The sequence below is a fragment of the Neorhizobium descurainiae genome (genome assembly GCF_051400715.1).
Classification (GTDB): domain Bacteria; phylum Pseudomonadota; class Alphaproteobacteria; order Rhizobiales; family Rhizobiaceae; genus Neorhizobium.
Genome location: NZ_JBLFFK010000002.1, coordinates 1 through 115,343, shown reverse-complemented (window position 1 = coordinate 115,343; position 115,343 = coordinate 1). Strand labels below are relative to the sequence as shown.

Below are 115,343 nucleotides of genomic sequence, written 5' to 3'. Positions count from 1 at the left end.
CTCTTCGATCAGTCGCACCACATGGACGAACTGATCGTCGAAGGTCCGGATGCGGCGAAATTCCTCGAAAGCCTGGCGATCAACAGCTTTGCCAATTTCGGCGTCGATCGCGCCAAGCACTATGTTCCGGTCACGCCGGCCGGCCATGTCATCGGCGACATGATCATCTTCCGTGAAACGGAAGAGAAGTTCGTGCTCGTCGGTCGTGCGCCGACCGCCAACTGGCTGCGCTACAACGCCTCGCTCGGTAAGCACAATGTCAAGCTCACCCATGACCCGCGGTCTCCGTCGCGTCCGGACGGCAAGCTCGTCACCCGCGTTCATTACCGCTTCCAGATCCAGGGGCCGGATGCGCCGAAGATCTTCGAGAAGATGAACGGCGGCCCGATCCCGGACATCAAGTTCTTCCATGTCGACTGGATCAATGTCGGCGGCAAGAGGGTCCAGGCACTGCGCCACGGCATGGCCGGCGCCCCGGGTCTCGAAATATGGGGTCCCTATGCCGAGAAGGACGAGGTGCGCGACATCATCGTCAAGGCCGCCAAGGACGCGGGCGTCGAGCTCTATCTCGTCGGTGCGCGCGCCTATTCCACCAATACGCTGGAATCGGGCTGGATTCCGTCGCCGCTGCCGGCCATCTATACCGGCGAGGAGCTCAAGGGCTATCGCGACTGGCTGACGGAAGACAGTTATGAAGCGACCGGATCGATCGGCGGCAGCCTCGTCTCCGACAATATCGAGGACTATTACGTCAACCCGTACGAGCTGGGTTACGGCATCTACATCAAGTTCGACCACGACTTCGTCGGCCGTGCCGCTCTCGAGGCGATGAAGGGCAAGCCGCAACGCAAGAAGGTCACCTTCGAGTGGAATGCCGAGGACGTGATGAAGGTCATCGCCTCGAACTTCGTGCCGGGCGGTGAGGCCTACAAGTGGATCGACCTGCCGCAGCCGAACTATGCCTCGTCCAGCGCCGACCGGATCATGCATGGCGACAAGGTCGTCGGCATGTCGATGTTCAACGGCTACAGCTACAACGAGCGTTGCATGCTGTCGCTCGGCGTCGTCGATCCGGATATCCAGGAAGGCGATGTGCTGACGCTCATCTGGGGCGAACCGAACGGCGGTACCGACAAGACCTCGATCGAAAAGGGGCACAAGCAGGCGGAAATCCGCGTCCGCGTTTCGCCGACGCCCTATGCCCGCGAAGCCCGCGAGAACTACGCCGAAAGCTGGCGCACCAAAAAGGTCTAACTGCCTCCCAAGGCCAATACGGGAACGGCGCCTTCGGGCGCCGTTTTCCGTTTCACCCGGCGTCGCCCATTTTCCCGGGATTCATGATGCCCAGCGGATCGAGCGCGGCCTTGATCCTCTTCATCACGTCGACTGCCTTGCCGTGTTCCCGGCGCATGAACTTCAGCTTCGCCATGCCGATGCCGTGCTCGCCGCTTGCCGTGCCGCCGGCCGCAAGCGCACGCTCGACGAGCCTGTCGGCCATTTCCTCGGCTTCCTGAAGATGCGCGGGATTATTCGGATCGATCAGATAGGCGGTGTGGAAATTGCCGTCGCCCACATGACCGATGATCTGGCCTTTCAGCGACGAGGCGTCGATATCGGCACGCGCCGCGACGATGCTTTCGGCAAGCCGCGAGATCGGCACGCAGATATCGCCGGTATAAAGATCGTAGCCGGGGATGATCGCCTTGGTCGCCCAATAGAGGTCGTGGCGGGCCTGCCAGAGTTTTGCACGTTCGTCGGCATCCGCCGTCCAGCGGAAGGCGATCGCGTCATGTCCCTTGGTGATCTCCTCGACGAGGCGCGCCTGTTCCTCGACCCAGGCCCGGGTGCCGTGGAATTCGAAGAAAAGCGTCGCCGCGACGGGGAGGGCGAGCTTCGAATAATTGTTGACGCCGGCGATCGCCACCTCGTCCAGGAATTCGACGCGGGCGACGGGAATGCCGTATTGAACGGCTTCGATCACGGCTTCCACGGCGTTCGCGACCGTCGGAAAGGAGCAGATCGCCGACGAAACCGCTTCCGGGATCGGATGCAGGCGGACGGTAAGCTCGGTGATGACGCCGAGCGTGCCTTCAGCGCCGACGAAGAGATGGGTGAGGTCGTAGCCGGTGGAGGATTTTCGCGCCCGGGAGCCGGTCTGGATCGCCGTCCCGTCCGGTGTCACCACCCGGAGAGCGAGCACGTTTTCCCGCATCGTACCATAGCGCACGGCGGTGGTTCCGCTGCCGCGGGTCGAGGCCATGCCGCCGATCGAGGCATCCGCGCCCGGATCGACCGAAAACATCAGGCCAGTTTCGCGTAAGTCTACATTGAGCTGCTTGCGCGTGACGCCCGGCTGCACGACGGCGAGCAGATCTTCCGGGCGGATTTCGATGATCCGGTTCATCTCGCGGGTATCGAGCGAGATGCCGCCGCGGATCGGGATCGTATGGCCCTCCATCGAGGAGCCGGCGCCGAACGGCACAACCGGCACACCGTGTGCGGCGCAGGCGGAAACAATCGCCTGTACTTCCTCTTCGGTGCGCGGAAAGGCGACGGCATCGGGAAGGTGAGGCTTCAGGCGCGACGTGTCGTGGCTGTGGTGGTCGCGAACCGAAGCCGATGTCACCAGCCGGTCACCGAGAACGGTCTTGAGCTCGGCAATGGCTTTGCTGGCGGATGTGATGAGATCATCCATATGCTTTTCTCCTCCCTGACGTTCGCACCGACGAAATCGAAGCGTTCCGAATGTCACGATGCCGGTAAATGTATCCCAGCCGGCCGCATCAGCGGTCTGGCCAGATACTCCCTAGGCGCGGCGCCTCCCGTCGCGCGACATTCCTCCCGCCAGCTACATGTATGCACGAGCGGTTCTCTGGATCATTCTAAACAGTTTGAGCCGGGGGTGAAGAGCCTGTCTGAAAAATCTCAGGATGCCTGATTTTTGTGTCCCCAACCCAAATGACAACTTGTCGTTTCGGCTGCAATGTGCTGAAATTCGAATGCTCGAATAGGCGATATTGGGGGAGAACGGATCGCCTTGGTAAATCGGGCATGGGAGGAAATCGATGTATACACGACTGGTCGTCACAGTTGCGTCTGCCATGCCCATGGCAAGGTCGGTTTCGACCGCCAGATCGATGTCCGTTTGCAGCCTTCTTTCTTAACGTGAGGATGCGAATAGCTCATCGACCGGACGGGGAGGGAGCCCCGCCGACTTCATTTTCAACGGGAGGAGAAACGCATGAAACTGAAGGCATTGCTCGCTTCGGCCTGCCTCGCAGCTCTGGCTGCCGCGGCGCCGGTCACAACTGCACGGGCCGCCGAAGTGGAACTGACCTTGTCGCATTGGGTGCCCGCCACCCATGCCCTGCAGCCGGGCGGGATGGAGCCCTGGGCGAAATCGATCAGCGAGGCGTCCGGCGGGCGCATCAACATCACCATCTATCCGGCCTCGCAGCTCGGTGCGGCGCCCGACCATTACGATATGGCGCGTGACGGCATTGTCGATATCGGCTTCATCAATCCGGGCTATCAGCCGGGCCGTTTCCCCATCCTTGCCGCGGGCGAAATTCCGTTCCTGATCTCCAATGCCAAAGGAGGCTCGCGGGCGCTCGACGAATGGTATCGCCAGTATTCCGCCAAGGAGATGAGCGACGTCTATGTCTGCATGGTGCATATCCATGATCCGGGCACGCTGCATGGAACCAAGGGGCCGATCCAGGTTCCGGCCGATCTCAAGGGCAAGAACATCCGCCCGGCGCATGCCACCATGGCCCGCCTGGTCAATTCGCTGGGTGCGGCCTCCGTGCAGGTGCCGGCCGGCGAAATGCGCGAGCTGATCTCCAAGGGGGCCGCCGACATGACCGCGTCGCCCTGGAATTCGATCTACACGTTCGGCCTGCAGGACGTGACGACGCATCACCTCGACATGCCGTTCTACGTCACGACCTTCGCCTTCGTGATGAACAAGGCCAAGATCGACGGCCTCGAACCGCAGGATCGCAAGGTGATCGACGATCACTGCACGCCCGAATGGGCGGAGAAGATGGCGAGCAAATGGGCGGATGCGGAAGCGGCCGGCCGCCAGAAGATGCTCGATGCCGGCGGCCACACGTTCTACAAGCCGACGCCCGATCAGGTGGAGATCTGGAAGAAGGCGACCGCTTCCCTCCAGGGTGAATGGGAGACGGCTGCGACCAAGGCCGGGATCGACTCCAAGGCGGCCTGGGCGAGCCTCGGCGAGACCCTCAAGAAATACAATGCAGACGTGAAATAAACGTCCCGGATCGATCAGGACAGGCGCCGCTGCGGCGCCTGTCTTTCCCGTCATTCGTATTTCGAGCTCACGCTATGAACCGATATCTCGAACGCTTCACCGAAGCAGTCGATATGATCGCCGGCCTTCTGCTGGGCCTGTGCACGATCCTGATCGTCGCCTCCACAGTCGGCCGCTACGTCTTTTCCTGGGCGATACCGGATTCTTTCGACCTTTCCCGCTATCTGATCGGGGCCTGCATGATGTGGGGTTTCGCCTCGCTCGGGTATCGCGGCGGGCATATCGCGGTGGACCTGCTCTATGAGCCGCTCGGCCCCAGGGGGCGCCGCGTCCTTGATTTCATCGCCTGGGCTTCGCTGCTCGCGTTCACGGCGATGCTCGCCTACATGATGTTCTTCCGCCTGACCAGCGCCTATCGCAGCAACGAAGCCACATTCGACCTGCGCATTCCGGTGTGGCCTCTCATCGGTCTTATCTGGCTCGGCTGTGCGTCCGCCGTCGTCACCACGGCCGTGGTGCCGTTCCTGCGACGCAAATCCGAAGAACCCAATCCGCTCGAGGGCCATGGCGTATGAATACCGCTGATCTCGTTGCCATCGGCGGCTTCGTCGCCATGTTCGTGCTCATGGGCCTGCGCGTGCCACTCGGTGTCGCGATGGGGCTCGTCGGCGTCTTCGGCTTCGCCTCCGTGCGCGGTATTGCTCCAGCGCTGAATCTTCTCACCACATCGCCGATCCGCGTCATCACCGACTTCAACCTGACGCTGGTGCCGTTCTTCATCCTGATGGGCGTGTTCGCTACCAATTCCGGCATGTCGCGGGAATTGTTCAGGACCGGCAATGCCTGGCTCGGGCAATTCCGGGGCGGCCTTGCGCTTTCGACGATCGCCGCGTGCGCGGGGTTTGCGGCGATCTGCGGCAGTTCGATCGCGACCGCCGCCACCATGACCCGCATCGCGCTGCCGGAAATGCGCAAGGCGGGCTATGCGGACGCCACCTCGACCGGCGTCATCGCCGCCGGCGGGACGCTCGGCATTCTGATCCCGCCATCGGTGATGATGGTCGTCTATGCCTTTCTGACCGAGACGGATGTCGGCCAGCTGCTGATGGCCGGTATCGTCCCCGGCATCATGGCGACGCTCATGTATATGGCGACTGTGCTGATCGCCCACGGCAAGCGCCTGCCGCCGGGCAAGACCTTTGACTTCAAGGAGGCGATCGCCTCGCTCCGCGACGTCTGGGCCGTCCTGCTGCTGTTCATTGCGGTGATCGGCGTCATCTATCTGGGCGTCGCCACCGCGACCGAGGCGGCGGCCGTCGGTGCGCTGCTGACCATGGTCATTGGGGTGCTGCGCGGACGGCTCAACACCAAGCTCATCATGGCGAGCCTGGTGGAATCGCTTCGCACCTCCGTTTCGCTGTTCAGCGTGCTGATAGGCGCCATCCTGTTCGGCTATTTCCTGGCGATCACCCAGTCGCCCCAGAAGCTGACGGCGTTCCTGGTGGCCATGGATCTAGGACCTTACGGCACGCTGGCGCTGATTCTCCTGATCTTCTTCATCGCCGGTGCCCTGATGGACGAGATGGCGATGATCATCCTGCTCGTGCCGATCGTGTTTCCGGTCATAGTCCATCTCGGCTTCGATCCGATCTGGTTCGGGGTTATCATCGTCGTCGCCTGCGAACTCGGGATGATCACGCCGCCGGTCGGCATCAACGTGTTCGTCATCAATTCGATAGCCAAGGATGTGAAGATCACCACGATCTATGGCGGGGTGATGCCTTTCATCCTGACGGACATCATCCGCCTCATCCTGCTCGTGATCTTCCCGATGATCGCGCTCTGGCTGCCGACGACGATGCGATAGGAGGAGATGATGCAGGCTCCCGGCCTCAGACCGCTCTGCGAAATCCGTGCCGACCTCGGCCCGCCGATCGAGAAGGGAGGCGGACCGGGCGTCCGCTGGCGGATCATCCCGATCATCGGCGGAACCGTGGACGGGGAGCGCCTTTCGGGGCGTATCCTCAATCTCGGCGCGGATTGGCAGAACATCTATGATGCGGGCTATGCGGAGCTCGATACCCGTTATGTCATCGAGACCCATGACGGAGCGATGATCGACATCCGCAATTTCGGTTTCCGGCACGGGCCGCCGGAGGTGCTGGCGCAGCTCGCGGCAGGAGAAACGGTCGATCCGGCGCTCTATTACATGCGCACCAACCCGCGATTCCAGACGGGCGACCCGCGTTATTCCTGGCTCAACCGCACCATGTTCATCGGCACCGGCGAGCGCTTGGCCAATTCCGTAAGGGTTTTCATCTTCGAAGTGCTCTGATCAACGATCCACCGGAGTACGGAAGGGGGAAAAGGCCGCCGGATTTCATCCCGGCGGCCTTTTTTATCTTGTGCGATCAGACGGACCGCCTTCACGCCATGTGGATCGTCTTGACCTCGAAGTAGTTTTCTAGGCCTTCCGGACCGCCTTCGCGGCCCATGCCCGACTGTTTGAAGCCGCCGAAGGGATGATGGATATCGACGATCATGCCGTTCACCGTCACGCTGCCGGTGCGCATTCTGCGGGCGAAGGCGTAGCCGCGTTCCGGATCGGCGGTGAAGACCGCACCGGAGAGGCCGTACATGGTGTCGTTGGCGATCTTCGCGGCCTCGTCCTCGTCCTTGTAGCTGATGATCGACACGACAGGGCCGAAGATTTCCTCCTGCGCGATCTTCATGTCCATCGTCACGTCGGTAAAGACGGTCGGCTCGATGAAGTAGCCTTTGTCGAAACCGGCCGGACGGCCGCCGCCGCAGGCGATCTTCGCGCCGCCTTCACGGCCGGCGGCGATATAGCCTTCGACGCGGGCGAGCTGGCGGGCCATGGTGAGCGGTCCCATATGGGTGGTCGGATCGGCCGGATCGCCCACCTTGATGTTTTTCACCGCGCCGACGAACATGTCGGTGAATTCCTGTTTGCGGGATTCCGGCACCAGGATACGGGTCAGCGAGAAGCAGACCTGACCGGTGATCGGCATGGAATAGACCATCAGGCTCGGCAGCGCCTTGGTGAAATCGGCGTCATCCAAGAGCACGGCTGCGGATTTGCCGCCGAGTTCCAAGCTGTAGCGGGCGAGGCGCTCGGAGCACGCGGCCGCGATCGCCCGGCCGGCAATCGTCGAGCCGGTGAACGAGACCTTGTCGATGCCCTTGTGGCGGACGAGATAATCGCCGCCTTCGCGGCCTGCCGGCACGAGGTTGAAGACGCCCTTGGGCAGGCCTGCCTGCTCGATGCATTCGGCAAGGATATAGGCTTCCAGCGGCGTTTCCGGCGAAGGTTTGGCGACGACGGTGCAGCCCGCGGCGAGTGCTGCCGAGACCTTGTAGTTCAAAAGCACCATCGGTGCGTTCCACGGCGTGATCGCGGCGCAAACGCCGACCGGTTCGCGAACGACGCGGACTTCGCCGCCGTCGGCGCGCTTGCGATGGCTGACGAAATCGTCCTTCTCGATCAGATCGGCATAGTAGGTGAAGAGGCCCGGGTTCTGGCCGACGAGCTTCTTAGTCAGGAAGATCGGCGCGCCGACCTGGGTCGTCCAGGCATTGGCGATCTCGTCCAGGCGGGCGGTGAGCAGTTCGGCCACCTTGCGCAGATAGCCGGCACGCTCCTTGTTGCTCAGGCGCGGCCAGGGGCCGTTGTCGAAGGCGTCGCGGGCGGCCGCCACGGCCTTGTCGATATCGGCATTGCCGGCTTCCGGATAGCTCAAGAGCAGCTCTTCGGTCACCGGCGAGATGACGTCGAGCTTGGCGGTTCCGGACGGGGTCACCCATTCGCCGTTGATGAAGAATTTTTCCGGGGTCTTCAGCACATTCTCGTTTCTGACTGCCACATTCATCTCAGTCTCCTCCTCTGACAGAATGATTTCCAAAAGGCGCGGTCCCTTCATGCTGAGAAGGTACCGCAGGCACGATGCCAGTTCTTCTCCCTCATCGCAGCGGACGGCCTTGCAGCCCTGCGCTTCCGCGATCTTAACAAAATCCATGTGGCCGATGTCGACGCCGTCGATACGGCCGGAACCGGCCTTTTCGGCTATGGCCTTCAGGACCTTGTAGCCGCCGTTGTTCAGGATGACGATCAGCAGGTTCGCGTCGTATTCGACGGCCGACCAGATCGACTGGATCGAATAGAGGCTCGATCCGTCGCCGATGACCGCGATAACCGGCTGTTCAGGCTTCGTCAGCGCGGCGCCGACGGAGCCGGGCAGGGCATAACCCAACCCGCCGCTGGCCGTGGCGAAAAACCCGCCCGGCCGCTCGATCGGAAAGAAGTCGTGCAACGCGTCGCGGCCGCCGGGCGCTTCTTCGAAGACGATGCTGTCCGGCGAACGGACGTCGGCAAGCGTCTGGTAGAAAAAATCCTGGGTGATGCGCTTCGGCTGTTTCAGCCGGGGAATGACACGCGCCGGCAAGTCGGTGCGCTGTGATCGGCAGCGCAGGCGATAGACGAGGCCTTGGGTGGCCGCGCGAAGGTTCGAGACCATCGCATTGCCGGTGATGGCGTTTGCCGCCTGCGCAGGATCGTCGGTGATGAGCCGGAGTTCCGCTCCCTCCGGGACATCCGGGCCGGAGCCTGCGAAGTGATAGGTGAAGGCCGGCGCGCCGAGGACCAGCACGAGGTCGGCATTGCCGAGGCATTGCGTGAGTTTCGGCTGAAAGGCGGGCAGAAAACCGGCGAAGAGCGGATGTCGCTCCGGAAAGCTGCAGCGCGAGGAAAGCGGGCTTACCCAGACGTTGGCCTGCAGGATTTCCGCAAGCCGGACCGTCGAATCCCAGGCATCGTCGAGATCGACACCCGGGCCGACGACGAGCACCGGCTCCTTCGCCTCGTTCAATTCCCCGGCGAGCCTGTCGAGTGCCTCTGCCGGTGCGCTGATCACCGTCTCCACGTCACGGATGGCGATCGGCCTGGCTTCCGCCTGCCAGTCGCTCAAGGGGACCGAAACCATGACCGGGCCGCGCGGCGCCTGCATTGCCATGTGATAGGCGCGCGCGATCGCCGCCGGCACGTCTTCGGCGCGAGCCGGTTCGCAGGCCCATTTCACGTAGGGTTTCGGGAAATCCGTCGGGCTTTCGGCAAACAGGAAGGGATCGTGCGGCAGGAGTTCGCGGCTCTGCTGGCCTGTCGTGATGATCAGCGGCGCGCGATTGCGATAGGCGGTATAGATATTGCCGAGCGCATGGCCGAGGCCGGCAGCGGAATGCAGGTTGACGAAGGCCGGTCTGCGGCTCACCTGCGCATAGGCGTCCGCCATGGCGACGACGATCGATTCCTGCAGGCCGAGCACATAGGAAAAATCTTCCGGAATGTTCATGAACATCGGCAGTTCGGTCGAGCCGGGATTGCCGAAGATCCGGTCGATGCCCTTCTGCCTCAGAAAATCGAAAACCGCTTCGCTGACCGTCTGCCCGTGCAGCTTCGTGCTGCCGGACAGGAAATCCCGCGTCATCTTGTTCATGCTTGAGGCCTCCTCCCGGCCTTCAGGAATACATCCTGAGCGCGCATCATGGCATATCAGTGTCGCAGATAGCACCCTGCCTCGGAATTGAAGAATTTCCAAAAATCCATTACACGAAGGCATGACTTTGGATGTTCGATCAGCCCAAATCGTGCTTGAATGCGCCCGCCGCGGAAGCCTCGGCGCGGCCGCCTCCGCATTGAACATGACCCAGCCGGCGATCACCCGCATGCTGAAGCGTCTTGAAGAGAGCTATGGAGTGCCGCTCTTCGAGCGCACGACCCGCGGCGTCGTGCCGACCGTCTTCGGCGAGGCCCTGCTTCCCTATGCGAAACTGGTGGTGTCGGAGATCGGCAATGCCACCGACGTAATCCGGCAGATGCGGGGCGCAAGTCGCGGCGTGGTCCGGATCGGCGGGGTTGCGAGCGTCGTCAGCGGCTTCATCATCGCCGTCATCCGCGAGATGCGCAAAGAACATCCGGAGGTGCAATACCAGATCATCGAGGATCTCGAAGACCGGGTATTGGAAGGACTGAAGGGCGGGATGATCGATATCGCCATCTCGCCTGAACCTTATCTCGACGACGATATCGTCATGGCGACACCGGATATCATGCACGACACCGTCTCCGTCTTTGCGCGCGCCGACCACCCGATCATCGGACGGCAACATGTGACGCTCGCCGAGGCTGCCGGTTTCGATTGGGCCTTGCCGCCGCCGGGCACGCCGACCGTACGCGAATGGCAACGCCGTTTCCACGACAATGCGCTGGAGCCGAATGCGCCTTCGATCATCTCCCGTTCGGTTCCGGTTCTGAAGGCAGCCGTTCTGTCGGAGGCGCTGTTCTGCTGGATGCCGCTGCCGCTCGTGCGCGAAGAGGTCGAACGCGGTGACATGGCGCGCGTCAACGTGCCGGAACTCGACTGGCAAAGGACCTTCCGCGTCTACCGCCGCAAGAAGGGCCTGATGACGCCACCGACCGCCAACCTGCTGCAGGCCATTCGCCGCATCAGCGAGACGTGGCGAGGGCAGGCCATCTGACGGAGCCTGCTTATGCAATTAACGTCGCGGCATCGTGCGCAGGATGCGCAGTCTGCTCGACGAGATCGAGTCTGTCCGTGGCCGCTGATCCGGGGAGAGGAACAGCCGATACCGAATCGGCCCATGAAGCAGAAAACGGCGCCGCGAGGCGCCGTCTGCCGTTGAAGCCGAGTGAAGTGGCCGTCTTACTGCTGCGGAATATTGGCGATCTTGACGTAATCGGCCCAGGCTGCGACTTCTTTCTTGAGATATTCCTGGCCCTCTTCCGGCGTGCTGACGAAAACGTCGCCGCCCTGGTCGGTCACGAACTTCTTGACGTCGTCCTGGCCAAGGACTTGCTTCGTCCAGCCGTTGATCTTGCCGACGACTTCCTTCGGCGTCTCTGAGGGAACCATCATCGCGAACCAGCCGACCTGGTCCATCGGATAGCCTTCTTCGGTCATCGTCGGAACCTCGGGGGCACCGGGAATGCGCTTGCCGGAACTGACGGCGAGCAGGCGATAACGGCCTTCGCGAAGCTGGGCGAGGGAGAAAACCGGATCCTGGGCGGCAAACGCCATGGCGCCGCTCATGACGTCGTTCATGGAATCCGCGCTGCTCTTGTAGGAGACCTCGACCGTTTCCAGGCCGGCCTCCTGCTTGTAGATGGCGGCCAGGACCTTGCCCGACGTGTTGTTGACGGCGTAGCTGGCGTTCGAACCTTCCTTCTTCAGGTATTCGGTGAGTTCCTTGATGTTCTTGATCGGGCTCGAGACGGGAACGGCGATCATGTGCGGCTGCTTGTTGATCGTCGCTGCGACCTGCAGGTCCTTCACGACATCGATCGGCGGCTTCTTGAACATGTGCATGTTGCCGGCGATGGCGCTGCCGGTATGGAAGAAGATCGTGTAGCCGTCCGGCTTGGCGCGGGCGACATATTCAGCCGCGATATTGCCACCGGCACCCGGCTTGTTTTCGACGATGATGGTCGCCCCCGAAAGCTTGGATATCTTCTCGGCGAAAAAACGGACGATGACATCGGCGCCGCTGCCTGCCGGGAAAGCACAGATCATGCTGATGGTCTGGCTCGGGTAGTCCGCCTGCGCCGCAGCCGGCGAAAGGCCGAAGGCGGTGCCTGCAAGGGCGACCGAAGCCGCAAGCACGAAACGACGGGTAATGTTCTGCATAAAGTCCCTCCCTGTGAATGACCGGACGTCGCAGCGAGCCGGTCGGTCGCGTCTCCCAATGCGACCTGATGCAACATTGTATAATTATATTTGATTTAATCAACTGTTCTGGATAGAAAACACAGCACGCAGAAAACGCGTTTCGGGAGAGGAAAGAATGACCGTCAACACCGCAACCAAATCCGCCGCCGCGCTCGATCTCGACCGTTTTCGGCTGAGGAATTTCGTCGAGGCGCTGGGTGCCGACGAGCTGGATATCCGTGAGGAGAAGGTCGATCTTGCCGATGTGGCGGCTATCCTGCAGAACAATCCTAAGGCGGTCCTCTTCAAGAATGTCGGGCCGGAGGGTCAGCAACTGGTCGGCAACGTCGTCGGCAGCCGATCGCGCCTTGCCAAGGCCTTCGGCGTGCCCGCGGGCGAGGTCGCGCTCGAAATGCGCCGCCGGCTGTCGCTGAAGCCCGAACTCGTCAAGCTTTCGAAGGACGAGGCTCCGGTGCAGCAGGTCGTATTGACCGGAGCGGATGCCGACCTCCTCAAGCTGCCGGTTCACGTGCAGCATGCGCTCGACGGCGCTCCCTACATCTCGGCGACGATCGACTATACGATCGACCCGAAGGATGGCCGCTACAATTGCGGCATGCGCCGCCTGATGCTGCGCGGTCCGCAGGAGGCGGGCGTCGACCTGATCGCCCCGAGCGACCTGCGCGTCATGTACATGGCGGCGTCGGGACGCGGCGAGCGCCTGAACGTCGCCTATGTGGTCGGCTGCCACCCGATCGACATGGTTTCGGCCACGATGAAGGAGCCGGTGGACGAGCTCGAACTGATCTCCTCGCTGCGCGCCGCGCCGCTGCCGGTCGTGAAATGCGTGACGAACGACATCATGGTTCCGGCCGATGCGGAAATGGTCATCGAGGGTTATTTCGACGAGCGCGGCTATGTCGAGAAAGAAGGCCCCTACGGCGAATATCTGGGATACTACGGGGTCGTGAAGACCAATCCGGTCTTCCACGTCACGGCCATCACCCATCGCAAGGATGCGCTCTTCCAGACTGCGACGATTTCCGGCAACCGCATGGACTTTACCGATACGTCCAACCTCGAAGCGCTGCGCATGGAAATGAACGTCTGGAAGATCCTCGGCGAGGTCGTCCGCCAGCCGGTCGCCGTCTACGCACCGGTCGCCGCCGGGGGCTCGATGAGCATGCGCTTCTCCATTCGCCAGACCTATCCGGGCGAGGCCCGTTCGGCGCTCTATGCGGTTCTCGGCGCCGTCGGCGTCAAGAACGTCTTCGTCGTCGATCCGGATATCGACATCTTCGACGACAGCCAGATGGAATGGGCCTTCGGTACCCGCTTCCAGGCCGATCGCGACCTCGTCATCGCGACCGGCGTGCGCCTGTCTCCGCTCGATCCGTCGCTGCACGGCGCGCGTTCCGGCGCCAAGGCGGGTTACGACCTCACCTGGCCGATGCAGCATGCCCAGAGCTGGGAACTCGTCACCCCGCAGGCGCCCTCCTATCCGGGCAACCGCTTCCCCTCGCTGGAAGCGGCGCTGAAGGACGGTCCGAAGCATTTCGAGGAACTGATGGCCGCCGTCGGCAGCCGCGATGGCCGCGAAGTGGTCCGCGAGATCGATACGTTCCGCGCCAAAGGCCTGGAGCGCGACGAACGCGGCCGCTACTATCTTCCGAAGTGATGCCCGATCGATACGGTATGCGGCATCTCGCCAATATCGCCTTCCGGATGTCCGTCCGGAAGGTTTTCTCCTGATTTCAATTGTCAACGAATGCCGAAGCCTTGTAACCTGACGGTGCATTGCATCGGGGGCGGCGCATGTTCCGAGTGACGGAGCTTTCCACCATAGACCTGGAGCAGTTGTTCAATCTCTCGCCCAATCCCTATGTCATTCTTGACCGGGATTTGCGGCTTATCGGGATGAACGATGCCTATCTTGCCGTCACGGCGCGCAGCCGCGAGGAGCTTCTCGGCCGCAACATGTTCGATGCTTTCCCGAGCGACCCCGATTCGGTCTCGGGCAGGCTGTTGCGCCAATCCTTCGCCAAGGTGCTTTCGACAGGGGAGGTGGATCACCTGTCCCTCATTCCCTATCCGATTTCCGGCCCTGACGGGGAATTGGAGGATCGGTATTGGAGCGCCACCCATACGCCGATCAAGGACGAGAGCGGCGAGATCACCTTCATTCTGCAGCATACCGTGGATGTGACGGAGCTGCATCTGCTGCGCAGCTGGCTGGCCGGCGATGGCGCGCTGCAGGTGCATACGGACCTGATGCGCCGCGCCGATGCGGTTCAGGGCGAGAACATCGCGCTTGGCGAGGAGCGCGAATATCTGCGCATGCTGTTCGAGCAGGCGCCGGGCTTCATGGCCGTGCTGCGCGAGCCGGAGCATATCTTCAACATTGTCAACGGAGCCTACCGGGCGCTGGTCGGGCGTGAGGACCTGATCGGCAAGACCGTGCGCGAAGCCCTTCCGGACATTGCCGGCCAGGGCTTTTACGAGCTGCTCGATCAGGTCTACCAGAGCGGAACGCCCTACAGCGCCCACGCCGCTCGCGTCGTTCTGCAACCGCCGGGCACCGACGCGCCGGAGGAGCGCTTCCTCGACTTCGTCTACCAGCCGATCCGCGATCGCGACGGCGTCGTGAGCGGCATTTTCGTCCAGGGACACGACGTGACCCAGCTTCGTCGCGCGCAGGAGGCGGCGCGGGAGAACGAGGACCGTTTCCGGACGCTTGCGCAGTCTCTGCCGACGCATGTGTGGACCGCCACGCCGGACGGCCGGATGCAGTGGTGCAACGACCAGATATTCGCTTACAGCGGAACGGAGTCCTTCTATTTCGACCGGGACAAGCGGTCCGACATATTGCACCCGGACGATTCGGCCGGGATCGCTGCGGCCTGGGGCGAAGCGTTGCGCACGGGAAACAAGCTGGAGACGGAGATCAGGGTGCGCCGCCACGACGGCGTCTACCGCTGGTTCATCACCCGCGCCGTGCCTATCAGGAACGATGCCGGCGAGATAACGCTCTGGGTCGCCACCAACACCGATATCGACGAGCAGAAACAGACGGAGACGCAGCTTTCGGACCTTGCGACTACACTGGGTCACCGGGTCGAGGAAAGGACGATCGAGCTCGAGCGGACGCAGGAGGTGCTCCGCCAGAGCCAGAAGATGGAAGCGATCGGCAATCTGGCCGGCGGCATTGCCCATGACTTCAACAATCTGCTGCAGGTGATCACCGGCAATCTCCAGCTTCTCGGCCGTGAACTCGCCGGCAACGAGATCGCCGAAAAGCGGCTGAACAGCGCGCTGGCCAGTGCTTCGCGCGGCGCGCGGCTCGCCTCGCAGCTTCTCTCCTTCGGCCGGCGCCAGCCGCTTTCGCCCAAGGTCATCAACCTGAGCCGCCTGATCCGCGAGATGGATCATCTCCTGCGGCGCAGCCTCGGCGAGGCGATCGAGATCGATACGATCGTCGGCGGCGGGCTCTGGAACACGCTGGTCGATCCGAGCAATGTCGAAAACGCGCTTCTCAACCTTGCGATCAACGCCCGCGACGCGATGAACGGGCAGGGCAAGCTGACCGTCGAACTCGGCAACGCCTTCCTGGACGACGAATATGCGCGCCACGCTTTCGATGTGAAAGCGGGACAATATGTCATGCTTGCCGTGACCGATACCGGTGTGGGCATGACGCCCGACATTCTGGAAAAGGTCTTCGACCCCTTCTTCACCACCAAGCCGGAAGGCAGGGGGACGGGCCTCGGCCTTTCCATGGTCTACGGCTTCGTCAAGCAGTCCGGAGGCCATGTCAAGATCTACAGCGAGCCGGGGAACGGAACCACCGTGCGCATCTATCTTCCGCGATCGATGGAGGAAGAGGATCTGGTCGCCGAGAACTCGGCGGGTACCGCTTCCGGCGGAAACGAGACCGTTCTGGTGGTCGAAGACGACGAAGCGGTGCGGGAGATCACCGTCAGCCTGCTCACCGAGCTCGGTTACCGGGTCCTGAGAGCCAAGGATGCCGATAGCGGGCTGGCGATCATCGAGAGCGGCGTGCCGATCGACGTTCTCTTTACCGACGTGGTGATGCCCGGCCGCCTGAAGAGCCGGGACCTCGCCAAAAAGGCCAAGGAACGGCTGCCGCATCTCGGCGTCCTCTTCACCTCGGGTTATACCGAAAACTCGATCGTCCATGGCGGGCGGCTCGATCCCGGCGTCAACCTGCTCAGCAAGCCCTATACGCGCGAGGCGCTGGCGCGAAAGATCAGGCAGGTCATCGAACAGAGCCGGGAAGGGGCGCCGCCGCGCACGCCGGAGCGCGCTCCGACGCCTGCCGCGGCTCCCGTCGTCGGGCCGCCTGTCGTTCAGGATCTGCCGATCACCGTGCTGCTGGTCGAGGACGAGGCGCTGATCCGCATTTCGACGGCGGACTTCCTGCAGGATTCCGGCATGAACGTCGTGGAGGCGGGATCGGGCAAGGAGGCGCTTGGGACTGCAGGCAGCCATCCGGTCGATATTCTCGTCACCGACGTGCATCTGCCGGAAATGAGCGGACTTGAGCTGGCATTGAAGGTGCGGGAAACGCTGCCGCATCTGCCGGTGATCTTTGCGACCGGCGACCGGGACGTGCCTGGGCTGGAAGCGCTCGGGCAGACCTCGCTGATCACCAAGCCTTACGACTACGACCTGCTCGCCGCCCGCATCCGCGCCATGGTGACGCCCCGCACGGGGACGTGACCAGACTTCACCTTCGAGCCGCAGGCGTGACTTGCGGCAATGCGCTCAGATGCGTCCACCGGCCTCGACGATGACCTTGGTCAGGCTGCCGGTGGCCGGGAAGAGGGGAATGAGGCAGGCCTGCAGCGCATGATAGATATCGCCCTTGCCGGGAAAGAGCGTATGCGCCGGGACGAGGTCTTCAGTCAGCTCCTCGTGCCAGCCGCCGTTCTTGTGGTCGATGAAGCGGTTGGCGATCGTGCCCCAAATGAGGCGGTAGCCGTCCTCGTAGAATCGGTCCGCGGGCAGATGCTCGTTCAGGAAATGCGCGGCCGCGGCCCCTTCGCACATCGGCCACCAGAGCTTGTTGGTCTTGGCCGGCCTGTCCTGCCAGTCAAGCGTATAGAAGAAGCCGCCTTTCTCCTTGTCCCAGCCCAGCGACATGGATTGGACGAAGAGCGATTTTGCAGCTTCGGGCATCCAGCCGTGCTTTTTGCCCCCGAGCGCCCAGAGCTGCAATAGGAGGCGTGCCCATTCCAGCCAATGGCCGGGCGTCGTGCCGGCGGGGCGGAACATCTCGTCGGGATGGTAATAATCCTTGTTGACCGTCCATTCCGCGTCGAAATGCTCGGCGACGCGGAAGCCCACGCTGCCGGCCGCGCGGCGGATGACCAAGTCGGCAATGCTTTCGGCCTTCTGAAGATAGGCCGTCTCGCCGGTCGCCTCGAAAGCCGCCATCAGCGCTTCGGTGAGATGCATATTGGAGTTCTGGCCGCGATAGCTTCCCTCCTCGATCAGCGACCAGTCGCGGTTGAACTCTTCGGCGATTGCCCCGTGGCGGGTTTCCCAGAATTTCGTTTCCAGGATTTCGGTAATATCGGCCAGCATCCGCTCGGCGAGCGGATGGCCGGCCACCTTGGCCGAGGACGCGGCAAGCAGCACGAAAGCGTGGCCGTAGCCCTGCTTGGCGGGACCGACGGCGCCGTCATCGTTGACCTGCCAGAAATAGCCGTCATGCTCCGCATCGCGGTGACGCTCCCAGAGATAGCGCATGCCGTGGTCGATGATATCGCCGGCGCCGGGGCGGCCGAGCAGGTAACCGATCGAGAAACAATGCACCATGCGCGCCGAGGCGTGGATGCCGCGGGTCGGATTGGCCCCGCCGATCGGCGAGCCCTGATCGTCGAGATCGAAAAAGCCGCCTTTCGGATTCATGGCCCGGTATTGGAAGAAGTCGAAGAGGCCGTCGGCCTGATCCAGCAGCCAGCGCCGATGATAGGGAAGGCTCGCCCAATTGGCGGCTGTCTGACCGTTATCGCTCATGGAGACCTCAAATGGCTGAATGGGTACGTTGCTCAGAACGCCTATAGCGCCCGGCTGGTTTCCTGTCATCGGCTATTCGATTGACGATCTCTCATGTCAGAGTTCACTTCAGTTATATATTGACATAAAGATATGTTTATGCGGTTATTGAATTATCTCGAAGCATGAGGATGTGCGATGTTCGATGAACTCTTCGGCCCCGAAGCCTCCCGCCGCGACGGCGCGGAAATCCTGGCGGCGCTCAAGGCCGCGGCGCGGGAGCGCATCCTGATCATCGACGGCGCCATGGGCACCGAGATCCAAGGGCTCGGCTTCAACGAGGACCATTTTCGCGGGGAGCGGTTCGCCGGCTGCGCCTGCCATCAGCAGGGCAACAACGACCTCCTGATCCTCTCGCAGCCGCAGGCGATCGAGGAGATCCACTACCGTTACGCCAAGGCCGGCGCTGATATCCTCGAGACCAACACCTTCTCCTCTACCCGCATCGCCCAGGCCGACTATCAGATGGAGAATGCCGTCTACGACCTGAACCGCGATGGTGCGCGGCTGGCGCGGCGCGCGGCACTCCGGGCGGAGAAGGAGGATGGCCGGCGCCGCTTCGTCGCCGGCGCGATCGGCCCGACCAACCGCACAGCGTCCATTTCTCCCGACGTCAACAATCCCGGTTACCGTGCGGTGACATTCGACGACTTGCGCATCGCCTACGGAGAGCAGCTCGACGGCCTCATCGACGGCGGCGCCGACATCATCCTGATCGAAACGATCTTCGACACGCTGAACGCCAAAGCCGCGATCTTCGCCTGTGCCGAACGTTTCGCCGAAAAAGGCATCCACCTGCCGGTGATGATCTCCGGCACGATCACCGATCTTTCCGGCCGCACGCTTTCCGGCCAGACGCCGTCGGCCTTCTGGTATTCGGTTCGCCATGCGAAGCCCTTCACCATCGGCCTGAACTGCGCGCTCGGCGCCGATGCGATGCGCCCGCATCTGCAGGAACTCTCGGCCGTCGCCGACACGTTCATCTCGGCCTATCCGAATGCCGGCCTGCCGAACGAATTCGGGCGCTACGACGAGACGCCGGACGACATGGCCCGCCAGATCCGCGGCTTTGCCGAGGAAGGGCTCGTCAACGTCGTCGGCGGCTGCTGCGGCTCGACGCCGGAGCATATCCGGGCGATCGCCGATGCGGTTGCGCCGTTCAAGCCGCGCGAAGTGCCGGAGCACAAGCCGTTCATGGCGCTCTCCGGCCTGGAACCCTTCGTCTTCACCAAGGACGTGCCTTTCGTGAATGTCGGCGAGCGCACCAACGTCACCGGCTCGGCGAAATTCCGCAAGCTGATCACCGCCGGCGACTTTACGGCGGCGCTCGCGGTCGCCCGCGATCAGGTTGAAAACGGGGCCGCCGTCATCGACATCAATATGGACGAAGGCCTGATCGATTCCGAAAAGGCGATGGTCGAGTTCGTGAACCTCATCGCCGCCGAGCCGGATATCGCCCGCGTGCCGCTGATGCTCGACAGCTCCAAGTTCGAGATCATGGAGGCCGGCCTCAAATGCGTGCAGGGCAAACCGGTCGTCAACTCGATATCGATGAAGGAGGGTGAAGAAAAGTTCCTGGCCCAGGCGCGGCTCCTGCGCAATTACGGTGCTGCGGTCGTCGTCATGGCCTTCGACGAGCAAGGGCAGGCCGATACGTTCGAGCGCAAGGTTTCGATCGCCGAGCGGGCCTACAAGCTGCTGACCGAAGAGGCGGGTTTTCCGCCGGAAGACATCATCTTCGATCCGAACATCTTCGCCGTCGCGACGGGTATCGAAGAGCACAACAATTACGGCCTCGCCTTCATCCAGGCGACGAAGGCGATCCGCGAGCGCATGCCGCATGTGCATGTCTCGGGCGGCGTCTCGAACCTTTCCTTCTCCTTCCGCGGCAACGAGCCGGTGCGCGAGGCGATGCATGCCGTGTTCCTTTACCACGCCATCCAGGCAGGCATGGACATGGGCATCGTCAATGCCGGGCAGCTCGCGATCTACGAGAACATCGAGCCGGAACTGCGCGAGGCCTGCGAGGACGTGGTCCTCAACCGCCGCGACGACGCGACGGAACGCATGCTCGAAATCGCCGAGCGCTATCGCGGCGCCGGAGCCAAGGAGGCCAAGGCGCAGGACCTCGCCTGGCGCGAATGGCCGGTCGAGAAGCGCCTGTCGCACGCGCTGGTCAACGGCATCACCGAGTTCATCGAAGCGGATACCGAAGAGGCGCGACAAAGCGCAGAGCGGCCGCTGCATGTCATCGAAGGTCCGCTGATGGCCGGCATGAATGTTGTCGGCGACCTCTTCGGTTCCGGCAAGATGTTCCTGCCGCAGGTGGTGAAGTCCGCCCGCGTCATGAAGCAGGCCGTCGCCGTGCTGCTGCCCTACATGGAAGAGGAGAAACGCCTCAATGGTGGCGACCAGAAGAAGTCAGCCGGAAAAGTGCTGATGGCGACCGTAAAGGGCGACGTGCACGATATCGGCAAGAACATCGTCGGCGTCGTGCTCGCCTGCAACAATTACGAGATCATCGACCTCGGCGTCATGGTGCCCTCCACGAAGATCCTCGAGACGGCGATCGCCGAGAAGGTCGATATCATCGGGCTTTCCGGCCTTATCACACCGTCGCTCGATGAGATGGCGCATGTGGCCTCCGAAATGGAACGGCAGGGCTTCGATATTCCGCTCCTGATCGGCGGAGCCACCACCAGCCGCGTGCATACGGCGGTCAAGATCCATCCGCGCTACGATCGCGGCCAGGCGGTCTATGTCAACGATGCGAGCCGCGCCGTCGGCGTCGTCTCATCGCTGCTGTCGCCCGAGGCCAGGCAGGGCTATATCAGCACCGTGCGGGCGGAATATGCCAAGGTGGCGGCGGCGCATGCCCGTTCCGAGGCCGAGAAGACCCGTCTTTCGATCTCGCGCGCCCGCGATAATGCCGAAAAGCTCGACTGGTCGGAATACAAGCCGACGAGACCGCAATTCCTCGGCACCAAGATCTTCGAGACCTATGACCTTGCGGAGCTGGCGAAATATATCGACTGGACGCCCTTCTTCCAGACCTGGGAGCTGAAGGGCCGGTTCCCGGCCATTCTCGAAGACGAGAAGCAGGGCGAGGCGGCGCGCCAGCTTTATACGGACGCCCAGGCGATGCTCGATAAGATCATTGCGGAAAAGTGGTTCCGGCCGCGGGCGGTGATCGGTTTCTGGCCGGCCAACACGGTCGGCGACGATATCCGCCTCTTCACGGACGAGGGCCGCGCCGAAGAGCTCGCGACCTTCTTCACGCTGCGTCAGCAGCTTTCCAAGCGGGACGGCCGGCCGAACGTGGCGCTCTCGGATTTCGTCGCGCCGCGGGCGACGGGCCTGGAAGACTATGTCGGCGGCTTCGTGGTGACGGCAGGCATCGAGGAGGTGGCGATCGCCGAGCGTTTCGAGCGGGCGAACGACGACTACTCGTCGATCCTCGTCAAGGCGCTGGCCGACCGTTTCGCCGAAGCTTTCGCCGAATGCATGCATGAACGGGTCCGCAAGGAGTTCTGGGGCTATGCGCCGGACGAGAACCTTTCGTCAGAAGAGCTGATCACGGAAGCCTATGGCGGCATCCGGCCTGCGCCCGGTTATCCGGCCCAGCCCGACCATACGGAAAAGGCGACGCTCTTCCGGCTGCTCGATGCGGAGAACGCAACCGGCGTCACGCTGACCGAGAGTTATGCGATGTGGCCCGGTTCTTCCGTTTCCGGCCTCTATATCGGCCACCCGGCATCCTATTATTTCGGCGTGGCGAAGGTCGAGCGTGATCAGGTCGAGGATTATGCCAAGCGCAAGGGCATGGCGATCGCGGAGGTCGAGCGCTGGCTCGGTCCGGTCCTCAACTATGTGCCGTCATCCGAGCAGGATGCAGTGGACGATGCTGCGTGACAATTAGCGCCGGGCTTGTCCCGAGGATCTGCCGTACTTTTCGCTTGGGCCCGGTAGATCCTCGGCACAAGGCCGAGGATGACGGGGGAGCGTTCTAGGCTTCCGTCAGAATCAATCCCGAACGATCAGGAAGTCGCTGGCGTTGAAGCGCAGCGTCACGGCTTCGCCCGCCTGCGGCATGACGGCATCCGGCGCATTGAACATGTCGAACGAAATCCGGTTGCCGCCGACGTCGATCTTGGTGCGGATCACCGAGCCGAGGAAATGCGAGGAGACCACCTTGCCGGTGAGCGAGGTATCGCCCTTGGCGTTTTCGGAAAGCGAGCCGGCTTCCGGGCGCAGCGCGATCGACAGCTTGTCGCCGATTTTCAGCGCGCCGATCGGTTCGCGCAGCCTGACGACATTCTCGCCGACGTTTACCGTATTGGCTGCCGGATCGGCCACGGTCGCCTCGATCATGTTGAGCGTGCCGACGAATGAGGCGACGAAGCGGGTGGCGGGGCGATTGTAGATTTCCGACGGCGTGCCGATCTGGTCGGCGCGGCCGGCATTCATGACGACGATGCGGTCGGAGATCGACAGCGCCTCTTCCTGGTCATGGGTGACGAAGACGGTCGTGATGCCGAGCTGGCTCTGGATCTGGCGGATTTCTTCGCGCAGCGAGACGCGGATCTTGGCATCGAGCGCCGAAAGCGGCTCGTCGAGCAAAAGCACCTGCGGTTTCGGCGCGAGCGCGCGGGCGAGCGCCACGCGCTGCTGCTGCCCGCCCGACAGCTGATAGGGATAGCGATCGGCGAGATGATCGAGGCGGATCAGCGACAGCATCTCCTTCACGCGCGCTTCGATCTCCGCCTTCGGCTTTCCGGCGACCTTGAGGCCGAAGGCGACGTTGTCGGAGACGTTCATGTTCGGAAACAGCGCATAGGCCTGGAAGACCATGCCGATGTTGCGCTGGCTGGTCTTCAGCCGGTTCTGGTCCTTTCCGTTGATGCTGATCCTGCCGCCGCTCGGCGTCTCGAAGCCGGCGATCATGCGCAGCACCGTCGTCTTGCCGCAGCCGGACGGGCCGAGAAAGGAGACGAATTCGCCCTTCTCGATCGACATATCGAAGTCCTTGACGACCTGCGTCTGCCCAAAACTCTTCTTGATATTTTCAAGGACGAGGAACGACATTGAGAAAATTCCTTAGGGCCGGGACGGCGGCAATTTACTGAAACGGGTCACGAGCTGGAGGAGCCCCATCGAAAGCCAGGTGATCGCAAACGCTATGATGGCAAGCGCAGAGGGTTCATAGGCCTTGTTGGCGCCGACAAGCTGCAGATAGGGACCGAATGCGGGCCGGTTGAGGAGCGCCGCCATGGTGAATTCGCCCATGACGATCGCGAAGGTGATGAAGGCCCCCGACAATACGCCCGACATGACATTCGGGAAGATGCAGCGGAACATGATGGTCGGCCATTTGGCGCCGAGGATTTCGGCGGCTTCCGTCAGCGTCCGCACGTCGATCGCGCGCATGGCGGTATCGACCGCGCGGTACATGTAGGGCAGGGAGAGCGTCATGTATGAAAGCACCAGCAGGATATTGGTGCCCTGCGTCGAGCCCGTGAACGGAAGCCAGGACGACGAGTTGTAGAGCCTCAGATAGCCGAAGACGATGACGATCGCCGGGATCACCAGCGGCAGCAGCGTGATGAATTCGATCACCGGACGCACCTGCGGCAGGCGCAGCCGCACCCAATAGGCGGTCGGCACGACGAGCAGCATGCCGAAGATGATGGTGAAGAGCGCCATCATCATCGAGAAGCCGAAGGTCTGCTGGAACTGGATATCCGAGAAGACCGACTGATAGGCATCGAAGGAATATTCGCCGCGCCGCATGCGCAGCGAGAATTCGAACGTGCCGATCAGCGGCACGAAGAAGTAGATGGCGCCGATGGCGATGGCAATCCAGGCAAGGACCTTGCTCGTCTTCATTTCTGTCCCCCTCACTTCTGCCAGCGTTCAGCGCGCATGCGCAGCAGGATGTAGAGGATGTTGGAAACGCCCGTGATGACGATCATGCCGAGCGCCAGCGCATAGCCGAGATTGGGGTTGTGCAGCACGTCGCCGCGGATCTGGGCGTAGAGCAGGATCGGCACGATGTTGAGCGAGGAGCCGGTCAGCGCATAGGCCGTGGCGATCGCGCCGAAGGCATTGGCGAAGAGCAGCAGCGTCGTGCCCATCAGGCTCGGCCAGAGGATCGGCAGCGCCACCATGCGCCAGTATTGCCAGGTCGAGGCGCCGAGGATTTCGGAAGCCTCGCGCCATTCCTTCTTCATGCCGTCGAGCGCCGGCGTCAGGATCAGCACCATCAGCGGGATCTGGAAGAACATGTAGGTAATGGTCAACCCGAAGAAGGAGAGGATGTTGAAGCCGGTCGAATAGAGATTGAAACCGATCCAGTCGCGCAGCAGCACCGTCACCAGGCCGGTGCGTCCGAGGGTGGCCAGGAAGGCGAAGGCGAGCGGCACGCCCGCAAAGTTGGAGGCGACGCCGGAAAAGGTGAGCAGGCCGGAACGAACCCAGGAGGGAACGCCGCCGAGCACGATCGCCCACGCGAGGAAGAAGCCGATCAGCGCACCGCCGAGCGCGGACGCCACCGAGACCTTGATGCTGATCCCGTAGGCGCTCATGATCGACGGCGTGAAGAGATCGACGATGTTCTTCAAGGTGAACTGGCCGTCCGGCGTGAAGAAGGCGCCCGTCACCAGATAGAGGGTCGGGACGATCAGGAACATCAGCGCGAAGATCATGAACGGCGCGATGCCGAGCCAATCGACGACGGTGCGGCGGTCGATGAAGGACGTGGTGGCGGTGCTCATGAGGCGCTGGCTTCTGCCGGAGGAGGAAAAGTCTCCCCGCCGGAGCAGCGGGGAGACTGAATTCAGGATGTTACTGCACGTTGGCGCCGACAGTCGCATCCCACTTGGTGGTGATCGCGGTCTTGCCGGCTTCCTGCTCGGCAAGCGTCGGGAAGACGGCCTTTTCATAGGCCGCCGCCGGCGGCAGGGCGTCGAGCAGCTCCTTCGGGATCTTGTTGTTCTTGGCAAGATCGTTGAAGCGGATCGGGTGGCAATAGCCCTTCAGCCAGCCGAGCTGGCCTTCGTCCGAATAGAGGAACTCCATCCACAGCTTGGCGGCGTTCGGATGCGGAGCGAATGCGGAGATCGCCTGCACGTAGACGCCGGCCACGACGCCGGAGGCCGGGACGACGACTTCGAGCGGCGGGTTGCCCTTCAGGCTGTCGCGCCAGGAGAGGCCGTTATAGTCCCATGCAATCACGATCGGGGTCGATCCTTGGGCAAGCGAGGCGGACTTGCCGATGACCGGAACGAAGTTGCCGGCCTTGTTGACGTCCGCGAAGAAGGAAAGGCCTGCTTCGCCAGCCTTGGCGGCGTCCTTTTCACCGGTGGAGAGGCCGGCGGCGTAGACGGCCTGGACGGCCTGGTTGGAGGCGCGCGGGTCGCCGGCAAGCGCGACCGCGTTGGCGAATTCCGGCTTCTTCAGGTCGGCCCAGTCCTTGGGGAGTTCCTTCACGATGTCGGTGTTCACGACAAAGGAAAGGACGCCGTAATAGTCGCCGTACCAGTAGCCTTCCGCATCTTTGGCACTGTCCGGGATCGTGTCCCAGGTGGAAACCTTGTAGGGCATCAGAAGGCCTTCGGCCTTGGCGGACGGGCCGAAGGAGAGGCCGACGTCGATGACATCAGGGGCCTGGGGGCCGGCATTGCCCTTGTTGGCCTTGATCGCTTCGATTTCGTCGCCCGAACCGGCATCGGGGTTCAGCTCGTTGACTTCGATGCCATACTTGGCCTTGAAGGCGGCGATCAGGTCGCCATAGCCGCACCAGCTATGGGGCAGGGCGATCGTGGTCAGCGTGCCTTCCTTCTTGGCGGCTGCGATCAGTTCGGCGCTCGGCTCGGCGGCGGCGGCGAGGCTCGCCGAAGCGATGACGATGGCGGTCGTCATCGAAAGAAGACGTTGGGTCCTGTTGAGCACGGTATCCTCCTAGGGTTCAGGTCGTGTGGTTCGGGTCGTTAGGGCGGGACTCGTAGAGCCAGTTCATGTATCGTATATGACAGCCCGGATCGTGAGCATTTGCTCATAAACTGCCGATTTTCCGGGATATTCCTTGCATTCTCGATGGTCAGTCGGGGCGTGTCTGACGGCCCGGGCGGCGGAAGAGGCGGCTCCGCTCGAACAGGCCTTCGAGAGAGTTCATGCGTTCGCGGGTTTCCTCCCATGTGGCGCTCTGTACCGCCTCGATCAGCGCTTCAACCACAAAGAGCGTGATCACCGAGGAGTCCCAGGCGGAGGGCGCTTCGATACGCATCTTGAACGTGTGCTCTGCATGTTGTGCGACAGGCGAAGCCCAGACGTCGGTGAACAAGACGATGACGACGCCGTTGGCCTTTGCGGTCTCTGCCAGCGTCGCCATCTCCTGCTCGTAACGGCGGATATCGAAGATCACCAGCACGTCGCCTGAACTCATGTTGAGCACGTGCTGCGGCCAGGAACTGGAATTGTTGGAGATCAGCGTCGTCTTCGGACGGATGACCTGCATATGGGTGAAGAAATATTCCGCGAGCGCCCCGGTGATGCGGCCTCCGACGAAATAGATGCTGCGGCTGCGATCGCGCAAAAGTGCGGCCGCGCCCTCGAACGTCGTCGTGTCGAGGTCGGACAGCGTGTCGCGCAGATTGGCGGTGATGGCATCGGCGAAGCGGTTCAGGATATGGGTGCCGGGCGCGTTGGAAGCCCAGCGGTCGTGCTTGGCGATGGGGTTGGAGATCGTCGCTTCGAGCTCCTGATGCAGATGTGACTGGAATTCCGGATAGCCCCTGTAGCCGAGCTTCTGCACCATGCGCGCGACCGTCGGCGTGGACACGCCGGCATTCTCCGCGATGACAGTGATGCTGCCGAGCCCCGACATCGGATAGTTCTCCAATAGGCTGTCCGCCAACTGTTTTTCCGCGCGCGTCAGGCTGTCGTAACGAACACGAATGACATCCGATACGGTGCGTGCTGTTGGTGGCACGAAAACTGTTCCCTCCGGTCTGCGCCGGTTTACCGCACAAGATTAACATTCGTTTCCAGGGAGAAGTCAATCGGGCCTTTGAAGAGAAATTTTCAGAATTGCATTGACGAGAGTCAAAAAGTGAAGAATTCTCTTCTTAATTCAAAATTAGTCATTCCGGGACGCGGTCATGCTGGTTCGGTCGGAGTTTTTCACGGAGGCGGACGGTGAACCCGTCGCCGTGGAAAATGCCGGCGGCAAGGGAGAGGTGCTTCTCGTCTGCGAGCACGCCTCGCCGCGCATGCCGGAGCGCTACGGCGATCTCGGGCTTTCGGAGGAGGCGCTCAACTCCCATATCGCCTGGGATCCCGGCGCTTTCGCGGTCGCCAGGCTGATGTCGAAGAGCCTCGACGCGACGCTGATCTACCAGCGGTTCTCCCGCCTCATATACGATTGCAACCGGCCGCCGGAATCGCCGGCCGCCATACGCGACGTCTCCGAAATCTTTCGTATCCCCGGCAACGAGAACCTGTCCGAGGCCGAGCGTTCGCGGCGCACCACAGCGCTTTACATGCCGTTCCACGGCCGCATCCGCGAGGAGATCGCGGCGCGGCGGGCGAGGGGGCAAGGGACGGTGTTCGTCACCATCCACAGTTTTACGCCGGTCTATTTCGGCAGGGAACGGCCGGTCGAGATCGGCATCCTGCACGATGCGGATAGCCGCCTTGCGGACCGCATGCTGAGAGCGGCGTCCGACACGCGTCTCTATCGCGTCGAGCGCAACGAACCTTATGGCCCGGCGGACGGCGTCACCCATACGCTGGAAGCCCATGCCCTGCCGGCCGGGCTTCTGAACGTGATGATCGAGATCAGGAACGACCTGATAGCGGATGAAACCGGCCAGGGGGTCGCGGCCGATTTTCTGACAGGGCTGCTGCGGGAAAGTCTCGCAGACGTCCAAGGATAAGACCCCCGCAAAGGGGACAGAGGGAGCAGCGAAAGCTGCGAGGCGCCGACACCGGAAAAAAGCGGGCGGCGCCAGGACATGTCGACTGGGGTGGGGCTGGCCAGAACGGCCAGCCGCCCGTTTTCTTGATCAGGAGAGAAGGGCATGGAAAGTTCATCTGCAGGCGTCAGCTACAAGAAGACTGACGCATCCTATTTCGAAAAGCGCGGGCTCTCCCGCTATGCAGGGGTCTGGTCGCTCTGGGCGCTCGGCGTCGGAGCGGTCATCTCCGGCCATTTTTCCGGCTGGAATTTCGGTTTTGCGACGGGCGGCTGGGGCGGCATGCTGGTCGCCGGCATCATCATCGCCATCATGTATCTCGGCCTCACCTTCTCGATCGCCGAGATGAGCCCGGCATTGCCGCATACGGGCGCGGCCTATTCCTTCGCCCGCACCGCCATGGGGCCGTGGGGCGGCTTCGTCACCGGACTTTGCGAGAACGTCGAATACGTGCTGACGCCGGCGGTGATCGTCACCTTCATCACGGCCTACGTCAATTCGATCTTCGGGCTCGATGCGGCGTATTCGCCGCTCATCTGGATCGTCTTCTACGCGATCTTCCTGGCATTGAACGTCTTCGGCCTGGAACTCTCGTTCAAGGTGACGCTGGTGATCACCATCATCTCGCTCGCCGTTCTGGTGTTCTTCTGGATCAGCGCTATTCCCAGCATGGATTTCTCCCGCTGGGCGCTGAATATCGGCGCGGGGCCGGATGGGGCGGCGGTCGAACTGCCGGAAGGCAACGGCTCGTGGTTCCCCTTCGGCTTCTCGGGCGTGCTTGCGACCCTGCCGTTCGCCGTCTGGCTGTTCCTGGCGATCGAACAGCTTCCGCTGGCGGCAGAAGAATCCGTCGATCCGAAGCGCGACATGCCGAAGGGGATCATCCTCGGAATGGTGACGCTGATGATCTCGGCCTTCATGATCGTTCTGCTCAACCCGTCCGTGCCGGGTGTCGGCTCCTTCCATCTCGGCTCATCGCTGGAGCCGCTGCTGGACGGCTTCAAGGCGGTCTATGGCGATAGCGGCGTCGTGGTTCTCGGTCTCGTGGCGCTGACCGGGCTCATCGCCAGCTTCCACACGATCCTCTATGCGCAGGGCCGGCAGGTCTATTCGCTGTCGCGTGCGGGCTATTTTCCGACGGTGCTCTCGGTCACGCATTCGGTCTACAGGACGCCCCATATCGCAATGATCACGGGCTCGCTGGTCGGGCTGGCGGTCATGCTGGTGATCTGGTTCTCGCTTGGCGCGGAGCAGGGGGGCAGTGTCATCGGCAGCGTGCTCCTCAACATGGCGGTCTTCGGCGCGATGTTCTCCTACATCATGCAGGCGATCTCCTTCATCATCCTGCGCAAGAAACTGCCGAACATCGAGCGGCCCTTCCGCTCGCCGCTCGGCATTCCTGGCGCCGTCTTGACGATCGTCATCGCGGTGGTCACGCTGCTCTATCAGGTCCAGGACCCGAACTTCACCAGGGGCGTGCTCTGGGTGATCGTCTGGTTCGCCGTCGCGATCGCCTATTTCGCGGTCGTCGGTCGCCATCGCCTGATCCTCTCGCCGGAAGAGGAATTTGCGATGGAGCACAAGCAGGCGGCATCGCTCGTCTGAGATTTTCCGGCGCGGCCTTCCGGCCGCGCCTCCCGTATTTTCAAAGGAACGGATGCAGGGGCATGGCCGCCAATTATTCTTTCGACGATCTGAAGCTCGATGTCGCCGCGGGGCGTATCGATACCGTCATTGCCGCCCAGGTGGACATGCAGGGCCGGTTGATGGGCAAACGGTTCCAGGCGGAATATTTCGTCGAGAGCGCCTACAAGGAGACCCATAGCTGCAACTACCTGCTCGCGACGGACATGGAGATGGAGACGGTCTCCGGATACAAGGCGACGAGCTGGGAGAAGGGCTATGGCGACTACACGATGAAGCCGGACCTCTCGACGCTCAGGAAACTGCCCTGGCTCGAGGGCACGGCGCTCGTCATCTGCGACGTGCTCGATCATCATACCCATGAGGAAGTGCCGCATTCACCGCGCGCCATCCTGAAGAAGCAGGTGAAACGCCTGGAGGCCATGGGCATGACGGCCTTCATGGCGACGGAGCTGGAATTCTTCCTGTTCGACCAGACCTACGACAGCGCCCGCGAAGGGGGATATCGCAGCCTCAAGCCCGCCAGCGCCTATAACGAGGATTACCATATCTTCCAGACGACCAAGGAAGAGGACGTGATGCGGGCGATCCGCACCGGCCTGCAGGGCGCAGGCATCCCGGTCGAGAACTCCAAGGGCGAGGCATCGGCCGGGCAGGAGGAGATCAACGTCCGGTACGCAGACGCGCTCGCCATGGCCGACCGCCACGCCATCATCAAGAATGCGTGCAAGGAGATCGCCTGGCAGAAGGGCAAGGCCGTCACCTTCCTCGCCAAGTGGAATTACAGTGCCGCCGGCAGTTCCTCCCATATCCATCAGTCTCTCTGGAACGCGGACGGCACGACCCCGCTGTTCTTCGATGAAAGCGGCGAGCACGGCATGTCCGAGACCATGAAGCATTACATGGCCGGGCTGCTTACCCATGCGGGCGAGATCACCTATTTCCTGGCGCCCTACATCAATTCCTACAAGCGCTTCATGGCCGGCACCTTCGCGCCGACCAAGGCCGTCTGGTCGAAGGACAACCGCACGGCCGGTTACCGCCTCTGCGGCGAAGCTACCCGAGGCATCCGCGTCGAATGCCGCGTCGGCGGTTCCGACCTCAATCCCTATCTCGCGATGGCGGCGCTGATCGCGGCCGGTATCGACGGCATCGAGAAGAGGATGGAGCTGGAGCCCGCCTTTGTCGGTGACGCCTATGGCGGCAAAGGCGTGCGGGAAATCCCGAAGACGCTGCGCGATGCGATCGGCATCCTGAACGGCTCCGAAATGCTGCGCTCGGCCTTCGGCAACGACGTCATCGACCACTATGTCCGGGCCGGCCTCTGGGAACAGGAGGAATACGACCGCCGCGTGACGGACTGGGAAGTGGCGAGGGGTTTCGAAAGGGCGTAGACCTTTCCATCAGGAAATCAGAAATGGGAATAGCGATCATGACGATGATCCAATGTATCTCGCCGGTCGATGGATCGGTTTATGCCGAACGTCCGGCGATGCCGCTGGAAAATGCGGTGGAAGCCGTCGGCCGCGTTCGCAAGGCGCAAAAGGCCTGGGCCAGGCGTCCGCTCGAAGAGCGCGTCCAGCTCGTGCTGAAGGGTGTCGCCCGCCTCAATGAGATGTCTGACGAGGTCGTGCCGGAGCTTGCCTGGATGATGGGCCGGCCGGTGCGTTACGGCGGCGAATATCGCGGCTTCAACGAGCGCTCCAACTATGTCGCCTCGATCGCCGCCGAAGCGCTCGCGCCGATCCGGATCGAAGACAGCGCCACGTTCGAGCGTCGCATCGAGCGCGAGCCGCATGGCGTCGTCTTCGTCATCGCGCCCTGGAACTACCCGTACATGACGGCGATCAACACGGTCGCGCCGGCACTGATGGCCGGCAACGCGGTCGTGCTGAAACACGCCGCGCAGACGCTGCTGGTTGGCGAGCGCATGGTGCGCGCCTTCATCGAAGCCGGCGTGCCGGAAGACGTGTTCCAGAACCTCTTCCTCGACCATGAGACGACGGCGAAGCTCATTTCGCAGGGACTTTTCAACTTCATCAACTTCACCGGTTCGGTCGAGGGCGGCCGGTCGATCGAGCGGGCCGCCGCCGGCACTTTCACCGGCATCGGCCTCGAACTCGGCGGCAAGGATCCCGGCTATGTGATGGAGGACGCCGACCTCGACGCAGCGGTCGACGTGCTGATGGACGGTGCGACCTACAATTCCGGCCAATGCTGCTGCGGCATCGAGCGTATCTATGTGCACGAAACGCTCTATGACCGGTTCGTGGAAAAGTCGGTCGCCTGGGTGTCGAACTACAAGCTCGGCAATCCGCTCGACAAGGAAACGACCCTGGGACCGATGGCCAACAAGCGGTTTGCCAAGGTAGTGCGCGAACAGGTCGCCGATGCCGTCGCGAAGGGCGCCAGGGCGCTGATGGATCCGAAACTTTTCCCGGCCGATGACGGCGGCGCCTATCTCGCGCCGCAGATCCTCGTCGATGTCGACCATTCCATGCCCTTCATGCGCGAGGAGACCTTCGGGCCTGCGGTCGGCATCATGAAAGTGAAGAACGACGGCGAGGCGATCGGCCTGATAAACGACAGCCGGTACGGGCTCACCGTGTCGCTCTGGACGAAGGACGCGGACCGGGCGGCGAAGATCGGCCATGAGCTCGAAACAGGCACGGTCTTCATGAACCGCGCCGATTACCTCGATCCGGCGCTCGTCTGGACCGGCGTCAAAGAGACCGGGCGAGGCGGCTCGCTCTCCGTCCTCGGCTTCCATAACCTGACCCGCCCGAAATCCTATCACCTGAAGAAGGTCACGAAATGAATATCGTCGCGAACTGGAGCTATCCGACCGCCGTCAAGCTGGGCAGGGGCCGCATCAAGGAACTGGCGGATGCCTGCAAGACGCTGGGCCTGAAGAAGCCGCTGCTGGTCACCGACCGGGGATTGGCCTCGATGGCGATCACCGCACACGCGCTGGATGTCCTCGCCGATGCCGGTCTCGGCCGGGCGATCTTCTCCGATGTCGATCCGAACCCCAACGAAAAGAACCTCGAAGCCGGCATCAAGGCCTACAGGGAGGGCGGCCATGACGGCGTCGTGGCTTTCGGCGGCGGCTCCGGCCTCGACCTCGGCAAGCTGATCGCCTTCATGGCCGGCCAGACGCGGCCGGTCTGGGATTTCGAGGATATCGGCGACTGGTGGACGCGCGCGGAGGCTTCGAGGATCGCGCCGATCGTCGCTGTGCCGACAACGGCAGGAACCGGCTCGGAGGTCGGCAGGGCAGGAGTGCTCACCAATTCCGAGACGCATGTGAAGAAGATCATCTTCCATCCGAAGATGCTGCCGGGCGTCGTCATCTGCGATCCGGAACTCACCATGGGCATGCCGAAGGCGATCACCGCCGGCACCGGGATGGATGCCTTCGCTCATTGCCTGGAAGCCTATTCTTCGCCCTTCTATCATCCGATGTCGGGCGGCATCGCGCTCGAAGGCATGCGGCTCGTCAAGGAATTCCTGCCTCGTGCCTACAAGGACGGCGCCGATCTCGAAGCGCGGACCAACATGATGTCGGCCGCCGCCATGGGGGCCGTCGCCTTCCAGAAGGGGCTTGGTGCGATCCACTCGCTCTCGCATCCGATCGGCGCGGTCTACAACACCCATCACGGCATGACCAATGCGGTCGTCATGCCGCCGGTGCTGCGCTTCAATCGTCCCGCGATCGAAGAGAAGATCGCCCGGGCGGCCGCCTATCTCGGCATTTCCGGCGGCTTCGACGGTTTCTATGACTACGTGCTCTCGCTGCGCTCGGAGCTCGGCGTGCCGGAGAACCTTACGGCCATGGGGATCAAGCCGGATCGAATCGACGAGCTGACAGCCATGGCGATCGAGGATCCCAGCTGCGGCGGCAATCCCGTCCCAATGACGCTGGAGAACACGAAAGCGCTTTTCCTTAGCTGCTTCTGAATGCGGGCGAGTTGCCATCAACGAAGACCAGGAGGAAAAACTCCTGGTTAAACTGCTGACGAAGGCGAGAATTTCTCTTCCGTCATGCTCGGCCGGTCCCGAGCATCTGCAAACCATTGATGTTTATAGATCCTCGGGACAGGCCGAGGATGACGCCGAATAAGGCCGGAGGAATGTCAACAAGCTGATCAGGAGGAAGACTCCTGATCTTTCCGTATCTTAAAGATGGAAGCTAAATCTCCCGACTGATTTCCATGATGCTCAAGTTAACAATTCGTTAACCATGTTTGGCAAGGATGGCCTTACTGACACCATGCCTCCGGTGTCCTTTGAGCGATGCGGCTCGCGACCCTTCGAGGACCGAAAATGCCTGTAATCTCCTTTGCCAATGCCAAGGGTGGCGCCGGAAAGACCACGGCGGCACTCCTGCTCGCAACCGAACTTGCCCATCAGGGGTTTCGTGTCACCGTCATCGATGCCGACCCGCAGCGCTGGATCAGCCAGTGGTGCGAAATCTCCGGTCCTGTCCGCAATATCGACGTCGTTTCCGAGGTCACGGTCGCATCGCTCCAGTGTCATCTGCGCGAATTGGCGCCGCGCACCGATTATTTCATCATCGACCTTGCGGGAGCCCGCGACGCGATCGTCACGACCGCTATCGGCCTTTCGGATCATGTGATGATCCCGGTTCAGGGTTCCGCCATGGATGCCAAGGGCGCGGCGCAGATCCTCGATCTCCTCTCGTTCCTCAAGGACAAGGCCAATCTCGATATCGCCCATTCGGTCGTTCTGACGCGGGTGACTTCCATGGTCACGACCAAGGCCCTGCTGACCGTCAAGGGGCTGCTTGCCGCGCGTGGCGTGAACGTGCTGGATACGCCGATCGGCGAACGCATCGCCTTCAAGGAGCTTTTCGAGACCGGCGGCACGCTTCATACGCTCGACCCGGCTAAGGTCAGCAATCTCGACAAGGCTAGGGAAAATGCCGGCGCCTTTGCCAGGGAAGCGTTGGGCTTGATGCCGGTCAAGATCACCCGTTCCGCGGCCTCCCGCCTCTTCGGATTGGGGCGCAACGTCGCCTGAGGCAATTCGTTCAAGTCCTGTTCAGCCCGGGATATTCTTGCACACGGCCGGTTCGGAAGAGCCGGCCGTGTTGCGTTGTGAATGAAAAAGCGCTGCCGCAGACTTTGCCGACGGGATTTGCGAGGAGCGGGCCTATTCGATGAATTCGACGGTCGTGCCCGGCTTCACCATCTTGGCGAGTTCCGTCGCGTCCCAGTTGGTCAGGCGCACACAGCCGTGGCTGTTCGTCTTGCCGATCTTCGACGGCTCCGGAGTGCCGTGGATGCCGTAGGTCGGCTTCGACAGGGCGATCCAGACATTGCCGACCGGACCGTTCGGGCCTGGCGGAATCTGCAGGATCTGGTCGTTGTTGCCCTGCTTGAAGTTGATCCTGGGATTGTAGGTATAGCCAGGATCGAGCGCGATGCGTTCGACCGCATGCGTGCCGGTCGGCGAAGGCGTGTCGGTCGAGCCGATGGTCGCAGGATAGGCCGCGATCAGGCGACCGTCGGCGCCGTAAGCGAAAACCTGTTTCTTGCTCTTGTCGGCGACGATGCGGGTTACCTGACCCTTCTTCGGCTGGCCCGGGTTGATGACCTTGATGATCGTGCCGGGGATCGTGAAGTCCACGTTCGGATTGAGCGCCTTTAGATAGTTCTCGTCCATATGGAACTGCTCGGCGAGCTTTTCCGTCACCGATGTGTAGGACATGGCAGGCAATTGCGCCTTGTGGGCATAGTCGTCCGGGATCGACGCGACATAGGGACCGGCGGCATCGGCGGCGGTGATCGTGTAATCGATGATCGGCAGGCCGCCGGAATAGGTCAGCCGCTGCATGATGTCTTCGGAATTGTTGGGATCGAGCGTTTCGCCGGTCATTTCCTGCCAGGCGGCGATCGCCTTGTTGACGTTGTCGCCGAGATGCCCGTCGATCACGCCGGGCGAGATGCCTTCGCGGTCGAGAAAGACCTGGAGCGCGGCGATTTCGGCCCGCGGCTTCTTGGTGACGGCGATGATCGGCTTCTCCGGCTGCAGGCTCTCCTGCAGTTGCTGATCGGGATCGATCGACGCTTCCTGCGGATAGCCGCCATCCATGCCGGGCATCGGCTGATCGTCGAGCGGCATGCGGGTGACCGAACCCTCGCCCGGGATCGCGCCTGTGACGGCGCCCGGTTCGTCCGGCCGGTATTCGCGGTAATCCCGATAGCCGTAGCCGTCCCGGTAGCCGCCGGCATCGCGGAAATTGCGGTATCCGCCCGGAGCCGGCGGATATTCCTCGGTTCGGGCCGGCCGGTAGGTTTCCTGCCGGATTTCCGTCGCCACGACATTGCCATAGCGATCGATGAATACTCGTCTGCCCATGCCGTCGCGGCTGATGACCACGTTGCGGTCGGGAATGTAGTCGAGAATGGCTCCGTCGGGAGCGACGAGAAGCGTTTCGGAGGGATAGCTGTCGTACCGGCTCTGCGCTTCCGCAGGGGTGATGCCCTGGGCCGCGTATAAAACGACGAGGCCGACGCTTGCGAAAATTAGGCGCTTCACGATGTCACCGACTTCCTTGTTTCCTCTTACACGTAATCGGGAAATCGGCTCTTCGTTCCCGCCCCGTGTGCCTCTCGCCACAGACAAAGTAAATTTGACGGTAGTGTGGAAAAAGTGAATTCGTCATGAACGTATCGTTAAATTCGTATCACGATCGGGTAAAAGCGCTGACGAAACCGTGAAGGGAATGATTATGAAGGCGTTTTCCGCTGCCAGCGGTCCGAAGCTTTTCCTCGATGAGACCTCCGTGCTCGATATCGGCGGCTGTTTCATCGGTGATACCGACCTCTCTCCGGGCCGGGCTATCCCCGACGACGGCGATCCGCGAATCGATCATTCGCTCGAAGGCTTTCTTTTCACCTGCGGGCCGGATCATATCCGCCATCCCGAACCGATCGAGGCGAAGCACGGCGGCAGGAAATATCCGCTGCATGGTTCCTTTTCCTCGCATCCCGCCGAAATCGTTTTCTGGGATGCGCAGGGAGAAGATGCCGAATGCCGTGCCCGCGTGCCGGTCATCATGGCGACCGGCGAGCCTGCGCTGCTCGAGCGCCATTGGCGTATCGATGGCGGGACGGGCGAGGTGTGCCTCTCCGATAAGGTGTTCAATACTGGCAGGAAGCCGTTTGCGCCCGTGCATATGTACCATATGAATATCGGCGCCTGGCTGTTCGACGATCATGTCCGGCTCACCGGGAAAATGCTGGAGGGCGGCGGCTTTCCCTGGGCCTTCGGCAACGATCCCGGCGGGGTCTTCTGCGTCCCCGCAGCAGAGAAGGGCGAGCAGTGGGCGGAAATCGCGCTCGGTCCGATCGCCGCGATCGGCGGGTTGACGCTGAAGGTGAAATTCAGGACGGACACGCTGCCGCACCTGCAGATCTGGCGCAACCAGAAGGCGCCGGCGCATGTGCTCGGCATCGAGCCGGTTTCGCATCGCGGCGCAAGCCGATACGAGCTTGCGGAGAGAGACGAGCTCGGCCTGCTGAAGCCTGGCGAAAGCATCGAATACGGCCTCCGCTTCAGCTTCGTCTGATATCTCGTCCTCCCGTGATGGACGCCCAATTGACGCACGGGGGGCACCGTCGTAATGCTTGCGCCCAACGGAAAACGGAGGTTGCGCCATGGATATCCGACAGATCAACGACGAGTATTCCGTCACCGGTCAGATCACCGTCGAGGACCTCGACCAGATCAAGGCCATGGGCTTCAAGTCCGTGGTCTGCCATCGTCCCGACGACGAGGAGCCGGGGCAGCCGCATTATGCCGAAATCGCGGCACGCGCCAAGGAACTCGGCCTCGACATCCGCCATATTCCGGTCGGCCGCATGGGCGTCGATGCCGAGGGCGTGGAGGCCATGGTCGATGCGCTCGACGAGTTCCCGCGCCCGATGCTGGGCTTCTGCCGCTCCGGCGCCCGCTCTACGGCGATCTACGAAAAGAGCCAGCACATCCGCGGCTGAGATTTTCCGCCGCCTCGTGCTTTCGGGCGCGGGGCCTTTTTCCGCAGCTCGTTTCATTCCAGGAGCATTTCCATGAGCATCAAGCGCATCGAGCCGGGCGCCCGCATGAGCGGCGCCGTCATCCACGGCAACACGGTCTATCTCGCCGGCCAGGTCGGCGACGGCGAGACCGTCACCGAACAGGCGAAGGACGCGCTGGCCGAAGTCGACCGCCTGCTCGCCGCTGCCGGCACCGACAAGACGAAGATCCTGCAGACCATCATCTATCTTTCCGACATTGCCTATTTCGGCGAGATGAACGCCGTCTGGGAAGCCTGGATCGACCCCGCCAACCCGCCGGCCCGCGCCACCAGCGAAGCCAAGCTTGCGGCGCCGAACTACAAGGTCGAATTCATCGTGACCGCAGCGCTCTGACGTTACGTCAGCCGAATCAAAAAGCCGGCCTATCGTGTTGATAGGCCGGCTTTTTGTTTTCTTAGGCCTTATTCCGGATCTGCGTCAGCGTCCGCGTCGGCGTGATCGCCTCAGGATCGAGCCTGACCTCGATGATCGAAGGCTTGCCGCTTGCCCGGGCGCGCAGATAGGCCGGGCCGAAATCCTCCGTCCTCTCCACCAGTTCGCCATATCCGCCGAAAGCCTCGGCATAGGCGACGAAATCCGGATTGACGAGGTCGGTCGCGCTCACACGGCCCGGATATTCGCGCTCCTGATGCATGCGGATCGTGCCGTAGATGCCGTTGTTGACGAGAACGGTGATGATTGGCAGGCCGTAGCGCACGGCGGTTATGAATTCCTGTCCGTGCATCATGAAGCAGCCGTCACCCGCGAAGCATACCACTTCGCGTTCGGGGAAAAGCTGTTTTGCCGCGACAGCCGCCGGCAGGCCGTAACCCATCGAGCCGGAGGTCGGGGCGGACTGGGTATTGTACTTCCGGAAGCGGTGGAAGCGGTGCAGCCAGGTGGCGTAGTTGCCGGCGCCGTTGGTGAAGATCGCATCGTCTGGCACGTTCTCCTCGATCCATGTCATGATCGGTCCCATTTTCACGGGGCCGGGGCCGGCTTCCGGCGGCGTCGACCATTTGAGGTAGGAGTCGTGCATGGCGGCCGTGCGCTCACCCCAGGCGGGGGAGGCGGGTGCCTCCAGCTCCCTCAGGGCGGTGACGAATGCCGCCGGTGCAGCGCAGATCGCGAGATCCGGGCGGTAGATGCGGCCGAGTTCCTCCGGGTCGGGGAAGATATGGACCAGCTTCTGCTTCGGATAGGGGATGTCGATCAGGGTATAGCCCGAGGACGGCATTTCCGACATGCGGCTGCTGAGCAGCACGAGAAGATCGGCCTCCTTGATCTCCTTGACGAGCGCCGGATTGATGCCGATCCCGACATCGCCGGCATAGGAAGGATGAAGGTGGTCGAACAGCATCTGGCGTCGGAAGGAACAGCCGACCGGCACCTTGAAGCGGGCGGCGAATTCGGCAAAGTCCTTATGTGCCTCTTCGCTCCAGCGTGTGCCGCCGACGATGAACATCGGCCGCCTGGCTTCCTTCAGCGCCTTTTCGAAGGCTGCAATCTGGCTTTTGCCCGGATGGCTTTCGACCCGTGTATAGGATTGTGCTTCCGGCGCCTCGACCTCCTCGACCAGCATGTCTTCCGGCAGCGTCAGTACGACGGGGCCCGGGCGGCCGGAGGTGGCGACCGCAAACGCCCGGGTGACGAATTCCGGAATGCGGCGGGCGTCGTCGATCTCGCCCACCCATTTGGCGAATTCGGTGAAGGCGCGGCGATACTCGACTTCCTGGAAGGCTTCCCGCTCGCGCATGTCGCGGGCGACCTGGCCGACGAAGAGGATCATCGGGATCGAATCCTGCCGGGCGATATGCAGGCCGGCCGAGGCATTCGTCGCGCCGGGGCCGCGGGTCACCATGCAGATGCCGGGCTCACCGGTCAGCCGCCCCCAGCTGTCGGCCATCATCGCCGCGCCGCCCTCCTGGCGGCAGACGAGCACGTCGATGCCGCTCTCGTAAAGCGCGTCGAGCACGGCCAGATAGCTTTCGCCGGGGACGCAGGAAATGCGTTTGACGCCGTTCGCCTTCAGCGCCTCGACGACGAGTTGCCCCCCGGTTTTCGTGGCGCTCTTCATGTCTGCTTCCCCCTCTTTTCGATATTTTCCAGCTCTGCCAGCACGTCCGCCGTATGTTCCCCAAGCGCCGGGCTCGGCCGATGATAGACGAGCGGCGTCTCGGATAATACGATCGGGCTGCGGACGCCGGGGATGACCGTGCCGTCCGCCGCTTCCAGATCGATCCTGAGCCCGCGGGCCTTCACTTGGCGGTCCTCGAACATCTCGGCGATCGAATTGATCGGCCCGGCCGGCACCGCGTTCCCGCCGCAAGCGGCCAGCAGGTCGGCTTTTTTCCATTTAGCAGTCTGCGCGAGGATCAGCCGGCGAACCTCGCCGCGATTGGCGACGCGCGCCTTGTTGGTCGCGAAACGCTCGTCGTCGGCGACGTTCTCTATACCGAGGATGCGGCAGAACCGCCGGAACTGCCCGTCATTGCCGACGGCGAGTATCAGATGGCCGTCCCCGGTCGGTATCACTTCGTAGGGCGAAATGTTCGGATGCGCATTGCCGAGCTTCTTCGGCGCGCTCCCGGAGACCAGGTAGTTCATGTTCTGATTGGCGAGGATGCCGGCCTGGACGTCGAGCAGCGCCATGTCGATATGCTGGCCTTCGCCGGTCTTCATCGCGTGGATCAGCGCCGCCTGGATCGCCGTCACGGCATAGATGCCGGTAAAGATGTCGGCGATGGCGACGCCCGCCTTCATCGGCTCGCCATCCGGCTCTCCGGTGATCGACATGAAGCCGGACATGCCCTGGACGATATAGTCGTAGCCGGCAAGGTTGGCGTAGGGGCCGTCCTGGCCGAAACCGGTGATCGAGCAGTAGATCAGCCTGGGATTGATCTTACGGAGGCTCTCGTAATCGAGGCCGTATTTCGTCAGGCCGCCGAGCTTGAAGTTCTCGATCAGAACATCGGCGGTGGCCGCCAGCCGGCGGACGATCTCCTGGCCCTCTTCGGCCTTCAGGTCGACCGCGATGGAGCGCTTGCCGCGGTTGGTGGAGTGGTAATAGGCGGCCGAGAGGTTCTCGCCGTTCTTCCCCTCGACGAAAGGCGGACCCCAGGCGCGGGTGTCGTCGCCGCCGTCCGGGTTTTCCACCTTGACGACGTCGGCTCCCATGTCCGCCAGCATCTGCCCCGCCCATGGGCCGGCGAGCACGCGGGCAAGTTCGATGACGCGGATACCGGAAAGCGGCGGTTTTTTGCTCGTTTGGTTCATGTCATGGAGCCACGGTTGACTTGGCTGTGCCGGTCACGGGCTTCATCGAAGCCACGCGGCGTTCCCGCCAGATGATGTAGAGGCCGGAGCCGATGATGATCGAAATGCCGAGCCACTTCATCGGGTCAGGAAAATCGCCGAAGACCAGCCAGCTGAACAGCGTTGCCGAGACGATTTCGAAATACTGCATGGGCGCAATGACGGAGGCCGGCGCTGCACGATAGGCATAGACTGCGAGGATGCCGGAGAGGGCGGCGAATGCGCCGACGCAGACGAGCCAGGCGAGCGTCAGCCCGTCCGGCATGGAAGGCGCCAGGAAAGCGATGCCGGTTCGGTCGCCGATCAGAAGCAACAGGCCGGAGATCGGAATGCCCCAGAGAGCCATCTGGAACTGCATCGACCACGGATCCTCCCGATGCGCCAGAGCGCGGGTCAGCAGCGCGAAGATTGCGACGCCCAAGGCGGTGACGACCGGCAGTATCGCCACATAGCCGATTTCTTCAAAGCTCGGGCGGATGACGACCAATGCGCCGAGAAAACCGACGGCGCAGGCCGTGTAGCGGCGCCAGCCGATGGTTTCCTTGAGAAAGATGCTGGAGAGCACCGTCAGGATGATCGGTTCGACGAAGAAAATCGCGACAGCATCGGCAACCTCCATCACGGCCAGGGTCGCGACGAAACAGATCATGGAGAGCGTGATCACCGCTGCACGGATCATGTGATAGAAGCTCAGCCGCCACGAGAAGACGCGCCACAATCCGTTCCACAGCACGATCGGCAGCATGAACAGCGCCTGGAAGACAAAGCGGCCCGCCGTGATGAGGGTGGGCGAGGCGGTGTCCGTCGCGAGCTTGGAAAAGATGTCGATGAAGGGCGCCACCAGCATGGCGAGGATCATCAGGCCGAGACCGCGGACGATTCGGGTCTCGGCAGACGGGGCGGCAAGGCTTGCAGGCGGCGAACTCATGGATTTTCTATAGCGGTGCGGCGTGCCGGAAGCACTTGAATAAATGTCATGAACTCATTCCCTTTCCGATTGGGCGTTTTCCGATTGGGCCGCTTCCGGTCTGGCTGTTTCCGGCACCGCAGTCAGCGGCGGGGAGAGGGCGGTTTTCGCCCAGGCGGCGAATTCGGCGGTGGCGCGGGCGCGCACCGTGTCGTTCAGCGTCTCGTGGCGCGTGGCGGGCCAGACCTTGGCCGTCACGTCGGAAAAGCCGTTCCTTCTGAAATGTTCGGCGAGCCAGAGGATTTCGCGGCCGCCGTTGGTTGCCGGGTCTTCGGCGCCGCCGATCAGATGAATCGGCAAATCCTTCCGCAAGCGATCGATGAGGCTCGGGGCTCGGAACGTCAGTTCGAAGAGGTCGAGCCAGAGCGAGACGCTGGCGCCGAAGCCGCAGAGCGGGTCGGCGATATAGGCGTCGACGATGTCGCGGTCGTGGCTCAGCCAGTCGAAGTCCGTCCGGTGGCCGGGGATCGACCTGCCCCACGCGCCGAAGGTGAGCTTCGGCAGAAGGCCACTCGGCACGTCGGAACCCTTCAGCGCCTTCTCCGCCAGTAGAATGGCCTGTGCCGCCCGGCCGGCAGGGCCTGGATGGAAGTTCGAGTTCCAAACCGCGACGGCATCAAAACTGTCGGGAAAGTCGACGGCAGCGTTAAGAGCAATCAGTCCGCCCATGGAGTGGCCGAAGAGCAGGACGGGCAGGCCGGGATGAGCTTCCACGGCCATGTCGCGGATCGCCTTGACGTCCTCGATGACCAGCCGTACGCCGCCGCGCCTGGCGAAACGGCCGATCGGCGCGTCCGGCGCTGTCGTTCGCCCGTGGCCGCGATGGTCGAACGCATAGGCATGAAAGCCGTGTTCGGCCATCTTTTCGGCAAATGCCGCATAGCGTCCGGAATGTTCCGCAAGCCCGTGGGAGATGACGAGAATGCCGCGTGCCGGTTCCTGCGCCGGCTGATAATGATAGGCGAGGTTGGCGCCCGTCGGGCTTTCCAACCGCTTCGTTTCGTCAAACATCCCCGTCCTCCCGGCCCTCTTGCATCCACTTATGCGCAATTTTCTTGGCTTCCCATCGGATTTTTCCGAAAAGCGCTTCACACTTTTCGGTTCGATGCACTACATAGCGGCAAACGAAAGATCCCCCGCGGAGCAGTTTATCCATGGCACGTCAGTTCATTTATCACATGGCCGGCCTCAACAAGGCCTATGGCAACAAGAAGGTTTTGGAAAACATCCATCTTTCCTTCTATCCCGATGCGAAGATCGGCATCCTCGGCCCGAACGGCGCCGGTAAGTCGACCGTGCTGCGCATCATGGCCGGGCTCGACAAGGAATTCACCGGCGAAGCCTGGCTCGCCGAAGGCGCGACGCTCGGCTACCTGCCGCAGGAGCCGCAGCTCGATCCGTCCAAGGACGTCATGGGCAACGTCATGGAAGGCGTCGCCGACAAGAAGGCGATCCTCGACCGCTACAACGAGCTGATGATGAACTATTCCGACGAGACGGCGGAAGAGGGCGCCAAGCTGCAGGACATCATCGACAGCCAGAACCTCTGGGATCTCGAAAGCCAGGTCGAGATGGCGATGGACGCATTGCGCTGCCCGCCCGGCGACGCCTCGGTCGATAACCTTTCAGGAGGCGAGAAGCGCCGCGTGGCTCTTTGCAAGCTGCTTCTGGCGCAGCCGGACCTGCTGCTGCTCGACGAACCGACCAACCATCTCGACGCCGAAACCATCGCGTGGCTCGAAAAGCACCTGCGCGAATATCCGGGCGCCGTGCTGATGATCACCCACGACCGTTACTTCCTCGACAATGTCACGGGCTGGATCCTCGAGCTCGACCGTGGCCGCGGCATCCCCTACGAAGGCAATTACTCGGCCTATCTGCAGGCGAAGGCCAAGCGCATGACCCAGGAAGGCCGCGAGGAGGCCGCGCGGCAGAAGGCGCTCACCCGCGAACAGGAATGGATCGCGTCGAGCCCGAAGGCCCGCCAGGCGAAGTCGAAGGCCCGTATCCGTGCCTATGACGAACTGGTCAAGGCCGCCGAGGACCGGCGTCCCGGCGAAGCCCAGATCATCATTCCCGTCGGCGAACGCCTCGGCCAGGTGGTCATCGAAGCCGAGAACATCTCGAAGACCTATGGCGACCGGGTGCTCTTCGAAGACCTGACCTTCAAGCTGCCGCCCGGCGGCATCGTCGGCGTCATCGGTCCGAACGGCGCCGGCAAGACGACGCTCTTCCGTCTGATCACCGGCCAGGAAAAGCCGGACGGCGGCGATATCCGCATCGGCGAAACCGTCCATCTCGGCTATGTCGACCAGAGCCGCGATTCGCTCGACGGCAACAAGACCGTCTGGGAGGAAATCTCCGGCGGCAACGATATCATCAAGCTCGGCAAGCACGAGATGAATTCGCGCGCCTATTGCGGCGCCTTCAACTTCAAGGGCGGCGACCAGCAGCAGAAGGTCGGCACGCTGTCCGGCGGCCAGAGAAACCGTGTGCACCTCGCCAAGATGCTGAAGGCGGGCGGCAACGTCATCCTGCTCGACGAACCGACCAACGATCTCGACACGGAAACGCTGTCGGCGCTCGAGGATGCGCTTGAGAACTTTGCGGGCTGCGCGGTCATCATCAGCCACGATCGCATGTTCCTGGACCGCCTGGCCACGCATATCCTTGCCTTCGAAGGCGACAGCCATGTCGAGTGGTTCGAAGGCAATTTCGAGGATTACGAGGCCGACAAGATCCGCCGCCTCGGCGCGGATTCGGTCAATCCGAAGCGGGTCACCTACAAGCGCCTTACCCGCTGAGCTTTTTGGCTATTCCTAACCAAAACCCCGGCCTTGCGCCGGGGTTTTGCATTTTGAAGGGGTAAGTAAAAGGTAAATCTTTGACCCCCAGGAATTGCGGGGGATTCTTTCTTGGCAGAAGGCAAGACATTCGCAAAGGTTCTTGCGTAGTTCTGCTCTCAGGAGGGTCCATGTCTTGCCGGGCCTTCGACGCGTCATGAAGACGGACTTATTTCGAGGATCGATTTCATGCTGCGTCTGATCGAACGCTTGCCTTTCCGTACATCGCTGACGCTTCTTGCCGTCATACCCACCGCCGCCACCATCGTGCTCGGTGTGGGTCTAGGGCTGAATGCCTATGAGAAATACAAGCAATTCGACAAGGCTCGAATTCTCGCGGATTTGGTGGCGCCAGCCGGCAGCATGATGAATGCGATTTCCGCTGAAAGTTACGCCGGGCCTGCGGAGCGTACCGCGGCGCGCGCCCGCGTGGATGCGGTCGAAAAGATGCTGGTCGACAATCACGCCAACATCAAGGCCCAGGGCCTGGCCGATCGCGGTCTCGACGAGGCGATCGCCGGATTGGAAGAGCGGTTCAGCCGCATGGCGGAATTCCGTGCGAAGATCGATGCCGGCGACAAGAACCCGCTTTTGACCGCGCAATATCTTACGCCTCTGTCGCAGCAGACGCTCGATACCGTGGCGCGCGTTGCCAACATGACCGCGGACCGTGGCCTGGCGCGCGCCATAGACGGCATTCATGCGCTGGTGCAGATCAATAACGGCTATGCGATCGTGACGCGCATGGGCCAGCAGTTCGCCAGGAACGGCGCTTTGACGCCCGAGGAAATCGCCCGCTACGTACAGGGCCGCCAGCAGGTGCGTATCTACGAGAAGCATATGCGTTCTTCGCTGACGCCGACGGTGCTGGCGAAGCTCGATGGCTTTTGGAGCACTCCCGAGGGCGCTTTCGCAACCAACCTCCTGAAGACCTTCGATGCGCTGCAATCCTATACTCCTGCCGGCACGGACCATGATCGCTGGATCGACGCGATGGAAAAGCGCCGGCTGTTTGCCGCCGACCTCGTCGATGAGGCTTCCGGCGAACTGGTGCGTCTTGCCAACAGCCAGACCACGGCTGCTTCCAATGACCTCTGGACGATCAGCGGTCTGCTCCTGGGCTTGATTGCCATCGTCGCCTGCTTCGGCTTCCTTGTCGTCCGCGGCCTCTCCAAATCGATCCGCGGAATCGGCGATCGCATGGCGAGCCTCGCCGGCGGCAATACCGAAGAGGCCATTCCCTATGCCGACCGGGCGGACGGCATCGGCGACATGGCCCGCTCCGTCGAGGTCTTCCGCGAGGCTGCCATCCGCAACAACGAGCTCGAAGCGGAGGCGGAAGCCAATCGCCGCCGCTCGGAGATCGAGCGCCTCGAACTGCAGCGCCAGGCGGAGGCAGAGGCCGAGGCGCGTCTCAACCAGGCGACCGGCGCGCTCGCCGCAAGCCTGCGTCGTCTCGCCGACGGCGACATGCTCTGCGAGGTTCACGAAGCCTTGGCGCCGCAGTTCGAAGGCCTGCGCCACGATTTCAATATTTCGGTTCGTCAGCTTCGCGACGCGCTTCTGAGCGTCGGCAGTTCCGTCGCGACCGTCAACAGCGGCTCGCGGGAGATTTCCGATGCTTCGGACGATCTTTCCAAGCGCACCGAACAGCAGGCGGCCTCTCTGGAGGAGACGGCTGCGGCGCTTGAGGAAATCACCGCCAATGTGGTGGCGACCTCCAAGCGGACTTCGGAAGCCCGGGATATCGTCCGCGACGCCCGCACACGCGCCGATCAGTCGGGCCAGGTGGTTCGCAATGCGGTCGTTGCCATGGAGCGCATCGAGAAGTCTTCCCAGCAGATCGGCCAGATCATCGGCGTGATCGACGAGATCGCCTTCCAGACCAACCTCCTTGCCCTCAACGCGGGCGTCGAGGCGGCTCGCGCCGGCGACGCAGGCAAGGGCTTCGCCGTCGTCGCGCAGGAAGTCCGGGAACTCGCCCAGCGTTCGGCAAATGCCGCCAAGGAGATCAAGGGACTGATCTCCAACTCGGCAGTGGCCGTCTCCGAGGGCGTCAAGCTCGTCAGCGATACGGGCGAAGGTTTGGGCGTCATCGAACAGCTCGTCCAGACCGTCAACGGTCATATGGATGCGATCGCGACTGCGGCACAGGAACAGTCGGTCGGCCTCGCGCAGGTCAATACCGCCGTCAACCACATGGACCAATCGACCCAGCAGAACGCCGCGATGGTGGAGGAGATGAATGCAGCGGGGGCAGGACTTGCCCAGGAAAGCGCCAAGCTCAGCGATCTGCTGTCGCACTTCCAGCTGGGGAACAGCTCATCGGGCCAGCTCCGCGAAACCGCCGCGCGCATGCGCGCTCCGGCAGCGCCGGCACCGGTGTCCCGACCGGCCGCGGCTCCGCCGAGCCGTCCGGTCCCTTCGCGCCCGGCTGTCGCACATGGCAATGTCGCCGTTGCGCAGTCCGCGGACGAGTGGGAGGAATTCTGACCGGGCCATCAAATTGGCAGGGATGACCGGAGAGGGCGGCCTTGGCCGCCTTCTTTGTTTTATCCAATGCCCATCAATCAGTTATCGCTTGCGCTAACGCGTGAAATCATATAAACATATCTTTATATCTTGATTGGATAAGGATATGGCTTCATGGGTCTGGCGCTCGATACCCTGGTGGACGTTCTGAAGACGGCAGGCGAGCCGACGCGCTTCCGCCTGCTGGCCCTGCTCGGCGCCAGCGACCTCACCGTCACCGATCTTACGGAAATCCTGGGACAATCGCAGCCGCGCATTTCGCGGCATCTGAAGCTGTTGGCCGAAGAGGCCCTGATCGACCGGTACCAGGAAGGTGCCTGGGCCTATTTTCGCCTGAAGCACGAGGGAAAGGCGGCCGCCCTCGTCCGGACGCTGCTTGCCGCGGCCTCCGAGGATGATCCGGTGCTCCTGCGCGACAGCGAACGGCTTGCGACGGTCAAGCGCCTGCGGGCGGAGCGTGCCCAGGCCTATTTCAGCCGCAATGCAGCCGAATGGGATGCGCTGCGCCTGCATGTCAGCGACGCGGCCGTCGAGGCGGCCCTGCTCAAGCTTGTCGGCACGACGCCGATCGACACGCTTCTCGACCTCGGCACGGGCACGGGCTGGATTCTTAAGCTTCTCTCCAACCATTACCGCCGCGCCGTCGGCATCGATGCGAGCCGCGACATGCTCGCGGTCGCCCGTGCCAATCTCGACAAGGCCGGCATCGTCAATGCCTCCGTCCGCCACGGCGATATTCTCAACCTGCCGCTCGAAGGTCAGGATTTCGACCTGGTTACCATCCACCAGGTGCTGCACTTCCTGGATCAGCCGGAACTGGCGATCGCGGAGGCCGCGCGCGTGCTGCGTCCGGGCGGCCGTCTGCTGATCGTCGACCTTGCGCCCCATACGCTCGAATATCTGCGCGATGAGCACGCCCATGTGCGTCTTGGATTTTCCCATCAGGTAATGGCGGAATGGCTCGAGAAGGTCGGTCTCGAAGTCGAGCAGGCGATCGATCTCGGTTCCGGCAGGGAAGGTGCGCTGACGGCCACCGTCTGGCTTGCCCGCGACCGCCGGCTGCTCATTGCCAATCCTGCCTCTGCAGAATTCCAAACCGTCCTCTAAGGGAGCTGGACCCAATGACCGCCCTCCGCGAACCTTTCAGCGTCTCCTTCGAATACTTTCCGCCGAAGTCGGATGAAATGGAGCGGCAGCTCTGGCAGACAGTCGAGCAGCTTTCGGTCTGGGAGCCGGATTTCATCACCATGACCTATGGCGCGGGCGGTTCCACCAAGGAGCCGACCCTTGCCGCCGTCAAGCGGATGATCGGCGAGATGGAGCTGCCGACCGCGGCGCACCTTACCTGCGTCGATGCGTCCCGTGAGGAGGTCCGCGCGGTCATCGAGGATTTCCGTGCCGCCGGCGTCCGTCGCATCGTCGCATTGCGCGGCGACCCGACGACCGGTGTCGGCACGGCCTATGTGCCGCATCCGCAGGGATATTCCCGCACGGCCGATCTGGTGCGCGGCCTTGTAGAATACGGTGATTTCGATATCTCGGTCTCGGCCTATCCGGAAAAGCACCCGGAAAGCCCGGACATCGCAGCGGACATCGAAACTTTGAAGAGCAAGGCCGATGCCGGCGCGCATCGGGCGCTCACGCAGTTCTTCTTCGACAACGACGTCTTCGAACGGTACCTGGAAAAGGTGCGCGCGACCGGGATCGCCATACCGATCGTGCCGGGCATCATGCCTATCCAGAATCTTGCCCAGTTGAAGCGTTTCGCGCGGCGCTGCGGGGCATCCGTCCCGGCGTTCCTGGATGCGCGCCTGGACGGAATGGACGAGAAGCCCGAGGAGCGTGCCGAAGTGGCTGCGGATATCGCCGCGGAACAGATCGAGGATCTGATCCGGCGCGGCATCCACGATTTCCATATCTATACGATGAATCGCGCACCGCTCGTCTCGGCCGTGCTGCAGCGCCTCGGACGCGGTCAGTTCCGCGACGCGCGCACCGCTGCGGCCTGAACCGCAATAGGCCGAAACTAAAAAACGCATGCTCTAAGTGAGAGCATGCGTTTTATTGAAGTGCTGATTATCAAACCGTCACGGATGCCAGATCATGACCTGTAGTGGGGGAAAGCGTGGCGCTCAGATGAAGAGCATGGATACCACGAACACGAACGCTGCACCGACTATCAGGACATTGAGAGAGTATGTACGTCCCATGTCTGCCTCCTTGCGTTGACCGTTAAAGTGTATGTCGCTTTTGTGTCGCTTGGGAAGCGGATTTTATGCTGCAGTGCCGTCGAATGCGAAGCACACTTCGCTTCGTCAGTTTATAAGTATCTGATTTTTCAATATAAATATGGTTCTAATGATAAGGTTCGGAGCGTTAAAAAGTGATGTATGATTGTTAATTCCAGTCACACTCCGTGAGGATATCGTTCCTCTATGAGACTTTTCCGGCCCGATTGCTGCTGGTGCGAAGCAGTCTTCCGTCGAGCAGGACGAGGCCGAAGCCGATCAGCAGCATGCCTGCCAGATCGGTCGTTTCCAACCGTTCGCCGAGGAAGAGCGCGCCCAGAAGAATGGCGCTCGGAGGGACGACGAGCGTCACGAGAGAGGCGTTGGTGGCGCCCGCCATGCTCAGGATGCGGAAGAAGAGCAGGTAGGCGAAAGCGGTCGACAGCAGTGCCAGTGCCAGGATCGCCAACACCGCATGGGTGGATGGCGCAGGCAGTGTCCAGGGCTGGTCGGCAATCAGCGAGACGGGCAGCATCATCAAGGTCGAAGCGGTCAATTGTCCGGTTGCCGATACCGGCGCCGGCAGATGGCGGAAGCGCTTGCCATAGGTTCCGGCAATGCCGTAGGAGACGGCTGCGAGGACCGGCAGGACGAGCGCCCAGAGCGGCGCGGACGCGGCTGAGGCGATGCCCGGCCCGATCAGTACCGCCGTGCCGGCAAGTCCAAGCAGGCAGCCCGCGAGCTTGGCGGTCGACAGCTTTTCGTCCGCCGTCCAGCGATTGGCGATGAGAACGGTCCAGACAGGTGTCGTCGCATTGAGGATCGAAGCCAGGCCCGCGCCAATTTCCGTCTGGCCGAAGAAGATCAGCGTATGGGGCAGGGCGTTGTTGACGAAGCCCATGACGAGGAACGAGCGCCAATGGGCCGCAAGCGTCTCATAGAGTTCCAGGCGGCCGTGAAGATAGATGTGCAGCGCGAGCGCTGCCAGGAAGAGGCGCAGGAAAACCAGCGTGAAGGGCGGCACTTCCAGCACGGCGATGCGTGCGAAGAAGAACGATCCGCCCCAGATCAGCCCGAGCAGCAGAATGAGCGCCCGGCCGTGGTGCCGGGTTTCGGATTGACGGCGACCGTCATGCGGATTCTCCCTCACGTCGAAAACGGGGATATCCGCAAGGAAAGCGAGTCGCCACCCGAAACTTGTGGAGTGACAGCCGGTCCGGTCAAAGAGCGGAGAGAAGCGCCTGAGTCGGCCAGCCGTCCGCCGGCAGACCGAGGCGTGCCTGTTCCTTCTGAACCGCCTGGCGCGTGCCAGAGCCGAGGATGCCGTCGATCTTGCCGACGTTATGGCCGAGGGCCTCGAGCTTGGCCTGCAGGGCCTTCATGCCGCCGTCGTCGAGACCGGTTTCCGGCGTGCCCTTCAGATAGGGCGGAGCGCCGGAGAGCCGGGTGGCGAAATAGGCAGCCGACGTCGTGTAGATGAAGGACTGGTTCCACTCGAGATAGATGCCGAAATTCGGATAGGTGAGGAAGGTGGGGCCTTTGCGGCCCTGAGGCATGATGAGAGCGGCCGGCAGGTTGCCGAAGCTGGTATTGCCGTCGCGCGGGGTGACACCCAGCTTGAACCATTCGCTGGCGGGGACCTCGTTGCCGAGGCCGGATTTCTCCCACGGCAGGTTTTCCGGCAACGTCACTTCCTGGATCCATGGCTGGCCGGCCCTGAAGCCCAGGCTCCGGATGAATTTCGCGGCCGTAAGAATGGCATCCGGCGCGCTGCTCTTGACGTTGATATGACCGTCCCCGTCGCCGTCCACGCCCTGCGCGATGATGTCCTCGGGCAGCATCTGCACCTGGCCGATCTCGCCGGCCCAGGCGCCCGTGTTGGTGGCGGGATCCAAATCGCCGTGCTGAACCATCTCGATCAGCGCGATGAGCTGCGGGCGGAAGAGTTCCGGGCGGCGGCAATCGTGCGAGAGCGTCACCAGGGCGTTGCGCGTGTTGAAATCGCCCTGGACGGCGCCGAAATCCGTCTCCATCGCCCAGAAGGCGGTAATCACGCCGGGTGCCACGCCGAATTCCTTTTCGGCGCGAGCGAAAACCTCGGCATATTGCTTCAGCTTCTGACGGCCGATGTCGAGACGCGCCTGGCTGACGGTACGCTGCGAGAATTCCAGGAAGGTCTGACGGAAGACGCCCTGGGCGCGGTCGCGGGAAAGGACCTTCTGGTCGATCTCGGCGCCGGCCAACGCTTCGTCGGCGGCGCTCGCGGGAATGCCCTTGGCAACGGCTTCGGCCTTTACTCCCTCCAGGAAGGCTCCCAGATCGCCGCCGCAGCTCGGCGCGGGCGTCTGGGCGAGCGCGGCGGAGGCGAGGCAGCCGGTGATGACGGAGGCAAGGGCAAGGCGGCGGACAGATACAAAGGACATTCGGGCGTTCCCAGAGTGAGTATGCGTCGCCCATTTCCTAAAGATTTGTGACCGAAACGTGGGCGTCGGCGCGGTTTTTACCGCAACGCGGCGTGCAGCGCCAGATGGCTATTCCGCAGAGGCGACGGTCTTATTGTCGCTGGCGGTCGCAACCCAGCTGTTCCAGCTTTTGGCGGTGCCTGCAAAGACGTTGATGTCGGTTTCGCCCTTGATGCCTGGCACCACGCCGGTGGACGTATATTGCCAGAAGGCCCAGCGGCGGCCGGCATAGATTTCGCCCGGATGCGCCGCAACCGACCGCAGCCAGAAATGATAGTCGTTGAAGGCGCCGACCAGATTGTCGCGGTGGAAGTCGACGGACGTGTAGATGATCGGCCGCTTGCCGTAATGGGCTTCGATACGGTCCATGAAACGCTGCATGACGGCACGCACCGTCGCCGGGTCCGGCCTGAGCTTGCAGGTCGGGGAGGCGTGGTTCCATTCCATGTCGAGCACCGGCGGCAGCATGTTCGCTTCCTTGGGCACGTTGGCGATGAACCAATCCGCCTGATCTTCCGGCGTCGAGCAGAAATAGTAGAAATGGTAGGCGGCATGCGGGATGCCGGCGGCTGCAGCATTGCGCCAGTGTTTTTCGAAGGCCGGGTCGATGCGATCCTTGCCTTCGGTTCCTTTGATGAAGACGAAGGCGATGCCGGACTTCTTCACGGTTGCCCAATCGATGCCGTCGCCGTTCCATTTGGAAAGATCGATGCCGTGGACCTCATGGCGGCCCGGGTGGTTCCTGCCGAAATCCTGCGGATCGGTGTCCTTGAACCGTATCCTCTTGACCGACGACGTTTCCATCAGGTCGTAATCGGTGGACGACGTGCAGCCCGTGGCGAGGATGGCGGTCGCAAGGAGGGCTAGGAGGAGCCGAGGCATGGATGTCCCGTGTTGATGCCGATGCAGGAGGCCTCTTGCCCGCGGACGCTAAACAGCGGAGGCGTGAACTCCATGTTCACCATAACGTCGTAAAAAATCGGTTAGGGCAAGAGGGTTCATGCTTGGGAGAGGGCCTGTCGGCTCAACCGCGCCGGCGGATCACCGCATGCCAGGCATAACCGCGGCCGATCTCCTCGAAGATCATGTCGGCGTCGGCCGCGGCGAGCTTGCCTTCCAGCACTTCGTGCAGATCGGCCCGGGGTGTGACATGGAAGCGCGTGAGCCAGGCCTTCAGCAGCCGCCCGAACCAGCCGGGCAAACGTTCCTGCTGGCCGAAATCGACGATGTGCAGCGAGCCGTTCGGCGCAAGCGCCGCAAGCGCTGCGTCCACCGCCTTTTCCCAATCGGGAATCATCGACAGCGCATAGGAGATCAGGATGCGGTCGAAACCCTGAACGCCGAAATCCTGAGCCTTGAAATCGGTGGCGTCGGCCACCTGGAATTCGGGCATGACCGGCTTGGCGCGGAAATTCGCCCGGGCGCTTTCCAGCATTTCGGCGGAGATGTCGAGACCGAAGAGCTTGGCCGCCGGGTAGTGCCGGTGGGCGAGAAGGAGATTGCGGCCCGTGCCACAACCGACTTCGAGCAGCGTCGCGCCGGGCGGCGCATGCAGTCCGGCGATCGCCCGGTCGCGGCCGAAGAGGTAATATTTGCGGGTGATATCGTAGATATGGCGCTGGTACCGGTACATCCGGTCCATGCGTTCGGCATGACCGCCGGGGAGGGAAGCGCCCGCCATATCCGCCGCCATCAGGCTTTTCTCACATAGATGTGGAAGCCGCCGTAGATCGCCGAGCGATCCCGAAGGTTGAGCTCGTTGGAGCGCTCTTCCAGATAGGTCCACTGGTCGAGCAGGGCCGGCGAAAGGCGGCCGTCGAGCACGCTCTTTTCGGCGGCGGTGCGGAAGATCACGCGCGCGCCGGGCGCAGCCGTCCGGGTGATCTCCGACCAGAGATCGTTGAGCTGCTGATCCGTCATCCAGTCCTGCGCGTCGAGCAGCACATAGCGGTCCACGACCGCGGCGGGTTTCTGCGCCAGAAGCTCGGTGAAGCTTGCGTGATGGACCGTGACGCGTTCGGCATTGTCGCGGATGGCGCGGTAGTTCTCCGCCTTCAGATAGGTCGGCAGCGTGCCTTCCTCGGGCTTCGGGTAGCGGCGCACGAAAGCCTGCCACGCGAAATAGTTGTCGCGCAGCGGGAAATGGCAGGCGAGCTTTTCCAGACGCTGGCGCAGCACCGGCGCGATCGAACCGTCGGCGGCGAGGCTCGCCAGCTCGTCATATTGCTGCGGCGGGATGCCGAGGCCGAAGAGCGAGCTCTTGCGGCTGGTGACCCAGCGGATCAGCGGCTTGTCGAAAAGAGGTGCCACGCGGTCGTCGAAGAACTGGCGCTGTTCGCGGAGCGAACGGGCTTTCGCCATCTCGGTGAGATCGATGCCGTGCAGCCGGGCGATCAGATGTCCGGCACCGATGAAGCGGCCGAGCAGGCCGGTCTTGTAGATATTGCGGTCGAAGACTTCGATCCGGCGGCGGCCGGAGAGCGACCGCCTTTCCCAATAGGCGCGGGTCGCGGCATCGAGGTTCGGCGCGATGAACGTGTCGTAGCTCTTGCTGTTCGACCCTATCCCGTCCATTCCGAAATGCCGGACGACATCGCTGTGAGCTGGCAGATGGCAGAAGGCGGCGAGCTTGAGGCGGTTCAGCGCCACGTGATGCGGGTTAAGGTCGACGACGTCGATTTTCTTCGGCGAGCGGGAGAGGTAAGCCAGCATGTTGCAGCCGCCGGAAGCGATCGTCACGATCGTGTGGCCTTCTGTAAGCTCCATCGCCGCCATATCGACATCCGGGTCCTCCCAGATCTGCGGGTAGACGAGGCCGGAGAACAGGAGCCCGAAAAGCCTTTCCGAAAAACCCTGTCGCGAGAGTGCTTTATGCTGCAGAAGCGCATCCTTCAGCTTCTGGTTTTTCCGAAAACCGGCTTCCTGTGCAATATCCGCCATGATCGAATCCCGCCTGTCCAGAGTTTCAGGGCGTGTAAACCTCTCGTGCAACAGATTGATGACGCAGCCTGTGGCCGGTCGGGGGATTGGGCCGCAGATCACCGAAGCCCCCCTTCCGCAGAAGAGAGAATCCTGATTGCATGCGGCCGCGAAACGGGAGACGGGCATGCGGCTGTTGATGCGGATTGTGAAGATCGTTTTCGGCGTCATCGCCGTGGGCGTGATCGGGCTCGCTGTCTGGCTCTTCACATCACCCCCGGAATTGCTCCGGGTCGGCAGCGGTTATGCCGCCAAAATCGTCTGCTCCAACGTCTTTCTCGCAGGACGCGACAGCGAGGAGGTCCTGGCGGTCGACGTCCAGGCGCCGGGCCATCCGCTTCTGCGTCTGATGAATGTCTCCGTGAACCAGGCGGAAAAGCGGGTTCGTGCGGCGCTGCTCGGCTTCATCGCCGGCAATGACGCGGTCTACCGTGAGGGCCTGGGCTGCTCCGTGACGCCGGACGGCAGCGCGCCGGCTCCGTTGAACGTGGCGCGTTCCGCTCCGGTCGCGATCGATGAAACCGTCCTCTGGCCGGAGGGCGGAAAAATCGAATCCGATCCAAACGTTGCAGCTCTTCTTTCAGACGCTGCTCTCACCGGTCCGGGCATGCGGGCAGTCGTCGTCGTCAAGGGAGGGCGAATCGTCGGGGAAACCTACGGGCCGGGCTTTTCGAAGGATACGCCGCTTCTCGGCTGGTCGATGACCAAGACGGTGACGGCGACGATCATCGGCACGCTGATCCGTGACGGAAAGCTTTCGCTCGAAGACAAAGGCCTGTTCCCGCAATGGCGGAACGACCAGCGCAACGACATCCGGCTTGCCGACCTGCTTGCGATGGAAAGCGGACTTGCCTTCAACGAGAATTACGGCACGGTCGCGGATGTGACCCGCATGCTCTATCTCGAACCGGACATGGCGAATTTCGCCGCGGACCTGCCCCTCGAAGCCGATCCCGGTACGCGCTTCAACTATTCCTCCGGCGTGGGCGTGATGCTGTCGAAGGTCTGGATGGACAGGATCGGCGACAGGGCGGCGGCGCTCGCCTATCCCGGCAAGGCGCTGTTCGGCCCGCTCGGCATGGCGAGCGCGGTGATGGAAACGGACGAGGCCGGCACGTTTGTCGGCAGTTCCTACATGTATGCCACGGCGCGCGACTGGGCGCGGCTGGGGCTGTTCCTGGCGCATGACGGCGTGTGGAACGGCAACCGCATCCTTCCGGAAGGCTTCGTCGCCCGGATGCAGGAACCGAACCGGACGTCGAACGGGCGTTATTCGAAGATGCAGACCTGGCTGCCGGTCCGCAGCGGCGATATTCCCGCCGATGCGTTTTTCCTCGACGGACACGACGGCCAGAACGTCATCGTCGTCCCGTCGCTGGACCTCGTCGTGGTTCGGCTCGGATTGACGCCGGGCTGGGAGCGCTACAGCCCCCTGCAGCTTGTCGAAGAGGTCGCCAAAACCATCACGGCTCCCTGAAGCGCCGTCCGATACTTACTTTTCAAGAACGTGCAGCATGTCCTTGCGCTTGGCGTCGTAATAATAACCGCGCGCATAGAGCTTGATGGCGTTGTCGTTCTTGTTGTCGGCGACGAGCCAGGCGCCGCGCAGGTATTTGATCGCGTATTTGAGATTGGTTTCGGCGTCGAGCAGACCCTTCGGCGGGCCTTCGTAGCCCATCGACTTGGCGGTCGCATACTTGATCTGCATGAGGCCCCAATAGCCGTCCTTGTGATAGGCCTTGGGATCGTAGCGGCTTTCGCGGTGCACGACGCGATGGACGAGCGATTCCGGCACCCCGTACATACCCGCATAGCGGTGGATCAGCTTTTTCAATTCCGGCGGCGCATCGGCCGCGGTGGCCGGCAGCGGATCGCCAGGCGCCGGCGGGAAGTCCATGCGGCTGTCGATCGCTGAAACGGCGGCGACCGCTTTCGGCTGGGCGGCATAGGCGAGAGTGGACGTATCCGGCCGCGGCGTCGGCACGACGGACTGCAGCGCCACCATGTCCGGCGTCAATTCCGGCTCGTCGAGCGCGATCGCCTGGGCGGCTGCCGGCTGGATCCTGCCTTCCGCAACGGCAGGCGCGATCACCGCAGGGGTGAGACGGCCACCCTTGGAGGCCGCAAGAATGGTGGATGTCGCCGGGGCGGGCGAGGGCGCAGCCGGGATGGATGCTGCCGCCGTAGCCGCCGTGGGGGCCGCAGGCGCGGGTGGAAATGCAGCCGAAGTCGATGCGGCGGCGAAGGCGACGAGCGGCGCCATTGTCGGGGTCGCCATTGCGGCAGTCTGGATCGAAGCGGCTTCCGCGGCGGGCGGAACGGGGACCGGAAGCCGTGCGGTTTTGGCAAGCGCGACCGTCGGCTGCGTGCCGGGAGCTCCGAGGGGCTGAGCTGTCGCGAGTTGGGCTGTGGCGGGTGTCGGCTGAGCGCCCTGGGGCTGCTGGTTGCCGGAAAGATTGGAATTGTACTGGATGATCAGCTGCCCATCGGCAGAGGCTGTCTGGGTGGGCGCCGCTTGCCCCGCCGGAGCCGCCGTCTGGGTCGCCGCAAGCTTCTGCTCGGGATCGACACTTGAACATCCGACGAGAGCCGAAGAAACGGCACAGGCTACCGCGGTCCCGCGGCCGAGGAATCGGATTATCGCCATTGGGTCGCTTTCATGAAAAAATGGTTACCCCAGTCCGCCCAAACGCCACCGAAAGAGAATTTTCATTAACCCATCGGGCAACGTCCGGCAAGACGGCGCCAACCTGCCGAAAGTTCAGGCGGCGATCCGGCGATAGCCGGCCGTGACTGCGCGCCGCGAGATGAATCGTGTTTGAGGCTTGCGCGAGGCTGGGTTGAGGGCGGCGGCGCGCCGCTTGCGGCCGAGCACGCGACGGGGGAAGAAGACGTGAATTCCGGCTGCGAGCGCCGCGCAGACGAGGAATGTCGCCTGCATTTCGAGAAGCTGCGATAAAAGCGGAAGCTCGGGGTCGATGAACTGGGCCAGCACCGCCGCAAGCACGACCGCATAGCGCGGGCCGAAGGTGGATTTGCCGAACAGGCAGCCGAAAATCCGCGCCATCCGGCATTCGGGGAGATTGTCGTTGTCGGCGATCGGACCGGAGATTCGCGGATCCTGGTAGGACCACAGCACGTAGAGCATCAGATAGCCGAGGCCGATCCAGGAAACGGTTTCCAGCAGTCCGGGCAGATAGAGGGACACCAGCGCAAGCGGGACCATTGCGGCGATCAGGGCGGCAGACAGTCCGGCAGCGAGGCCGGGAACCGTGGCGACCGCCGTGCGGCGGCCGCGCTGGAGGGAGAAGCTGGCGGTCAGACAGGCAAGCGGACTGGGCAGAAGGACGAGAACGAACGCGGTCGCGGCAAAAGCGAGCCAGATTTCAGCCGTCATTCCATTTCCTCCCGAACGCCGCCAGCGCGTCCGTCATTTCTCGTCTTAAGCTGCTTCGAAGCTCTGGCCGATATGGTCCATCACCTCGCCGAACCATCTTGCCGTCAGATCGAAATGTTTTCCACCCTTGATTCTCGGGAATTCGATCGTCCGCAGTTTTCCGCCCTGGTCTTCGTCGTGACCGGTCACGCCGGAAACCTTGTTCAAGGCGCTCTCGACGGCAAGATCGACCATGCTCTGGATCAGGCGCAGGTCGTCGCCGTTCGCCGGCGCGGAGCGGGCGAAATAGCCGGATTTCTGGACCATGGAGCGTTCGGCGCCGAGAAGGGCGGCGAACTGCTTCTGGAACCAGTTGCCGACGTTGATCGTGTCGATCTTCACGTGCCCGAAAGCGTCTCGCTTGATCGTTTCGCCGGCGGCTTCGCGCTCGGCGACGATCGCGTCCAGGCAGGCGCCTTCCGAAACGAAGAGCGTCACGAAGCCGCGTTTGTCCATCACGTCCTTGAGGCGGGCGGCCTCCTTGTCGAGGTCGAAGGCCATCTCCGGCAGATAGAGACCGTCGATATTCTTCATCGCCGTGTTCATCATGAAGCCTTCGACATATTCGTTGTCCCTGGTCTTCTGAATATAGGCGCGCGCCGTCGCGGCGGTAAGCCAGCCGCAGTGCCGTCCCATCACTTCGTGAATCACAAGTGTGCGAGGTGCAGCACTCTGTTCGTTCGAGACGTTGTCGAAGAAATAGGCCCCGACTTCCGCGGCGGTCCACGCGCCGAGCGACTGGCGGATCGGCACGACGTCGTTGTCGACCGTCTTCGGCAGGCCGACGACCGTCAGGTCGTAACCGTTGGCGCCGAGATAGGCGGCAAGGTCGGCCGCGGTCGTGTTGGTGTCGTCGCCGCCGATCGTGTGGAGAATGGTGATGCCGTCGGCTGCCAGGCGTTCGGCCGCGACGCGAAGCGGGTTTTCGCCCTCCTTGACGAGGCCGCGCTTCACGCAGTCGGCGGCATTGGTGAGCTTGACGCGGCTGTTGCCGATCGGCGAGCCGCCGTAACGATGCAGGAGATGGGCCTTTTCACGCATGTCCCGGGTGATCTCGATGCGGTCGCCGAGCAGGACGCCCTGATAACCGGAACGGTAGGCGACCATCTCGATCTCCGGCGCGACGTCGTTATAGCGCCCGATCAGCCCGCCGACGGCGGAAGACAGGCAGGGCGCAAGGCCTCCGGCGGTCAGCATTGCTACTTTCTGTTTGGCCATCGATCCTCCTTGACGCATGCGCGTGCAGTTCAAAAACCGATGAATGGATGCGACAGAGACGACCGCCTGTAAAGTGAATTTCTCAAGAAAAACCGGAACTTCGCCTCAAAGGTGCAGGATGGCGGAATATAATCGGTTCAACTGCGCGACGACCGTGTCCGGTCTGTTGAAAAAAACGAAGGCGACCGGCCGCGCCGATTGTGCCGCAGAAGGAGGTAACCTGTCGGTGAATGGCCGTGATTGTTCGGAAAACATGAACATAGTTTAATCTGAGATGGGCCGTCCGCCTTCTTGCAATTCCAGGGATAATCTGGTCCATTGCCGCAATGATTTTCGACTTCGCCTGCCTCCAATTTTCCTCCCTCTGGGAACGACTGCTCGGCGCCATCGGCGACGCGGCCGGAAACACGCTCGGCCGCGTGGTGGAGGCGATCCGGACGCTGTTCGAGGGCGATCCGGAAACCCGCCGGAAGGTGTCCTTTTCGGTGGCGATCATCGCGCTCTCCGCCAAGATGGCGAAGGCCGACGGTATAGTGACCGAAGCCGAGGTGAAGGCTTTCCAGCAGATCTTCGATTTTCCGGACGACGAGGCGCGCAACGTGGCGCGGCTCTATAACCTCGCACGGCAGGACGTGGCGGGCTACGAAGCCTATGCGACGAAGCTTGCCGGTCTCTGCAGCTCCGGCGCTTCCGAAAATTGCCCGATGCTGGAAAATGTGGTCGACGGCCTGTTCCATATCGCCAAGGCGGACGGGCTGGTGCACGAGAAGGAGCTCGGCTTCCTCGCCCGGATCGGAGAAATTTTCCGGATCGACGAGGCGCATTTCCGCCGCATCATGGCGCGTCACGTGCATCTCGACGGAGCGGACCCGTACCTTGTCCTCGGCGTGTCGCCGGAAGACGATTTCGCCAAGATCCGCAAGCAATACCGGCTGCTGGTCTCCGAGCATCATCCCGACAGGTTGATCGCCCGCGGCGTGCCTGCCGCGCTGCATGCCGCCGCCAACGAACGCATGGCTGCCCTCAACGCGGCTTATGCGGCGATTTCGAAAGAGCGCCGCGCCGCATGACAGTCTTTACCGCCGACTATGCCGGCGCATCGGTAAGACCTTCTCCCAATCATGGCGAACGTGCCGGCGGGCGAAAGCCGGACATGATCGTCCTGCATTATACGGGCATGGGAAGCGCGGACGGTGCGCTCTCCTGGCTCTGTCGCGAGGAAAGCCAGGTTTCCAGCCACTATTTCGTTCATGAGGATGGGCGCGTGGTGCAGCTCGTGCCGGAAGAGCGCCGCGCGTGGCATGCAGGCAAGAGTTCCTGGGCGGGCGAAACGGACATCAATTCCTGTTCCATCGGCATCGAGATCGCCAATCCGGGCCATCCCGGCGGTTTGCCGGACTTCCCCGGCAAGCAGATCGCTGCGGTTGCCGAAATATGTCGCGATTGCGGCGCGAGATGGGAAATTCCGCCGGAGAGGGTGCTCGGACACTCCGATGTGGCGCCGATCCGCAAGGTCGATCCGGGGGAGAACTTCCCGTGGGAAAAATTGCACGCCAATGGGGTCGGTCATTGGATCGATCCGACCCCGATCAGCGGCGGCCGGTTTTTCCAATTCGGAGAGGGCGGCCAGCCCATCGAAGCGCTGCAGTCGATGCTGTCTCTCTATGGCTACAATATTGAAATAACGGGGACTTTCTGCGAACGCACAAAGGGCGTGGTGGAGGCCTTCCAGCGCCATTTCCGGCCTCGGCTGGTCGACGGGATCGCCGACTTCTCGACCATCGACACATTGCATCGGCTGCTGAAGGCGCTGCCGAAATACAGCTAGGTCAAACGTACCTCCCTGCTCATGGATTTTGCGGTAAAATCAGAAAATTTTTCTGTGCCACATCCTCTCCTTATTATCTCGTTCTAAAGAACTTGGTTAACGCAGCCGCCAGTGTGGACGGGGGTTGCAGAGATAAACGATCAGGTTCGGTGAACACTGCGCCGTCTATCCGGCGGCGCGGTGAGAGGATGTTTGCGTGTGAATGTCCGCGGGCCTGCTAGTCCGGAGACATTCTTATTCAATGAAAAAATTGGCTGTTGCTGCCGCGGCGGGCCTTGCCATGCTCGCCGCGGAAACCGAGTTCGTGCGCGCTCAAGACGACGTGGTCAAAACTTACACCAAACCGCTCATCATTCCATGGGAAACGCGCGAGACCGGCTTTGCCGCTCCTACGGATGCTGCCAAGCGCCTCCTTCGCCAGCTTCACTACGCAAATTTGATCGAGAAATATGCCGATGAATACGGCGTGCCGGTGGAGCTTGCCAATGCAGTGGTCCAGATCGAAAGCAATTTCCGCCCCACCGTGAAAGGCAAGGCCGGTGAGATCGGCCTCATGCAGATCAAGCCCGCAACCGCCCGGCTGATGGGATATGAAGGGCCGGATTACGGTCTCTACGACCCCGAGACGAATATCCGCTTCGGCATGAAATATCTGGCAGGCGCCCACGAACGCGGCGGCGGCAAGACGTGCGGCACCATCCTGAAATACAATGCCGGCCATGCCGCGAAGCGGATGAACCCCGTCTCGAAGCGCTATTGCGACCGGGTGGAGGCGATCCTCGAAACGAAGGACCGGCCGGCGCCGCCTTCATCCCTGGCGTTTGAAGCGACTGCGCTCAGCTACCCGCCCGCGGCACCCCTGATATTTTGATTCCGGAGTCGGCCGGAAATGCTTAGAACAACAGCTATTTCGGCCGATGGAATCAAGAGGACGGGGCATGACGGCAAGGTTCAAATTTATCGTTATCGGCAGAGGCATGATGGGCGCGGCCGCGGCTCGCCACCTCTCCGGATGGACCGACGGCGTGGCGTTGATCGGTCCGGGCGAGCCGGCGGATTACGCGCGGCATGAAGGCGTCTTCGCCAGCCATTACGACGAGGCGCGCATCACCAGGACGATCGATCCCGATCCCGTCTGGGCGCGTCTCGCCAACCGCTCCATTGCCCGATACGGCGAGATCGCCGCCGGGAGCGGCATCGATTTCTACTCCGAATCCGGCTGCCTGCTGGTGGGACCGAAACGGACGGGCGGCGCCCCATCTTACGTCGGCAACGTTCTCGATGCGGCGGCCAGGCTCGGTGTCGCGAGCGAGACGCTGACGGATGGGGATTTGGCGGGCCGTTTTCCATTCTTCTCGTTCCCCCAGGGGAGCGAGGGTGTGTGGGAGCCGAAGAATGCCGGCCATATCAACCCGCGCCGGCTGGTGAAAGCGCAGGCGCTGCTCGCCGAGCGGCAAGGCGCGGCGATCATTCCGGAAACCGTTTCTTCCGTTCGCCAGGAAGGCGACGCCGTCACGGTCACGACCGCCGAAGGCAACAGCTATTCGGGCGAGAAGGTCCTGGTCGCCGCCGGCGGATTTTCCATCAACGAGAATCTCTTGCCGCGACGTCTTGATCTCGAGGTTTATGCCCGTACCGTCGCCTTCTTCGAGGTGGACGAGGCCGCGATGGATGTCTGGGGCAGGGTGCCGTCGCTCATCTGGAAGTGGCGCGAAGGCGAAGACGGCATCTACCTCCTGCCGCCGGTGCGTTATCCTGACGGCAAGATGTATCTCAAGATCGGCGGCGATCCGGATGATCTGCTGTTGCCGACCGAGCCCGACATCCGCGCGTGGTTCCGCTCCGGCGGGCGCGAGAGCACGAAGCAACGGCTCACCGAGATCATGACACGGCTGATGCCGGATCTCGATCTGTCCCGCGCGTCGATGGCCGCCTGCGTCACCTCGTTCACACCGACCGGCTATCCGGCGATCGCGATGACCGAAGCCGACCGCATCGGCATCTTGAGTGGCGGCTGCGGCGCGGCGGCCAAGAGTTCGGACGAGATCGGCAGGCTGGGCGCGGAACTGATCTTCCACGGCCGGATCGTGGACGACGTCTATTCGACGGATTTTTCGGCAAATTACCTGTAAACTCTGGCCTTTAATTCCTATGTCGGTTATGGACCGCATGCCAGTTGGCCGGGCAGCCGCGCTTCACCAATGCCGAAAGGCGGTGAGGTGAGGAAAGTCCGGGCTCCACGGAAACACGGTGCCGGATAACACCCGGCGGGGGCGACCCCAGGGAAAGTGCCACAGAAAGGAAACCGCCCCGCTTTTTCTACCGCTTGGAAACCTCAAGCGGCTGAAATGGCGGGGTAAGGGTGAAAGGGTGGGGTAAGAGCCCACCGCGCCGCTGGCAACAGGGGCGGCAAGGTAAACCCCACCGGGAGCAAGACCGAATAGGGATGACGCGGGCCCAAGCGAAAGCGCGGGCCACAGCCGGTTTCCGGGCCAGTCATCCGGGTGGGTTGCGTGAGGCGATGCGCAAGCATCGTCCCAGATGAATGGCTGCCACGTTCCGGTGCCTGCACCGGAGCCATACAGAACCCGGCTTACAGGCCAACTGGCGTTTCCCTCCATCGGCCCCCCGGAAGGGGCTCGGCATAAATCTCTCCGGCTGCGCGAACGGCGCATTTCGGGGCGCCGTTTTCGGCCGCGCCCTTCCTTGCCTTAGTCCTGAAATTTCCTTTTATTGCAGCGTCTTGAGAGGCCCGCGCGATTCACTTGCGACGGTCTGCGGAGCCGGTTTATCCGCTTGCAGCAATAACCCTTTGTTAAACTTAACGGCTTATAAATAAATCCGGTTTGGGAGCGGCAAGCGGGGCTTCTCCCATTGACGCCCATATGGTCCCATGGTATCCCAAAACTGCACTGCACAGGGGCGAATAAGCGCCCTCCAATCCCCGAGTATCGGCCGCAGGGCCGGGTGGGTTTTCGTCCATCCGGAAGGCGAAGCCGTATTCGGTGCGGCGTGCGCAGGCGGGCTGGGTCCCGTCTTGAACTGCAACGGGGCGGATGTTTGGCGTGATGAGCCGCTTCCTGTCGAATGCGACGAACAGAATCGATGCGAAGGGGCGGGTTTCCGTGCCGGCGAGCTTCCGTTCGGTTCTTTCGGAGCGGGGAATCCAGGAGCTATACTGTCTCCAGGATTTCATCTATCCGGCGATCAGCGTCGGAGGGCCGGATCTGCTCGATCGCTACGAGCGGCAGATCGCTTCCGTGGATCCTTTTTCGCTGGAGGCGAACCGGATGTCGCTGCTCGTGCATGGCGGCGGCGTCTTCATGAGGCTCGACGCGGAGGGCCGGCTGATGGTCACGGATTTCATCCGCGACTTCACGGGAATCGGCTCGGAAGTGACCTTCGTCGGGCGCTCGGATCATTTTCAGTTGTGGCGGCCGCAGGCGTTTCACGAGGCGCAGGCGGCGGCGAGAGAGGGGCGTTCGGGTTTGCGTCCTTCATGAAACAGAGGAGCGGGATGGTGGCGAATCCAGGCGGCGGAACAACCGAGCCCGAAGGCGGACCGGTTCGCCATATCCCGGTTCTCCTCGAAGAAGTCGTCCGGGCGCTCGATCCCCGGCCCGGCAGGCTCATCCTGGATGGCACGTTCGGCGCGGGCGGTTATTCGTCCGCATTGCTTGCCGCAGGCGCGGAGGTGATCGCGCTCGATCGCGATCCGACGGCGATTTCGGCCGGACAGGCGCTGGCCGATATTTCCGGGGGGCGCCTGAAACTCATCCATTCGCAGTTCTCGCGGCTTGCCGACCATGCTCCCGAGGGTGGGCTCGACGGCGTCGTGTTCGATATCGGCGTTTCCTCCATGCAGATCGATGAGGCGGAGCGGGGCTTCTCCTTCCAGAGGAACGGGCCGCTCGACATGCGCATGTCGAAGGACGGCGTTTCGGCGGCCGATGTCGTCAACCGCGCCAAGGCCGGCGATCTTACCCGCATCTTCGGTTTCCTGGGCGAGGAAAAGCAGGCGGGCCGGATCGCCCGCGCCATCGAAAAGCGCCGTGCCGTCGCGCCATTCGCCACCACGCGCGACCTCGCAAACCTCATCGAGACGGTCAATCCGCGCAAGGCCAAGGACAAGATCCATCCGGCGACGCGCGTCTTCCAGGCGCTGCGCATCTTCGTCAACGACGAACTCGGCGAACTCGCCGAGGCGCTGTTTGCCGCCGAGCGGGTTCTGAAACCCGGCGGACGTCTTGTCGTTGTCACCTTTCATTCGCTCGAAGACCGGATCGTCAAGCAGTTCTTCGCCGATCGTTCCGGCAAGGTTTCCGGTTCGCGTCACCTGCCGATGGTCGAGGCGAAGCCGGCGATCTTCGAGGCGCTCGGCAAGCCGATGATCGCCGCGAGCGACGAGGAGGCGGAAGCCAACCCGCGCGCCCGTTCGGCCAAATTGCGGGCAGGCGTCCGCACCGATGCTCCGCCCCGGGCCGCCGACATGTCCATTTTCGATCTGCCCGATCTCGCCAGCCTCGCAAAGATGGGAGCCTAAGGAATGCTCAGAAGCTTCGATCTCGTCCTGATCGGCATCATGACGGCAGCCGCCGTCGTCACCTACACGATCAAGCATCGCGCCGACGAGAAGCTCGCGGAAGTCCGGCGGCTGGAGTCGGAAATCAAGCTGGAGAAGGACACGATCGAGCTCCTGAAGGCGGACTGGGCCTTGCTGACCCAGCCGAACCGTCTGCATCGTCTCATCAACGTCTACAATTCCGAGCTCGGTCTCGCGCCGACCGAACCCACCCAGCTCGCCATGCCGAAGGAGCTGCCGATGATGCGCTCGGCGCTGCCGCAGCCGGAGACGACGATCGAGGATATCATCGCCGGCAAGGACAGTGAGGTCGCGGCGGCCCTGAAGGGCGTTGCCGCCGCCAAGGCCAAGCCGGCCACCAAAATCCCCGTCCCGCTGCCGCGCGGCTCCATTGAAGTCATCTCCACAGGATCGGTGAACCGCTGATGTCTTTTCTGTCCCGCATCATGGTCTTGAAGAGCCGGGCGCATTTTTCCTCCGGCAGTCGCGGACGCGCCTCGGAAGCCGCGTCCTTCGAGGGCACCCGCAAGCGCAAGTCCGCGCAGGCCAAGAACCGCGTCGGCTTGCTGATCGCCGGTTTCGCCGTCTTCTACTGCGTCATCGGCGGTCGCCTCGTGCAGTATGGCGTGGCGCAGCCGCTGACGACGTCGAGCATCCTGCCGGCGGACCGCCTGATGGCCTCGCGGCCCGATCTCGTCGATCGCAACGGGGAATTGCTGGCGACCGATATCCGCACGGTGTCGCTCTTTGCCGAGCCGCACAAGATCGTCGATGCGGACGAGGTCATCGAAAAGCTCTCCACCGTGCTTCACGATCTCGACGTGAGATCGACCTATTCGAAGCTCAAGTCCAATTCCCGTTTCCAGTGGCTGCGCCGCCAGCTCACGCCGAAGCAGCAGAGCCAGATTCTGGCGCTCGGCATTCCCGGCATCGGTTTCCGGCCGGAGAAGCGCCGCTTCTATCCGGGGGGGACGACCGCAGCGCACGTCGTCGGTTACGTCAACATCGACAATCGCGGCGTTGCCGGCATGGAACGCTACGTCGACAATCAGGGGCTCGCCGACCTCGCGGCCGTGGGCATGACCTCCAGTCAGCCGCTGGAGCCGGTCAAGCTGTCGATCGATCTACGCGTCCAGTCGATCGTTCGCGACGTGGTTGCCGAATCGATGACCAAGTATCGCTCCATCGGCGCCGGCGCCGTCGTGCTCGACGTCCATACCGGCGAAATACTGGGCATGGCGTCCGCACCGGATTTCGATCCCAACAATCCGGCCGTCGGCGGCGAGGAGGGGTGGTTCAACCGCATGTCGAACGGCACGTTCGAAATGGGCTCCACCTTCAAGTCCTTCACCATCGCCATGGGTCTCGACTCGGGCAAGATGAACCTGCAGAGCACGTTCGACGCGCGCTATCCGATCCGCATCGGCGGTTTCACCATCAAGGATTTCCACGGCAAGGGACGGGTGCTCAGCGTGCCCGAGATCTTCCAGTATTCCTCCAATATCGGCACCGCGAAGATCGCCGATGCCGTCGGCATCGAAGGCCACAAGGACTTCCTCACCAAGCTTGGCCTGCTGACCAAGATGCAGACCGAGCTTCCGGAAGTGGCGCAGCCGAGCCAGCCTCGCGAATGGAAGAAGATCAACTCGATCACCATCTCCTTCGGCCACGGCGTCTCCACGACGCCGCTGCAGACCGCCGTCGCGGGTGCGGCGCTCGTCAATGGCGGCAAGCTGATCGAACCGACTTTCCTGCCGCGCACGCGCGAGGAGGCCGACAAGGTGGCGACCCAGGTGCTCAAACCCTCGACCAGCAAGGACATGCGCTTCCTTTTCGATTGGAACGGCATCAACGGGTCCGGCAGGAATGCGCGCGTTGCCGGTTTCGACGTCGGCGGCAAGACGGGCACGGCCGACAAGGTGGTCAACGGGCGCTACGCGCACGACAAGAACTTCAACGCGTTCCTGGCGGCCTTTCCGATGGACAATCCGCAGTATGTCGTCCTGACGTTCTCCGATGAACCGAAGACCGACAAGGGCAATGGCGCGGCGCTCGCGGCCACGTCCGCCGCGCCGATGGTGAAGGAAATCATCAGCCGCGCAGCGCCTATTCTCGGTGTAAAGCCGAAATTCGGCAATGACGGCTCTGCCCTGCTCGTGTCTTATTGAGCGATAACAACTTGAGCGGACGATTCGTGGGGACGACGGGACGACGCTCAGAATGGACAATCAGTCGATGAAATTGCGAGACCTTGCCGGTCAGGACTTTCCGGAAATAGCCGAGCTGATGGCGGGGCCGGCGGGCGATCTCGATGTGACAGGCCTTTCCTCCGACAGCCGCAGGGTGAAGCCCGGCATGCTGTTTGCCGCGCTTGCCGGCTCGAAGGCGGACGGCTCGGCCTATATCGGCGATGCCGCCGCCCGCGGTGCTATCGCGGCGATCGCCGCCCATCCTGCCGAAGCGGGCATTCCGGTTCTTGCGGTTTCCAATCCGCGCCGGCTTCTCGCGCTCGCTGCCGCCCGGTTCTACGACGCCCAGCCGGAAACCATGGTCGCGGTGACGGGAACGGCGGGCAAGACCTCCGTCGCTTCCTTCACCCGCCAGATCTGGGCGCATGCCGGTCATGCCGCGGCGCAGATCGGCACGACCGGCGTCGTCTCGCCGACCCGCAACGATTACGGCTCGCTGACGACGCCCGATCCGGTGGAACTCCAGAAACTTCTTGCGGAACTGGCTGCGGAGGGTGTCACCCATGCGGCGATGGAAGCCTCCAGCCACGGTCTCGACCAGAGCCGGCTCGACGGCGTGCGGCTTTCCGCCGCCGGTTTCACCAATCTCGGCCGCGACCACATGGACTACCATCCGACGGTCGAAAGCTACATGGCCGCGAAGATGCGGCTCTTCGATACGCTGCTGCCGAAGGGCGCGCCGGCCGTGATCTTCGCCGACGATGCCTGGTCTGACGAAGCCGTCCGTGCGGCGACCGCCGCGGGCCTCGATGTGCGCACCGTCGGGCGGCGTGGCGATTACCTTTCTCTCAAGCGCGTCGAGCATTTCCGCCACCGGCAGATGGCCGAGGTGCATTTCGGCGGTGAGATTTTCGAGGTCGATATTCCGCTTGCCGGCGATTTCCAGGTGGCGAACGCGCTCGTCGCGGCCGGCCTTGCCATGTCGACCGGCGTGCCGGCTTCCGCCGCGATGGCCGCATTCGAAAAGCTCACCGGCGCCTCCGGCCGTCTCGAACTCGTCGGCCAGACGAAGGACGGCGCGCCCGCCTATGTAGATTATGCCCACAAGCCGGATGCGCTGGAAAACGTCCTGACGTCCGTCCGTCCCTTCACGACGGGCCGCGTCGTCGTGGTCTTCGGCTGCGGCGGCGACCGCGACAAGGGCAAGCGGCCGATCATGGGCGAGGTTGCGACACGGCTTGCCGATGTCGTCATCGTCACCGACGACAATCCGCGCTCGGAAGTTCCGGAAGTGATCCGCGCGGAGATCATGGCTGCGGCACCGGGCGCGATCGAGATCGGCGATCGGGCGCAGGCGATCCGCGAGGCGGTGAGGATGCTGCATTCGGGCGATACGCTGATCGTCGCCGGCAAGGGCCATGAGGAGGGCCAGACGATCGGCACGACGGTCCTGCCGTTTTCCGACCATGTGGAAGTACGCAAGGCACTGGAGGAGCTGAAGCCATGAGCTTTCTGTGGACCTCTGAAGACATGACGGCCGTGATAGGCGGCCGGCCGATCGGCACGCTGCCGGAAGGCATCACGGGCATTTCCATCGACAGCCGGTCGATCGGGGAAGGCGAAGCCTTCTTCGCCATCAAGGGCGATCGCGTCGATGGCCACGACTTCGCCAGCATGGCGGTGGCGAACGGCGCCTCGCTCATTGTCGTCAGCGAGGCGAAGCTTCCGGCGCTCGGCCGGCTGATCGTGCCGATGATCGTCGTCGACGACGTGCTGGCCGCGCTTGGGCGGCTTGCAGTAGCGTCGCGCGAACGGAGCAATGCCCGGATTGTTGCGGTCACCGGTTCGGTCGGCAAGACGACGACGAAGGAAATGCTGCGGCACGTGCTGGCGCCCTCCGGCAAGGTGCATGCGGCCGTCGCGTCCTTCAACAATCACTGGGGCGTGCCGCTGACGCTGGCGCGCATGCCGGCGGATGCCGAGTTCGGCATTTTCGAGATCGGCATGAACCATCCGGACGAGATCCGGCCTCTGGTGAAAATGGTGCGGCCGCATGTGGCGATGATCACCACGATCGCCGCCGCTCATCTCGGCCATTTCAAGAATCTCGAGGAGATCGCCGCCGCAAAGGCGGAGATTTTCGAAGGCGTCGAGCCGGGCGGAGCGGCGATCCTCAACCGCGATATCCGGCAGTTCGGCTTTCTGGAGCAAAAGGCCCAGGAGGCGGGCATTGCGCGTGTCTATACCTTCGGCCAGCATGCCAAGGCGGATTTCCGCCTCGCGGATTTCGAGGGCAATGCGGAAAGCTCGACCGTCTGGGCCGTGCTGAACGGCGAGACATCGGAAATCCATATCGGTGCGCCCGGCCGCCACATCGCCGAAAACGCCATGGCGGCGCTCGGCGCCTGCCTGCTCGTCGGGGCGGACATGGCGAAGGCGATGGAGGCTCTTGCCGCGCTGAAGCCGGTGAAGGGCAGGGGCGAGCGCCACCTGCTCGGCATCGGCGAGGGCCACCTGACGCTGATCGACGAAAGCTACAATGCCAATCCGGCTTCCATGCGCGCGGCGATCGCGCTGCTTGCATCCGCGACGCCGGAACTGACCGGGCGGCGAATCGCCGTGCTCGGCGACATGCTCGAAATGGGCGAATTCTCCGCCAAAGTGCACGAGGAACTGGCCGGCCCGCTGCTTGCCGCCGGCATCGGGCATGTCTGGCTTGCCGGCCCGGAAATGGCGGCGCTGCGCGATGCGCTGCCCGACAGCGTCCAGGTGGAATACCGCGAAAAGACTTCGGAGCTTGCCGATTTCGTCGTGCGCGCGGTCATCCCCGGCGACGTGGTCATGGTGAAGTCGTCGCTCGGGCTCGGTTTCGGCAAGATCGTCGCCGCGCTTCTTGACAACTATCCGGCGTTCTCCGACACGGGGCGCCAATCTTGATAAGACGCGGCTTGAGAAAGGGCCCTGAATGCTGATCTGGCTTGTGGAACTGGCGGATAAACTTCAATTCTTCAATCTGTTCCGATACATCACCTTCCGGACCGGTGCCGCCCTCTTCACCTCGGCCCTGATCGTCTTCCTCTTCGGCCCCGCGATCATCGACTCGCTTCGCGTCCGGCAGGGCAAGGGCCAGCCGATCCGGGCAGACGGACCGCAGACCCATTTCAAGAAGGCCGGCACGCCGACCATGGGCGGCCTGATGATTCTCGCCGGCATCGTCGGCGGTTCGCTTCTCTGGGCCGATCTTTCCAATATCTATGTCGTCGCCACGCTGCTGGTGACGCTCGGTTTCGGTGCGATCGGTTTTTATGACGATTACCTCAAGGTCACGAAGCAGACGGACAAGGGCTTTTCCGGCAAGGCGCGCCTCGCCATCGAATTCGTGATCGCCGGCATCGCCGTCTTCTTCATGATGCGCATGGCGCTCGCCACCGGCTCGTCGACCAATCCGACCCTCGGCACCTCGGTCGCGTTTCCCTTCTTCAAGGACCTGTTCATCAATCTCGGCATTTTCTTCGTGCTGTTCGGCGGTTTCGTGATCGTCGCGGCCGGCAATGCGGTGAACCTGACGGACGGTCTCGACGGGCTCGCCATCGTGCCGGTGATGATTGCCGCCGCCTCCTTCGGCGTGATCGCCTATCTCGCGGGCAACGCGGTCTTCGCGAACTATCTGCAGATCAACTTCGTTCCGGGGACGGGCGAGCTTGCCGTCATCCTCGGCGCGGTGATCGGCGCGGGTCTCGGCTTCCTTTGGTTCAACGCGCCGCCGGCCGCGATCTTCATGGGCGATACCGGTTCGCTGGCGCTCGGCGGCCTGATCGGCTCCGTCGCCGTCGCCACCAAGCACGAGATCGTCATGGCGATCATCGGCGGTCTCTTCGTGATCGAGACGCTCTCGGTCATCATCCAGGTAGGGTTCTTCAAGATGACCGGCCGGCGCGTTTTCCTGATGGCGCCGATCCATCACCATTTCGAAAAGCTCGGCTGGACGGAGAGCCAGGTGGTGATCCGTTTCTGGATCATCGCCGTCGGGCTGGCGATGCTCGGCCTTTCGACGCTCAAGCTGCGGTGACGCCAAGATGATTCCGGCCACCACATTCAGGGACAAGCAGGTCGCGCTCTTCGGGCTCGGCGGCTCGGGCCTTGCGACGGCAAAAGCGCTTGTCGCCGGCGGCGCGAAGGTCGTCGCCTGGGACGACAATCCGGACAGCGTTGCGAAGGCGGCGGGCGAGGGGATCGCGACCGCCGATCTGCGCACCATCGACTGGCCGGCACAGGCCGCCTTCGTGCTGTCGCCCGGCGTGCCGCTCACCCATCCGAAGCCTCACTGGAGCGTCGATCTCGCCCGTGCGGCCGGCGTCGAGATCATCGGCGATGTCGAGCTTTTCGTCCGCGAGCGTCGCGCGCATGCGCCGGACTGCCCGTTCATCGCCATCACCGGCACCAACGGCAAGTCGACCACCACGGCATTGATCGCCCATATCCTGAAATCGAGCGGCCGCGACACGCAGCTTGGCGGCAATATCGGCACGGCGATCCTGACGCTCGATCCACCGAAGGCGGAACGCTACTTTGTCGTCGAGTGCTCCTCCTACCAGATCGATCTTGCGCCGACGCTCAATCCGACCGCCGGCATCCTTTTGAACCTCACGCCCGACCATCTCGATCGCCACGGCACGATGCAGCACTATGCCGACGTGAAGGAGCGGCTGGTCGCCGGCAGCCGGACGGCGGTGATCGGCGTCGATGATTCCTACAGCGCCCTGATCGCCGACCGGGTCGAGCGTGCCGGCGTCGCCGTCAGGCGGATTTCCAAGCGCAGCGTCGTCGCCGATGGTCTCTATGCGGAGGGCAGCCGGATCGTTGAAGCGCATGGCGGGACGTCGTCGCCGTTCGTCGATCTCGACGGTATCCAGACGCTGAAAGGCAGCCATAACGCCCAGAACGCCGCAGCGGCGATCGCCGTCTGCCTGGCCGTCGGCGTGTCCGGGGAGGATATCCGCACGGGCCTCAAATCCTTCCCCGGTCTCAAGCACCGCATGCAGCCGGTCGGCCAATTGATGAACCGCGGGGGCGGTCAGGTCGTCTTCGTCAACGATTCGAAGGCCACCAATGCGGATGCGGCCGCTCCGGCGCTTTCCAGCTACAACCGCATCTACTGGATCGCCGGCGGTTTGCCGAAAGAAGGCGGGATCGTAAGCCTTGCTCCACTTTTCCCGCGTATCGTCAAAGCCTACCTGATCGGAGAGGCGGCGCCGGCCTTCGCGGCGACGCTCGGCGAGGCGGTGCCTTACGAAATATCGGGCACGCTGGACAGGGCCGTCGCCCATGCCGCCGAAGACGCAGGCGCCGACGCCACGCCGTCCGCGGTGATGTTGTCGCCCGCCTGCGCCAGCTTCGATCAGTTTAAGAATTTCGAGGTTCGCGGCGATGCCTTCGTCGGCCATGTCGCAGCCCTCGACGGCGTTACGATGTTGATCGACCTCGGTTGATCGGGACGGAAGGGGAAGCTGACAGATGGTAAGCCGCGCAGATCGTGGGCCGCTCGCAGACTGGTTCTGGACGATCGACCGTTTCTTCCTCGCTGCCTTCGTGCTCCTCATGGGCATCGGCTTCATGCTTTCCTTCGCCGCCTCGCCGGCGGTGGCCGAGCGGATCGGTCTCGACAGCTTCCATTTCGTCGAGCGGCACGCATTCTTCATCCTGCCGTCGCTTGCGGTGATGGTCGGGTTGTCCTTCCTGACACCGAGGCAGGTGCGCCGCACCGCGATCGTCCTCCTGGTCATATCCGTGGCGATGATGGTGCTGGCGCTGTTCTTCGGCGTCGAGGTCAAGGGATCGCGCCGCTGGCTCGGCGTCGGCAGCTTCTCCATCCAGCCGTCGGAATTCATGAAGCCGGCCTTCGTCGTGGTTTGCGCCTGGCTCTTTGCCGAGCATGCGCGCCAGCCGGAAATTCCCGGCAATCTTTTCGCCATCATCCTGTTCGGCATCGTTGCAGCACTGCTCGTCGCCCAGCCGGACTTCGGTCAGACCATCCTGACCAGCGTCGTCTGGGGCGGCATGTTCTTCATGGCCGGCATGCCGTGGCTCTGGATATTCCTGCTCGGCGGCGTCGGCGCCGGCGGCATCGTCGCGGCCTATTACATGCTGCCGCACGTGACGGCGCGCTTCGACAAGTTCCTGACCGGCGAGGGCGACCGCTTCCAGATCGAGACCGCCCACGAAGCCATTCTACAGGGCGGCTGGTTCGGCCAGGGGCCGGGCGAAGGCATCGTCAAGCGCATCCTGCCGGATAGCCACACGGACTTCATCTTCTCCGTTGCCGCGGAGGAATTCGGCATTATCTTCTGCATGGCGCTGGTGGCGATCTTCGCCTTCGTCGTGCTGCGCGGCCTGAACCACGCCTTCAAGGAGCGCAACGACTTCAACCGCTTTGCCGTTGCCGGCCTGGTACTGCAGATCGGCATGCAGTCGTTGATCAACATCGGCGTCAACCTCGAACTGATGCCGGCCAAGGGGATGACGCTGCCTTTGATCTCCTATGGCGGCTCGTCAATGATCGCGATCTGCGTCACGGCCGGCTTCATTCTGGCGCTGACGCGCCACCGTCCCGAGAAGCGGGCGCAGGAGAGAAGCCTGTTCCGTGTCGCCTCGGGCGTGCCGGCGGAGTAAATATAGATGACCAAAGGCATCATCCTGCTCGCCGCCGGGGGAACCGGCGGTCACGTATTTCCCGCTGAGGCGCTCGGCTACGAGCTCCGCGAACGTGGTTATTCCGTCCATCTCGTCACCGACAGCCGGGCCGAGCGGTTCGCCGGCACGTTTCCGGCCGAGGAAATCCATGTCGTGCCCTCCGCGACCCTGGGCTTGAAGAACCCGGTTGCGCTCGCTCGCACCGGCTGGAAGCTCTGGACGGGGCTCAGAGCTGCGCGCCGGCTGATCGGCAGGCTGAAGCCGCTCGCCGTCGTCGGTTTCGGCGGCTATCCCACCGTGCCGCCGCTGATGGCTGCGACCTCCATGGGCGTGCCGTCGATGATCCACGAGCAGAACGCCGTGATGGGCCGCGCCAATAAGGCCCTGGCGGCCAAGGTCCAGGCGATTGCGGGCGGTTTCCTGCCCGAGAGCAACGGCCCCTATGCGGACAAGACGGTCACGACCGGCAATCCCGTGCGTCCTGCGGTGCTCGCCGCTTCGAACATCCCGTATGTCGCTTCCCGAGGCAGTGATCCGTTCCGCCTCGTGGTCTTCGGCGGCAGCCAGGGCGCGCAGTTCTTTTCCTCCGCCGTACCGACGGCATTGAGCCTGCTCGACAAGGCCGAGCGCGACCGTCTCGTCCTCACCCAGCAGGCGCGTCCCGAGGACAAGGATCGCGTGACATCCTGCTTTGCCAAGCTCCAGGCGCCGGCGGATGTCTCCTCTTTCTTCTCGGACATGGCGGAACGGCTTGCGACGGCGCATCTCGTCATCTGCCGCTCCGGCGCCTCGACCGTCTCGGAAATCGCGGTGATCGGCCGCCCGGCCATTCTCGTGCCTTACCCGCATGCTCTGGATCATGATCAGGCGGCCAATGCGGCGGCGCTCGTCGCGACGGGCGGAGCGCAGGTCGCGCCGCAATCGGAGCTTTCGCCGGAGAAGCTCGCGTCGCTGGTTTCGGCGGCGATGAAGGAGCCGGACCGGCTCGAGAAGATGGCCGCGGCTGCGAAAACGGCGGGGCATCCGAACGCGGCAAGCTTGCTTGCGGATATGGTCGTCGCTATTGCCGAGCGCAGATCGGTTGCGGAATTCAAGACGTCGCAAGACATGAAATTGAAAGACAGGGGAGTACAGGCATGAAGATGCCGAAGGCCATCGGGCTCGTTCATTTCATCGGCATCGGCGGGATCGGCATGAGCGGCATCGCCGAGGTGCTGCACAATCTCGGCCACAAGGTGCAGGGCTCGGATCAGGCCGATGGCGCCAACGTCCAGCGCCTGCGCGACAAGGGCATTCCGGTCTTCGTCGGCCACCAGGCGGAAAATCTCGGCGATGCCGAAGTCGTCGTCGTGTCGACCGCCATCAAGAAGAACAATCCGGAGCTTGTCGCGGCGCGTGAAAAATCGCTGCCGATCGTCCGCCGCGCCGAAATGCTCGCGGAACTGATGCGCTTCCGCAATGCGATCGCCATCGGCGGCACGCATGGCAAGACGACCACTACTTCGATGGTTGCCACCCTTCTGGAAGCCGGCGGGCTCGACCCGACCGTCATCAACGGCGGCATCATCAATGCCTATGGCACCAATGCCCGCATGGGGGAGGGCGAGTGGATGGTGGTCGAGGCCGACGAATCGGACGGAACCTTCCTGAAACTTCCCGCCGACGTGGCGGTCGTCACCAATATCGACCCGGAACATCTCGACCATTACGGCAATTTCGACGCGGTGCGTGCGGCCTTCCGGCAGTTCGTCGAGAACGTGCCCTTTTACGGCTTCGGCGTGCTCTGCCTCGACCATCCGGAGGTGCAGGCGCTCGTCGGCCGGATCGAAGATCGCAAGATCGTCACCTATGGCGAGAATCCGCAGGCCGACGCCCGCTTCCTCAACGTCCGCATGGAAGGCACCAAGTCTGTTTTCGACGTGGAAATCCGCCGCCGCCGTACCGGCCGGGTCTTCAGTTTCAAGAATCTGACGCTGCCGATGCCCGGCCGCCACAACATCTCCAACGCCACCGCCGCGATCGCCGTCGCCAACCGGCTCGGCATCTCGGAAGAGAACATCCGAAAGGGGCTTGCCGCCTTCGGCGGCGTCAAACGGCGCTTCACGCTCACCGGAACCGTCAACGGCGTGTCGATCTTCGACGACTACGGCCACCATCCGGTAGAGATCAAGGCGGTGCTGAGAGCGGCGCGCGAGGCCTGCCAGGGCCGCATCGTCGCCGTGCACCAGCCGCACCGCTATACGAGACTTTCGAGCCTGTTCGAGGACTTCGCCAACTGCTTCAACGATGCCGACAGCATCATCCTCGCACCGGTCTATGCGGCGGGCGAGGAGCCGATCGAAGGCGTCAATTCGGAAGCGCTGGTCGCCCGCATCCGCTCCGGCGGCCATCGCGACGCGCGGTACATGGCATCTCCCGCGGAACTCGCCTCGATCGTATCGGGCATTGCTAAACCGGGTGATTTCGTGGTTCTTCTGGGGGCTGGCAATATTACGCAATGGGCGGCCGCATTGCCGAAGGAACTGGAAAGCATATCGGGACAATAGAAATGAAACAGGTGAATGGGGAAAAGCTTCTGGCGTCATTGGGGGATGGCGTCGAAAAACTGCGCGGGCGCCTCACGCCGGACGCGCCGATGGATCGCGTCACCTGGTTCCAGGCGGGCGGCCTTGCGGAGCTCATGTTCCAGCCCCATGACATCGACGACCTCGTCACCTTCCTGCAGATCGTGCCGGAGGAGGTCCCGCTGACGGTGGTCGGCGTCGGCTCGAACCTGCTCGTGCGCGACGGCGGCATTCCGGGCGTCGTGCTGCGCCTCTCGGCCAAGGGTTTCGGCGGCCTCGACCTCGTCGGCGAGAACCGTATCCAGGCCGGCGCCATCTGCCCGGACAAGCATATCGCCGCCATGGCCATGGACAATGGCATCGGCGGATTCGCCTTCTATTACGGCATTCCGGGCTCGATGGGCGGCGCGTTGCGCATGAATGCGGGGGCCAACGGCACGGAGACGGCCGACCGGGTGGTCGAGGTTCATGCGGTCGATCGCAAGGGAAACAAGCACGTGTTCCCGAAAGCCGAGATGGGCTACAGCTATCGTCATTCGTTCGTCCCCGCTAACCTCATCTTCACCCATGCCGTCTTCGAGGGTTATCCTGAGGACCGCGCCAAGATCCGCGCCGAGATGGACGCGGTCCGCCAGCACCGCGAGACCGTGCAGCCGATCAAGGAAAAGACCGGCGGCTCGACCTTCAAGAATCCCGAAGGCCATTCGGCCTGGAAGCTGATCGACGAGGCGGGCGGCCGCGGTCTGATGAGCGGCGGCGCGCAGATGTCCTCGCTCCACTGCAACTTCATGATCAACATAGGCCATGCGACCGGCTACGATCTGGAATATCTCGGCGAGACGGTCCGCCAGCGGGTCTTCGAACATGCCGGCATCAAGCTCGAATGGGAGATCAAGCGGCTCGGCATCTTCATGCCCGGCCGCGAGGTGAGGCCGTTCCAGGGTGTCACGAGCGAATAAGTATGTCGTTGGTCCATAACGAGCGCACCAAACTTCTTGCCAACGCGCTCGACCGGCTTTCGACGGCTTGTGTCGCCGCGGGCTTCATTGCACCTGTAGGTTCTCTTACCAGCGCCTTGACGACGTTCAGCGTTTCGGTGCCGATCGCTATTTCGACGATGGCTTGGCTTTTGGCGGCAGTGATACTACATTTGGCGGCAAGACGAGCGCTTGGAGATCTAATCTCATGAACTCCGCCACCTTCTTCTTCCTCTATATCCTTCCGTTTGTGATCGCGGGAGCAGGGTGGGTTGCAGTGCTGCTGAACGAGCGACGTAATCGACGCAGGAGCCATCTGCATCCGGGCGAATGACCATTCGACAGTTTCTTTGAAAAGGCCGTGAAAGCAGACGCTTCGCGGCCTTTTTTAATATTCCGATTCTGATTCAAAATCCCGCCTTGGACCTCTGTTTTTCCTCGGTTTTTCGCTGCGGGTTAACGAAGGTAAACGCTTTGTTAACCATATTGGGGCACTAATGCAGCCATGCCTTATATCCGGCGGGAATCGCCTTCGGAAACAAGGTTGGCGCAAGCGCTGCGGTATAGGGTGAAGTCTTTTTCGGGAGTGATCGATGCGCGACAAGCATGTGGCTGTTCTGATGGGAGGGTTCTCCTCCGAGCGGCCTGTCAGCCTGTCCTCGGGGAATGCCTGTGCCGATGCACTCGAGGGCGAGGGCTATCGCGTCACGCGCGTCGATGTCGGCCGGGATATTGCTGCGGTTCTCGCCGATCTCGGGCCGGATGTTGCCTTCAATGCCTTGCACGGGCCTTTCGGTGAGGACGGCACGATCCAGGGCATTCTCGAATATCTGGAGATCCCGTACACGCATTCCGGCGTGCTGGCCTCGGCCCTTGCCATGGACAAGCACCAGGCGAAGCATGTCGCCAAGGCTGCCGGCATCCCGGTCGCCGAAGCGAAGGTGATGAGCCGGTTCGATGTCGGGAGCGCCCATCCGATCAAGCCGCCCTATGTGGTGAAGCCGGTCCGTGAAGGATCGTCCTTCGGTGTCGTGATCGTCCAGGAGAATCAGTCTCATCCGCCGCAGATCATCGGTTCTGCCGAGTGGCGCTACGGCGAGCGGGTGCTTGTCGAGCGCTATATCCACGGCCGGGAGCTCACCTGCGGCGTCATGGGCGATGTGGCTCTGGGCGTGACGGAAGTCGTGCCGGTGAGCCATGCCTTCTACGACTACGATGCGAAATATGCGGAAGGTGGCTCGAAACACGTCATTCCGGCGCAGATTTCACCGAATATTTACCAAAAGATTCAAACATTGGCGCTTAAGGCGCATCAGGCGATGGGCTGCCGGGGCGTCAGTCGCTCAGACTTCCGCTACGACGACCGCTTCTCCGAGAACGGCGAGGTTATCTGGCTCGAGATCAACACGCAGCCGGGAATGACCCCGACATCTCTGGTGCCCGAAATGGCGGCGCATGCCGGCCACTCGTTTGGTGAACTCGTCCGTTGGATGGTGGAGGACGCTACGTGTTTGCGTTGATCGGCAATAGAGCGGGTGGACCGCGCAGCCGTTCCGAACTTCTCTATGTCGGTGCGGAAGAGCGCCGCGTTCTTCCGCGGCCGCTTCGCCGGGCTGTTCGCTTCTGCGTCAGCCTTGCGACCGGCCGCATCCATATTCCGCCCCACACGGGGACCGTGTCGGCATTCGGCTTCTTCGCGGCCGTCGGCTTTTACGGCATGTCGCTCGGCGGCCATGGTCATGAGGTCGCCCAGGCGACGACCGCCGCGGTCGGCTTTGCGATAGAGGATGTGCGCGTCTCCGGCAACGAGCAGACGTCCGAGATCGATATCCTCCAGCTTCTCGGCCTCGACGGCACGACGTCGCTCGTGGCGCTCGATATCGATGCTGCGCGCCGCAAGCTCTCCGAGCTTCCCTGGGTCGAATATGCGGAAGTCCGCAAGGTCTATCCGAGGACGATCGAGGTCATGCTGAAGGAACGCCAGGCATTCGGCATCTGGCAGCACGGGACCGAGCTTTCGCTGATCGAGAAGAACGGCAGCGTGATCGCACCGCTGCGCGACAACAAGTTCGCCTCGCTTCCGCTCTTCGTCGGGCGCGACGCCGAGACGGCCGCCGCCTCCTTCGAGGACGAGATGTCTGCGTGGCCCGAGCTGATGAGCCGGGTGAAGGCCTATGTGCGTGTCGCGGGCCGCCGCTGGGATCTGCATCTCGACAACGGCGTCGTGCTGAAGCTGCCCGAGGCCAATATCGGCAAGGCGCTCGCCGTGCTTGCCCGCCTCGACAAGGATCAGGGCGTGCTGGAGCGCGATGTCGCCGCGATTGATCTGCGTCTGGAAGACCGCACGACCATCCAGCTCACCCCTGGCGCCACGGAGCGCCGCAAGCAGGCGCTGGAAGCGCGCACCAAGGCCCTGAAAAAGCTGGGAGAGCAGTCGTGAGTGTTTTCGGTTCCTCCCATTTCGGCCTGCCGCGCATGAAGCCGCTCTCCTCCAAGCGCTCGCACGTGGTTTCCGTCCTGGACATCGGCTCCACCAAGGTGGTCTGCATGATCGCCCGGCTGACGCCGCGCCAGGAAAGCGAGGTCCTGCCGGGCCGCACCCATAATATCGAGATCATCGGCATCGGCCATCAGCGGTCGCGCGGCGTGAAGTCCGGCGTGATCGCCGATCTCGATGCGGCGGAAAGCGTCGTGCGGCTCGCGGTGGACGCCGCCGAGCGCATGGCGGGCCTCACGGTCGACAGTCTGATCGTCAACGTCTCCGCTGGCCGGCTCGCCAGCGACGTCTATACCGCGACGATCGACCTCGGCGGCCAGGAAGTCGAAGCGGCGGACCTCAAGAAGGTTCTGGTCGCGGCAAGCCAGCAGTCGCTGCGCCAGGATCGCGCGATCCTGCATTCGCTGCCGACCGGCTTCTCACTGGACGGCGAGCGCGGTATCCGCGATCCGCTGGCGATGTTCGGCGACGAGCTGGGCGTCGACATGCATGTGATTTCCGCCGAGCGCGCGACCCTCAAGAATCTCGAGCTCTGCATCAACCGCGCGCATCTGTCGGTCGAGGGCGTGGTGGCGACGCCCTATGCCAGCGGCCTTGCGGCTCTCGTCGACGACGAGGTCGAACTCGGCTGCGCGGCGATCGACATGGGCGGCGGTACCACGACGATCTCGGTTTTCGCGGAAGGCAAGCTCGTCCATACGGATGCCATCAGTCTTGGCGGCCATCACGTCACGACCGACCTCGCGCGAGGTCTTTCGACGCGTATCGAAGATGCGGAGCGCATGAAGGTCGTACACGGATCGGCACTCGGCAACAGCGCCGACGAGCGCGATGTCATCGCGGTTCCGCCGATCGGCGAGGATGACCGCGATCAGCCGATCCAGGTGCCGCGCTCGCTGGTCACGCGAATCGTTCGGGCGCGCATCGAGGAGACGCTGGAACTGATCCGCGACCGCATCCAGAAGTCGGGTTTCAGCCCGATCGTGGGAAAACGCGTCGTGCTGACGGGCGGCGCGAGCCAGCTCACCGGCCTTCCGGAGACCGCCCGCCGCATCCTGGCGCGCAATGTCCGGATCGGCCGTCCGATGGGCGTGTCCGGCCTTCCGGCGGCGGCCAAGGGGCCGGCCTTTTCGACGGCTGTGGGCCTGATGATCTATCCGCAGGTCGCGGACATGGAAACGCATGCCTCGCAGAGCGGGCTGATGGCTTCGCTCGGCAGCGGCAATGGTCGGCTGGCCCGCGTGGGCCAGTGGCTGAAGGAGAGTTTTTGATGCGGGGGCTTATGCCCGTCGCGTCAGAGAAGAGTTGCAATGAATTGGCCGGCGGCGATGCGGCCAGAAAAAGAAGGAACTGGTGCAATGACCATCAAGCTGCAGAAGCCTGATATTACCGAGCTGAAGCCTCGGATTACCGTGTTCGGCGTCGGCGGAGGCGGCGGCAATGCCGTCAACAACATGATCACGGCCGGGCTCGAAGGCGTCGATTTCGTTGTCGCCAATACGGACGCCCAGGCGCTCACCATGACCAAGGCGGAGCGGATCATCCAGATGGGTGTTCAGGTCACCGAAGGTCTCGGCGCCGGCTCCCAGCCGGAGGTCGGTCGCGCCGCCGCCGAGGAATGCCTCGACGAGATTTCCGATCATCTCGCCGGCACGCATATGTGCTTCGTCACCGCCGGCATGGGCGGCGGCACCGGCACGGGGGCCGCTCCGGTCGTCGCGCAGGCCGCCCGTTCGAGGGGTATCCTCACAGTCGGCGTCGTCACCAAGCCTTTCCATTTCGAAGGCCAGCGCCGCATGCGCCTTGCCGAATCCGGCATTCAGGAACTGCAGAAGTCTGTCGATACGCTGATCGTCATTCCGAACCAGAACCTTTTCCGCATCGCCAACGACAAGACGACCTTCGCCGATGCGTTCGCGATGGCGGATCAGGTCCTCTATTCGGGCGTTGCCTGCATCACCGACCTCATGGTCAAGGAAGGCCTGATCAACCTCGATTTCGCCGACGTCCGCTCGGTGATGCGCGAGATGGGCCGCGCGATGATGGGCACCGGCGAAGCCTCCGGCCCCGGCCGTGCGATGCAGGCCGCGGAAGCGGCGATCGCCAACCCGCTGCTCGACGAGACCTCGATGAAGGGCGCGCAGGGCCTGCTAATCTCCATCACCGGCGGCCGCGACCTGACCCTCTTCGAAGTGGACGAGGCCGCGACCCGCATCCGCGAGGAGGTCGATCCGGATGCCAACATCATCCTCGGCGCGACCTTTGACGAAGCGCTCGAGGGCCTGATCCGCGTGTCGGTCGTCGCGACGGGCATCGATCGCGGTGCGGCCTCGGTCGATATCCGCGCCGCCGAGATGCGCGCTGCTTCCAAGCCGGTCATCCGCCCCTCGGCCGCCATTCCTCCGGCTCAGCCGGCTGCCCAGCCTGCCCCCGTGATGCAGGCCGCCCCGGCACCGGTCCTGAAGCCGGCCGTCGATCCGATCGCCGAGACGATCCGCATGGCGGAAGCCGAGATGGAGCGCGAGCTTGCCATCGCCGAGCCTCCGCGCGTTGCGCCGGCACCCCAGCCGGCCGCTCCGCAGCCGCTGCAGGAAGAGTTCCGCCCGCAGAGCCGCATCTTCGAGGCCGCTCCGGTCGAAGCTCCGGCGCCGGTTGCAAGCCGTCCGGCTCCGGCCCCGCAGCCGGCGCCGGTCCAGGCTCATGCGTATCAGGCTCCTGCGATGAGCCAGCCCGCTCCGCGCATGGCCCAGCCGGCTCATCACGAGCCGCTCTCTCCGGTGGTCGAGCCGGTCCGCATGCCGAAGGTCGAGGATTTCCCGCCGGTCGTGAAGGCGGAGCTCGATCGTCGCTCGCAGCCGGTACAGCACGTGCAGGAGGAGCGCGGTCCGATGGGCCTCCTGAAGCGGATCACCAATTCGCTCGGCCGCCGGGAGGAGGAAGAGCCGGTCAGCTCCGACATGACCGCTCCGGCGCCGGCCCAGGCATCGCAGCAGCGCCGTCCGCTGTCTCCGGAGGCAAGCCTCTACGCGCCGCGGCGCGGCAATCTCGATGACCATGGCCGCGCCGTGCCGCAGGCCCATCACGAGGAAGACCAGCTCGAAATTCCGGCCTTCCTGCGGCGCCAATCCAACTGACTTGGCGAACTGAGTCAACGGCGGTCACCAAACGTGAAGACGGCCCGGATCACTGATCCGGGCCTTTGCGCGTTTTTATCAATCAAGACGCGGAGTTAACAACGTAACAATGCGAAACGAACAGTGATTTGGATTGTGACGGACGGCTGCGTATGAAGGACGGTGAAAGACGCCCGAAGGGACCTCCGATTCAAGCGATCGGCTCATCAAGAAGCGTCGGAAATTCCGGGTCCTTGTGCTTTACGGATCCGGCGATAAGAAGGCAGTAATAATGACCATTGGATTGCTCGGTTTCCAGACCACCATCGCCGCCCCGGTAACCATGAAGGGTATCGGCGTTCATTCCGGAGCACCCGTCACCATTACCTTCCAGCCTGCCGAAGCCGGCACCGGCGTGGTTTTCACGCGCCTTTTCGAAGACGGCAGCTCGGTCGAATATCGCGCCGTTTCCTCGCAGGTCGGCCCTACCGACCTCTGCACGGTTCTCGGCAGTGCGCCGGCAAAGTGGGTCGCCACGGTCGAGCATGTCATGGCCGCGCTCTATGCGCTCGGCATCGACAATATCGTGGTGGAGGTCGATGGCGGCGAAATGCCGATCATGGACGGCAGCTCCTATCCTTTCATCGAGGCGATCGAGCAGGCCGGCATCGTCAACCTGGGCATCAAGCGGCGCTATATCCGTGTCGTGAAGCCGGTGCGTATCGATGCCGGTGCGTCCTGGGCGGAATTCCGTCCCTATGACGGCACGCGTTTCGAGGTTGAGATCGACTTCTCCTCGCCGCTGATCGGCCGGCAGAAGTGGGAAGGAAATCTGACGGCCGAGACGTTCAAGCGAGAGCTTTCGCGCGCCCGTACCTTCGGCTTCATGCGCGATGTCGAGCGTCTCTGGGCGGCCGGCTACGCGCTCGGCTCCTCGCTCGAGAATTCGGTCGTCATCTCCGACGACGACACGGTCGTGAATGTCGAGGGCCTGCGCTACGCGGACGAATTCGTCCGCCACAAGACGCTCGACGCCGTGGGCGATCTGGCGTTGGCCGGGGCGCAGTTCATCGGCTGCTACCGCTCCTATCGCGGCGGCCACAAGATGAACGCCAATGCCCTGAAGGCGCTGATGAGCGATCCGACCGCCTATGAGGTCGTCGAAGCTCCGTCGTCGCGTGCGGCGCGCGTGCGGGCCGGGGAATTCGTTCCGGTCAGCATGCCGGAACTGACGCACTGGTTCGCTTGAGTAAAGTTGATCCGGTTGACTGGGCCGCTTCTTTCGGAGGCGGCCTTTTCTTTTGGAGATAACGTTGGTCGATGCCACAAAAATGCATTAATGCCGCATCATTGCGTTGCTCTCCCTTTGCTTTTATGGCTAGAACGGCCTCATCGGGGCAGGGCTTCAGTGCGCGGGACGATCAGGAACTGTCGAATGAACCATGTAAGGTCTGTTGGAATACGTAAGACGGCACGGATAGCGCTTGTCTCGCTGGTACTTGTCGGCGCTGGCTTTGGCATGACCGCCTGCCAATCGGACCGGGATATCGACATCACCAAGCTCGGCATGGAGACCGATCCGCCGGAAACGCTCTACAATCAGGGCCTTGCGAACATGAAGGCCGGCAATCTGACCGAGGCGAGTCGCAAGTTCGACGCGATCGACAGGCAGAACCCGTTTACGGAATGGGGCCGCAAGGCGCTCGTCATGAGCACCTTCACCAAATACCGTCTCGGCCGCAACGACGAGGCGATCGCCGCCGGCAACCGTTACATGAACCAGTATCCGCGCTCGGCGGATTCGGCCTATGTGCAGTATCTCGTCGGCCTTTCCTATTCGCGGCAGATCGCCGACGTGACGCAGGACCAGCGCGCCGCCGTCCGCACGATCGACGCGATGAACAAGGTCGTCAACGACTATCCGGATTCGGAATATGTCGAGGATGCTCAGACCAAGATCCGCTTCGCCCGCGACCAGCTCGCCGGCAAGGAGATGCAGATCGGCCGTTACTATCTGGAACGCAAGGAATATCTTGCGGCGATCCGGCGCTTCCGCAACGTGGTCGAGCAATATTCCAACACCAACCAGGTGGAAGAGGCGCTGGCGCGCCTGACGGAAGCCTATTATGCCATGGGTATCGTCGAGGAGGCGCAGACCGCCGCTGCCGTCCTCGGCCGGAACTATCCCGACAGCCAGTGGTATGCGGATTCCTACAAGCTGCTGCAGACAGGCGGTGTCGAACCCCGCGAGAATCGCGGTTCGTGGATTTCTCGTGCCGGGGCCAAGCTCATCGGCGCATAAGGTCTGAGGCATGCTGATCCAGTTGTCGATCCGCGATATCGTTCTGATCGAGCGGCTGGATCTTGCCTTCGAGACCGGCCTCTCGGTGCTGACTGGCGAGACCGGTGCAGGCAAATCCATCCTGCTCGACAGCCTGTCGCTGGCGCTCGGCGGCCGCGGCGACGGCGGCCTTGTGCGTCACGGCGAGGAGAAGGGTCAGGTGACCGCGGTCTTCGACGTATCCGGCAGCCACGCCGCCCGCCAGCTCCTGCGCGACAACGGCATCGATGACGACGGCGACCTGATCTTCCGCCGCGTCCAGTCTGCCGACGGCCGTACCCGCGCCTCGATCAACGACCAGCCCGTCAGCGTCCAGCTCATGCGCGAGGCCGGCCAGCTTCTCGTGGAAATCCACGGGCAGCACGACGACCGGGCGCTGATCGATACGGACGCGCACCGCACGCTGCTCGATGCCTTCGCGGGCCTGAGCGATGAAGTGCTGCAGCTTTCCGGCCTCTATCGGACCTGGAAGGATGCTGAACGCGCCTTCAGGACGCACAGGGCGAAGGTTGAGGCTGCCGCCCGCGAGGCCGATTATATCCGCGCCTCTGTCGAGGAGCTGGAAGCGCTCGCTCCCTGCGATGGCGAGGAGGACGAACTGGCCGAAAAGCGCTCGCAGATGCAGAAGGCCGAGCGGATCGCCGGCGATATTTCCGAAGCTTCCGAATTCCTCAACGGCAATGCCTCGCCCGTGCCGCTGATCGCCTCGCTGGTGCGGCGGCTGGAGCGCAAGAGCCACGAGGCGCCCGGTCTGCTTGAAGAGACGGTCGAACTCCTTGACACTGCGCTCAACCATCTTTCCAACGCACAGATGGAGGTCGAGGCTGCGCTCCGGAAGACCGAATTCGACCCGCGTGAACTGGAGCGGGTCGAGGAGCGGCTTTTCGCGCTGCGTGCTGCCGGCCGCAAATATTCCGTCGCCGTCGCCGACCTGCCGGCGCTCGCCGAAAAGATGGTCGCCGACCTTGCCGATCTCGACGCGGGTGAGGAAAAGCTTGCCGAGCTCGAAAAGCTGACGGCAGCCGCCAAGGCCGATTACGATCGGGCCGCGGCCGCGCTTTCCGAAAAGCGCCGGCACGGCGCCGAGGCGCTGGCGGAAGCGGTCATGGCCGAGCTGCCGGCCCTGAAGCTCGAACGCGCCCGGTTCATGGTCGAGGTCGCAAGCGATTCGGAAGCCGCCACGGCCGAAGGCGTCGATACGGTGGAATTCCACGTCCAGACGAATCCCGGCACCCGCCCAGGCCCGATCATGAAGGTCGCCTCGGGCGGCGAGCTGTCGCGGTTCCTGCTGGCGCTCAAGGTGGCGCTTGCCGACCGCGGTTCGGCTCCGACGCTGGTCTTCGACGAGATCGATACGGGCGTAGGCGGCGCGGTCGCGGATGCGATCGGCCAGCGGCTGAAACGGCTTTCCGACAAGGTGCAGGTGCTGTCCGTCACCCATGCGCCGCAGGTGGCGGCGCGCGCGGCGACGCATCTCCTCATCTCCAAGGGACCGGCCGCGGAAGGCTCGGAAAAGATCGCCACCCGCGTCGCGACCATGGCGCCCGAGCACCGTACCGAGGAGATCGCCCGCATGCTCGCCGGCGCTTCCGTCACCGACGAGGCGCGCGCGGCTGCCAAGCGGCTGCTTGCGGGAAGCGGCTAGCTCCGGTTGAGCTGGCCAGAAGGGGCGGACCCGGCGCGTCGTCCCCACCTTCTTCCATACTTCCCATCCACAAAAATTGCTCTACAAAACGACTCCTCGATACCCGAGGAGTGAACCCGCATGTCTGCCGAAAAAACGCCCGTCGAAGACCTGACCGAGGAACAGGCCGCCGCTGAGCTCGCCTACCTGGCTGCCGAGATCGCCCGAAACGACGAGCTTTACCACGGCCATGACGCGCCGGAGATTTCGGATGCCGAATACGACGCGCTGAAACGGCGCAACGATGCGATCGAGAAGCGGTTCCCGCAGCTCATCCGTGCCGACAGCCCGTCGATCCGCGTCGGGGCCGCGCCTTTGCCGACCTTTGCGCCGATCACCCATTCGCGGCCCATGCTGTCGCTCGACAACACGTTTTCCGACGACGACGTGCGCGACTTCGTCAACTCCGTCTATCGCTTCCTCGGCCAGCTTCCGGACGGCTCGATCGCGTTTACCGCCGAGCCCAAGATCGACGGGCTGTCCATGTCGATCCGCTACGAGAACGGACGGCTGGTGAACGCCGCGACGCGCGGCGACGGCACGACCGGCGAGAACGTCACCGAGAACATCAAGACCATCAAGGAAATCCCGAATCGCCTGCCCGCGGGCGTGCCCGACGTCGTGGAGGTGCGCGGCGAGGTCTACATGACGAAGAGCGAATTCCTGGCGCTCAACGAGAAGATGGCGGCCGAGGGCAAGCAGACCTATGTCAATCCACGCAACACGGCCGCCGGGTCGCTGCGGCAGCTCGACGCCAGGGTGACGGCGAGCCGCAACCTGAGATTCTTCGCCTATGCCTGGGGCGACATGTCGGAGATGCCGGCCGACAGCCAGATGGGCATGGTCGAGAAATTCAGGGAATGGGGGTTCCCGGTCAATCCGCTGATGAAGCGCCTCTTCGCGGTTGAGGACATCATCGCCCATTACAAGGATATCGGGCTGAAGCGTCCGGACCTCGATTACGAGATCGACGGCGTCGTCTACAAGGTCGACCGGCTCGACCTGCAGGCGCGCCTCGGCTTCCGCTCCCGCTCGCCGCGCTGGGCGACGGCGCACAAGTTCCCCGCCGAGCAGGCCTTCACCCATGTGGAGAGGATCGACATCCAAGTCGGCCGCACCGGTGCGCTGACGCCGGTCGCGCGCCTGACGCCCGTGACGGTCGGCGGCGTCGTGGTCACCAATGCGACGCTCCACAACGAGGATTACATCAAGGGCATCGGCAATTCCGGCGAGCGCATCCGCGATGACGAGCACGACATCCGCATCGGCGACACGGTCATCGTGCAGCGGGCAGGGGACGTCATCCCGCAGGTGCTCGACGTCGTCATGGAAAAGCGGCCGGCGGACGCCGTGCCCTACGAGTTTCCGAAGAAATGTCCGGTCTGCGGCAGCCATGCGGTGCGCGAGAAGAACGAAAAGACCGGCAAGCTCGATTCGGTCACCCGCTGCACCGGCGGCTTCGTTTGCCGCGCCCAGGCGGTCGAACATCTCAAGCATTTCGTCTCGCGCAACGCTTTCGATATCGAGGGGCTCGGCGCCAAGCAGATCGACTTCTTCTTCGAAAGCGAGGACCCGGCGCTGCAGATCCGCACCGCACCCGACATTTTCACGCTGAAGAAGCGGCAGGACGATTCGCCGCTAACCAAGCTCGAGAACATCGAGGGTTTCGGCAAGGTGAGCGTCAAGAAACTGTTCGATGCGATCGACGAGCGGCGGAACATCGCGCTCCACCGCCTCATCTATGCGCTCGGCATCCGGCACGTGGGCGAGACGAACGCCAAGCTTCTGGCGCGCGCCTACGGCTCCTATGAAGCCTTCGAGGCGGCGATGAAGGAGGCTGCAAATCTTTCCGGCGAGGCCTGGCAGGACCTCAACAACATCGAAGGTATCGGTGAAGTGGTGGCCCGCGCCATTGTCGAGTTCTTCAAGGAGCCGCGTAACATCGAAGTGATCGACAAGCTCCTGAAGGAGGTGACGCCGCAAGCCGCCGAGCAGATTGCGGCAAGCAGCAGCCCGGTGGCAGGCAAGACAGTCGTCTTTACCGGCTCGCTCGAAAAGTTCACGCGCGACGAAGCCAAGGCGCGCGCCGAAAGTCTTGGCGCGAAGGTGGCCGGCTCCGTCTCCAAGAAGACCGATTTCGTCGTAGCCGGCCCCGGAGCCGGCTCCAAGCTCGACAAGGCGAGGGAGCTCGGCGTCCAGGTGATGGACGAGGACGAGTGGCTGGCCTTCATCGGCGGATGACGGTCACGTCCTCAGCCGCGCCATGGAATAGGCATCGACATAGGCGCCATCCCGGAAGGCGAATTCCTTGAGATGGCCTTCCTTGACGAAGCCGCTCTTCTCGTAAAGACGGATCGCATTGTCGTTGTCGGTGAAGACCGTCAGCTCGACGCGGCGCAGGTTCAGCCAGTTGTCGGCGATATCGAGAACCGCCGTCATAAGCGCGCTTCCGACGCCGCGGCCGGTGAAATCGTCGTGCACGCCCATGCCGAGCGTTGCCGCGTGGCGCCGCCGCCCCACCAGCGGGCCCAGAAATGTGTCGCCGATGATCCGGCCCTCCAGTTCCGCAATCAGCCTCTTCGCGCCGGGATTGGGGGTTTCAAGCCCCTTGCGCGTCTCCTCGACGGTCTGGAAGGGCAGGCGCAATGTGCCGTAGCGATAGCCGGGCATATTGGCGAGCGCCGCAATCGCGTCCGCATCCGCTGGCCGGGCGGCGCGGATCACGATCCCTTCCAGCCGCTCCGGTCGGGGCGGTTTTTCACGGGCGTCTTCACTGGATTTCATCTTGCTCTCCTTCGTCTGTGCCGAAGCAGAGCGGGAGAACCGAACCCTGCCTCAGCTTCGGCAGGGTTGGTGGACGGATGACCGGCTAACGCGCCAAAACCGCCACGCACCCTGCGGGGTGAATGGTCACGGTAAGATGCATGTGGGCGGCGAAATTGGTCATGGCGGCATGAAGCCAGAGGCGCGGCCTGGCGTCAAGGGATGCGATCCGTCTTTGCCGAATCGAATCGCGGGCTGTAGAAGTTGGCCGACATCCATCCGGAACCAGCCCTTGAAGACCATCGCCATCGCGTTTACCGGAGCCCAAGCCCATGAACCGCCTCACCAGCCTCGCATCCGCCGCCGTCTTGTCGCTCGGCTTTCTCTCCATTCCCGCGTCAGCCCAGGTGGTCGGCAAGGTCGGCGTGGACTGGATCGGCAACGACATCATCGTGGAGGCGATCACCGATCCGGAAATCAAGGGCGTGACCTGCCACGTCAGCTATTTCGACCGTTCGATCATCGATCGTCTGAAGCAGGGCAACTGGTTCGAGGACCCGTCCAACAGTTCGATCGCCTGCAGCCAGACCGGCCCGATCGAGATCGGTGAGATAGACCTGTCCAGAGGCGGGGAGGAGGTCTTTCGCGAGGGCCGCTCGCTGATCTGGAAGGATCTTCTGGTGAAGCGGATCTACGACAAGACGAACGATACCCTGATCTATCTCGCCCATTCGCGGCAGATTGTGGAGGGCTCCGCCAAGATGGCCATTTCGACAGTGTCGCTCTACGGCCAGCAGGTGACCTGGACGAAGGGCAAGCCTCAATAAAAACTCACGCAGCCGCCGCAGCCCGATCGGCCAAGCCCGAGGTCGACATGAGCGAAGCTGCACGAAACCGGGCTCGACTGGCGAACCCGGTTCCGAGGCGTTCACGGATGCTCAATCAGCGGACGTAGACGATCTTGCCGCCATCGGCAGCCGTCTCGATGCCGGCCACGTTCTGAAGCTCGACATTCTTTTGCTCCAGCGCGGCCATCAGGGCGGGATCGGACTGGATCTGCACCTGGGCTGCTTGAGCCGCGTCGGCATTAGGCGTCCTCAGCGTCAGAGGAACCTGCGGGTTCGACGACTCGCTGTCGTTCGTCTCGGTGATGTAGACCACGCTCACATTGGCGGGTGATGGGGTCGGCGCTGTCGGCCCGAGATCCTGCGCATAGGCGCCGCCGAGGGCGGAGGCGGAAATCAGGGCTGCGAGAGCAAGTGCCTTTTTCATGATGTTCTCCTTCTTCTCTCACCGGCACCGGGTGGGGAGGCTGTCGACGTTTCGGCGCCGGCATAAGAGGGGAACCGCTACAGCTTGCGCGTTGTTCCGAAGATTTTCAAAAAATATATCGGTATAACAGAGGTTTAATGTTCCATCACAGGCGTGTGAGGATCATTTGCGAATGCGCCGAAGCGGGTCCGGAAAGAGCCGGACCCGTTTCGTCATCCAATCATCAGCGGACGTAGACGATCCTGCTGCCGTCTGCGGCGGTGTCGATGGCGACCACATTGTTGAGTTCGACGTCCTGCCTGACGAGCGCGGCATGCAGCGCCGGATCCTGGCGGATTTCCGCCTGGGCCTTCTGGATCATCGACCGGCTCGGATGGACTATGGTGTCGGGAATGTCGAGCCGGCGGGCGGCGTCGGCCGTTTCGGGATCGGTATAGACGATGGCGACGTCGGTGGCGGGCTTCACCGGCGTGCCCATTTCACGGGCATAGGCGCTTCCCATCGTGGCGGCGGACATCAGGACTGCGAGAGCAAAAGCCTTGTTCATGGTCATTCTCCTATCTTCGAAAACCAGCCGAAGAGTTCTGAAGCGGTTCGGTTGGGCGTTTTGCGACGGGAGAACTCGCACTGCAGCAGTGGGGTTCCGAAATTTATTCTTAAAAAAATGTAATGATTACAGAAGTTTAATCTTCCGCTACGCTTGCGTGCAGCGGAAGGTCGAGGCGTCTTTTTGCGCTGCAAAATCAAGCGGCTTCGCGAGCCAGTTCGTCGGCGATGACCCTGTCGAGGTTCAGGAAGCAGACCATGGTCTTTTCCAGCGCCACGATGCCGCGGCAGAAGGCGCGCTGGGCTTCCGGGATGATTTCCGGCGCCGGCTGCAGGTCCTCGCCGCGGATGGTCATCATGTCGGACACCTGTTCGACCAGCAGGCCGACCAGCTTGCCGGCGATGTCGGTGACGATGATCGCCGAACGCTCGGAGGGTTCCGTCATCTTCATGCCGAGGCGGCAGGCCATGTCGATGACCGGGATCACCGCGCCGCGCAGGTTGATGAGGCCGAGCACGTAGGGCGGCGTATGCGGCATCGGGGTGACCGGCGCCCAGCCGCGGATTTCGCGGATCGCCATGATGTCGATGCAGAATTCCTGGTCTCCGAGATGAAAGGAGACGATTTCGAGATAGGCGCCGGATTGCTTGATGGCATTCGTCATATCAGAATTCTTTCCATTTGTCTGAGGATCGCGTCCGCCTGATCGCCTGGTCCACATGGCGATCGCAGTGTCGATCTCTGTCAGTCCGGTCGATTGCTCGCGCGCAGGCAATGAAGTTCGCGCGAACGTGATCGCTGATTGTCAGCGCGTCCTTCACGGCCCATATCGGTGAACCGGTCTCGGCGACGTCATGTCTTTCGTGGTTCCGTCCCGTCGGCTTGTCGCAGATGCCGCCGGCGCGCTGCCTCGGCATTCCCGATCGCCGGATCGATTCATCGAACCAGTTTCGCTTCCTTCAGCGTCTCAGACAGAGATTAATCTTCCGCTAATCGTGCTTGAGGTCGCAGGCTCTTCCGGAAAGGACGGATTGGCCCTAGAATGGCGTCATGAGCCAGAGCATCGTCACAAGCCAGCGCCTGCCGCTGATCGCAGCCGTCAGCCTGCTCCTGCTGGGCATTGCCGGAGCTGCCTTCTATGGCTGGCTGCTGCACGGCTCCTCCATTCTGCTGGCGCTCGGTGAAAACGGCCTCTCCTGGTGCTTCTGAGGAATGTCCCCTCCGTGGGACAAATCAGCGCGACGTTCTTCGAGAACGGCTTCTTGAATTGCATCTCGGCCTCTTCGGGTCTATCGCTCACGGAACAGTGTGAAGCCTGATCGTCAGGCGTGAACGTGAAGAGAATTCCGATGAAGACCTTTCGTGCCGTCCTCTGGGCTTCGGTCGTCGTGCTTGCCGGCGTGCTTGTCTGGCTGACGACGGAAGTGACACGCTCGAAGCAGGAGCTTGCCGAAGGCCCGTTCGGCGTGCCGTTTGAGCTCGTCGCCCAGAACGGTCAGCCCATCACCGAAAAGGCGTTCCAGGAAAAGCCGACCGCGCTCTTCTTCGGCTTCACCCATTGTCCGGAAGTCTGCCCGACGACGCTTTTCGAGCTGAACGGCTGGCTGCACAAGGTCGATCCGGACGGCACCAAGCTCAACGGCTTCTTCGTCAGCGTCGATCCGGAACGCGATACGCCGGAACTGCTCGGCCAATACGTTTCCAATGTCACCGACCGGGTGAAGGGCATCTCCGGTCCGCCGGAAAAGGTCAACGAAATGATCAAGGGCTTCAAGGTCTATGCCAAGAAGGTGCCGGTGGACGAGAAGGACCCGAACGGCGACTACACGATGGATCACACGGCCTCGGTCTTCCTGCTCGACAACGGCGGACGCTTCGCCGGCACGATCGCCTATGGCGAAAACCCCGACACCGCCGTCCAGAAGCTCGAAAATCTGATCAAGGGCTGATGGCTTTGGCGGTTGAAGCCGACAGGCCTTCTGTGGCAATCCTCTCGGCCATCCATCGATAGCTGAAAGATCATCCCCTTGAGCGAAATCCGCCTTTACGTCACGTCCACCGAAAAGGGGGCAGCGCAGATCCTCGACATCCTGTCGGAAGTGTTCGGCGAGGAGGATTTTGCCATCGCCACCACCGAAGTGGACGAGAAAAAAGATATCTGGGAGGCCTCCGTCTATCTGATGAGGGACGAGGAAGAAGTCGTTCGTGGGAGAATCGCGGACGGCATCCGCCACGCCTTTCCGGATGCGGCGATCGAGAGGGAAGTGATTCCGGATGTCGACTGGATCGCCAGGTCGCTCGAAGGGCTGAAGCCGGTGAGGGCAGGCCGTTTCCTCGTCCACGGCTCGCATGACCGCGGCAAGGTGAAGGCGAACGACATTGCGATCGAGATCGATGCCGGCCAGGCTTTCGGCACCGGTCATCACGGCACGACGGCCGGCTGCCTGGAGATGATCGAGGAGGTCCTGCGCGCCCGCACGGTCCGCAATGCGCTCGATCTCGGCACGGGAAGCGGGGTTCTGGCGATCGCGGTGCGCAAGCTCAGGCCCGTTCCGGTGCTCGCAACCGATATCGATCCGGTCGCCGTGCGGGTGGCGAAGGAGAACGTACGCCGCAACGGTATCGCCTCGGGCATCCGGCTTGAGACGGCGCCGGGTTTCCATTCGCCTGCCTTCCGTCAGGAAGGGCCGTTCGACCTGATCATCGCCAATATCCTGGCGCGGCCGTTGATGAAGATGGCGCCGCAGCTTGCCGCACATCTCGCGCCGGGCGGCTCGGTCATCCTTTCAGGAATCCTGGCCGAACAGCGCTGGAAAGTGCTGGCTGCCTATAACGGCGCGAAGCTCCGCCATGTGCGGACCATCTGGCGCAACGGCTGGGTGACGATCCACTTGCGTCATGGTTGAGGCATTGTGCGCCGCAACAGGGAAACGGCTTCCGGATTTTGAACGGCGGACAGCAAAAAGGCGACACCAAAGGTGTCGCCTTGCCGATCAATCTTGCGATCGATCGTGCCCGCGAGCCAGGAGGAGGATGCTCAAGCGGGCTCCGTATTCTGAAAGCCGGTGCGAGTGAGGGAGGAGGAGAACCGCCCCGGCCCTTGCTCAGAATACGTAGTTTGCAGCGCCCTTGCGGCGTAGTTCTTCACGGCTGGTGCCGAGGCCCTTCAGCGTTTCGTCGTCGAGGTTGAGAAGCGCGCCGTTGACATAGCGGGCGACCTGACGCTCACGAGCTTCGACCATGCGGTTGAAGGCATTGCGAAAGAAAGAGGAGGCCATATTGACGTGTCCTTTTGGAACGGGCCTTGTTCGGCGCCCGTTCGATGCCTCCTATATAGACTTTGCTGCACTGCACAGTGAGGGGGCTTCTCTCAAAGGTGGTATGCGCCCTGTGCATGGGATGCCGCTTATTGATCCATGACAAGGTGGCAGTTGCACAATCGGCCGGCACTCGCCGCTTCCGCTGGCCTAGTCCGATCAACATCGGCTAACATGCGGCGACCTTTTCGGAATCAGAACTTCTCCGAATTAGACAAAGTCCGGATCATCAGCCCATGTTTCAGTCTTTCGAAGTGAAATCCACCCCGCAGTTCGGCCGCGACCGCGTCAATGCGCTCCGGGCAAAATTCGACGAGCTCGGCATCGACGGTTTTCTGGTGCCCCGCGCCGACGAGTATCAAGGCGAATACGTGCCGGCTTGCGCCGAGCGGCTTGCATGGCTGACCGGCTTCACCGGTTCGGCGGGAATCGCGCTCGTTATGCAACGCGAGGCGGTGGTTTTCGTCGATGGACGTTACGTAACCCAGCTCGCCGAACAGGTGGACGGCACTGTCTTCACCGGCGGCGATCTCGTCAGCGAACCGCCGCATGTCTGGCTGCCGCGCCATGCGTCGAAGGGTTTCCGGCTCGGCATCGATCCCTGGCTGCACGCGGGCGCGGAAGTGCGCCGGCTGGAAAAGGCGCTTGCCGAGATCGGCGGCTCGCTCGTCCTGCTGCCGTCCAACCCGCTCGACAAAATCTGGACGGGCCGGCCGGCCGAACCGCTTGGCTCCGTCTCGATCCAGAAGCTGGACCATGCCGGCAGGCTCGCCAGCGAGAAGATCGCCGCAATCTCCGCGCAGGTGAAGGAAAAGGGGGCCGCCGCGGTCGTCATCGCCGACCCCACATCCGTCGCCTGGATATTCAACATCCGCGGCGATGACGTGCCGCATACGCCGCACCCGCTTTCCCGTGCGATTGTTCCGGCCGAGGGCAAGGCGGAAATCTTCCTCGACAAGCGCAAGACGGGGATCGAACCGGAAGCCTATCTGGCGCAGCTCGCCGTCCAGCGGCCGCCGTCGGAATTCCTCGCCCGGCTTTCCGCCTTTTCGAAGGACGGCGCGAAGATCCTGGTCGATCCGGATCTGACGCCGCTCGCGATCACCAGGGCGATCGATGCCGCCGGAGGGCAGGCGGTCGAGGCGGGCGATCCGGCAAAACTGCCGCGCGCCTGCAAGAACACGGCGGAGCTCGACGGCTCGGCGCAGGCGCATCTGCAGGACGGCGCCGCCATGGTCGAATTCCTGTGCTGGCTCGATGCCCAGGCACCTGGCACGATCACCGAGATCGATGCGGTAAAGGCGCTGGAAGCGGCCCGCGCACGGGTCGGCCAGAGCATGCAGAACCCGCTCAAGGACATTTCCTTCGACACGATCTCGGGTGCCGGCGAGCACGGCGCGGTGATCCATTACCGGGTGACGACCGAGACGAACCGCAAGCTCGAAGCGGGCGAGCTGTTCCTCATCGATTCCGGCGCGCAATATATCAACGGCACGACCGACATCACCCGCACGGTTGCGGTCGGCGCCGTGCCGGAGGATCGCAGGCGGTTCTTCACGCTGGTGCTCAAGGGCATGATCGCCATCAGCACGGCGCGTTTCCCGAAGGGCACGCGCGGCTGCGATCTCGATCCGCTCGCCCGCATCGCGCTCTGGAAGGCCGGCGGCGATTACGCGCATGGAACGGGCCATGGCGTCGGGTCCTACCTCTCCGTGCATGAGGGACCACAGCGCATCTCGCGGCTCTCGACGCAGGAACTGCTGCCCGGCATGATCCTCTCCAACGAGCCCGGCTATTACCGTCCCGGCTCCTTCGGCATCCGCATCGAGAACCTGATCTATGTGAAGGCGGCGGAGGAGATCGAGGGCGGCGACCAGCCGATGTTCTCCTTCGAGACGCTGACCTGGTGCCCGATCGACCGGCGGCTCGTCTTGCCGGCGCTGCTGACGGCGGAAGAGCTTGCCTGGCTCGATGCCTACCATACGGCGGTGCGCGGGAAGCTGATGCCGCTGATCGACGACGCATCCGTCAGGGACTGGCTGGTGAAGGCGACCGAGCCGCTCGCCTGATATCAGAAGCCTAAGAGGTGGCGGCAGATCATCGCCGCCGCCCAGCCGACCGCCAGCATCAGCAGGCCCGGATATTTGAGGCTGGCGACCAGCGCCACCAGCATGGCGATCTTCACGTCCCAGCCGCCGTCGAAGAAGGCGGGTGCGACCAGCGTGGTCAGAACCGCCGCCGGCACGGCATTCAGCGCCTGTTCCATGCGCGGCGGGATGGTCTTCATCCTGGTGATCAGCACGTAGCCGCCGATGCGGGTCAGGAAGGTCGCGACCGCCGCAGCGGCAATCAGGAACGCCATATCCATCGAGATCGCATCGGCCATGTCAGCTCTCCACCTCGCTGGCGGTCGTGACCGGCACACGCTCCTTCGGCAGCGGCAGAAGTGCCGCCACGACGACCCCGACGGCCGCACCGATGCTGACATGCCAGGGCGAACCGACGACATGATATCCGAAGACTGAGCCGAGCGCGCTTGCCGCCACCACGGGATAGAAGCCGGGCTTGCGGCGGAAGCCGACGACCAGGCCGAGGAAATAGATCGGCAGCAGGACATCGATCGCGATTGCGCGCGGATCACCCATCATCCGACCGAAAAAGGCGCCGACGACGCTGAAGAAGAGCCAGGGGAAATACATCGCGACGCCGAAGCCGATATACCACGGGAAGCTGATACCCCGGCCGCTCTCGCCGCGCTTGATGCTTTCGGCGAATTGCGGGTCCGTCAAAAGGAAGAAGGTGAAGAATTTCTGAACCGGCGTGAAATGGCCGATGAAGCGGGCGACGGCCGCCGAATAGAGGACATGGCGGAAATTGACCGCGAAGACGGACAGCACGATCAGCCAGGCGGCGACGTGATGGCCGAAGAGTTCGATGCCGACCAGCTGGCTCGCGCCGGCGAAGATGGTGGCGCTCATGAGGGCCGCTTCCAGCACCGAAATTCCGTTATCGACCGCAATGGCGCCGAACAGTATCGCGAAAGGCGCCGAAGAGAGCGCGACGACGATGCCGCCCTTCAGGCCCGCGTAAAATTCACTGCTGTTCATACGAGAAATCCTTCCGCCCCGGCTTTAGAACCGTGCCGCGGGCAGCGCAATTCAATTGGGCTGATGGAACGATCGATTCCGCTGAACTGTCGGGCGCTGCCGTTCGCTTGGCCGGTCAGTCCGCGAGGATGGCCTTGCTCGTCACGATGCCGATGCCCTTCGCCTTCATCTCGGCAATGGCGCTCTTCACGCCCTGCGGGTCTATGCCCCGGCTGGCATCCTCGATGAAGCGCACCTTCACGTCCGGCAGCATCTCGACGGCGTCGAGGGCGGAGAATTTCACGCAATAGTCCGTCGCAAGCCCGCAGATGTCGAGCTCGGCCACCTGCTGCGCCCTGAGGTAGCCCGCAAGGCCCGTGAGCGCCGCCTGGTCGTTGTCGCGGAAAGCCGAATAGCTGTCGACCGCGGGGTTGTCGCCCTTCTGCTGGATATAGTCGAACGCTTCGACATTCAGATCGGGATGGAATTCGGCGTCCGGCGTGCCCTGCACGCAATGATCCGGCCACAGGACCTGCGGCTTGCCGCAAAGTTCGCCCATTTCGAAGGGCTTCTTGCCGGGATGCTGCGAGGCAAAGCTGCCGTGGTTTTCCGGGTGCCAGTCCTGGGACGCGACGATCAGGTTGTAGCCGCCGTCTTCGATCAGCCGGTTGGCGACCGGCACGATCTCGTCGCCATGCGCGACCGGCAGATTGCCGCCGGGGCAGAAGCCGTTCTGGATATCGATCAGGAGCAGAGCTTTCATCGGTCTTCCTCCGAGCCTTGGCTGGAATAAAATGCCAATCATGGCCAGAAGGATCAAGATCGAAGAACTTGGGTTGGCTTGCACCGGCCAAAGCCCGCACCGGCCGCGGACAGGCAATGTCGCGATTGTCGCATTTTTCTGCTATTGAGCCAGCGCAGTCTAAACGGAGGCGGATAGATGGCGGAAAAGATGGGAAAGACGCTGCAGGATTTCTGCCGTCCGGACCGGATGGCACTTGTTGTCTATGACATGCAGGTCGGCATTCTCCATCAGCTCAAGGATGGCGCCGCGGTGACCGAGAAGGTAAAGACCGTCCTGGATGCAGCCCGGCGTGCGGGGTTCCCGGTCATCTTCCTTCGCCATCTTTCCATGCCGAAACCCCTGATGGGCCGCTTTCAGATGCGCCAGGCCATGGCCTGGCAACGGACGGATGATCCCGAAGCCGTGCACCCCTGGTTTCTCCGCGACACGCCCGGTTTCGCCATCGCGCCCGAACTTGCGCCGGGGCCTGACGAGGCGATCCTCGACAAGATCACCTTCTCCGCATTCGAAGGGACGCCGCTTGCGATCATCCTGCGCGATCTCGGCCTCACATCCTTCGCGATCTGCGGCGTGGCGACGGAAATCGGCATCGATCCGACCGTGCGCCAGGGATGCGACCTGGGCCTTGTGCCGGTCGTCATCCGCGATGCCTGCGGGGCAGGGCACGTGGACGCGGCCGAGCGCGCGCTCGACAATATCGCCTTCATGGGGGATGCGATCCTGTGTTCCGCGGAAGAGATGGTTGCGGCTATGCGGCAATAAGGCAACATTGGAAGAATTCCGATTTGTTAAACTTATCAATTGCCTTGACTGTCACTTCTATGCATAGGAAAACACGGCAGCGCCATATTTCGGCTAAACTTCCGGCGGCATGCGCATTTATGCGCACCACCGAAAACCAAATCGGGGCGGCGTAAAGACATTGGTTACCATAATCGTTCATCCTCACATGCAGTCCTTCGGCGGCAGTGAGCAGATACCCTCTCTGCGCGCACTTCGCCGGGGTTGTGTTGGCGGGTTCGCGCAAGCGGTTTCTGCCGGTGTGTGTAACGGTTCGGGTAACGAGTAATGGCGCGTTCGGTCCAGGCTTCCGCGAATGGCAAACAGGTACGCAAGGCGCCGCCGCGGCGAAAGAAATCCCGCTCTCTCCTGACGAATGTCGCCCTCGGTATCGGCCTGACCGTATCCGCCCTGGTCGGCGCCTCCGTGGTCACCATGGCGACAGCCGTCAAGTCCGCCTCCGACGTCAAATTCGAAACGACGCTGGCGCAGCCGGTCGCTGCCGCCGCGCCGATCGTCTCCGATAGTCGCGAGATTGAAGTCTCGAAATTCTCCCGTCTGCCCGGCAGCTCGCCGGCCGATCCCAAGGGCAGGCGTCTTGCCGACGCCGATGTGGCGGCGCTCGAAGCCCGCAAGCCGGATCAATCGAGCGTCCGGCAGATGCTCGATGTCGCCTTGGCCAAAGCCGCCCACCACGCCGAGAACGAGCAGCGGTTCGCGGCGCTCGAGAAAATCCGCCCGGATGCGAACGCCATCCGCGCCGCGCTCGCTCCGGCGATGGAAAGCCTCGTCGTCGTCGCGCCACGCGGCAACGACCCCATGCCCGATCTCATCCAGGATGCCGCGCCGGCCACCACGGTCGCCGAACTCAAGGACATGAAGCCGGTCGAGATGGCGGCGCTCGAAGAGACCGCACTCGAGGACGATGCCGGCGAAGAGGAAACCGTCGCGATCGTCGAAGCGCCCGTGCCGGGCTACGATCTGCCGAAGGCCGGGCCTCTGCCGGTCATCCGTCCGTCGACGGCGACGGCTGCGAAGCCCGCCAAGCCGAATGCGCTGGCCGCGATCGCCGCCGTCGCGCCGCAGAAGCCGGGCAGAGCCGGCGACGACGACAAGCCGACCGCGCTCGCCTTCGCCAAGCCCGATAATCCGATGCGCGAGACGCCTGCGGCACCCGCGCCGTCCGCGCCGAACTGGCCGGGCATTGGCGCCAAGGTGGCGATCTACGACATCAGCAATGCCGTCGTCCATCTGCCGAACGGCACCAGGCTCGAAGCCCATTCCGGCATCGGCGGCATGCGCGACAATCCGAAGTTTACGCATGTGAAGATGCGCGGGCCGACGCCGCCCGGCACCTACAAGCTCTCCATGCGCGAAAAGCTGTTCCACGGCGTGGCCGCCATCCGCCTGACGCCGGTCGACGGCAGGGCGCCGCAGGGCCGCACCGGGCTTCTCGCCCACAGCTATCTGCTGCGTGTGCGCGGCGATTCGCACGGCTGCGTCGCCTTTGCCGAATACGACCGCTTCCTGAAGGCTTTCCAGCGCGGCGAGATCACCCACATGGTGATCGTGCCCAAATGGGACGGCAGGCGTCCGGGTCGCGGCGGTGGCGGCGACAATTTCCTCGCCAAGCTCTTCAAGGGCAAGGACGCCTGATTATTGGGTTTTGGCGAGAGTTCCTGCCGCCACCGTTTCCCCATTCCACCGAGCGAGGGGCTTGATATCTCTCACGTGCGCAGATCCTCGGGACAAGCCCGAGGATCTAAGCCCAAGCAACTTGCAGGTGGGATGACGACCCGCTTCTGAAGTCAGCAGGCACCGTGCCCCACCTCATCACCTCAGAATATCCCGCGCCACGCGCGCGAAAATCCGCGTGCCGATCGGGATCAGGTCGTCCGGAAAGTCGTAGTTCGGATTGTGCAGGTTCGGCATGTCCTCGCCGGCGCCGAGGAAGAACATGGCCGATTTCGAGACCGCGCCGAAACGGCCGAAATCCTCCGAGCCGCGCATCGTCTCGCCCGGTTCGTGCGAAACGCCTTCCGCCTCCATCGCGGCACGCAGCAGCGCGGCGGCCTCCGCGTTGTTTTCCGAATGCAGGAAAATGTCGTGGTATTCGAGGGCATATTCGAGCCCTGCATCTGCGGCGGCTTTCTTCACCAGGGTCTCGGCCGTGGACACCAGGGCATCCATCCCGCCGTCCGTCATGCTGCGAAGCGTCACCCAGACCTCCGCATGGCCCGGCGCGATGCCGAAGGCGGGCTCGCCGATCGCGGCATGCGTGACCGTTGCGAGCACCATATCCCCGGCCGCGATGCCGCCTCTGCTCAAGGCCGTCAGCGCCGGCATCAATTCCGCCACTGCGGGCACCGGAGAGATGCCGGTTTCAGGCATGGAGGCATGCGCGGTACGGCCCGAGAGCACGATCTTCAGCCCGCGCGAGGCGCAATTGGCGATGCCGTCCTTCAGCCAGACATGGCCGAGCGGCAGGCCCGGCATATTGTGCAGCGAAAAGCTGTAGTCCGGCGTCAGCTCCGCGAACTTCCCGTCGGCGATGACGGCGGCGGCGCCGGCGCCGGTCTCCTCCGCCGGCTGGAAGAGCAGGACGGCGCGGCCGCGCTTCGGCCTTTGGCGGCCGAACTGCCGGCCGAGGGCCGCGAGCATGGTCATGTGGCCGTCATGGCCGCACATGTGGCCCTTTCCGGGAATTCGCGAGCGGTGTTCCGGCGTGCCGGTCTCCTCGATCGGCAGGGCGTCGAGCTCGGCGCGGAACATCACCGTCCGGCCGGGCACGCCGCTGTCGTAGACCACGGCGAGGCCGGTGCCGCCGAGGCCGGAGACCACCCGGTCCGGCCTGGTGTCCGCGAGGAAGCCCTGCACCTCCGCGGCGGTCGCGGCCTCCTCGCCGGAAATCTCCGGCATGGCATGCAATTTTCGCCGCCATGCGGTGAGCTCGATCACGTCCTGGTTCGAAAGAAACACGGGGGCCGCTCCCTCATCATTGGAACTTTACCCAAGAGGTAGACGGGGCAGGGGGGTCCGGCAAGAAAAACCTCCGCCCGGCCCGTCACCATTCGATGCCGATCTTGCCGAAATGGCCGCCGCTCATCTCGTAGCGGAAGGCGTCGGCAAGCTTTTCCAGCGGAAACACCTTGTCGATCACCGGCTTGAAAAGTCCGTGGTCGAGGGCGCGGACGAAATCCTGCTGGTGGCGCCGGCTGCCGACGATCAGGCCGGAAAGCGTGGCCTGTTTGCCCGCAAGCGCCGCGGTCGGCACTTCGCCGCGCGCGCCGGTCAGGACGCCGATCATATAGATATGGCCGCCCATCCTCACGGCCTGGATCGACTGGCCGAGCGTGCCCGGGCCGCCTACTTCCACCACATGGTCCACGCCGCGGCCATCGGTCCAGCCGAGCACGTCCTTGCCCCAGTCGGGATGCTGCGTGTAGTTCACCGTGAACTCGGCGCCGAGTTTTTTCGCGTGCTCCAGCTTCTCGTCGGAGGAGGAGGTGATCGCCACCCTTGCGCCGACGGCACGGGCAAGCTGCAGCGCGTAGATCGAGACGCCGCCGGTGCCGAGCGCCAGCACCGTGTCGCCAGCCTTCAGCTTGCCGATCTCGACGAGCGCCCGCCAGGCGGTCAGCCCGGCGGTGGTGATCGTCGCCGCCTCCACATGGCTGAAACCCTGCGGCGCGAGCGTGAAGGCCCCTGCCGGCCGGACGGCATATTCGGTCGCGAAGCCGTCGATGCCGTCGCCGGGCACGCGGGAGAACCCGCCCGGCAGCGGCGGGCCGTCCTGCCAGTCGGGGAAGAAGCAGGAGACGGCATGGTCGCCCGGCTTGAACTCGGTGACGCCTTCGCCGACCTCCTCGACCACGCCCGCGCCGTCTGCCAGCAGCACGCGGCCGTCGGTCGGCGTCCTGCCGCTCGCGACGCCGAGGTCGTGATAGTTGAGCGAGCTTCCATGCAGCGCGACGCGGATTTCTCCGGGTCCGGGCTTGCCGGGGTCCGGCAGGTCGACAAGCTTCAGGGCGTCCAGTCCGCCCGGCGCGGTGACGATCGCTTTCATGAATTCCTCCCTTGAAATCCGAAAAATCTCCGGAGCTTGAGGTAGCGGGAGACAGGAAACCTGACAAGCTCGTTTGGCTCCCGGCCGCCGCGACCTGTGCCGAATAAACTCTCGTCATCGGTTTGCCGGGTCTGGTCCCGGGCTTATCTAAGGCGTTTCTCCCACAATTGAAGAGCGAAACCGATGAGCCGATTTGCGGGAAAGAGAATATTGGTCACAGGCGGCACAAGCGGCATAAGTCTTGCGAGCTCCAGGTGTATCGCGGCGGAAGGCGGCGAACTCATCGTCACGGCATCAATCCCGGCCATTGGAGCAGGCGAAGAAGGAACTGTCTTCAGGCGCAGCCGTCATCCGCAACGATGCGGCCGATCCCGAAGCGGCCGCGGTTCTCGCGTCGATCGTGGAAAAGACGGGGCCGTCGAGCCGGGCTCACCAGGCGGTGAGGCGGAACTCCCGCCGAGATGCACGCATTCTCCTGCTGTAGACAGGAGGAGATCATGCATATCATTCTCGGCGGAACAGGTCATGTTGGCTCTGCGGCTGCGAAAACGCTGCTGGCGCGCGGTGAGCCGGTGATGATCGTCGCCCGCAATGCCGACAAGGCAGAAGGTTTGCGCGCTCAGGGTGCAGAGATCGCCGTTGCGGATATTCGCGATACGGAAGCGTTGCGGGCAATCCTTCGGAAGGGCAGGCGGCTTTATGCCCTCAACCCGCCTGCATCGCCCGATGGAGACACGGACGCTCGCGAGAAAGAAACGATCGCATCGATCCTTGCTGCCATCGAAGGGTCCAGTCTCGAAAAGATCGTCGGCCACTCCACCTACGGCGTCCGGAAGGGCGAGAGGATCGGCGATCTCGGTACGCTTTACGAGCTGGAAGAGGGATTGAAGCGGCAGCCGATCCCGACGAGCATCCTGCGCGCGGCCTATTACATGACTAACTGGGACATGAACCTCGAGGCGGCGAAGAACGACGGCGTGCTGATGACCTTCTTCCCGGCCGAGTTTCGGATCGCTATGGTCGCGCCGCAGGATTTGGGCGAGGCTGCCGCCGATCTGATGATGGAGCCGCCGGAAAGCCAAAGGCTGGTCTACGCGGAAGGCCCGGAGCGATATTCTCCGGCCGATGTCGCCGCCGTGCTCTCCGAACGGTTCGGGAGGCCTGTCGAGGTCAGAAGCGTGCCGCGCGCGGATTGGGAAAAGACCTATCGCAGCTTCGGCTTTTCGGACGCGGCTGCGAAATCCTATGCCGGCATGACGGCGCTTGCCCTCGAAAGCCCGATGCCGCCGGAAAGCGAAACGAGGCAAGGGAGCGTGACGTTACGCGACTACTGGGGAGGCTGATCTCGGCGGCTTGGAGACAAACCGCGGCTGCGATCATCGCCAGTTGATCCCTGCCAGGATATCGGCCGCGATCTCGGATACGAGACGTCCATCCGTGTGGACGCAGAGCACATCGTTCCGTGTTTCGGCTGCCATATGTTCTCTTTGGCGGAGCGAGCGTTCAAGCTGGGAGGGAAATCCTTTTTCGGATTCTCTTTTGACCAGTCTGGCGGCGATCGTCTCTTCCGTCGCCATCAAGCGGACGATCCTGAAGCTGGCGTTCGGGATCGCGGCTGTGATCCATCTTCGATCGAATGCCAGATGCATCATGACGCCCGACAGGATCAGGCGCGTTTGCCCAAGTTGTCGATATGTCGACCAGATGGCCTTCAGATTGAGGGCGCTGATATCGATGGTGCCGGGTGCCATTCGTTCCAGGTCTTGACGTACGGGGCGCGGGAAGACCCGGTCGAGTTCGTCGCTTTCGATCGCGGCGTGGGCGATGCCGGACTCGGCCAGACGCGAAGAAATTTCCCAGGAAAGCGTGGATTTTCCAACGCCTGCGGGTCCGGTCAGCAAGAGAATCTCAACCTGGGTTTCTGGCTCGGCACTAGGATCCAGCGTCACACCCTTTCCACGAATCCCTCAAGCACCCGCTTCTGCCCGGCCCGGTCGAAATCGATCGTCAGCTTGTTGCCTTCGATGGCGGCGATGTTGCCGTTGCCGAACTTGATGTGGAACACCCGGTCGCCGATGGAGAATTGCGAGGGCGTGTCGGCCACCGATTTCGCCACCAGCTCACCCTCGATCATGCGCCCGCGCGGGCCGCTTTCGCCATAGCCGATGCGCTCCACCGCGTGGCCCGAGCGCGTGCCCCAGTTGTCGCGCGTGGCGTCCGTCTGGTTGGCCTGCGCGCGTTTCCAGCCCGGCGTCGAATAGGAATTGGCGAAGGGATCGGCCTTGTCGAAGCGCGATTGTCCATAGCCGCCGCGCCCGCCGCCATAACCGCCGTAATTGTTTTCGGAGACCGCGACGTCCACATGCGCCTGCGGCAGTTCGTCGAGGAAGCGCGACGGCATGGTGGATTGCCACAGCCCGTGGATGCGACGGTTCGAGACGAACCAGATATGGCAGCGCCGCTTGGCGCGCGTGATGCCCACATAGGCGAGGCGGCGTTCCTCCTCCAGTCCGGCGCGGCCGCCTTCGTCGAGCGCCCGCTGGTGCGGGAAGAGGCCTTCCTCCCAGCCGGGCAGGAAAACGGTTTCGAATTCAAGCCCCTTGGCCGAATGCAGCGTCATGATCGAGACGGCATCCATATCCTCGTTCTGCTCGGCATCCATGACCAGCGACACGTGTTCGAGGAAACCGCGCATGCTCTCGAACGCTTCCATCGAGCGGATGAGCTCTTTCAGGTTTTCCAGCCGGCCGGGCGCTTCCGCCGATTTGTCGGCCTTCCACATGTCCGTATAGCCGGCCTCTTCGAGTATCTGCTCGGCAAGCTCGGTATGCGGCGTCGTCTCCAGCCGCGTCTGCCAGTTACGGAAACTCTGCACCACGTCGAACAGCGCCTTGCGCGCCTTGGGCTTCAGCTCGTCGGTCTCGATGATCTCGGCGGAAGCCGCGAGCATCGGAATGGCGCGGGCGCGGGCATAGTCGTGCAGATAGCGCACCGTCGTGTCGCCCAGGCCCCGCTTCGGCGTGTTGATGATCCGCTCGAAGGCGAGGTCGTCCGCCGGCTGGCAGACGAGGCGGAAATAGGCCATGGCATCGCGGATCTCGAGCCGCTCGTAGAAGCGCGGGCCGCCGATGACGCGGTAGTTGAGGCCGAGCGTCACGAAGCGGTCTTCGAATTCGCGCATCTGAAAGGAGGCGCGCACGAGGATCGCCATGTCGTTCAGCGCATGCCGCTTGCCGTCGGCATCGCCGCGCTGCAGACGCTCGATCTCCTCGCCGACGGCGCGCGCCTCTTCCTCCGAATCCCAGGCGGCATGCACCATCACCTTTTCGTCGTCGGGATCGACCCGGTCGGTGAATAGCGTTTTTCCGAGCCGCCCCTCGTTATGGGCGATGAGATGGCCGGCGGCGCCCAAAATATGTTCGGTGGAGCGGTAGTTGCGCTCCAGCTTGATCACCTTCGCCCCCGGAAAATCCTTCTCGAAGCGCAGGATGTTGTCCACTTCCGCGCCGCGCCAGCCATAGATCGACTGGTCGTCGTCGCCGACGCAGCAGACGTTCTGGGCCACGCCCTTCGGGCGCTGCGCGAGCAGCCTCAGCCACATGTATTGCGCGGTATTGGTATCCTGGTATTCGTCGACGAGGATGTAGCGGAACTTGCCGTGATAATCCTTCAGGATATCCGGGTTCTGGCGGAAGATCGCGATCGGGTGCAGAAGCAGGTCACCGAAATCGCAGGCGTTCAGCGTCTTCAGCCGCGTCTGGTAGGCGGCGTAGAGCTCGCGGCCTTTTCCGTTCGCGAAAGCGCGGGCGTCACCTTCGGGAATGTCGGCGGGCAGCAGACCCTTGTTCTTCCAGCCGTCGATCATGCCGGCGAACTGGCGGGCCGGCCAGCGCTTGTCGTCGAGCCCCTCCGCCTGGATCAATTGCTTGATCAGCCGCACCACGTCGTCGGTGTCGAGGATCGTGAAGTCCGAACGAAGGCCGGCGAGTTCCGCGTGGCGGCGGAGCAGCTTCACGCCGATCGAGTGGAAGGTGCCGAGCCAGGGCATGCCTTCGACCGCGCCGCCGACCAGCACGCCGATGCGCTCCTTCATCTCGCGCGCCGCCTTGTTGGTGAAAGTAACGGCGAGGATTTGGCTGGGGAAGGCCCGGCCGGTCGCCAGAATATGGGCGATGCGCGTCGTCAGGACCCGCGTCTTGCCGGTGCCGGCACCCGCGAGCACGAGCACGGGGCCGTCCAGCGTTTCCACCGCCTCGCGCTGTTCCGGATTGAGGCCGGCGAGATAGTCCGGTGCCTGGCGCTGGTCGCGGGCGGCCATGGCGCGCGCCGCAATCCCGAGGCCGCCGCTTGCGCCGGGCGGGAGCGGGACAGAACCTTTGCGCGGCGCCGGTTCCTCGTCGAAGAACGGGATGTCGTCGAAACTGTTACTCATGCGGCCAATGTAATGATTCGGACCCGAAAGACCAGAAAATGTTCCTCTTTTATTCCCAGTCTCTCCGCAAGGGGAGGCTAAATTGTGGTAAGTTGATGCGGATCGCCCAAGAAAGGACCAGCTTTTGCCCTCTGGATAGGCAGACTGAGGCTCCAGGAATGGTCAACAACTCTACAAAATCTTGTGAAATTACAAATTCGTAAGAATGCCGATCACCCATTGCTTGTACATCTGCAAAAAAGGATACTCCTTCGCAAATAGGGCTGCGCGCGCCTCAACCGGAGAAGTGAATGCGGATTTGGAAACAGCTTCTGCTCAGTATCGTGGTTCTGGCCGCGGGGCTCTGCCTCTGGGTCTTCATGGTGCCGGGCGCCGGTGAGACGCTTGCGAAGATCGGCGTCCCGGGAGAGGTGATTGCCGCAATCCGCCCCGAACAGGCTCAGCCGGCAGCCCCGCCCGCGGCCGGAGACGGCAATGCCGCGGCGCGGCAGCAGGGGCAGGGCGGCGGTCAAGGCGGCCAGCAGCGGGGCCAGGGCGGCGGCAATCGCGCCACCCTCGTCGTGGCCCAACCGGTGGCGATCGGCACGGTCAACGACCGTCTGACGGCGATCGGCAGCGGCGAGGCGATCCAGTCCGTCGTCGTCATGCCGCAGGCGACCGGCACGATCCACGAGATCATGGTCAGTTCCGGCGAGAAGGTCGTGAAGGGCCAAGTGCTTGCCCGTCTCGATGACGACGAGCAGGTGATCGAGCGCGACAAGGCGCAGGTGTCGCTCAGAAGCGCCCAGGAAAAATCCGCTTCCTACAAGAACCTGCAGTCGGTCTCGCGCCTCGACGTGCTCGATGCGCAGATCGCCGAAGAGGCCGCGAAGCTCGCGCTCTCCACCGCCGAGCTGAACCTCAGGCGCCGCGATATCGCCGCGCCCATCGACGGCATCGCCGGCATCGTCGCGGTCAATATCGGCGACAACGTCACGACCCAGACCAGCATCGTCACCATCGACGACCGTTCGGCGATCCTCGTCGATTTCTGGGCGCCCGAGCGCTTTGCGGTCGCCATCGAGCCCGGCCAGGCGGTCGAGGCGAGTTCCATCGCCCGCCCCGGCCAGGTCTTTACCGGCAAGGTGGAGGCGATCGACAACCGCGTCGATCCCGCAAGCCGCACGATGCGCATCCGCGCCCGCGTCGAAAATCCCGACGACGTCCTGCGCGCCGGCATGGCCTTCAACGTCGGCATGCGCTTTGCCGGCGAAAAATACCCGTCCGTCGATCCGCTCGCCGTGCAATGGGACGGCGAGGGCTCCTATGTCTGGCTGGTCAAGGACAATACCTCGGTCAAGACCCGGGTGCGCGTCGTGCAGCGCAATCCGGACACGGTCCTCGTCGAGGCCGGGCTCAACGAGGGCGACCGGGTGGTGACGGAAGGTCTGCAACGCGTGAGGGAAGGGGCGCCCGTGCGTATATTCGGTGCGCCGGATACGGCAGAGGTGGCGAGCCAATGAAGATCGAGCTTCCGGGCTTCGGCCATGGCGGTGCGGGCCATGGCGGCGCAGAGAAATCGGGACACGGCGGCGAGGAGAAATCCGGCCAGAGCTTCACCGCGCTTTTCGTCCGCCGGCCGATCCTTGCCGCGGTTCTGAACACGCTGCTCGTCGTCGCGGGCCTTGCCGCCCTCGCCGGCGTCGAGGTGCGCGAGCTTCCCGACGTCGACCAGCCGGTCATCACGGTCCGCACCAATTACGACGGCGCCTCGCCGCAGACGATGGACCAGGAGGTCACCCAGGTCATCGAAGGCGCGGTCGCGCGCGTCTCCGGCCTCAAGGCGCTGTCTTCCCAATCGCAGTTCGGCTCCAGCCGCGTGACGATGGAATTCTCCGATTCCGTCGATCTCTCCGAAGCCGCCAACGACGTGCGCGATGCCGTCGGCCGCGTCGTCAACCAGCTGCCGGACGATGCCGACGAGCCCCGCATCGTCAAGGCGGATGCGGATTCCGACGCCATCATGCGCCTGGCCGTCACCTCCTCGACACTGTCGATGGAGGACCTCACCCAGCTCGTCAACAACGAGATCGTCGATCGTCTTGCCGCGGTCGAAGGCGTGGCCGACGTGGAGCTCTACGGCGATCAGGACAAGGTGTTCCGCGTCGACGTGAACCAGGCCGCCCTTGCCGGTCGGGGCCTCACCGTCGCCGATGTCGACAAGGCGCTCGAAAGTGCCGCGCTCGACGTGCCGGCCGGTTCGCTCAAGAGCACCAGCCAGGATATCGTCGTGCGCGCCACCGCGAGCCTGACGACGCCGCGCGATTTCGAGAACGTGCTGATCGCGCCGAACGTGCGCATCCGCGATGTCGCCACCGTCTCGCTCGGCCCGGACGACGGCAACACGGTGCTGCGCGCCAACGGCGTGCAGGGCGTCGGCCTCGGCATCATCCGCCAGGCGCAGTCGAACACGCTCAACATTTCCGACGGCGTCAAGGCGGCCGTGGACGAGATGCAGAAGACGCTGCCGGAGGGCACGCGCATCGCGATCACCGGCGACGACGCCATCTTCATCCAGGGCGCGCTGCACGAGGTGGAGATCGCGCTCATCCTGTCGGCCTCGGTCGTGCTCGTCGTCATCTTCCTGTTCCTGCGCGACTGGCGGGCGACGCTCATTCCGGGCCTCACCATGCCGGTGGCGCTCATCGGCACGCTGGTGGCGATCTATCTCGTCGGCTTCTCGATCAACATCCTGACACTGCTCGCGATCGTTCTCGCAACCGGTCTCGTGGTGGACGACGCGATCGTCGTGCTCGAAAACATCGTCCGGCGGCGGGCGGAGGGCATGGGACCGCGCGCGGCCGCCGTGCTCGGCACGCAGGAAGTCTTCTTCGCCGTCATCGCCACGACGGCGACGCTCGCGGCCGTCTTCATTCCGCTCTCCTTCCTGCCCGGCCAGATCGGCGGCCTGTTCAAGGAATTCGGCTTCGTGCTCGCCTTCTCGGTGGCCCTGTCGTCGATCACGGCCTTGACGCTCTGCCCGATGCTCGCCTCGCGCATGCTGACCAAGCCGATCAAGGAGCATCACGGGCTGCTCGGTGCGTTCGGCAGCGCCTTTGCCCGCCTCTATGCCAGGACACTACGGTACTGCCTCAATGCGCCGCTCGTCGTCATCGTCTTTTCGGTGATCTTCGCGATCGCCGCCTACAATGTCTTCGGCCTCGTCAAGAACGAGCTGACGCCCCGCGAGGATCGCGCCACGGTCATGCTGCGCCTTACCGCGCCGCAGGGGGTCAGCCTCGACTACACGCGCGACCAGATGCAGCGGGTCGAGGAGAACCTGAAGCCGCTGCGCGATTCCGGCGAAATCCGCAACATCTTCTCGATTTCCGGCTTCGGCAGCAACACCAACAGCGGCTTCATGGTGCTGACGCTCGCGCCCTGGGACGAGCGCAGCCGCAGCCAGGACGAGATCGCCGCGGATGTGAATGCCGCGGCACAGCGCGTGCCGGCGCTCCGCGGCTTCACGATGCAGTCGAACAGCCTGAAGATCCGCGGCGCCGGCAACGGCCTGCAGATGGCGCTGGTCGGCAACGACTACGACGTCCTGACCTCGACCGCGCTGAAGCTGGTCTCGGAGATGGAGAAGAGCCCGCTCTTCGACACGCCGCGCCTCACCAACGAGCCCACCCAGACCCAGCTTTCCGTCGCGATCGACCGCGAGCGGGCCTCCGATCTGGGCATAGACATCACGGGTCTCTCGACCGCCATGCAGTCGCTGCTCGAAGGCCGTTCGGTCGTAGACGTCTTCGTCGCCGGCGATGCGCTTCCGGTCAAGCTCACCTCGACCACCCGGCCGATCGACGATCCCACCGATCTCGAAAACATTTTCCTCAAGACCGGCGACGGCAAGATCGTGCCGATGTCGACCATCGCAACGCTCAGGGAAGGGGCGGTTGCGCCGCAGCTCAACCGCGAGGAGCAGCTTGCGTCGGTGTCGATCTCGTCCGGCCTTCACGATGGCGTGGCACTCGGCGATGCGGTCCAGGAGATGACGGCGCTTGCCCAGCCGCTGCTGCCGGCCGGCGTGCGGCTGATGCCGATGGCGGAAGCCAAGACGCTCGGCGAGAATTCCAACGCGATGCTGATGACCTTCGGCTTTGCGATCGCCATCATCTTCCTGGTGCTCGCCGCGCAGTTCGAAAGCGTGCTGTCGTCGCTGATCATCATGTCCACCGTGCCGCTCGGCCTTGCCTGCGCGGCCATCGCGCTGGTGCTCACCGGATCGAGCCTCAACGTCTACAGCCAGATCGGCCTCGTGCTGCTTGTCGGCGTCATGGCGAAGAACGGCATCCTGATCGTCGAGTTCGCCAACCAGCTCCGCGACCGCGGGGCGGAGGTGAGGGAGGCGATCGAGACCGCCTGCGCCATCCGCCTTCGCCCGGTCATGATGACGATGATCGCCACCATCATCGGCGGCGTGCCGCTCGTTCTGGCGCAGGGCGCCGGCGCGGAGGCCCGTATCGCGCTCGGCTGGGTCATCGTCGGCGGCCTCGGCTTTGCCGTGCTGGTCACGCTCTATATCACGCCGGTCGCCTATCTCCTGATCGCCCGCTTCGCCAAGCCGCATGTGCACGAGGAGCAGCGCCTGCATCAGGAACTCGCGCATGCCTCGCGCCGCAAGGCGGAGACGGCCGAGGAGGACGAGAAGGAAAAGGAACAGCCGCTGCTCGCCGCGGAGTGAGGAGCGGTCGTCATCGATTGATCACCGGCAGTTTCCGCCACCCCGCTTCACCGGTCGTCGGAAATTGTCGTCTCTCCCGCAATGGGGAGAGGTTGTAAAATCATGATCCGGCAAACCAAGCCGCAGATTTTGTCGGTGAGGGAGCTGCCTGTTCGATCACTCCCGCCCAAGCAATCCGTCCAGCTGCGCCGCCAGTTCACCGCTCGCATTGCGGTCTTCCGCCATCTTCCTGTACAACCCCGCCATGCCCTCGAAAATGAGAGAGGCGGGGTCGTCCTTGCCGAGAAAGGCGGCGATCTCCTCCATTTCCGCCACCCAGCGATAGGCTTTGGCATACATGTCCGGAATGCCGGACGAGAACTTCCGGTCGAGATCCGGCGCGCTTTCCTCGAGTTCGCGCTTGAGGCTCTGGTCCGCATCGTTCCGTATGGCGGCGAGCAGCATGGCGGTGCCGAGAGCGATGAGGCCCTTGTTGATGCCGGCATAACACATCTTCAGCGCCGAGGCGGCGCCGACCGGCCCTTCGATGCGGCGCACGTCCAGCCCGTGGTCGGCGAGCATGCCGCTCCTGTTTGCGGCATCGCCGCTGACATAAAGCCTGGGCCCCTTTCCGGCCGGCTGCGGCGGTGAGCCGATGATCGAGCCGTCGAGCACATCCACTTTGCTGCCGTTGAAGGCTGCCGCGACCCGACGCATCGTATCCGGCGAGATCGCGTTGCAATCCATGAACGTCGCTCGCCTGTCCTGTCGGCGGGCTGCGGCCGACACGCTTTCGGCGACGCTCACGGTTTCGGCGGGCGGCACGATCGAGAGAATGATGTCCGCATCGAGTATCGCGTCCAGACCGGCGGGCTGCATGCCGGCGGCTTTTGCTCTTGCGAGCGTCGCGGCCGAGCGGCCTTCGAGATAGGTCAGCACGCGCGCGCCGCCTTCCACCAGTCTGCGGCCGATCCCGCTGCCCATGGCACCTGCTCCAATGATCGAAACAACCGGCATCGTTATGGCTTCCAGAGGATGATGTGGTTGACTTAGAGCATTTTTCCCGGGCGGGAGGAAAGCGATTTCGGTTGCGGCGGGTGGTTGTTCCATTCACGCTTAAGAGTTTTCGAAGTTCGAGGGTGAGGCCACATATTTGTCTTCGTCCCTTTGGGGGAAGCCGGCGCCCCCATCCGATCTCCCCCTCGAAGGAAAGAGGCCCGGCAGGGCAGAGGAGGGGGTGTGGCGGCATCCAGCGGGACCGATGGATAAAACTCAAACCCGTCCCAGCCTTATCAATCACTTGACCTCTTTCTCATCCCCGCCCTCTCGC

Annotated in this window: 93 protein-coding genes and 1 other RNA gene (1 of these 94 running past the window's edge); 59 read left to right on the top strand and 35 right to left on the bottom strand. The window is 63.1% G+C overall.

All coding sequences use genetic code 11. The features are described from left to right. Positions 1-1,254, top strand: the 3' portion of a protein-coding gene (gene ligM, locus ACMGE0_RS04155) for a vanillate/3-O-methylgallate O-demethylase (protein WP_436814609.1). The gene continues 153 nt to the left of window position 1, outside the view; 1,254 of the gene's 1,407 nt are visible here — the last part of the coding sequence; its start codon lies off the left edge, out of view; it ends in the stop codon at positions 1,252-1,254. A 52-nt stretch (positions 1,255-1,306) separates the two neighbouring features. Here ligM and ACMGE0_RS04150 read toward each other — a convergent pair whose 3' ends face one another. Beyond that, complete coding sequence (locus tag ACMGE0_RS04150) at positions 1,307-2,695, bottom strand: FAD-binding oxidoreductase (protein ID WP_436814608.1); 1,389 nt, start codon at positions 2,693-2,695, stop codon at positions 1,307-1,309. Between the two features lie 546 nt (positions 2,696-3,241). On the opposite strand from ACMGE0_RS04150, the gene ACMGE0_RS04145 reads away from it, so the two are divergent. The 4 genes from ACMGE0_RS04145 (at position 3,242) to ACMGE0_RS04130 (ending at position 6,611) form a co-directional block, all read left to right on the top strand. After that, positions 3,242-4,276 (top strand): TRAP transporter substrate-binding protein, encoded by a 1,035-nt coding sequence (locus tag ACMGE0_RS04145; RefSeq protein WP_436814607.1) that lies wholly within the window; start codon positions 3,242-3,244, stop codon positions 4,274-4,276. A 74-nt stretch (positions 4,277-4,350) separates the two neighbouring features. Next, positions 4,351-4,851 (top strand): TRAP transporter small permease, encoded by a 501-nt coding sequence (locus tag ACMGE0_RS04140; RefSeq protein WP_436814606.1) that lies wholly within the window; start codon positions 4,351-4,353, stop codon positions 4,849-4,851. Continuing rightward, positions 4,848-6,143 (top strand): TRAP transporter large permease, encoded by a 1,296-nt coding sequence (locus ACMGE0_RS04135; RefSeq protein WP_436814605.1) that lies wholly within the window; start codon positions 4,848-4,850, stop codon positions 6,141-6,143. Before ACMGE0_RS04140 ends, ACMGE0_RS04135 begins: the two co-directional genes overlap by 4 nt. A gap of 9 nt (positions 6,144-6,152) precedes the next feature. Next, a complete protein-coding gene (locus tag ACMGE0_RS04130; protein WP_436814604.1) occupies positions 6,153-6,611 on the top strand; it encodes a DUF3237 domain-containing protein in 459 nt (152 codons plus the stop codon). A 91-nt stretch (positions 6,612-6,702) separates the two neighbouring features. Here the strand turns inward: ACMGE0_RS04130 and mdlC are convergent, their stop codons facing one another. After that, positions 6,703-9,786: a benzoylformate decarboxylase gene (mdlC, locus tag ACMGE0_RS04125; RefSeq protein ID WP_436814603.1), complete on the bottom strand. Its 3,084-nt coding sequence runs from the start codon at positions 9,784-9,786 to the stop codon at positions 6,703-6,705. A 121-nt stretch (positions 9,787-9,907) separates the two neighbouring features. Between mdlC and ACMGE0_RS04120 the strand changes: the two genes are divergently transcribed. Further along, entirely contained in the window at positions 9,908-10,828 is a 921-nt protein-coding gene (locus ACMGE0_RS04120; protein WP_436814602.1) for a LysR family transcriptional regulator, read from the top strand. Positions 10,829-11,013: 185 nt separating this feature from the next. On the opposite strand, the gene ACMGE0_RS04115 is transcribed toward ACMGE0_RS04120, so the two are convergent. Beyond that, positions 11,014-11,994, bottom strand: coding sequence for a Bug family tripartite tricarboxylate transporter substrate binding protein (locus ACMGE0_RS04115; RefSeq protein ID WP_436814601.1), 981 nt, complete (start codon positions 11,992-11,994; stop codon positions 11,014-11,016). 157 nt (positions 11,995-12,151) lie between these two features. Here ACMGE0_RS04115 and ACMGE0_RS04110 point away from each other — a divergent pair, with 157 nt between their 5' ends. Together ACMGE0_RS04110 and ACMGE0_RS04105 are read left to right on the top strand one after the other, a co-directional pair. Beyond that, positions 12,152-13,693, top strand: coding sequence for a UbiD family decarboxylase (locus ACMGE0_RS04110; protein ID WP_436814600.1), 1,542 nt, complete (start codon positions 12,152-12,154; stop codon positions 13,691-13,693). A gap of 137 nt (positions 13,694-13,830) precedes the next feature. Continuing rightward, positions 13,831-16,755: a hybrid sensor histidine kinase/response regulator gene (locus ACMGE0_RS04105; protein ID WP_436814599.1), complete on the top strand. Its 2,925-nt coding sequence runs from the start codon at positions 13,831-13,833 to the stop codon at positions 16,753-16,755. A 45-nt stretch (positions 16,756-16,800) separates the two neighbouring features. Here the strand turns inward: ACMGE0_RS04105 and ACMGE0_RS04100 are convergent, their stop codons facing one another. Next, the gene (locus tag ACMGE0_RS04100) at positions 16,801-18,057 is read right to left on the bottom strand and encodes an AGE family epimerase/isomerase (protein ID WP_436814598.1); all 1,257 of its coding nucleotides are present in this window, start codon (positions 18,055-18,057) and stop codon (positions 16,801-16,803) included. Between the two features lie 177 nt (positions 18,058-18,234). Between ACMGE0_RS04100 and metH the strand changes: the two genes are divergently transcribed. Continuing rightward, the gene (gene metH, locus ACMGE0_RS04095) at positions 18,235-22,008 is read left to right on the top strand and encodes a methionine synthase (RefSeq protein WP_436814597.1); all 3,774 of its coding nucleotides are present in this window, start codon (positions 18,235-18,237) and stop codon (positions 22,006-22,008) included. 111 nt (positions 22,009-22,119) lie between these two features. Here the strand turns inward: metH and ACMGE0_RS04090 are convergent, their stop codons facing one another. The 5 genes from ACMGE0_RS04090 to ACMGE0_RS04070 all read right to left on the bottom strand — a co-directional run bounded on the left by ACMGE0_RS04090 (position 22,120) and on the right by ACMGE0_RS04070 (position 27,085). Beyond that, a complete protein-coding gene (locus ACMGE0_RS04090) occupies positions 22,120-23,181 on the bottom strand; it encodes an ABC transporter ATP-binding protein (protein WP_436814596.1) in 1,062 nt (353 codons plus the stop codon). A 12-nt stretch (positions 23,182-23,193) separates the two neighbouring features. After that, positions 23,194-23,982 carry an ABC transporter permease gene (locus ACMGE0_RS04085; protein WP_436814595.1) on the bottom strand — a complete coding sequence of 263 codons (789 nt, stop codon included), beginning with the start codon at positions 23,980-23,982 and terminating at the stop codon, positions 23,194-23,196. Positions 23,983-23,993: 11 nt separating this feature from the next. Continuing rightward, complete coding sequence (locus ACMGE0_RS04080; RefSeq protein WP_436814594.1) at positions 23,994-24,869, bottom strand: ABC transporter permease; 876 nt, start codon at positions 24,867-24,869, stop codon at positions 23,994-23,996. A gap of 70 nt (positions 24,870-24,939) precedes the next feature. Continuing rightward, positions 24,940-26,046, bottom strand: coding sequence for an ABC transporter substrate-binding protein (locus tag ACMGE0_RS04075; protein WP_436814593.1), 1,107 nt, complete (start codon positions 26,044-26,046; stop codon positions 24,940-24,942). Positions 26,047-26,194: 148 nt separating this feature from the next. Beyond that, entirely contained in the window at positions 26,195-27,085 is an 891-nt protein-coding gene (locus tag ACMGE0_RS04070) for a MurR/RpiR family transcriptional regulator (protein ID WP_436814592.1), read from the bottom strand. 169 nt (positions 27,086-27,254) lie between these two features. On the opposite strand from ACMGE0_RS04070, the gene ACMGE0_RS04065 reads away from it, so the two are divergent. The 6 genes from ACMGE0_RS04065 (at position 27,255) to ACMGE0_RS04040 (ending at position 34,757) form a co-directional block, all read left to right on the top strand. Next, entirely contained in the window at positions 27,255-28,031 is a 777-nt protein-coding gene (locus ACMGE0_RS04065; RefSeq protein ID WP_436814591.1) for an N-formylglutamate amidohydrolase, read from the top strand. 144 nt (positions 28,032-28,175) lie between these two features. Further along, on the top strand, positions 28,176-29,675 hold the full coding sequence (locus ACMGE0_RS04060) for an amino acid permease (protein WP_436814590.1): 1,500 nt from the start codon (positions 28,176-28,178) through the stop codon (positions 29,673-29,675). A gap of 62 nt (positions 29,676-29,737) precedes the next feature. Further along, positions 29,738-31,108 carry a glutamine synthetase family protein gene (locus ACMGE0_RS04055; protein ID WP_436814589.1) on the top strand — a complete coding sequence of 457 codons (1,371 nt, stop codon included), beginning with the start codon at positions 29,738-29,740 and terminating at the stop codon, positions 31,106-31,108. Between the two features lie 38 nt (positions 31,109-31,146). Continuing rightward, on the top strand, positions 31,147-32,532 hold the full coding sequence (locus ACMGE0_RS04050; protein ID WP_436814588.1) for an aldehyde dehydrogenase family protein: 1,386 nt from the start codon (positions 31,147-31,149) through the stop codon (positions 32,530-32,532). After that, positions 32,529-33,674: an iron-containing alcohol dehydrogenase gene (locus tag ACMGE0_RS04045; protein ID WP_436814587.1), complete on the top strand. Its 1,146-nt coding sequence runs from the start codon at positions 32,529-32,531 to the stop codon at positions 33,672-33,674. The genes ACMGE0_RS04050 and ACMGE0_RS04045 overlap by 4 nt, the downstream gene beginning before the upstream one ends. A 366-nt stretch (positions 33,675-34,040) precedes the next feature. Next, on the top strand, positions 34,041-34,757 hold the full coding sequence (locus tag ACMGE0_RS04040) for an AAA family ATPase (RefSeq protein ID WP_436814586.1): 717 nt from the start codon (positions 34,041-34,043) through the stop codon (positions 34,755-34,757). Positions 34,758-34,889: 132 nt separating this feature from the next. Here the strand turns inward: ACMGE0_RS04040 and ACMGE0_RS04035 are convergent, their stop codons facing one another. Beyond that, positions 34,890-36,278 (bottom strand): L,D-transpeptidase, encoded by a 1,389-nt coding sequence (locus tag ACMGE0_RS04035; protein ID WP_436814585.1) that lies wholly within the window; start codon positions 36,276-36,278, stop codon positions 34,890-34,892. Positions 36,279-36,471: 193 nt separating this feature from the next. On the opposite strand from ACMGE0_RS04035, the gene ACMGE0_RS04030 reads away from it, so the two are divergent. The 3 genes from ACMGE0_RS04030 (at position 36,472) to ACMGE0_RS04020 (ending at position 38,152) form a co-directional block, all read left to right on the top strand. Further along, positions 36,472-37,311, top strand: a complete 840-nt coding sequence (locus tag ACMGE0_RS04030; RefSeq protein ID WP_436814584.1) for a DUF4432 family protein — start codon at positions 36,472-36,474, stop codon at positions 37,309-37,311. 88 nt (positions 37,312-37,399) lie between these two features. After that, positions 37,400-37,738: a protein tyrosine phosphatase family protein gene (locus tag ACMGE0_RS04025; protein ID WP_436814583.1), complete on the top strand. Its 339-nt coding sequence runs from the start codon at positions 37,400-37,402 to the stop codon at positions 37,736-37,738. A gap of 72 nt (positions 37,739-37,810) precedes the next feature. Continuing rightward, positions 37,811-38,152, top strand: a complete 342-nt coding sequence (locus ACMGE0_RS04020; protein ID WP_436814582.1) for a RidA family protein — start codon at positions 37,811-37,813, stop codon at positions 38,150-38,152. A gap of 61 nt (positions 38,153-38,213) precedes the next feature. Here the strand turns inward: ACMGE0_RS04020 and ACMGE0_RS04015 are convergent, their stop codons facing one another. The 4 genes from ACMGE0_RS04015 to ACMGE0_RS04000 are packed head-to-tail and all read right to left on the bottom strand — an operon-like array spanning position 38,214 to position 43,091. Continuing rightward, complete coding sequence (locus ACMGE0_RS04015; protein WP_436814581.1) at positions 38,214-39,875, bottom strand: thiamine pyrophosphate-binding protein; 1,662 nt, start codon at positions 39,873-39,875, stop codon at positions 38,214-38,216. After that, positions 39,872-41,074, bottom strand: a complete 1,203-nt coding sequence (gene caiB / locus ACMGE0_RS04010) for a succinate--glutarate CoA-transferase (protein ID WP_436814580.1) — start codon at positions 41,072-41,074, stop codon at positions 39,872-39,874. The genes ACMGE0_RS04015 and caiB overlap by 4 nt, the downstream gene beginning before the upstream one ends. A 1-nt stretch (position 41,075) precedes the next feature. After that, complete coding sequence (locus ACMGE0_RS04005) at positions 41,076-42,041, bottom strand: DMT family transporter (RefSeq protein ID WP_436814579.1); 966 nt, start codon at positions 42,039-42,041, stop codon at positions 41,076-41,078. A 54-nt stretch (positions 42,042-42,095) separates the two neighbouring features. Next, positions 42,096-43,091 (bottom strand): alpha/beta hydrolase, encoded by a 996-nt coding sequence (locus ACMGE0_RS04000; RefSeq protein ID WP_436814578.1) that lies wholly within the window; start codon positions 43,089-43,091, stop codon positions 42,096-42,098. Between the two features lie 143 nt (positions 43,092-43,234). Between ACMGE0_RS04000 and ettA the strand changes: the two genes are divergently transcribed. The 4 genes from ettA (at position 43,235) to metF (ending at position 49,464) form a co-directional block, all read left to right on the top strand. Next, a complete protein-coding gene (ettA, locus tag ACMGE0_RS03995) occupies positions 43,235-44,884 on the top strand; it encodes an energy-dependent translational throttle protein EttA (RefSeq protein ID WP_436814577.1) in 1,650 nt (549 codons plus the stop codon). 228 nt (positions 44,885-45,112) lie between these two features. After that, entirely contained in the window at positions 45,113-47,416 is a 2,304-nt protein-coding gene (locus ACMGE0_RS03990) for a methyl-accepting chemotaxis protein (protein ID WP_436814576.1), read from the top strand. Between the two features lie 153 nt (positions 47,417-47,569). Then, positions 47,570-48,562, top strand: coding sequence for an ArsR/SmtB family transcription factor (locus tag ACMGE0_RS03985; RefSeq protein ID WP_436814575.1), 993 nt, complete (start codon positions 47,570-47,572; stop codon positions 48,560-48,562). A gap of 14 nt (positions 48,563-48,576) precedes the next feature. Next, positions 48,577-49,464, top strand: coding sequence for a methylenetetrahydrofolate reductase [NAD(P)H] (gene metF / locus ACMGE0_RS03980; RefSeq protein ID WP_436814574.1), 888 nt, complete (start codon positions 48,577-48,579; stop codon positions 49,462-49,464). Between the two features lie 424 nt (positions 49,465-49,888). Here the strand turns inward: metF and ACMGE0_RS03975 are convergent, their stop codons facing one another. The 5 genes from ACMGE0_RS03975 to ACMGE0_RS03955 all read right to left on the bottom strand — a co-directional run bounded on the left by ACMGE0_RS03975 (position 49,889) and on the right by ACMGE0_RS03955 (position 55,085). Then, a complete protein-coding gene (locus tag ACMGE0_RS03975) occupies positions 49,889-50,833 on the bottom strand; it encodes a DMT family transporter (RefSeq protein ID WP_436814573.1) in 945 nt (314 codons plus the stop codon). Positions 50,834-50,903: 70 nt separating this feature from the next. Continuing rightward, positions 50,904-52,106, bottom strand: coding sequence for a lytic murein transglycosylase (locus tag ACMGE0_RS03970; RefSeq protein WP_436814572.1), 1,203 nt, complete (start codon positions 52,104-52,106; stop codon positions 50,904-50,906). 108 nt (positions 52,107-52,214) lie between these two features. Then, positions 52,215-53,027, bottom strand: coding sequence for a glycoside hydrolase family 25 protein (locus tag ACMGE0_RS03965; protein WP_436814571.1), 813 nt, complete (start codon positions 53,025-53,027; stop codon positions 52,215-52,217). Between the two features lie 142 nt (positions 53,028-53,169). Continuing rightward, entirely contained in the window at positions 53,170-53,838 is a 669-nt protein-coding gene (locus ACMGE0_RS03960; protein WP_436814570.1) for a class I SAM-dependent methyltransferase, read from the bottom strand. Next, on the bottom strand, positions 53,838-55,085 hold the full coding sequence (locus ACMGE0_RS03955) for a BtaA family protein (RefSeq protein ID WP_436814569.1): 1,248 nt from the start codon (positions 55,083-55,085) through the stop codon (positions 53,838-53,840). The genes ACMGE0_RS03960 and ACMGE0_RS03955 overlap by 1 nt, the downstream gene beginning before the upstream one ends. Before the next feature lie 166 nt (positions 55,086-55,251). On the opposite strand from ACMGE0_RS03955, the gene ACMGE0_RS03950 reads away from it, so the two are divergent. Then, entirely contained in the window at positions 55,252-56,601 is a 1,350-nt protein-coding gene (locus ACMGE0_RS03950; RefSeq protein WP_436814568.1) for a serine hydrolase domain-containing protein, read from the top strand. 15 nt (positions 56,602-56,616) lie between these two features. On the opposite strand, the gene ACMGE0_RS03945 is transcribed toward ACMGE0_RS03950, so the two are convergent. From ACMGE0_RS03945 to ACMGE0_RS03935, 3 genes are all read right to left on the bottom strand, one after another. After that, positions 56,617-57,771: a transglycosylase SLT domain-containing protein gene (locus ACMGE0_RS03945; protein ID WP_436814567.1), complete on the bottom strand. Its 1,155-nt coding sequence runs from the start codon at positions 57,769-57,771 to the stop codon at positions 56,617-56,619. Between the two features lie 114 nt (positions 57,772-57,885). Continuing rightward, complete coding sequence (locus ACMGE0_RS03940; RefSeq protein WP_436814566.1) at positions 57,886-58,521, bottom strand: LysE family translocator; 636 nt, start codon at positions 58,519-58,521, stop codon at positions 57,886-57,888. 45 nt (positions 58,522-58,566) lie between these two features. Then, the gene (locus ACMGE0_RS03935) at positions 58,567-59,778 is read right to left on the bottom strand and encodes a pyrophosphate--fructose-6-phosphate 1-phosphotransferase (RefSeq protein WP_436814565.1); all 1,212 of its coding nucleotides are present in this window, start codon (positions 59,776-59,778) and stop codon (positions 58,567-58,569) included. 326 nt (positions 59,779-60,104) lie between these two features. On the opposite strand from ACMGE0_RS03935, the gene ACMGE0_RS03930 reads away from it, so the two are divergent. From ACMGE0_RS03930 to ligA, 26 genes are all read left to right on the top strand, one after another. Beyond that, entirely contained in the window at positions 60,105-60,848 is a 744-nt protein-coding gene (locus tag ACMGE0_RS03930) for a TerB family tellurite resistance protein (protein WP_436814564.1), read from the top strand. Further along, on the top strand, positions 60,845-61,606 hold the full coding sequence (locus tag ACMGE0_RS03925; protein WP_436814563.1) for an N-acetylmuramoyl-L-alanine amidase: 762 nt from the start codon (positions 60,845-60,847) through the stop codon (positions 61,604-61,606). The genes ACMGE0_RS03930 and ACMGE0_RS03925 overlap by 4 nt, the downstream gene beginning before the upstream one ends. 241 nt (positions 61,607-61,847) lie before the next feature. Continuing rightward, positions 61,848-62,477 (top strand): lytic transglycosylase domain-containing protein, encoded by a 630-nt coding sequence (locus tag ACMGE0_RS03920; protein WP_436814562.1) that lies wholly within the window; start codon positions 61,848-61,850, stop codon positions 62,475-62,477. A gap of 67 nt (positions 62,478-62,544) precedes the next feature. Beyond that, on the top strand, positions 62,545-63,738 hold the full coding sequence (locus ACMGE0_RS03915) for an NAD(P)/FAD-dependent oxidoreductase (RefSeq protein ID WP_436814561.1): 1,194 nt from the start codon (positions 62,545-62,547) through the stop codon (positions 63,736-63,738). A 40-nt stretch (positions 63,739-63,778) separates the two neighbouring features. Next, positions 63,779-64,218: RNase P RNA component class A (rnpB, locus tag ACMGE0_RS03910), an RNA gene on the top strand. Positions 64,219-64,662: 444 nt separating this feature from the next. Then, entirely contained in the window at positions 64,663-65,109 is a 447-nt protein-coding gene (mraZ, locus tag ACMGE0_RS03905) for a division/cell wall cluster transcriptional repressor MraZ (RefSeq protein ID WP_436814560.1), read from the top strand. 14 nt (positions 65,110-65,123) lie between these two features. After that, positions 65,124-66,149 carry a 16S rRNA (cytosine(1402)-N(4))-methyltransferase RsmH gene (rsmH, locus tag ACMGE0_RS03900; RefSeq protein WP_436814559.1) on the top strand — a complete coding sequence of 342 codons (1,026 nt, stop codon included), beginning with the start codon at positions 65,124-65,126 and terminating at the stop codon, positions 66,147-66,149. Between the two features lie 3 nt (positions 66,150-66,152). Beyond that, entirely contained in the window at positions 66,153-66,614 is a 462-nt protein-coding gene (gene ftsL, locus ACMGE0_RS03895; RefSeq protein WP_436814558.1) for a cell division protein FtsL, read from the top strand. Next, on the top strand, positions 66,614-68,356 hold the full coding sequence (locus ACMGE0_RS03890; RefSeq protein WP_436814557.1) for a peptidoglycan D,D-transpeptidase FtsI family protein: 1,743 nt from the start codon (positions 66,614-66,616) through the stop codon (positions 68,354-68,356). Before ftsL ends, ACMGE0_RS03890 begins: the two co-directional genes overlap by 1 nt. A gap of 67 nt (positions 68,357-68,423) precedes the next feature. Continuing rightward, a complete protein-coding gene (locus ACMGE0_RS03885; RefSeq protein ID WP_436814556.1) occupies positions 68,424-69,884 on the top strand; it encodes a UDP-N-acetylmuramoyl-L-alanyl-D-glutamate--2,6-diaminopimelate ligase in 1,461 nt (486 codons plus the stop codon). Continuing rightward, positions 69,881-71,314: a UDP-N-acetylmuramoylalanyl-D-glutamyl-2,6-diaminopimelate--D-alanyl-D-alanine ligase gene (locus ACMGE0_RS03880; protein WP_436814555.1), complete on the top strand. Its 1,434-nt coding sequence runs from the start codon at positions 69,881-69,883 to the stop codon at positions 71,312-71,314. The genes ACMGE0_RS03885 and ACMGE0_RS03880 overlap by 4 nt, the downstream gene beginning before the upstream one ends. 28 nt (positions 71,315-71,342) lie before the next feature. Further along, a complete protein-coding gene (gene mraY / locus ACMGE0_RS03875; protein WP_436814554.1) occupies positions 71,343-72,446 on the top strand; it encodes a phospho-N-acetylmuramoyl-pentapeptide-transferase in 1,104 nt (367 codons plus the stop codon). A gap of 7 nt (positions 72,447-72,453) precedes the next feature. Then, positions 72,454-73,866, top strand: coding sequence for a UDP-N-acetylmuramoyl-L-alanine--D-glutamate ligase (murD, locus tag ACMGE0_RS03870; protein ID WP_436814553.1), 1,413 nt, complete (start codon positions 72,454-72,456; stop codon positions 73,864-73,866). A gap of 25 nt (positions 73,867-73,891) precedes the next feature. After that, a complete protein-coding gene (ftsW, locus tag ACMGE0_RS03865) occupies positions 73,892-75,046 on the top strand; it encodes a putative lipid II flippase FtsW (RefSeq protein ID WP_436814552.1) in 1,155 nt (384 codons plus the stop codon). 6 nt (positions 75,047-75,052) lie between these two features. Continuing rightward, positions 75,053-76,207, top strand: coding sequence for an undecaprenyldiphospho-muramoylpentapeptide beta-N-acetylglucosaminyltransferase (gene murG, locus ACMGE0_RS03860; RefSeq protein ID WP_436814551.1), 1,155 nt, complete (start codon positions 75,053-75,055; stop codon positions 76,205-76,207). Beyond that, positions 76,204-77,613 (top strand): UDP-N-acetylmuramate--L-alanine ligase, encoded by a 1,410-nt coding sequence (gene murC / locus ACMGE0_RS03855; RefSeq protein WP_436814550.1) that lies wholly within the window; start codon positions 76,204-76,206, stop codon positions 77,611-77,613. Before murG ends, murC begins: the two co-directional genes overlap by 4 nt. Before the next feature lie 2 nt (positions 77,614-77,615). Further along, positions 77,616-78,590, top strand: a complete 975-nt coding sequence (gene murB, locus ACMGE0_RS03850) for a UDP-N-acetylmuramate dehydrogenase (RefSeq protein ID WP_436814549.1) — start codon at positions 77,616-77,618, stop codon at positions 78,588-78,590. Positions 78,591-78,816: 226 nt separating this feature from the next. Beyond that, the gene (locus ACMGE0_RS03845; RefSeq protein ID WP_436814548.1) at positions 78,817-78,942 is read left to right on the top strand and encodes a hypothetical protein; all 126 of its coding nucleotides are present in this window, start codon (positions 78,817-78,819) and stop codon (positions 78,940-78,942) included. A 259-nt stretch (positions 78,943-79,201) separates the two neighbouring features. Continuing rightward, positions 79,202-80,128: a D-alanine--D-alanine ligase gene (locus ACMGE0_RS03840; RefSeq protein WP_436814547.1), complete on the top strand. Its 927-nt coding sequence runs from the start codon at positions 79,202-79,204 to the stop codon at positions 80,126-80,128. Next, positions 80,116-81,048 (top strand): cell division protein FtsQ/DivIB, encoded by a 933-nt coding sequence (locus ACMGE0_RS03835; protein ID WP_436814546.1) that lies wholly within the window; start codon positions 80,116-80,118, stop codon positions 81,046-81,048. The genes ACMGE0_RS03840 and ACMGE0_RS03835 overlap by 13 nt, the downstream gene beginning before the upstream one ends. Then, on the top strand, positions 81,045-82,376 hold the full coding sequence (gene ftsA, locus ACMGE0_RS03830; RefSeq protein ID WP_436814545.1) for a cell division protein FtsA: 1,332 nt from the start codon (positions 81,045-81,047) through the stop codon (positions 82,374-82,376). The genes ACMGE0_RS03835 and ftsA overlap by 4 nt, the downstream gene beginning before the upstream one ends. Before the next feature lie 87 nt (positions 82,377-82,463). Next, positions 82,464-84,239 (top strand): cell division protein FtsZ, encoded by a 1,776-nt coding sequence (gene ftsZ, locus ACMGE0_RS03825; RefSeq protein ID WP_436814544.1) that lies wholly within the window; start codon positions 82,464-82,466, stop codon positions 84,237-84,239. 271 nt (positions 84,240-84,510) lie between these two features. Continuing rightward, positions 84,511-85,467 (top strand): UDP-3-O-acyl-N-acetylglucosamine deacetylase, encoded by a 957-nt coding sequence (gene lpxC / locus ACMGE0_RS03820; RefSeq protein ID WP_436814543.1) that lies wholly within the window; start codon positions 84,511-84,513, stop codon positions 85,465-85,467. A gap of 186 nt (positions 85,468-85,653) precedes the next feature. After that, positions 85,654-86,520, top strand: coding sequence for an outer membrane protein assembly factor BamD (locus tag ACMGE0_RS03815; protein WP_436814542.1), 867 nt, complete (start codon positions 85,654-85,656; stop codon positions 86,518-86,520). Positions 86,521-86,530: 10 nt separating this feature from the next. Further along, the gene (recN, locus tag ACMGE0_RS03810) at positions 86,531-88,204 is read left to right on the top strand and encodes a DNA repair protein RecN (RefSeq protein ID WP_436814541.1); all 1,674 of its coding nucleotides are present in this window, start codon (positions 86,531-86,533) and stop codon (positions 88,202-88,204) included. A 120-nt stretch (positions 88,205-88,324) separates the two neighbouring features. After that, positions 88,325-90,484 (top strand): NAD-dependent DNA ligase LigA, encoded by a 2,160-nt coding sequence (gene ligA / locus ACMGE0_RS03805; RefSeq protein ID WP_436814540.1) that lies wholly within the window; start codon positions 88,325-88,327, stop codon positions 90,482-90,484. Positions 90,485-90,487: 3 nt separating this feature from the next. Here ligA and ACMGE0_RS03800 read toward each other — a convergent pair whose 3' ends face one another. Next, positions 90,488-91,027 (bottom strand): GNAT family N-acetyltransferase, encoded by a 540-nt coding sequence (locus ACMGE0_RS03800; RefSeq protein ID WP_436814539.1) that lies wholly within the window; start codon positions 91,025-91,027, stop codon positions 90,488-90,490. A gap of 311 nt (positions 91,028-91,338) precedes the next feature. Between ACMGE0_RS03800 and ACMGE0_RS03795 the strand changes: the two genes are divergently transcribed. Then, positions 91,339-91,833: a CreA family protein gene (locus tag ACMGE0_RS03795; RefSeq protein WP_436814538.1), complete on the top strand. Its 495-nt coding sequence runs from the start codon at positions 91,339-91,341 to the stop codon at positions 91,831-91,833. 115 nt (positions 91,834-91,948) lie between these two features. On the opposite strand, the gene ACMGE0_RS03790 is transcribed toward ACMGE0_RS03795, so the two are convergent. From ACMGE0_RS03790 to ACMGE0_RS03780, 3 genes are all read right to left on the bottom strand, one after another. Further along, positions 91,949-92,278 carry a hypothetical protein gene (locus ACMGE0_RS03790; RefSeq protein ID WP_436814537.1) on the bottom strand — a complete coding sequence of 110 codons (330 nt, stop codon included), beginning with the start codon at positions 92,276-92,278 and terminating at the stop codon, positions 91,949-91,951. 223 nt (positions 92,279-92,501) lie between these two features. Then, on the bottom strand, positions 92,502-92,825 hold the full coding sequence (locus ACMGE0_RS03785) for a hypothetical protein (protein WP_436814536.1): 324 nt from the start codon (positions 92,823-92,825) through the stop codon (positions 92,502-92,504). Between the two features lie 196 nt (positions 92,826-93,021). Then, a complete protein-coding gene (locus ACMGE0_RS03780) occupies positions 93,022-93,489 on the bottom strand; it encodes a chemotaxis protein CheW (protein WP_436814535.1) in 468 nt (155 codons plus the stop codon). Between the two features lie 386 nt (positions 93,490-93,875). On the opposite strand from ACMGE0_RS03780, the gene ACMGE0_RS03775 reads away from it, so the two are divergent. The 3 genes from ACMGE0_RS03775 to ACMGE0_RS03765 all read left to right on the top strand — a co-directional run bounded on the left by ACMGE0_RS03775 (position 93,876) and on the right by ACMGE0_RS03765 (position 95,731). Continuing rightward, on the top strand, positions 93,876-94,034 hold the full coding sequence (locus tag ACMGE0_RS03775; RefSeq protein WP_436814534.1) for a hypothetical protein: 159 nt from the start codon (positions 93,876-93,878) through the stop codon (positions 94,032-94,034). Between the two features lie 140 nt (positions 94,035-94,174). Then, positions 94,175-94,774 carry an SCO family protein gene (locus ACMGE0_RS03770; protein ID WP_436814533.1) on the top strand — a complete coding sequence of 200 codons (600 nt, stop codon included), beginning with the start codon at positions 94,175-94,177 and terminating at the stop codon, positions 94,772-94,774. Positions 94,775-94,852: 78 nt separating this feature from the next. Beyond that, complete coding sequence (locus tag ACMGE0_RS03765) at positions 94,853-95,731, top strand: 50S ribosomal protein L11 methyltransferase (RefSeq protein ID WP_436814532.1); 879 nt, start codon at positions 94,853-94,855, stop codon at positions 95,729-95,731. Between the two features lie 198 nt (positions 95,732-95,929). On the opposite strand, the gene ACMGE0_RS03760 is transcribed toward ACMGE0_RS03765, so the two are convergent. After that, a complete protein-coding gene (locus tag ACMGE0_RS03760) occupies positions 95,930-96,103 on the bottom strand; it encodes a hypothetical protein (RefSeq protein ID WP_436814531.1) in 174 nt (57 codons plus the stop codon). A 275-nt stretch (positions 96,104-96,378) separates the two neighbouring features. Between ACMGE0_RS03760 and ACMGE0_RS03755 the strand changes: the two genes are divergently transcribed. Further along, positions 96,379-98,211 carry an aminopeptidase P family protein gene (locus ACMGE0_RS03755; RefSeq protein ID WP_436814530.1) on the top strand — a complete coding sequence of 611 codons (1,833 nt, stop codon included), beginning with the start codon at positions 96,379-96,381 and terminating at the stop codon, positions 98,209-98,211. Positions 98,212-98,213: 2 nt separating this feature from the next. On the opposite strand, the gene ACMGE0_RS03750 is transcribed toward ACMGE0_RS03755, so the two are convergent. The 3 genes from ACMGE0_RS03750 to pncA all read right to left on the bottom strand — a co-directional run bounded on the left by ACMGE0_RS03750 (position 98,214) and on the right by pncA (position 99,991). Beyond that, on the bottom strand, positions 98,214-98,528 hold the full coding sequence (locus tag ACMGE0_RS03750) for an AzlD family protein (protein ID WP_436814529.1): 315 nt from the start codon (positions 98,526-98,528) through the stop codon (positions 98,214-98,216). Position 98,529: 1 nt separating this feature from the next. Continuing rightward, a complete protein-coding gene (locus ACMGE0_RS03745) occupies positions 98,530-99,249 on the bottom strand; it encodes an AzlC family ABC transporter permease (protein WP_436814528.1) in 720 nt (239 codons plus the stop codon). A gap of 115 nt (positions 99,250-99,364) precedes the next feature. Next, the gene (pncA, locus tag ACMGE0_RS03740; RefSeq protein ID WP_436814527.1) at positions 99,365-99,991 is read right to left on the bottom strand and encodes a bifunctional nicotinamidase/pyrazinamidase; all 627 of its coding nucleotides are present in this window, start codon (positions 99,989-99,991) and stop codon (positions 99,365-99,367) included. Positions 99,992-100,168: 177 nt separating this feature from the next. On the opposite strand from pncA, the gene ACMGE0_RS03735 reads away from it, so the two are divergent. Beyond that, positions 100,169-100,795: a cysteine hydrolase family protein gene (locus ACMGE0_RS03735; protein ID WP_436814526.1), complete on the top strand. Its 627-nt coding sequence runs from the start codon at positions 100,169-100,171 to the stop codon at positions 100,793-100,795. Between the two features lie 306 nt (positions 100,796-101,101). After that, entirely contained in the window at positions 101,102-102,469 is a 1,368-nt protein-coding gene (locus ACMGE0_RS03730) for a DUF2778 domain-containing protein (protein ID WP_436814525.1), read from the top strand. A 177-nt stretch (positions 102,470-102,646) separates the two neighbouring features. Here ACMGE0_RS03730 and ACMGE0_RS03725 read toward each other — a convergent pair whose 3' ends face one another. Continuing rightward, positions 102,647-103,792: an amidohydrolase gene (locus tag ACMGE0_RS03725; protein ID WP_436814524.1), complete on the bottom strand. Its 1,146-nt coding sequence runs from the start codon at positions 103,790-103,792 to the stop codon at positions 102,647-102,649. A gap of 85 nt (positions 103,793-103,877) precedes the next feature. Continuing rightward, the gene (locus ACMGE0_RS03720) at positions 103,878-104,879 is read right to left on the bottom strand and encodes a zinc-dependent alcohol dehydrogenase family protein (protein WP_436814523.1); all 1,002 of its coding nucleotides are present in this window, start codon (positions 104,877-104,879) and stop codon (positions 103,878-103,880) included. 497 nt (positions 104,880-105,376) lie between these two features. Here ACMGE0_RS03720 and ACMGE0_RS03715 point away from each other — a divergent pair, with 497 nt between their 5' ends. After that, positions 105,377-106,222, top strand: a complete 846-nt coding sequence (locus tag ACMGE0_RS03715) for an NmrA family NAD(P)-binding protein (protein WP_436814522.1) — start codon at positions 105,377-105,379, stop codon at positions 106,220-106,222. A gap of 33 nt (positions 106,223-106,255) precedes the next feature. On the opposite strand, the gene ACMGE0_RS03710 is transcribed toward ACMGE0_RS03715, so the two are convergent. Next, positions 106,256-106,828 (bottom strand): AAA family ATPase, encoded by a 573-nt coding sequence (locus ACMGE0_RS03710; RefSeq protein ID WP_436814521.1) that lies wholly within the window; start codon positions 106,826-106,828, stop codon positions 106,256-106,258. Then, complete coding sequence (locus ACMGE0_RS03705; RefSeq protein ID WP_436814520.1) at positions 106,825-109,311, bottom strand: ATP-dependent helicase; 2,487 nt, start codon at positions 109,309-109,311, stop codon at positions 106,825-106,827. Before ACMGE0_RS03705 ends, ACMGE0_RS03710 begins: the two co-directional genes overlap by 4 nt. Before the next feature lie 290 nt (positions 109,312-109,601). Between ACMGE0_RS03705 and ACMGE0_RS03700 the strand changes: the two genes are divergently transcribed. Then, the gene (locus ACMGE0_RS03700; RefSeq protein ID WP_436814519.1) at positions 109,602-110,813 is read left to right on the top strand and encodes an efflux RND transporter periplasmic adaptor subunit; all 1,212 of its coding nucleotides are present in this window, start codon (positions 109,602-109,604) and stop codon (positions 110,811-110,813) included. Continuing rightward, positions 110,810-114,034 carry an efflux RND transporter permease subunit gene (locus tag ACMGE0_RS03695; protein ID WP_436814518.1) on the top strand — a complete coding sequence of 1,075 codons (3,225 nt, stop codon included), beginning with the start codon at positions 110,810-110,812 and terminating at the stop codon, positions 114,032-114,034. The genes ACMGE0_RS03700 and ACMGE0_RS03695 overlap by 4 nt, the downstream gene beginning before the upstream one ends. Before the next feature lie 156 nt (positions 114,035-114,190). Here the strand turns inward: ACMGE0_RS03695 and ACMGE0_RS03690 are convergent, their stop codons facing one another. Continuing rightward, positions 114,191-115,030 carry an NAD(P)-dependent oxidoreductase gene (locus ACMGE0_RS03690; protein WP_436814517.1) on the bottom strand — a complete coding sequence of 280 codons (840 nt, stop codon included), beginning with the start codon at positions 115,028-115,030 and terminating at the stop codon, positions 114,191-114,193. Positions 115,031-115,343 lie beyond the last annotated feature (313 nt).

Coding starts and splice junctions, on each gene's coding strand:
- ACMGE0_RS04150 (WP_436814608.1), bottom strand. CDS start 2,695: ATGGATGATCTCATCACATCCGCCAGCAAAGCCATTGCCGAGCTCAAG.
- ACMGE0_RS04145 (WP_436814607.1), top strand. CDS start 3,242: ATGAAACTGAAGGCATTGCTCGCTTCGGCCTGCCTCGCAGCTCTGGCT.
- ACMGE0_RS04140 (WP_436814606.1), top strand. CDS start 4,351: ATGAACCGATATCTCGAACGCTTCACCGAAGCAGTCGATATGATCGCC.
- ACMGE0_RS04135 (WP_436814605.1), top strand. CDS start 4,848: ATGAATACCGCTGATCTCGTTGCCATCGGCGGCTTCGTCGCCATGTTC.
- ACMGE0_RS04130 (WP_436814604.1), top strand. CDS start 6,153: ATGCAGGCTCCCGGCCTCAGACCGCTCTGCGAAATCCGTGCCGACCTC.
- mdlC (WP_436814603.1), bottom strand. CDS start 9,786: ATGAACAAGATGACGCGGGATTTCCTGTCCGGCAGCACGAAGCTGCAC.
- ACMGE0_RS04120 (WP_436814602.1), top strand. CDS start 9,908: ATGACTTTGGATGTTCGATCAGCCCAAATCGTGCTTGAATGCGCCCGC.
- ACMGE0_RS04115 (WP_436814601.1), bottom strand. CDS start 11,994: ATGCAGAACATTACCCGTCGTTTCGTGCTTGCGGCTTCGGTCGCCCTT.
- ACMGE0_RS04110 (WP_436814600.1), top strand. CDS start 12,152: ATGACCGTCAACACCGCAACCAAATCCGCCGCCGCGCTCGATCTCGAC.
- ACMGE0_RS04105 (WP_436814599.1), top strand. CDS start 13,831: ATGTTCCGAGTGACGGAGCTTTCCACCATAGACCTGGAGCAGTTGTTC.
- ACMGE0_RS04100 (WP_436814598.1), bottom strand. CDS start 18,057: ATGAGCGATAACGGTCAGACAGCCGCCAATTGGGCGAGCCTTCCCTAT.
- metH (WP_436814597.1), top strand. CDS start 18,235: ATGTTCGATGAACTCTTCGGCCCCGAAGCCTCCCGCCGCGACGGCGCG.
- ACMGE0_RS04090 (WP_436814596.1), bottom strand. CDS start 23,181: ATGTCGTTCCTCGTCCTTGAAAATATCAAGAAGAGTTTTGGGCAGACG.
- ACMGE0_RS04085 (WP_436814595.1), bottom strand. CDS start 23,982: ATGAAGACGAGCAAGGTCCTTGCCTGGATTGCCATCGCCATCGGCGCC.
- ACMGE0_RS04080 (WP_436814594.1), bottom strand. CDS start 24,869: ATGAGCACCGCCACCACGTCCTTCATCGACCGCCGCACCGTCGTCGAT.
- ACMGE0_RS04065 (WP_436814591.1), top strand. CDS start 27,255: ATGCTGGTTCGGTCGGAGTTTTTCACGGAGGCGGACGGTGAACCCGTC.
- ACMGE0_RS04060 (WP_436814590.1), top strand. CDS start 28,176: ATGGAAAGTTCATCTGCAGGCGTCAGCTACAAGAAGACTGACGCATCC.
- ACMGE0_RS04055 (WP_436814589.1), top strand. CDS start 29,738: ATGGCCGCCAATTATTCTTTCGACGATCTGAAGCTCGATGTCGCCGCG.
- ACMGE0_RS04050 (WP_436814588.1), top strand. CDS start 31,147: ATGACGATGATCCAATGTATCTCGCCGGTCGATGGATCGGTTTATGCC.
- ACMGE0_RS04045 (WP_436814587.1), top strand. CDS start 32,529: ATGAATATCGTCGCGAACTGGAGCTATCCGACCGCCGTCAAGCTGGGC.
- ACMGE0_RS04040 (WP_436814586.1), top strand. CDS start 34,041: ATGCCTGTAATCTCCTTTGCCAATGCCAAGGGTGGCGCCGGAAAGACC.
- ACMGE0_RS04030 (WP_436814584.1), top strand. CDS start 36,472: ATGAAGGCGTTTTCCGCTGCCAGCGGTCCGAAGCTTTTCCTCGATGAG.
- ACMGE0_RS04025 (WP_436814583.1), top strand. CDS start 37,400: ATGGATATCCGACAGATCAACGACGAGTATTCCGTCACCGGTCAGATC.
- ACMGE0_RS04020 (WP_436814582.1), top strand. CDS start 37,811: ATGAGCATCAAGCGCATCGAGCCGGGCGCCCGCATGAGCGGCGCCGTC.
- ACMGE0_RS04015 (WP_436814581.1), bottom strand. CDS start 39,875: ATGAAGAGCGCCACGAAAACCGGGGGGCAACTCGTCGTCGAGGCGCTG.
- caiB (WP_436814580.1), bottom strand. CDS start 41,074: ATGAACCAAACGAGCAAAAAACCGCCGCTTTCCGGTATCCGCGTCATC.
- ACMGE0_RS04005 (WP_436814579.1), bottom strand. CDS start 42,041: ATGAGTTCGCCGCCTGCAAGCCTTGCCGCCCCGTCTGCCGAGACCCGA.
- ACMGE0_RS04000 (WP_436814578.1), bottom strand. CDS start 43,091: ATGTTTGACGAAACGAAGCGGTTGGAAAGCCCGACGGGCGCCAACCTC.
- ettA (WP_436814577.1), top strand. CDS start 43,235: ATGGCACGTCAGTTCATTTATCACATGGCCGGCCTCAACAAGGCCTAT.
- ACMGE0_RS03990 (WP_436814576.1), top strand. CDS start 45,113: ATGCTGCGTCTGATCGAACGCTTGCCTTTCCGTACATCGCTGACGCTT.
- ACMGE0_RS03985 (WP_436814575.1), top strand. CDS start 47,570: ATGGGTCTGGCGCTCGATACCCTGGTGGACGTTCTGAAGACGGCAGGC.
- metF (WP_436814574.1), top strand. CDS start 48,577: ATGACCGCCCTCCGCGAACCTTTCAGCGTCTCCTTCGAATACTTTCCG.
- ACMGE0_RS03970 (WP_436814572.1), bottom strand. CDS start 52,106: ATGTCCTTTGTATCTGTCCGCCGCCTTGCCCTTGCCTCCGTCATCACC.
- ACMGE0_RS03965 (WP_436814571.1), bottom strand. CDS start 53,027: ATGCCTCGGCTCCTCCTAGCCCTCCTTGCGACCGCCATCCTCGCCACG.
- ACMGE0_RS03960 (WP_436814570.1), bottom strand. CDS start 53,838: ATGGCGGCGGATATGGCGGGCGCTTCCCTCCCCGGCGGTCATGCCGAA.
- ACMGE0_RS03955 (WP_436814569.1), bottom strand. CDS start 55,085: ATGGCGGATATTGCACAGGAAGCCGGTTTTCGGAAAAACCAGAAGCTG.
- ACMGE0_RS03950 (WP_436814568.1), top strand. CDS start 55,252: ATGCGGCTGTTGATGCGGATTGTGAAGATCGTTTTCGGCGTCATCGCC.
- ACMGE0_RS03945 (WP_436814567.1), bottom strand. CDS start 57,771: ATGGCGATAATCCGATTCCTCGGCCGCGGGACCGCGGTAGCCTGTGCC.
- ACMGE0_RS03940 (WP_436814566.1), bottom strand. CDS start 58,521: ATGACGGCTGAAATCTGGCTCGCTTTTGCCGCGACCGCGTTCGTTCTC.
- ACMGE0_RS03935 (WP_436814565.1), bottom strand. CDS start 59,778: ATGGCCAAACAGAAAGTAGCAATGCTGACCGCCGGAGGCCTTGCGCCC.
- ACMGE0_RS03930 (WP_436814564.1), top strand. CDS start 60,105: ATGATTTTCGACTTCGCCTGCCTCCAATTTTCCTCCCTCTGGGAACGA.
- ACMGE0_RS03925 (WP_436814563.1), top strand. CDS start 60,845: ATGACAGTCTTTACCGCCGACTATGCCGGCGCATCGGTAAGACCTTCT.
- ACMGE0_RS03920 (WP_436814562.1), top strand. CDS start 61,848: ATGAAAAAATTGGCTGTTGCTGCCGCGGCGGGCCTTGCCATGCTCGCC.
- ACMGE0_RS03915 (WP_436814561.1), top strand. CDS start 62,545: ATGACGGCAAGGTTCAAATTTATCGTTATCGGCAGAGGCATGATGGGC.
- mraZ (WP_436814560.1), top strand. CDS start 64,663: ATGTTTGGCGTGATGAGCCGCTTCCTGTCGAATGCGACGAACAGAATC.
- rsmH (WP_436814559.1), top strand. CDS start 65,124: ATGGTGGCGAATCCAGGCGGCGGAACAACCGAGCCCGAAGGCGGACCG.
- ftsL (WP_436814558.1), top strand. CDS start 66,153: ATGCTCAGAAGCTTCGATCTCGTCCTGATCGGCATCATGACGGCAGCC.
- ACMGE0_RS03890 (WP_436814557.1), top strand. CDS start 66,614: ATGTCTTTTCTGTCCCGCATCATGGTCTTGAAGAGCCGGGCGCATTTT.
- ACMGE0_RS03885 (WP_436814556.1), top strand. CDS start 68,424: ATGAAATTGCGAGACCTTGCCGGTCAGGACTTTCCGGAAATAGCCGAG.
- ACMGE0_RS03880 (WP_436814555.1), top strand. CDS start 69,881: ATGAGCTTTCTGTGGACCTCTGAAGACATGACGGCCGTGATAGGCGGC.
- mraY (WP_436814554.1), top strand. CDS start 71,343: ATGCTGATCTGGCTTGTGGAACTGGCGGATAAACTTCAATTCTTCAAT.
- murD (WP_436814553.1), top strand. CDS start 72,454: ATGATTCCGGCCACCACATTCAGGGACAAGCAGGTCGCGCTCTTCGGG.
- ftsW (WP_436814552.1), top strand. CDS start 73,892: ATGGTAAGCCGCGCAGATCGTGGGCCGCTCGCAGACTGGTTCTGGACG.
- murG (WP_436814551.1), top strand. CDS start 75,053: ATGACCAAAGGCATCATCCTGCTCGCCGCCGGGGGAACCGGCGGTCAC.
- murC (WP_436814550.1), top strand. CDS start 76,204: ATGAAGATGCCGAAGGCCATCGGGCTCGTTCATTTCATCGGCATCGGC.
- murB (WP_436814549.1), top strand. CDS start 77,616: ATGAAACAGGTGAATGGGGAAAAGCTTCTGGCGTCATTGGGGGATGGC.
- ACMGE0_RS03845 (WP_436814548.1), top strand. CDS start 78,817: ATGAACTCCGCCACCTTCTTCTTCCTCTATATCCTTCCGTTTGTGATC.
- ACMGE0_RS03840 (WP_436814547.1), top strand. CDS start 79,202: ATGCGCGACAAGCATGTGGCTGTTCTGATGGGAGGGTTCTCCTCCGAG.
- ftsZ (WP_436814544.1), top strand. CDS start 82,464: ATGACCATCAAGCTGCAGAAGCCTGATATTACCGAGCTGAAGCCTCGG.
- lpxC (WP_436814543.1), top strand. CDS start 84,511: ATGACCATTGGATTGCTCGGTTTCCAGACCACCATCGCCGCCCCGGTA.
- ACMGE0_RS03815 (WP_436814542.1), top strand. CDS start 85,654: ATGAACCATGTAAGGTCTGTTGGAATACGTAAGACGGCACGGATAGCG.
- recN (WP_436814541.1), top strand. CDS start 86,531: ATGCTGATCCAGTTGTCGATCCGCGATATCGTTCTGATCGAGCGGCTG.
- ligA (WP_436814540.1), top strand. CDS start 88,325: ATGTCTGCCGAAAAAACGCCCGTCGAAGACCTGACCGAGGAACAGGCC.
- ACMGE0_RS03800 (WP_436814539.1), bottom strand. CDS start 91,027: ATGAAATCCAGTGAAGACGCCCGTGAAAAACCGCCCCGACCGGAGCGG.
- ACMGE0_RS03795 (WP_436814538.1), top strand. CDS start 91,339: ATGAACCGCCTCACCAGCCTCGCATCCGCCGCCGTCTTGTCGCTCGGC.
- ACMGE0_RS03790 (WP_436814537.1), bottom strand. CDS start 92,278: ATGAAAAAGGCACTTGCTCTCGCAGCCCTGATTTCCGCCTCCGCCCTC.
- ACMGE0_RS03785 (WP_436814536.1), bottom strand. CDS start 92,825: ATGAACAAGGCTTTTGCTCTCGCAGTCCTGATGTCCGCCGCCACGATG.
- ACMGE0_RS03780 (WP_436814535.1), bottom strand. CDS start 93,489: ATGACGAATGCCATCAAGCAATCCGGCGCCTATCTCGAAATCGTCTCC.
- ACMGE0_RS03775 (WP_436814534.1), top strand. CDS start 93,876: ATGAGCCAGAGCATCGTCACAAGCCAGCGCCTGCCGCTGATCGCAGCC.
- ACMGE0_RS03770 (WP_436814533.1), top strand. CDS start 94,175: ATGAAGACCTTTCGTGCCGTCCTCTGGGCTTCGGTCGTCGTGCTTGCC.
- ACMGE0_RS03760 (WP_436814531.1), bottom strand. CDS start 96,103: ATGGCCTCCTCTTTCTTTCGCAATGCCTTCAACCGCATGGTCGAAGCT.
- ACMGE0_RS03755 (WP_436814530.1), top strand. CDS start 96,379: ATGTTTCAGTCTTTCGAAGTGAAATCCACCCCGCAGTTCGGCCGCGAC.
- ACMGE0_RS03750 (WP_436814529.1), bottom strand. CDS start 98,528: ATGGCCGATGCGATCTCGATGGATATGGCGTTCCTGATTGCCGCTGCG.
- ACMGE0_RS03745 (WP_436814528.1), bottom strand. CDS start 99,249: ATGAACAGCAGTGAATTTTACGCGGGCCTGAAGGGCGGCATCGTCGTC.
- pncA (WP_436814527.1), bottom strand. CDS start 99,991: ATGAAAGCTCTGCTCCTGATCGATATCCAGAACGGCTTCTGCCCCGGC.
- ACMGE0_RS03735 (WP_436814526.1), top strand. CDS start 100,169: ATGGCGGAAAAGATGGGAAAGACGCTGCAGGATTTCTGCCGTCCGGAC.
- ACMGE0_RS03730 (WP_436814525.1), top strand. CDS start 101,102: ATGGCGCGTTCGGTCCAGGCTTCCGCGAATGGCAAACAGGTACGCAAG.
- ACMGE0_RS03720 (WP_436814523.1), bottom strand. CDS start 104,879: ATGAAAGCGATCGTCACCGCGCCGGGCGGACTGGACGCCCTGAAGCTT.
- ACMGE0_RS03715 (WP_436814522.1), top strand. CDS start 105,377: ATGCATATCATTCTCGGCGGAACAGGTCATGTTGGCTCTGCGGCTGCG.
- ACMGE0_RS03705 (WP_436814520.1), bottom strand. CDS start 109,311: ATGAGTAACAGTTTCGACGACATCCCGTTCTTCGACGAGGAACCGGCG.
- ACMGE0_RS03700 (WP_436814519.1), top strand. CDS start 109,602: ATGCGGATTTGGAAACAGCTTCTGCTCAGTATCGTGGTTCTGGCCGCG.
- ACMGE0_RS03695 (WP_436814518.1), top strand. CDS start 110,810: ATGAAGATCGAGCTTCCGGGCTTCGGCCATGGCGGTGCGGGCCATGGC.
- ACMGE0_RS03690 (WP_436814517.1), bottom strand. CDS start 115,030: ATGCCGGTTGTTTCGATCATTGGAGCAGGTGCCATGGGCAGCGGGATC.